This is a genomic window from Arenibacter amylolyticus, from assembly GCF_002150785.1.
Taxonomy (GTDB): domain Bacteria; phylum Bacteroidota; class Bacteroidia; order Flavobacteriales; family Flavobacteriaceae; genus Arenibacter; species Arenibacter amylolyticus.
The window spans coordinates 1-115,343 of sequence record NZ_MTAZ01000008.1 but is presented as its reverse complement, the minus strand read 5'-3'; the positions used below and the strand labels follow the sequence as shown (position 1 = coordinate 115,343).

Annotated in this window: 100 protein-coding genes; 38 read left to right on the top strand and 62 right to left on the bottom strand. The window is 42.5% G+C overall.

Annotated features, from left to right (window positions below; translation table 11 throughout):
- Window positions 1-73 precede the first annotated feature (73 nt).
- The 14 genes from atpA to BV214_RS05320 form a co-directional block, all read right to left on the bottom strand.
- A complete protein-coding gene (gene atpA, locus BV214_RS05385) occupies window positions 74-1,654 on the bottom strand; it encodes a F0F1 ATP synthase subunit alpha (protein WP_086476472.1) in 1,581 nt (526 codons plus the stop codon).
- Window positions 1,655-1,711: 57 nt separating this feature from the next.
- Complete coding sequence (gene atpH, locus BV214_RS05380; RefSeq protein ID WP_086476471.1) at window positions 1,712-2,251, bottom strand: ATP synthase F1 subunit delta; 540 nt, start codon at window positions 2,249-2,251, stop codon at window positions 1,712-1,714.
- Between the two features lie 9 nt (window positions 2,252-2,260).
- On the bottom strand, window positions 2,261-2,761 hold the full coding sequence (locus BV214_RS05375; RefSeq protein WP_086476470.1) for a F0F1 ATP synthase subunit B: 501 nt from the start codon (window positions 2,759-2,761) through the stop codon (window positions 2,261-2,263).
- A gap of 87 nt (window positions 2,762-2,848) precedes the next feature.
- Complete coding sequence (gene atpE, locus BV214_RS05370; protein WP_176328460.1) at window positions 2,849-3,040, bottom strand: ATP synthase F0 subunit C; 192 nt, start codon at window positions 3,038-3,040, stop codon at window positions 2,849-2,851.
- 33 nt (window positions 3,041-3,073) lie between these two features.
- On the bottom strand, window positions 3,074-4,150 hold the full coding sequence (gene atpB / locus BV214_RS05365; protein ID WP_086476468.1) for a F0F1 ATP synthase subunit A: 1,077 nt from the start codon (window positions 4,148-4,150) through the stop codon (window positions 3,074-3,076).
- Between the two features lie 112 nt (window positions 4,151-4,262).
- Window positions 4,263-4,661 (bottom strand): DUF6168 family protein, encoded by a 399-nt coding sequence (locus BV214_RS05360; RefSeq protein WP_086476467.1) that lies wholly within the window; start codon window positions 4,659-4,661, stop codon window positions 4,263-4,265.
- A complete protein-coding gene (locus BV214_RS05355; RefSeq protein WP_086476466.1) occupies window positions 4,661-4,891 on the bottom strand; it encodes an AtpZ/AtpI family protein in 231 nt (76 codons plus the stop codon). The genes BV214_RS05360 and BV214_RS05355 overlap by 1 nt, the downstream gene beginning before the upstream one ends.
- A complete protein-coding gene (locus BV214_RS05350; RefSeq protein ID WP_086476465.1) occupies window positions 4,869-5,297 on the bottom strand; it encodes a bactofilin family protein in 429 nt (142 codons plus the stop codon). The genes BV214_RS05355 and BV214_RS05350 overlap by 23 nt, the downstream gene beginning before the upstream one ends.
- A gap of 4 nt (window positions 5,298-5,301) precedes the next feature.
- On the bottom strand, window positions 5,302-7,860 hold the full coding sequence (gene porW, locus BV214_RS05345; RefSeq protein ID WP_086476464.1) for a type IX secretion system periplasmic lipoprotein PorW/SprE: 2,559 nt from the start codon (window positions 7,858-7,860) through the stop codon (window positions 5,302-5,304).
- 247 nt (window positions 7,861-8,107) lie between these two features.
- Window positions 8,108-8,830 carry an ABC transporter ATP-binding protein gene (locus BV214_RS05340; protein WP_086476463.1) on the bottom strand — a complete coding sequence of 241 codons (723 nt, stop codon included), beginning with the start codon at window positions 8,828-8,830 and terminating at the stop codon, window positions 8,108-8,110.
- 14 nt (window positions 8,831-8,844) lie between these two features.
- Window positions 8,845-10,317 (bottom strand): DUF5687 family protein, encoded by a 1,473-nt coding sequence (locus tag BV214_RS05335; RefSeq protein WP_086476462.1) that lies wholly within the window; start codon window positions 10,315-10,317, stop codon window positions 8,845-8,847.
- A gap of 61 nt (window positions 10,318-10,378) precedes the next feature.
- On the bottom strand, window positions 10,379-11,068 hold the full coding sequence (locus tag BV214_RS05330) for a hypothetical protein (protein ID WP_086476461.1): 690 nt from the start codon (window positions 11,066-11,068) through the stop codon (window positions 10,379-10,381).
- Window position 11,069: 1 nt separating this feature from the next.
- Entirely contained in the window at window positions 11,070-11,708 is a 639-nt protein-coding gene (locus BV214_RS05325) for a hypothetical protein (RefSeq protein ID WP_086476460.1), read from the bottom strand.
- Window positions 11,709-11,754: 46 nt separating this feature from the next.
- Entirely contained in the window at window positions 11,755-12,093 is a 339-nt protein-coding gene (locus BV214_RS05320) for a PadR family transcriptional regulator (RefSeq protein WP_086476459.1), read from the bottom strand.
- 178 nt (window positions 12,094-12,271) lie between these two features.
- Between BV214_RS05320 and BV214_RS05315 the strand changes: the two genes are divergently transcribed.
- The 3 genes from BV214_RS05315 to BV214_RS05305 all read left to right on the top strand — a co-directional run bounded on the left by BV214_RS05315 (window position 12,272) and on the right by BV214_RS05305 (window position 14,917).
- Window positions 12,272-13,321 carry a ferredoxin--NADP reductase gene (locus BV214_RS05315; RefSeq protein ID WP_086476458.1) on the top strand — a complete coding sequence of 350 codons (1,050 nt, stop codon included), beginning with the start codon at window positions 12,272-12,274 and terminating at the stop codon, window positions 13,319-13,321.
- A gap of 88 nt (window positions 13,322-13,409) precedes the next feature.
- Complete coding sequence (locus BV214_RS05310) at window positions 13,410-13,913, top strand: DUF2480 family protein (RefSeq protein WP_086476457.1); 504 nt, start codon at window positions 13,410-13,412, stop codon at window positions 13,911-13,913.
- 71 nt (window positions 13,914-13,984) lie between these two features.
- A complete protein-coding gene (locus tag BV214_RS05305; RefSeq protein WP_086476456.1) occupies window positions 13,985-14,917 on the top strand; it encodes a DUF3078 domain-containing protein in 933 nt (310 codons plus the stop codon).
- A gap of 315 nt (window positions 14,918-15,232) precedes the next feature.
- Here the strand turns inward: BV214_RS05305 and hflX are convergent, their stop codons facing one another.
- Window positions 15,233-16,444: a GTPase HflX gene (gene hflX / locus BV214_RS05300; RefSeq protein WP_086476455.1), complete on the bottom strand. Its 1,212-nt coding sequence runs from the start codon at window positions 16,442-16,444 to the stop codon at window positions 15,233-15,235.
- Between the two features lie 115 nt (window positions 16,445-16,559).
- Here hflX and BV214_RS05295 point away from each other — a divergent pair, with 115 nt between their 5' ends.
- Entirely contained in the window at window positions 16,560-17,495 is a 936-nt protein-coding gene (locus tag BV214_RS05295) for an endonuclease/exonuclease/phosphatase family protein (RefSeq protein ID WP_086476454.1), read from the top strand.
- A 7-nt stretch (window positions 17,496-17,502) separates the two neighbouring features.
- Here the strand turns inward: BV214_RS05295 and BV214_RS05290 are convergent, their stop codons facing one another.
- The 12 genes from BV214_RS05290 to hemA all read right to left on the bottom strand — a co-directional run bounded on the left by BV214_RS05290 (window position 17,503) and on the right by hemA (window position 28,042).
- The gene (locus tag BV214_RS05290) at window positions 17,503-18,216 is read right to left on the bottom strand and encodes a 3'-5' exonuclease (RefSeq protein WP_086476453.1); all 714 of its coding nucleotides are present in this window, start codon (window positions 18,214-18,216) and stop codon (window positions 17,503-17,505) included.
- 421 nt (window positions 18,217-18,637) lie between these two features.
- The gene (locus BV214_RS05285) at window positions 18,638-19,111 is read right to left on the bottom strand and encodes a methylated-DNA--[protein]-cysteine S-methyltransferase (RefSeq protein WP_086476478.1); all 474 of its coding nucleotides are present in this window, start codon (window positions 19,109-19,111) and stop codon (window positions 18,638-18,640) included.
- Window positions 19,111-20,232 carry a CNNM domain-containing protein gene (locus BV214_RS05280; protein WP_086476452.1) on the bottom strand — a complete coding sequence of 374 codons (1,122 nt, stop codon included), beginning with the start codon at window positions 20,230-20,232 and terminating at the stop codon, window positions 19,111-19,113. Before BV214_RS05280 ends, BV214_RS05285 begins: the two co-directional genes overlap by 1 nt.
- Before the next feature lie 219 nt (window positions 20,233-20,451).
- Window positions 20,452-21,426 (bottom strand): porphobilinogen synthase, encoded by a 975-nt coding sequence (gene hemB / locus BV214_RS05270; RefSeq protein WP_086476450.1) that lies wholly within the window; start codon window positions 21,424-21,426, stop codon window positions 20,452-20,454.
- A 67-nt stretch (window positions 21,427-21,493) separates the two neighbouring features.
- Window positions 21,494-21,904, bottom strand: a complete 411-nt coding sequence (locus BV214_RS05265; protein ID WP_317045166.1) for a YchJ family protein — start codon at window positions 21,902-21,904, stop codon at window positions 21,494-21,496.
- A gap of 32 nt (window positions 21,905-21,936) precedes the next feature.
- On the bottom strand, window positions 21,937-22,101 hold the full coding sequence (locus tag BV214_RS16730) for a hypothetical protein (protein ID WP_176328459.1): 165 nt from the start codon (window positions 22,099-22,101) through the stop codon (window positions 21,937-21,939).
- Window positions 22,102-22,117: 16 nt separating this feature from the next.
- Complete coding sequence (gene hemF / locus BV214_RS05260) at window positions 22,118-23,020, bottom strand: oxygen-dependent coproporphyrinogen oxidase (RefSeq protein ID WP_086476449.1); 903 nt, start codon at window positions 23,018-23,020, stop codon at window positions 22,118-22,120.
- A gap of 71 nt (window positions 23,021-23,091) precedes the next feature.
- Window positions 23,092-23,847: an EI24 domain-containing protein gene (locus BV214_RS05255; RefSeq protein WP_086476476.1), complete on the bottom strand. Its 756-nt coding sequence runs from the start codon at window positions 23,845-23,847 to the stop codon at window positions 23,092-23,094.
- Between the two features lie 181 nt (window positions 23,848-24,028).
- A complete protein-coding gene (hemE, locus tag BV214_RS05250; RefSeq protein ID WP_086476448.1) occupies window positions 24,029-25,057 on the bottom strand; it encodes a uroporphyrinogen decarboxylase in 1,029 nt (342 codons plus the stop codon).
- Between the two features lie 95 nt (window positions 25,058-25,152).
- A complete protein-coding gene (locus BV214_RS05245; RefSeq protein WP_086476447.1) occupies window positions 25,153-25,851 on the bottom strand; it encodes a uroporphyrinogen-III synthase in 699 nt (232 codons plus the stop codon).
- Between the two features lie 29 nt (window positions 25,852-25,880).
- Window positions 25,881-26,795: a hydroxymethylbilane synthase gene (gene hemC, locus BV214_RS05240; RefSeq protein ID WP_086476446.1), complete on the bottom strand. Its 915-nt coding sequence runs from the start codon at window positions 26,793-26,795 to the stop codon at window positions 25,881-25,883.
- Window positions 26,786-28,042: a glutamyl-tRNA reductase gene (hemA, locus tag BV214_RS05235; RefSeq protein ID WP_086476445.1), complete on the bottom strand. Its 1,257-nt coding sequence runs from the start codon at window positions 28,040-28,042 to the stop codon at window positions 26,786-26,788. Before hemA ends, hemC begins: the two co-directional genes overlap by 10 nt.
- 202 nt (window positions 28,043-28,244) lie before the next feature.
- Between hemA and BV214_RS05230 the strand changes: the two genes are divergently transcribed.
- The 5 genes from BV214_RS05230 (at window position 28,245) to BV214_RS05210 (ending at window position 33,247) form a co-directional block, all read left to right on the top strand.
- Window positions 28,245-29,135: an AraC family transcriptional regulator gene (locus tag BV214_RS05230; RefSeq protein WP_086476444.1), complete on the top strand. Its 891-nt coding sequence runs from the start codon at window positions 28,245-28,247 to the stop codon at window positions 29,133-29,135.
- A 169-nt stretch (window positions 29,136-29,304) separates the two neighbouring features.
- Window positions 29,305-30,117 carry a ThuA domain-containing protein gene (locus BV214_RS05225; protein ID WP_086476443.1) on the top strand — a complete coding sequence of 271 codons (813 nt, stop codon included), beginning with the start codon at window positions 29,305-29,307 and terminating at the stop codon, window positions 30,115-30,117.
- A gap of 281 nt (window positions 30,118-30,398) precedes the next feature.
- Window positions 30,399-30,827, top strand: coding sequence for a GNAT family N-acetyltransferase (locus BV214_RS05220; RefSeq protein ID WP_086476442.1), 429 nt, complete (start codon window positions 30,399-30,401; stop codon window positions 30,825-30,827).
- A gap of 355 nt (window positions 30,828-31,182) precedes the next feature.
- Window positions 31,183-32,649: a Gfo/Idh/MocA family protein gene (locus tag BV214_RS05215; protein ID WP_086476441.1), complete on the top strand. Its 1,467-nt coding sequence runs from the start codon at window positions 31,183-31,185 to the stop codon at window positions 32,647-32,649.
- Between the two features lie 148 nt (window positions 32,650-32,797).
- A complete protein-coding gene (locus BV214_RS05210; RefSeq protein WP_086476440.1) occupies window positions 32,798-33,247 on the top strand; it encodes an FKBP-type peptidyl-prolyl cis-trans isomerase in 450 nt (149 codons plus the stop codon).
- Between the two features lie 221 nt (window positions 33,248-33,468).
- Here BV214_RS05210 and BV214_RS05205 read toward each other — a convergent pair whose 3' ends face one another.
- On the bottom strand, window positions 33,469-34,371 hold the full coding sequence (locus BV214_RS05205) for an N-acetylmuramoyl-L-alanine amidase-like domain-containing protein (protein ID WP_086476439.1): 903 nt from the start codon (window positions 34,369-34,371) through the stop codon (window positions 33,469-33,471).
- A gap of 636 nt (window positions 34,372-35,007) precedes the next feature.
- Between BV214_RS05205 and hemH the strand changes: the two genes are divergently transcribed.
- From hemH to BV214_RS05165, 7 genes are all read left to right on the top strand, one after another.
- A complete protein-coding gene (gene hemH / locus BV214_RS05195) occupies window positions 35,008-36,039 on the top strand; it encodes a ferrochelatase (RefSeq protein ID WP_086476437.1) in 1,032 nt (343 codons plus the stop codon).
- A 1-nt stretch (window position 36,040) separates the two neighbouring features.
- A complete protein-coding gene (locus BV214_RS05190; RefSeq protein ID WP_086476436.1) occupies window positions 36,041-37,447 on the top strand; it encodes an MATE family efflux transporter in 1,407 nt (468 codons plus the stop codon).
- Window positions 37,448-37,524: 77 nt separating this feature from the next.
- Window positions 37,525-38,076 (top strand): CopD family protein, encoded by a 552-nt coding sequence (locus tag BV214_RS05185; protein ID WP_086476435.1) that lies wholly within the window; start codon window positions 37,525-37,527, stop codon window positions 38,074-38,076.
- A 114-nt stretch (window positions 38,077-38,190) separates the two neighbouring features.
- Window positions 38,191-39,603 (top strand): sensor histidine kinase, encoded by a 1,413-nt coding sequence (locus BV214_RS05180; RefSeq protein ID WP_086476434.1) that lies wholly within the window; start codon window positions 38,191-38,193, stop codon window positions 39,601-39,603.
- A gap of 111 nt (window positions 39,604-39,714) precedes the next feature.
- On the top strand, window positions 39,715-40,497 hold the full coding sequence (locus BV214_RS05175) for an enoyl-CoA hydratase/isomerase family protein (protein ID WP_086476433.1): 783 nt from the start codon (window positions 39,715-39,717) through the stop codon (window positions 40,495-40,497).
- 18 nt (window positions 40,498-40,515) lie between these two features.
- The gene (locus BV214_RS05170) at window positions 40,516-42,087 is read left to right on the top strand and encodes a hypothetical protein (protein WP_086476432.1); all 1,572 of its coding nucleotides are present in this window, start codon (window positions 40,516-40,518) and stop codon (window positions 42,085-42,087) included.
- Window positions 42,088-42,343: 256 nt separating this feature from the next.
- On the top strand, window positions 42,344-43,417 hold the full coding sequence (locus tag BV214_RS05165; RefSeq protein WP_086476431.1) for a PA0069 family radical SAM protein: 1,074 nt from the start codon (window positions 42,344-42,346) through the stop codon (window positions 43,415-43,417).
- Between the two features lie 258 nt (window positions 43,418-43,675).
- Here the strand turns inward: BV214_RS05165 and BV214_RS05160 are convergent, their stop codons facing one another.
- From BV214_RS05160 to BV214_RS05125, 8 genes are all read right to left on the bottom strand, one after another.
- On the bottom strand, window positions 43,676-46,765 hold the full coding sequence (locus BV214_RS05160) for an efflux RND transporter permease subunit (RefSeq protein ID WP_086476430.1): 3,090 nt from the start codon (window positions 46,763-46,765) through the stop codon (window positions 43,676-43,678).
- Between the two features lie 151 nt (window positions 46,766-46,916).
- Window positions 46,917-48,029 (bottom strand): efflux RND transporter periplasmic adaptor subunit, encoded by a 1,113-nt coding sequence (locus BV214_RS05155; protein ID WP_086476429.1) that lies wholly within the window; start codon window positions 48,027-48,029, stop codon window positions 46,917-46,919.
- A gap of 15 nt (window positions 48,030-48,044) precedes the next feature.
- Entirely contained in the window at window positions 48,045-49,346 is a 1,302-nt protein-coding gene (locus BV214_RS05150) for a TolC family protein (RefSeq protein ID WP_086476428.1), read from the bottom strand.
- Between the two features lie 71 nt (window positions 49,347-49,417).
- Window positions 49,418-50,788, bottom strand: a complete 1,371-nt coding sequence (locus tag BV214_RS05145) for a sensor histidine kinase (RefSeq protein ID WP_086476427.1) — start codon at window positions 50,786-50,788, stop codon at window positions 49,418-49,420.
- Entirely contained in the window at window positions 50,778-51,467 is a 690-nt protein-coding gene (locus tag BV214_RS05140) for a response regulator transcription factor (protein WP_086476426.1), read from the bottom strand. Before BV214_RS05140 ends, BV214_RS05145 begins: the two co-directional genes overlap by 11 nt.
- 196 nt (window positions 51,468-51,663) lie before the next feature.
- The gene (locus tag BV214_RS05135) at window positions 51,664-52,887 is read right to left on the bottom strand and encodes a hypothetical protein (RefSeq protein WP_086476425.1); all 1,224 of its coding nucleotides are present in this window, start codon (window positions 52,885-52,887) and stop codon (window positions 51,664-51,666) included.
- A 94-nt stretch (window positions 52,888-52,981) separates the two neighbouring features.
- The gene (locus tag BV214_RS05130) at window positions 52,982-53,422 is read right to left on the bottom strand and encodes a QcrA and Rieske domain-containing protein (RefSeq protein ID WP_086476424.1); all 441 of its coding nucleotides are present in this window, start codon (window positions 53,420-53,422) and stop codon (window positions 52,982-52,984) included.
- On the bottom strand, window positions 53,419-54,618 hold the full coding sequence (locus BV214_RS05125) for a di-heme oxidoredictase family protein (protein WP_086476423.1): 1,200 nt from the start codon (window positions 54,616-54,618) through the stop codon (window positions 53,419-53,421). The genes BV214_RS05130 and BV214_RS05125 overlap by 4 nt, the downstream gene beginning before the upstream one ends.
- A 97-nt stretch (window positions 54,619-54,715) precedes the next feature.
- Here BV214_RS05125 and BV214_RS05120 point away from each other — a divergent pair, with 97 nt between their 5' ends.
- Both BV214_RS05120 and BV214_RS05115 read left to right on the top strand, forming a co-directional pair.
- Window positions 54,716-55,375 carry a metal-dependent transcriptional regulator gene (locus BV214_RS05120; protein WP_086476422.1) on the top strand — a complete coding sequence of 220 codons (660 nt, stop codon included), beginning with the start codon at window positions 54,716-54,718 and terminating at the stop codon, window positions 55,373-55,375.
- Window positions 55,376-55,543: 168 nt separating this feature from the next.
- Window positions 55,544-56,239 (top strand): DsbA family oxidoreductase, encoded by a 696-nt coding sequence (locus BV214_RS05115; RefSeq protein ID WP_086476421.1) that lies wholly within the window; start codon window positions 55,544-55,546, stop codon window positions 56,237-56,239.
- Here BV214_RS05115 and BV214_RS05110 read toward each other — a convergent pair.
- From BV214_RS05110 to BV214_RS05085, 6 genes are all read right to left on the bottom strand, one after another.
- Entirely contained in the window at window positions 56,236-56,436 is a 201-nt protein-coding gene (locus BV214_RS05110) for a hypothetical protein (RefSeq protein ID WP_086476420.1), read from the bottom strand. The genes BV214_RS05115 and BV214_RS05110 overlap by 4 nt on opposite strands.
- 35 nt (window positions 56,437-56,471) lie before the next feature.
- A complete protein-coding gene (locus tag BV214_RS05105) occupies window positions 56,472-57,743 on the bottom strand; it encodes an MgtC/SapB family protein (RefSeq protein ID WP_086476419.1) in 1,272 nt (423 codons plus the stop codon).
- Between the two features lie 42 nt (window positions 57,744-57,785).
- A complete protein-coding gene (locus BV214_RS05100; RefSeq protein WP_086476418.1) occupies window positions 57,786-59,210 on the bottom strand; it encodes a Gfo/Idh/MocA family protein in 1,425 nt (474 codons plus the stop codon).
- Window positions 59,211-59,300: 90 nt separating this feature from the next.
- On the bottom strand, window positions 59,301-59,957 hold the full coding sequence (locus BV214_RS05095) for an HD domain-containing protein (RefSeq protein WP_086476417.1): 657 nt from the start codon (window positions 59,955-59,957) through the stop codon (window positions 59,301-59,303).
- A 2-nt stretch (window positions 59,958-59,959) separates the two neighbouring features.
- On the bottom strand, window positions 59,960-60,691 hold the full coding sequence (locus tag BV214_RS05090) for a lysophospholipid acyltransferase family protein (protein WP_086476416.1): 732 nt from the start codon (window positions 60,689-60,691) through the stop codon (window positions 59,960-59,962).
- Between the two features lie 81 nt (window positions 60,692-60,772).
- On the bottom strand, window positions 60,773-61,183 hold the full coding sequence (locus BV214_RS05085) for a BrxA/BrxB family bacilliredoxin (RefSeq protein ID WP_086476415.1): 411 nt from the start codon (window positions 61,181-61,183) through the stop codon (window positions 60,773-60,775).
- Window positions 61,184-61,319: 136 nt separating this feature from the next.
- Between BV214_RS05085 and BV214_RS05080 the strand changes: the two genes are divergently transcribed.
- Window positions 61,320-62,057 carry a TerB family tellurite resistance protein gene (locus BV214_RS05080; RefSeq protein WP_086476414.1) on the top strand — a complete coding sequence of 246 codons (738 nt, stop codon included), beginning with the start codon at window positions 61,320-61,322 and terminating at the stop codon, window positions 62,055-62,057.
- 285 nt (window positions 62,058-62,342) lie between these two features.
- Here the strand turns inward: BV214_RS05080 and BV214_RS05075 are convergent, their stop codons facing one another.
- Both BV214_RS05075 and BV214_RS05070 read right to left on the bottom strand, forming a co-directional pair.
- Window positions 62,343-63,482: a PepSY-associated TM helix domain-containing protein gene (locus BV214_RS05075; protein ID WP_086476413.1), complete on the bottom strand. Its 1,140-nt coding sequence runs from the start codon at window positions 63,480-63,482 to the stop codon at window positions 62,343-62,345.
- 77 nt (window positions 63,483-63,559) lie between these two features.
- The gene (locus BV214_RS05070) at window positions 63,560-65,944 is read right to left on the bottom strand and encodes a TonB-dependent receptor (RefSeq protein ID WP_086476412.1); all 2,385 of its coding nucleotides are present in this window, start codon (window positions 65,942-65,944) and stop codon (window positions 63,560-63,562) included.
- 646 nt (window positions 65,945-66,590) lie between these two features.
- Between BV214_RS05070 and BV214_RS05065 the strand changes: the two genes are divergently transcribed.
- Both BV214_RS05065 and BV214_RS05060 read left to right on the top strand, forming a co-directional pair.
- A complete protein-coding gene (locus BV214_RS05065; protein ID WP_086476411.1) occupies window positions 66,591-67,028 on the top strand; it encodes a deoxycytidylate deaminase in 438 nt (145 codons plus the stop codon).
- An 11-nt stretch (window positions 67,029-67,039) separates the two neighbouring features.
- Entirely contained in the window at window positions 67,040-68,677 is a 1,638-nt protein-coding gene (locus BV214_RS05060) for a S41 family peptidase (protein WP_086476410.1), read from the top strand.
- Window positions 68,678-68,768: 91 nt separating this feature from the next.
- Here the strand turns inward: BV214_RS05060 and BV214_RS05055 are convergent, their stop codons facing one another.
- Both BV214_RS05055 and BV214_RS05050 read right to left on the bottom strand, forming a co-directional pair.
- Complete coding sequence (locus BV214_RS05055; RefSeq protein WP_086476409.1) at window positions 68,769-68,969, bottom strand: hypothetical protein; 201 nt, start codon at window positions 68,967-68,969, stop codon at window positions 68,769-68,771.
- A gap of 22 nt (window positions 68,970-68,991) precedes the next feature.
- Complete coding sequence (locus BV214_RS05050; protein ID WP_086476408.1) at window positions 68,992-69,570, bottom strand: MarC family protein; 579 nt, start codon at window positions 69,568-69,570, stop codon at window positions 68,992-68,994.
- A gap of 118 nt (window positions 69,571-69,688) precedes the next feature.
- Between BV214_RS05050 and BV214_RS05045 the strand changes: the two genes are divergently transcribed.
- Window positions 69,689-70,261, top strand: a complete 573-nt coding sequence (locus BV214_RS05045) for a DUF3109 family protein (RefSeq protein ID WP_086476407.1) — start codon at window positions 69,689-69,691, stop codon at window positions 70,259-70,261.
- Here the strand turns inward: BV214_RS05045 and BV214_RS05040 are convergent.
- Together BV214_RS05040 and BV214_RS05035 are read right to left on the bottom strand one after the other, a co-directional pair.
- Entirely contained in the window at window positions 70,251-72,215 is a 1,965-nt protein-coding gene (locus BV214_RS05040) for a tetratricopeptide repeat protein (RefSeq protein ID WP_245806749.1), read from the bottom strand. The two genes, BV214_RS05045 and BV214_RS05040, sit on opposite strands and share 11 nt — an antisense overlap.
- Window positions 72,216-72,238: 23 nt before the next feature.
- On the bottom strand, window positions 72,239-72,973 hold the full coding sequence (locus BV214_RS05035) for a LytR/AlgR family response regulator transcription factor (protein WP_086476406.1): 735 nt from the start codon (window positions 72,971-72,973) through the stop codon (window positions 72,239-72,241).
- A 314-nt stretch (window positions 72,974-73,287) separates the two neighbouring features.
- Here BV214_RS05035 and BV214_RS16725 point away from each other — a divergent pair, with 314 nt between their 5' ends.
- Window positions 73,288-73,458: a hypothetical protein gene (locus tag BV214_RS16725; protein WP_176328458.1), complete on the top strand. Its 171-nt coding sequence runs from the start codon at window positions 73,288-73,290 to the stop codon at window positions 73,456-73,458.
- Window positions 73,459-74,069: 611 nt separating this feature from the next.
- On the opposite strand, the gene BV214_RS05030 is transcribed toward BV214_RS16725, so the two are convergent.
- From BV214_RS05030 to BV214_RS05020, 3 genes are read right to left on the bottom strand one after another with little or no spacing between them, the layout of a single operon-like run.
- The gene (locus BV214_RS05030) at window positions 74,070-74,987 is read right to left on the bottom strand and encodes a hydroxypyruvate isomerase family protein (RefSeq protein WP_086476405.1); all 918 of its coding nucleotides are present in this window, start codon (window positions 74,985-74,987) and stop codon (window positions 74,070-74,072) included.
- A 13-nt stretch (window positions 74,988-75,000) separates the two neighbouring features.
- A complete protein-coding gene (locus BV214_RS05025; protein ID WP_086476404.1) occupies window positions 75,001-75,648 on the bottom strand; it encodes a gluconate 2-dehydrogenase subunit 3 family protein in 648 nt (215 codons plus the stop codon).
- On the bottom strand, window positions 75,648-77,360 hold the full coding sequence (locus BV214_RS05020; RefSeq protein ID WP_086476403.1) for a GMC oxidoreductase: 1,713 nt from the start codon (window positions 77,358-77,360) through the stop codon (window positions 75,648-75,650). Before BV214_RS05020 ends, BV214_RS05025 begins: the two co-directional genes overlap by 1 nt.
- A 135-nt stretch (window positions 77,361-77,495) precedes the next feature.
- Between BV214_RS05020 and BV214_RS05015 the strand changes: the two genes are divergently transcribed.
- From BV214_RS05015 to BV214_RS05005, 3 genes are all read left to right on the top strand, one after another.
- Complete coding sequence (locus tag BV214_RS05015) at window positions 77,496-78,485, top strand: sugar phosphate isomerase/epimerase family protein (RefSeq protein ID WP_086476402.1); 990 nt, start codon at window positions 77,496-77,498, stop codon at window positions 78,483-78,485.
- Between the two features lie 248 nt (window positions 78,486-78,733).
- Window positions 78,734-79,963, top strand: a complete 1,230-nt coding sequence (locus BV214_RS05010; RefSeq protein ID WP_086476401.1) for a nucleoside permease — start codon at window positions 78,734-78,736, stop codon at window positions 79,961-79,963.
- An 18-nt stretch (window positions 79,964-79,981) separates the two neighbouring features.
- On the top strand, window positions 79,982-81,118 hold the full coding sequence (locus BV214_RS05005) for a Gfo/Idh/MocA family protein (protein WP_086476400.1): 1,137 nt from the start codon (window positions 79,982-79,984) through the stop codon (window positions 81,116-81,118).
- 69 nt (window positions 81,119-81,187) lie between these two features.
- Here the strand turns inward: BV214_RS05005 and BV214_RS05000 are convergent, their stop codons facing one another.
- Window positions 81,188-81,655: an ASCH domain-containing protein gene (locus tag BV214_RS05000; RefSeq protein WP_086476399.1), complete on the bottom strand. Its 468-nt coding sequence runs from the start codon at window positions 81,653-81,655 to the stop codon at window positions 81,188-81,190.
- A 468-nt stretch (window positions 81,656-82,123) separates the two neighbouring features.
- Here BV214_RS05000 and BV214_RS04995 point away from each other — a divergent pair, with 468 nt between their 5' ends.
- The 6 genes from BV214_RS04995 (at window position 82,124) to nadD (ending at window position 87,479) form a co-directional block, all read left to right on the top strand.
- Window positions 82,124-83,176, top strand: coding sequence for a sugar phosphate isomerase/epimerase family protein (locus BV214_RS04995; RefSeq protein WP_086476398.1), 1,053 nt, complete (start codon window positions 82,124-82,126; stop codon window positions 83,174-83,176).
- A gap of 100 nt (window positions 83,177-83,276) precedes the next feature.
- Entirely contained in the window at window positions 83,277-84,047 is a 771-nt protein-coding gene (locus BV214_RS04990; protein WP_086476397.1) for a 3-keto-disaccharide hydrolase, read from the top strand.
- A gap of 19 nt (window positions 84,048-84,066) precedes the next feature.
- Complete coding sequence (locus tag BV214_RS04985; protein WP_394334914.1) at window positions 84,067-84,897, top strand: 3-keto-disaccharide hydrolase; 831 nt, start codon at window positions 84,067-84,069, stop codon at window positions 84,895-84,897.
- A gap of 474 nt (window positions 84,898-85,371) precedes the next feature.
- Window positions 85,372-86,229 (top strand): YicC/YloC family endoribonuclease, encoded by an 858-nt coding sequence (locus BV214_RS04980; RefSeq protein ID WP_086476396.1) that lies wholly within the window; start codon window positions 85,372-85,374, stop codon window positions 86,227-86,229.
- Window positions 86,229-86,816: a guanylate kinase gene (gmk, locus tag BV214_RS04975; RefSeq protein ID WP_086476395.1), complete on the top strand. Its 588-nt coding sequence runs from the start codon at window positions 86,229-86,231 to the stop codon at window positions 86,814-86,816. The genes BV214_RS04980 and gmk overlap by 1 nt, the downstream gene beginning before the upstream one ends.
- Window positions 86,817-86,888: 72 nt before the next feature.
- On the top strand, window positions 86,889-87,479 hold the full coding sequence (gene nadD, locus BV214_RS04970) for a nicotinate (nicotinamide) nucleotide adenylyltransferase (protein WP_086476394.1): 591 nt from the start codon (window positions 86,889-86,891) through the stop codon (window positions 87,477-87,479).
- A 112-nt stretch (window positions 87,480-87,591) separates the two neighbouring features.
- Here the strand turns inward: nadD and BV214_RS04965 are convergent, their stop codons facing one another.
- From BV214_RS04965 to BV214_RS04945, 5 genes are all read right to left on the bottom strand, one after another.
- Window positions 87,592-88,989, bottom strand: a complete 1,398-nt coding sequence (locus BV214_RS04965) for a SusD/RagB family nutrient-binding outer membrane lipoprotein (protein WP_086476393.1) — start codon at window positions 88,987-88,989, stop codon at window positions 87,592-87,594.
- 11 nt (window positions 88,990-89,000) lie between these two features.
- Window positions 89,001-92,201, bottom strand: a complete 3,201-nt coding sequence (locus tag BV214_RS04960; protein ID WP_086476392.1) for a SusC/RagA family TonB-linked outer membrane protein — start codon at window positions 92,199-92,201, stop codon at window positions 89,001-89,003.
- Between the two features lie 10 nt (window positions 92,202-92,211).
- Complete coding sequence (locus BV214_RS04955; protein WP_086476391.1) at window positions 92,212-93,459, bottom strand: M14 family metallopeptidase; 1,248 nt, start codon at window positions 93,457-93,459, stop codon at window positions 92,212-92,214.
- Between the two features lie 416 nt (window positions 93,460-93,875).
- Entirely contained in the window at window positions 93,876-96,143 is a 2,268-nt protein-coding gene (locus BV214_RS04950; RefSeq protein ID WP_086476390.1) for an inorganic phosphate transporter, read from the bottom strand.
- Between the two features lie 74 nt (window positions 96,144-96,217).
- The gene (locus BV214_RS04945) at window positions 96,218-97,414 is read right to left on the bottom strand and encodes a porin (protein ID WP_086476389.1); all 1,197 of its coding nucleotides are present in this window, start codon (window positions 97,412-97,414) and stop codon (window positions 96,218-96,220) included.
- A 324-nt stretch (window positions 97,415-97,738) separates the two neighbouring features.
- Here BV214_RS04945 and dgt point away from each other — a divergent pair, with 324 nt between their 5' ends.
- Window positions 97,739-99,082: a dGTP triphosphohydrolase gene (dgt, locus tag BV214_RS04940; RefSeq protein ID WP_086476388.1), complete on the top strand. Its 1,344-nt coding sequence runs from the start codon at window positions 97,739-97,741 to the stop codon at window positions 99,080-99,082.
- Window positions 99,083-99,088: 6 nt separating this feature from the next.
- On the opposite strand, the gene BV214_RS04935 is transcribed toward dgt, so the two are convergent.
- Entirely contained in the window at window positions 99,089-100,231 is a 1,143-nt protein-coding gene (locus BV214_RS04935) for a DUF3078 domain-containing protein (RefSeq protein WP_086476387.1), read from the bottom strand.
- A gap of 1 nt (window position 100,232) precedes the next feature.
- Window positions 100,233-102,011, bottom strand: a complete 1,779-nt coding sequence (locus BV214_RS04930; RefSeq protein WP_086476386.1) for a 1-deoxy-D-xylulose-5-phosphate synthase — start codon at window positions 102,009-102,011, stop codon at window positions 100,233-100,235.
- 294 nt (window positions 102,012-102,305) lie between these two features.
- Between BV214_RS04930 and BV214_RS04925 the strand changes: the two genes are divergently transcribed.
- Window positions 102,306-102,755: a nucleoside deaminase gene (locus tag BV214_RS04925; protein ID WP_086476385.1), complete on the top strand. Its 450-nt coding sequence runs from the start codon at window positions 102,306-102,308 to the stop codon at window positions 102,753-102,755.
- A gap of 82 nt (window positions 102,756-102,837) precedes the next feature.
- Here the strand turns inward: BV214_RS04925 and BV214_RS04920 are convergent, their stop codons facing one another.
- The 3 genes from BV214_RS04920 to aspS all read right to left on the bottom strand — a co-directional run bounded on the left by BV214_RS04920 (window position 102,838) and on the right by aspS (window position 106,831).
- Window positions 102,838-103,089: a hypothetical protein gene (locus tag BV214_RS04920; protein WP_086476384.1), complete on the bottom strand. Its 252-nt coding sequence runs from the start codon at window positions 103,087-103,089 to the stop codon at window positions 102,838-102,840.
- 12 nt (window positions 103,090-103,101) lie between these two features.
- Window positions 103,102-104,910 (bottom strand): chloride channel protein, encoded by a 1,809-nt coding sequence (locus tag BV214_RS04915; RefSeq protein ID WP_086476383.1) that lies wholly within the window; start codon window positions 104,908-104,910, stop codon window positions 103,102-103,104.
- Between the two features lie 166 nt (window positions 104,911-105,076).
- Entirely contained in the window at window positions 105,077-106,831 is a 1,755-nt protein-coding gene (aspS, locus tag BV214_RS04910) for an aspartate--tRNA ligase (protein WP_086476382.1), read from the bottom strand.
- A 386-nt stretch (window positions 106,832-107,217) separates the two neighbouring features.
- On the opposite strand from aspS, the gene BV214_RS04905 reads away from it, so the two are divergent.
- From BV214_RS04905 to BV214_RS04890, 4 genes are all read left to right on the top strand, one after another.
- Window positions 107,218-110,172 carry a SusC/RagA family TonB-linked outer membrane protein gene (locus BV214_RS04905; RefSeq protein ID WP_086476381.1) on the top strand — a complete coding sequence of 985 codons (2,955 nt, stop codon included), beginning with the start codon at window positions 107,218-107,220 and terminating at the stop codon, window positions 110,170-110,172.
- Between the two features lie 12 nt (window positions 110,173-110,184).
- Window positions 110,185-111,516, top strand: a complete 1,332-nt coding sequence (locus BV214_RS04900; protein WP_086476380.1) for a RagB/SusD family nutrient uptake outer membrane protein — start codon at window positions 110,185-110,187, stop codon at window positions 111,514-111,516.
- A 251-nt stretch (window positions 111,517-111,767) separates the two neighbouring features.
- Window positions 111,768-113,645, top strand: coding sequence for a CocE/NonD family hydrolase (locus BV214_RS04895; protein WP_086476379.1), 1,878 nt, complete (start codon window positions 111,768-111,770; stop codon window positions 113,643-113,645).
- Window positions 113,646-113,839: 194 nt separating this feature from the next.
- Window positions 113,840-115,343: sulfatase family protein (locus tag BV214_RS04890; RefSeq protein ID WP_086476378.1), on the top strand; the 1,504-nt coding region annotated here is incomplete at its 3' end.

Genomic DNA, 115,343 nt, shown 5'->3' with positions numbered 1-115,343 from the left:
CCCATGCTGCATCATTAATTGTCATTACACATTATATAAATAGACTTCTTATTGGATAACGAAATCCGCAAAATTAGCCTTTATATTTAGCTGATACTTCTTTGGCAACCTTCGTTAATACATCGATTACCTCATCGGTTAATTTCCCTGCCTTCAACTGATCAAGGATGGGGCGATGTTTAGCGTTCAAGAACTCGATATAATCCTTTTCAAATTCTTTTACCTTGGTTACTGGGACATCTCTTAGCAAGTTTTTAGAACCTGCGTAGATAATTGCAACCTGATCTTCCACTGTAAATGGATCGTTTTGTGCTTGTTTTAGGATTTCAACGTTTCTACGTCCTTTTTCAATCACATTTAAGGTAGCAGCATCTAGATCGGAACCGAACTTGGCAAAAGCTTCCAATTCACGGAACTGTGCTTGGTCTAGTTTCAGCGTACCCGCTACTTTCTTCATCGATTTAATCTGAGCGTTACCTCCAACACGAGATACGGAAATTCCCACATCAATTGCCGGACGCACCCCTTGGTTAAACAAGTCCTGAGTTAAGAATATCTGACCGTCCGTAATAGAAATTACGTTAGTAGGGATATATGCGGAAACGTCACCTGCCTGCGTTTCAATGATAGGTAGGGCTGTTAAAGAACCACCACCTTTTACCATTGGTTTTAATGCTTCTGGTAAATCGTTCATGTCCTTTGCAATGGAATCGTCAGCAATTACCTTAGCAGCACGCTCCAATAATCTGGAGTGAAGGAAGAAAACGTCTCCAGGATACGCTTCACGTCCCGGTGGACGTCTCAATAATAGAGAGATCTCACGGTAAGCAACTGCTTGTTTAGATAAATCATCATAAACAATTAAAGCAGGTCTTCCAGTATCTCTGAAGAACTCACCAATGGCAGCACCTGCGAAAGGAGCGTACACCTGCATGGAAGCAGGGTCAGAGGCATTCGCTGCTACAATAGTAGTATAAGCTAAAGCTCCATGCTCTTCTAAGGTCTTGGCGATTAGTGCAACCGTGGAGGCCTTTTGGCCAATGGCAACATATATACAGTATACAGGCTCCCCTGCATCGTAAAATTCTTTCTGATTTATAATGGTATCTATACAAACCGTGGTCTTACCAGTCTGACGGTCACCAATAACCAATTCACGCTGACCTCTACCTACAGGAATCATCGCATCAATTGCTTTAATTCCAGTTTGTAATGGCTCGGTTACCGGCTCACGGAAAATTACCCCAGGTGCTTTACGCTCCAATGGCAATTCGTACAGGTCGCCCGTAATAGGTCCTTTTCCATCGATAGGATTACCTAGGGTGTCTACCACACGACCTACAATTCCTTCACCTACTTTTATAGAGGCGATGGTCTGGGTGCGTTTTACAACAGAACCTTCTTTAACATCTCTGGAGGGGCTCAACAATACCACACCAACATTATCTTCTTCCAAGTTAAGAACGATACCTTGAAGTCCGCCTTCAAACTCTACAAGTTCCCCGTATTGAACGTTGGATAACCCATAAACTCTGGCAATACCATCACCAACATTTAATACGGTACCTACTTCGTTTAATGAAGCTGATGCTTCAAACTCCGATAATTGCTTTCTTAATATTGCTGATACTTCAGCGGCTTTAACTCCTGCCATTTGTTATAGATATAAGATTAGGACTCATTGTTATGCAACGTCGTCCAACGTAATTATTTATAAACTATTTGTAAACTCTCTTCTTAGGTTCTCTAATTTATGGGCGATACTTGCATCGTACTGCGTATCTCCAACCCTTAAAATAAAGCCTCCAATAATACTTTCGTCCACCTTATTTTCTAAGCTGGACTGGTTTCCGGTAAGTTGAACTACCTTATCCAATATTTGTTTTTCCAATTCCTCAGATAAAGGCACTGCGGTAGTAACTGTAGCTACTTCCTGGCCCTTTCTGGTTTCATTGAGAATTATAAACTTTTCTGCCACTTGCTGTAACATGGAAATCCTTTTGTTCTCAACCAAGATAGTAAACAGCCCTTCCGTAACTGGATTGCTGCCCGTAAAGATGGCGGATAAAGCCTCTTTCTTTGATTCTCTTTTTAGCAGTGGACTTGCCAACATTTCACGGAGCTCTGGGCTTCCAGAAATTGTAGCCATTATATTTCGCATGTCATTTTCCACTGCTTCGGTGGCATTGTTTTCCACTGCCATTCCCAAAACTGCCTTTGCGTAACGTACCGCTGCTCTAGATTCGTTCATTTTTTACCCTTAGTTAAGCTTAATATCCCCTACCATTTCTTCTACCAACTTCAATTGCTTCCCAGAATCGGAAATCTGTCCTTTTATTACCTTCTCGGCAATTTCCAAAGATAGGGTAGCCACTTGATCTTTAATTTCGGCAACGGCAGCTTTCTTTTCACCTTCAATGGCGGTTTTGGCCTGACTAATCATATTTTCTGCCTCTACCTGTGCCAAAGCTTTTGCATCGGCAACAATCTTCTCCTTCATCTCGCGAGCCTCTTTAATCATGCCATCGCGCTCCATGCGAGCTTCCTGTAACAGACGCTCACTATCTGCAGTAACATTTTGCATTTCCTTTTTGGCATTCTCTGCTGCCTCTAATGCATCCTTTATGCCAGATTCCCTCGCTTCAATAGCATTAAGAATAGGTCTCCATGCAACTTTTCTTAAGACAAGCAACAGTATTACAAGCAATAATAATTGCCAAAAAAACAATCCAAATGAAAACTGTTCTATTAATTTTTCCATGTTGTAATATTATGATAGATACGTGTAATAATTAATTTGGTAAAAAGAACAGCTATAACCAACCGTTATAGCTGTTTCTTTGTTTGATTAGGCTGCGAACAACGCTGCAAAACCGATACCTTCAATAAGAGCCGCAGCAATCAACATTGCTGTTTGAATCTTACCAGAAGCCTCAGGCTGACGCGCGATAGCATCCATAGCAGAACTACCAATTTTACCGATACCAAAAGCGGCACCAACAACGATTAATCCAGCTCCTAAAATAGTTGGGATTTCCATAATATATATAATTAATTATTAAACATTCTACTTTTAGTGATCGTCATGCTCCTCTACTGCCATTCCAAAATACAGGGCAGATAGCATGGTGAATATATACGCTTGTAGGGCGGCTACCAATAATTCCAAGAAAGAAAGTGCACTTGCCAAAACAAAGGACATAGAACTTCCTATCCAGGTTTTAAAGATAAACATCATCCCTAGGATACTCATTAAAATTAAATGCCCAGCTGTAATGTTCGCGTATAAACGAATCATGAGGGAGAAGGGCTTAATAAAGGTTCCTAGCAGTTCTATCGGAGCCAATACGATCTTCATGAATACAGGAACGTCTGGCATCCAAAAGATGTGTTTCCAGTAATTCTTGTTGGCTGTAAAAGCAGTGATGAAATAGGTGAACAATGCCAAGCAAAGGGTTACCGCAATGTTGTTGGTAACGTTTACACCTAGAGGCGATAGACCTAAAAGGTTAATAATCCAGATAAAGAAAAACACGGTCAATAAATATCCCATGTATTTTTTATAATGCTTTTCACCGATATTGGGAATAGCAATGTCGTCACGGATGTACAGGATAATTGGCTCCAAACCACGTCCAATCCCCTTAGGCAGCATGCTGCCACTGTAGGATTTGGCCATTTTTCTGAACATAAAGATCATTAGGAGCGAGACCGCAATGATGAATACCACGTTTTTGGTGATGGAAAAATCCAAGGGCTTTGCATTGGTAGCATGTCCTTCCTCATCATAATTGATGGTTCCCTGGGCGTCGGTTTTAACTATTTTCCCGTGGTACAGGGCGTAGTAGTTCCCATCTACCTCGGCCACAGACTGCCCATGGTCAAATTTAGAGGACATAAATACCTTTAAGCCATCGTCCCATATAATTACGGGCAGCGGAAAGCCAAAATGCGTATTCTTCTCTTCATCAATCGTGAAGAGGGTAAAATCGTGCGAATCCAATAAGTGGTGCGCAATGAATTCTTTAATTTCTGCCTTTACACTTCCTTGCTCATTTCCGGACGAAGCGTCCTCATCTTGTGCGAAAGCAGTGAATCCCAGAAGGAAAGTGGCGACTAAAAGAAATCTGACGTAAAAAGGTTTTTGCATATCGCTTAAAAATATCGGTCTCGAAAAATCCGTGCAAATGTACGCTTTTATTTAAAAAAGAAAAAAGCATTGGCCGGTTTATTTTAATGAGGTCCGGAAAACACTTGATGTGTTAAGAATTATTGATGGAGTTCAGGATTTTGGCTGTATAAAGGGTTTCTACTATGAGACCTACGACATAAGGGACAAAGAAGGCCGAAAATTCTATAGTCTCCATTTCACCATCTAGCTTATAATCGGGGTAAAAGACAATAAAAAAGACCACAAACTTTAACATACTTCCCGCCAAGTATAAAAATCCCAATTGGTCCTTAAAGGGTTCCCTAAAGATGTAAAGGATAGAGAAAATGGCAACCGCCATTATGATGTTGACCCCATAGGCTAATAAAATCTTATGATCCGTAAGGGGAAGGCCCAGCGCGTATAATATTAATAAGTGTAGCCCAAATACGAGAAGGTATGATAAGAACAGGGTGAAATAAAAACGGTGAAGGAGATTTTTTTTAAACATTAATTATTGATGCGTTTCAATTGTTGTATAACAAGATAAATGGAAACAACCACCCCTACTAAGGTAAGGATGATAACAAAGGTCTTAGATTCCATTTCAAAATAGTTGTCCAGCCATATTCCGCCCTTGGCCGCCAGGAAAATTATGATTCCCATTTGTATGGCGACCCCGGAGAGGATTGCGGCATTTCTTAGGCCATTGTTCTTTTTAGGAGATTTTTGCGGTTCCATTGGTTGTTACCTTGTTGGTGGAGGGGATGTTTGCTGTTTTGGCTCCTTTTCCCCTCATGGTGCAGGAGGCATTGAAAGTTGCCCCTGGTTCTACAGCCAGTTTTGCAACGCTTACCGTACCCTCTATTACGGCGGAGGCTTTTAGGGATAGGAGTTCGGTGACAATTAGTTCGCCTTCATATTTCCCCTCAATATCGGCCTGTACGCACTCTACTTTTCCTTTTATGATTCCTTCGGCACCAATAACCACCTTTCCAGTGGTTTTTATATTGCCTTCCAATTCGCCGTCTATCCTAAAATCTGCTTCAGATATGATATCTCCCTTTATTTTTGTGCTTCTCCCTATTCTGTTAGGTTGTCCGCCTTGTTCATTAGGTACGCGAGGTTTTTTGTTGTCTGAAAACATGATGTTAAGATTTTGGGGTTTTTATTTTTTTTAAATAGTCATCTAAGTTCTTATGCACTTGGATGATTTTGTAATTGGCCGACAAAATTACGAAATTCTCGTCATCGATTCTATAATCCTTGTTTTTTTGAAGCAATTCTGTATAACCTAGGGCAAAATCCTTGGCTCTAAAACCGTGTACAACTACGAAGAGTTGTTCTAAATTGTAGACATCCAAGGATACCTTGTTCCTATATCTTAATTCCTTAATGGAATTTTCTAATAGCTCCTTTAATCGGAGCGCTTTTTTGGCATCGCTGGTTTTTAGCGGGAAAACTACCTTCCAATTTTCGCTCCCACTACTTCCCGTTTCCATAGAGAAGGTTTTGTTTTCCAATTGGGGCAATTGCTGGGCAACTAGCTGTTGCGCTTTTTTGCCTTCGGGAGCATTGGGATAGTTCAGGGCTACATAGTTGAGGGCTTCCTTAAATTCCTCAAAGCCCTGTAGTCTCCCAATAGAATTTGCCTTTAGTAATTCTAGTTTTGGAACTATGGGGTCTCCAAGGTATTTGTTAATCTGAACCTCTGCACCGGTTATGACCTTTAGGTATTCTTGTCTTTGATATTGTTTGTATAGTTGGCCATACGCAAATTCTGGGCTATTGGTATCCTGGGCCAAAATGGCTTGGGGATTTAGTAGTATTTCTGCATAGCGAGATTCTGGGTGATTTTGTATGATGTTGTACCTCATGTCTTCTGCCAACGCACTCCCTTCTTCCTCGTAGATCTTATATAGATTGTATTTGCTGGGAATAATGAGCCGTTCTTCCGGATCCCTTCTTAAAACATCCTCTAATTTCCCCGCTGCCAAAGCGTTTTCCTTAAACTTTTCCTTGTAGATAAGTCCCAGCTGGTAATTGGCAAAATTGCGTTGGGTCCTTAAGCTGTCTATCAGATTCTCGTCGGTGGGTACTTGCTCCATATAATAGGATACCTGGTACCGTTGGTCTTCCCCCTGTGCGCCCACGGTTGGGGCTGCATCCCTACTGCCTGCTTCAACAATCGTTTCCGTGGCTGCCACCCTGTTTTTATTAGACCAGCGCCAATCGTCTTCCAAGCTGCGGGTTCCCCATTTGGATCTAAAATCGTTTTTGCCGTAGCCAAGGGCAGTGATGTTGTAGAAATAGAACTTGCCCTTGTTTTCCCTGCCTCCCTTGGTTTTTAAAAACGCCTCGAAACCTGCATTGGCCATCTGGGCAGTTTTTTTTCTGTCCTTTTCTGCGGCCGATTTTAGCTTGGCGATGTGTGACTCAAAATAGGCAAGGCGATCTGGGATGGAGAGTTCATATAATCCAATGATGCTGTCTGTGTGCTGCGCTATCTCTTCATATTTAATAACGTCTTCCAGATTGTCTAATATCTTTTTTATCTGTCGGTGTTTCTTGGAGGTTTCAGGGAGGTTTTGCAATACACTGTCATAATAGGCTCCCGAGAGTCGGTAATGGTTTCGGTCAAAATTGTAATTGGCCAGATTTTCATAGTTCAACGCGTTCAGTTGAGGCATATTGGTAGTGGCCCTTAGGGATTTATTATAGTAGACCAATGCCAAGCTATCCGATTTCTCCGCAGCATGAAATGTTGCCAATTCCCTGTAAATCTTATTTAAAAAGGGCCTGTTCTCCCGATTCTCCTCTAAACGGATTAAATGTTGGTATAGGGCGTCCCGGTTATCCGCTGTTAATTCCGTATTCTGTATTTTTTGAATGTGGGCGTTAATCATATAGACTCGGGGCGACTTCCTGTTTAAGGCAATCACCTTATCGAAGGCATAATTGGCACTGTCCTTATACCCTAATTGTTTGTACAGCTGGCCAATGATGTATAAATACCGTCCCTTTTCAGGATTTTTTTTGGTGTATGCGGTGGCAATTTTTAGTTGTTGTATAGCGGTATCCGGTATGTGGAGATTAATATAAGCCTGGGCCATCATGGCATGGGTGTCCGCATATTCTTGGTCCTTTAGACGCTCTTGTCGTAACAGCCGTTTTAGGTTTTTAATGGCCAGCTCTTCGTTTTCCAGGCGGATATGCACTTTTTCGCGCCAAATAGTGGCTTCGTTTAGCTTATCGCTCTGCGGGTATTTGTTTAAAATATAATTAAAGGACTCTAAGGCAGGCATATACCTTTGATCAAAATACCGGGCCTTTCCCAAAAGCAGGAAGGCTTCGTCCGTTTGCGGATTGCGTTCCCGGTTATTAATTTCCATACTGTGTTTCTGTATGGCTTTGGTAGCTTTTTCCTCGGCAATAATAAAGTTGGGGTTGTTGTCTTCGGAATCCAATTTTAAATCTTCCGTAACTTCCAGGCGTTCTACAGGCAGTACCTCCCAGTAGTTGTCTTGGTAGGACTCATAGAGTCCCTCCCGCCCTTCCTCAAAGGCAAGATTGCCATTGTACAAGCTATTGTATTGGGTATTTAGCGCATGCCAGCTTCTATTGAGCAAAGCATCCTTTTTGGTAGAGCAGGCATTAAATGCCAGACTACCAAATACGGCCAGTATTATTAGATTATTGCGAAGCTTCAAAATTAAACGTATTCGTACGTATTCTTAAACTATAAAATAGCGGGAATATTATGTAGTTGGTCGATAAAAGTAGGAATATTTTATGACGAAGGACAGTTCCTGTTGGACTATCCTATCTTGGGGTACTATAAAATTAAAATTAGGGGGATGTTTGCCTATCATAGAGGTGGCTGCCTAGCGTATGCTTTATGTAGGCAATTAGCTAGTGCAGCCTTATATTTAGATGGTTTCCTGATGGAAATATTGCCTAGCCAACGGCCTGTGTAGGCAAGCCATCGCCCCCAAAAAAGGCTTCCAGCTCTTTAAGGGTTTGGGTAGAGGTGTTTAGATCCTTCACCAACTCCCCTTTGTGCAATACCGCAATGCGCTCGCAAACCTCAGTGACGTGAATAAGATCGTGACTAGAGACTAGCACGGTCACCTGTCTGTTAAGGGTGAGTTGCTTTATAATACCTTTCAGTCTAATTTGGGTGGTGGGGTCTAAATTGGCGAAGGGTTCATCCAAAATTATGAGCTCTGGACTGCCAATAAAGGCGGCCACAATGCCCACTTTTTTCTGGTTTCCTTTAGAAAGGTCTCGCAAGTACTTTTTCTGTCCTAGGATTTCCCCGTGGAAAAAATCTTCATAACCTGCCAGGAACTCATCTACCTGTGCCTTGTTCTGCCCCCTTAATTCCCCTATGAAATAAAAATACTCCTCGGGGGTGAGGTAGCCTATTAGAAAAGACTCGTCTATATAAGCAGATGTAAAGGGTTTCCATGCCTCACTCTCGTCTACTACCACCTCCTTATTGGTAATGTGGCCCGTTGTGGGTTGTATCAGGTCTAGCATCAGGCTAAACAGAGTGGTCTTTCCTGCTCCGTTATTGCCTACCAGGCCAAAACTCTGGCCCTTGGGAATTTCTAAATCCGCTATATTCAATACCGTGGCACTAGCATAGGCCTTGGTTAGGTTTTCAATCTTAATCATAAAATATCTTCTTATTAAGCTTTTTGCTTGTAGGCAGCCAGCGTCTTATATTTTTCTTTTTTATAGATGCGTTCTATTCTAAGGAACACCTTGTTTTTAAAGGTGAAACCAAGCACTCCTGCCAGAACCACAAAAATATAGCCGGCGGTAGGACTTATTAGGTAATGTCCCAAGGCGTATACCAATAAGGGAAGGATTAATTTTGGGAGGGTTAGTAAGAGGGTCTTGGAGTTAAACGCCTGCTTGTCTCCAAAGGCTTTTTTATTGGAGCCTAGGTCTATGGGGGTTTTTATATAGGCCCCTCCCCAGAGCACCAAATAGGAATTAACCCCAATATTGTAAATAGCGCCTGCCACAACTGCCAAGTAAGCATCCCATCCAAAATAGAGATAAAAGGAGGCGAGAACCGTACTTAAAATAGTGGCAATGACCATTAAATACCATTTGGAATTTAAGTATTCCCTGTATTTTATATTCTGGCTCATCATTAAGGGGTAGTAGGCACTGTCCCAACTAGGAACAAACTGACCAAAACTAAATAGGAAGCCACCGGAAACAAAAATCCCTGCAAATATTTTCCATTCGGGACTGTCATAGGCTTCAATGCTCCTGGTAAAGAAAAGTAGTCCGTAAAAAATGAAGAGGACGCTCATAATTACGGTAGTCCTGGAGCGTTTGTTTCTTTTAATGAGTTTAATATCGTTCTTTAAAAAAGTACCCAGATTTCCAAAACGGTTCAGCCAGGTGTAATCCTCGGTCTGTGCGACCGATTTTTTGCCAGCTAAGCCGGCATCCAGATACATTCTATTTCTAAAGTAGCTAAAAGCGATAAAGGCAAGGGAGCTTAGTAGGATCCATGGGATGATGGCGGTCCATGGGGTGTGGTACAAGCTGTACAACACTGGTCCTGTATAGTGGGTGATATTGAAAAATCCAAAATACTGACTGGCTCCCAAGAGGGTGGCCACTGCGAGGAGGGCGTAAAAAACTTGATCCTTGTTGTTCATCAGGATATTGATGAAATTATTACACAATATCAAGGCCATAGCACCCAAAAACCATGTGAAAGTCCCTAAGGGCCGATATCCTTCCATTGACAATACCACGGAAAAGGGTAGGAAGAAGAATGCATGGGACCAATTAAAGAAGGAGATGATGGTTTTTCCCATGGCATACCTAACAATCCCACTTTTTTTAATGGGTAGGTATAATAATGGTTTTATGTTGGTGACGGGCATTTTTTGCAGCATAAACCGCAGGTAAAGGTCTACGACTAGGTAATAGACCAGAAATTGATTGGCTACCACCAAGGGATCGCCCCATCCGCTTTTTTTGATTAGGTAGAAAGCACCTACGCCCATGCCTAAAAAGACCAGCATAAAATAGATGGCCCCAAAAAACATCAGGATTTTGATGCCCAAGTTGGTTTTAAAAGAAGCAGCTCTATAAAAAGATTTCCATTCCAGGGAAATAAAGTGTCTTAGCATATAAGTTTTTGGTTATTACTTATCGGTTAGTGTTAAGTGCATAAGATTTGTTACAGCGAATTTATGCAATTCTGTATTCGGGATACGTTTCCTCCAGTAGTTCTTCTGCTTTTTGTGGGATGATGTTGGCAATTATATGGAGGAATAAGCACAGACAGGGGAGTGCAATGGATAGAATGATTAATAACCACTCCGCTTCTAAGTTGGTAGGGTTGAAAGGCCATGAGAATAAATATAGAGGGAGTATACCAATATTGGAATACCCAATTTGGTTAAATATCATGTCTTCTAGCATCCATTTTTTTTCCTTGGCGCCTTGTTGCTTTTTAAATTTAAAAAGCTTGTAGAATATAAATAGTACGGATAGGAGATAAATTCCGTAAACCACCCCAACTCCTATTTCGGCAGGTAATAGTCGTAATAGCGTATAGCAAAGTGCTATTAAGAAAACGGTTAATGCAACTTTAGGAAAGCTAAAATAGTCTTTAAAAAAACGCCAGATAAAGGAAAAATATCTTTTTTCCATAGCTTTGGTGCGTTCTGTAATAAGGTCTTGAAAGCCGAAAACCCCAAATTTTTTAAACTCCCTATTCAAGGCGTCTTTAAAATCAAGGTTCGGATTTTCTTGCCATTGCGTTTCTATTCCATTGCTCAAATGATCTACCAATTCGGTCTGTAGGTCGTAATGCTCCACAAAATGGTCACGGGTAAAGGTGTAAAGCGCTTGTATTTGCGATGGAGTAACTTTCATGTCATGCGATTTGGAAGTGAAGGACATATTCCTTTTTAAAAGTATGGATGATTCTTATAAAAGCCATGCCCGTTACAACGAATAGCGAGATAAGCGTGTAGTAAATTAAGGGTTGCTCTTGAAAAAACACCTTTGAATAAAAGGGGGAAAATAAAAACAGCATCCCTTGCTGAAAAATTAGTAAGGGTGTTCCTATTCGCTCCAATCCTGAAAAACGGTTTTTTCCAAATACAATCCTATAGGTGTAGCAATAAAAACACAGCATCACCAATAATACCCCTAATGGGATATATCTGTAAGTTGTAATTAGATTAAATGATTCCGCTCCCATTTTTAGGAGTAGTATGCAAGCCAAGAAAGCCAGAGCGCTTATGGGGGTGCACAGGTTGGTTTTTAGGGCTTGCAATACCTTAACATCTGTAACCTTCCTGAACTTTTTGTTCCACTTTAAGAGTTCTTTCTTGTTGACTACCATATAGGATTTAAACGCCTCATAAAATGAAGTGTTTTCCCCATTCATTGATTCCAGGACCCCAGTGGCCACATGATCTAGCATTTCCATACGAAGGTCTACATACGCAATCCCTGAATTTTTTAGATAGGTGTCTATAAAACTTAGTTGGTGTTGGTCTAATTTCATTTATTGGGGGATTTAATAATCGGGATGGCAGCCATTTTTGTAAGGTTTATTCTAAACTCCATTTAGGATTTACCAGTTGCTGCATGTTGCGGATAAAGTCTTCCAACGCTAGCAAACGGTTAACGGTCTCTTTTTCGCCCGCTTCTGTTAGTTTATAATATTTTCTAATTCTATTGTCTACTTTGGCAACCTCTACCTCCAAAAACCCTTCGGCTTCCAGCTTGTGAAGGGCAGGGTACAATGCACCTTCCGTAACCCGAAGCTCATCCTTGGTGATCTCTTTTACTTTTTGGGTGATTTCATATCCGTACATTTTCCCTTTTTCTTCCAAGAGTTTTAGGATAATGGTGTTTAAACTTCCTTTATATAATTTAGAATTCCTCATAATTGGTGGAAAAATGCTTTTTTAAGACGGCATCAGTAGTTAAGGTATAGCGGTATTTTTGCTTTTAAGTGTTAAATATAGGGATTTCTAACATACCTAAGATACTTAGGTATATATTATTTTACAATCCCGTTTTAAATCGTCCTTGCTTTGCTTAATTTTGTCACAAAGATTTAATATGGCCCAATTTTATTCACTTACGGTACAAAAAATAAAGCAACTTACACCAAGTTCAGTTGCAGTAACCTTTACTATTCCAAAGGATCTGATTCAGACTTTTGCTTTTACCTCAGGTCAATATATTACTATAAAAAAGGAAATTAAAGGGAAGGAATTGCGGAGATCATACTCCATTAGCTCATCGCCCAAGTCCGATTCTATCACCATTGGGGTGAAGAAGGTAGACAAAGGCGGATTTTCTGACTATGCCAATAGTAAATTACAGGTAGGCGATGTGTTAGAGGTAATGCCGCCAGAAGGTAGGTTTGTCTTTAAGCCTAGCAGTAGTCCTAAGAATATTGCTGCTTTTGCTGCAGGGAGTGGTATTACGCCAATTATGAGTATTGCCAAAACCGTCTTAGACAGTAATCCCAAAAATACGTTTGTGCTGGTCTATGGGAACAAATCGTACAAAGAAACCATGTTCTATACAGACTTGGTGAAATTGCAATTGGATTATCCCAATAGGTTTTTCATATATTTTATACTGAGTCAGACTCAGGAAGACGAATCCTTGTTTGGGCGTATAGATACCTCTACGGTAAACTATGTATTAAAGAACAAGCACAAGGACCTGGCCTTTGATGATTTCTACCTCTGCGGGCCAGAAGCCATGATTCATTTGGTGAAAGATCGTTTAAAAGAAAATGAAATCACTGAAGATAAGGTTCATTTTGAACTGTTTACCGAGACGGAAATCAAGGATGAACTTCCAGTAAACCTGGAGGGGAGCACACAGTTGACCGTATTGGTAGATGATGAGGAGTTCTCACTTAGTATGAGTAAGGAAACTGTGGTGCTCGATGCGGTGCTTAAAGAAAATATTGACGCTCCTTACTCTTGTCAAGGTGGTGTTTGCAGTAGTTGTATCGCAAGGATCAAAGAAGGAAAGGCCGAAATGGTAAAAAATCAAATTTTAACGGACGGCGAAATAGCCGAGGGATTAATACTAACCTGCCAGGCACATCCCACCACGCCTACCTTAACGGTAGATTATGATGATGTATAGGGGAATCCAATAGGCGGGTTTTCATTAAAAGCTTGTTAATAGGAGCTGGGGCCATGTATTTAGGGATATTTTTACTTAAATTTTGATTATGTCAGAGATTGTAAATCGCGTTGCGAATAGTAAATTGATCACCTTTGATCTGGAGGATTATTATCCTGCTGGGGAAAGGGTAGTGTTGGATATAAAGGATTGGCTGTATGAAGGGTTAATTCTGAGAGAGAAGGACTTTAGATCGCAATTGGAAAATCACGATTGGAGTAGGTACCAAGACTGTTATGTGGCGCTAAGCTGTTCTTCCGATGCCATTATCGCTGGATGGGCCTATATGCTCATTGGGACCAAACTTCAGCCTTTCTGTAAAAAAATGGTGATAGGAGACTTGGATACCTTGGAGTCTTCCCTTTACCAGGAAATTATAGAAAACTTGGACGTTTCGGAGTATGAAGGGAAGCCTGTTATTGTAAAAGGTTGCTCTAATAAGCCCGTGCCAGCCAACGCCTACTTATGGGTTACGGCCAAACTCCAGACCGTGGCAAGAAGCGTTATGTATGGGGAAGCTTGTTCTTCCGTACCGCTATATAAGGCAAAATAATTGGCGATAAGGTTCAAATTTTAGTCGGTAACCCCCTAGTTTTGTGTAAAATTGACTAATTACAAACTATTATGAGGAGAGTTGTACTTGCATTAATCGTTTTTATGGGCTTTCAATTGGGGTATTCCCAAACCTTGGAAGAACTTAATGCGGAAAAGAAACTAAAAACCGATTCCATTGCTGCGCTACAGGGACGGGTAGATGCCATTCAGAAAAAGATTAAGGCCCTACCTGGCTGGAAAACAGGAGCATTTGGTACTGTAGGTTTAAGTCTTTCTGGGTTTAACAATTGGTACTCCAAAGGGGCGCCAAACTCCAGTTCGGGTAATATAGGGGTTACGGCCAATGTGTATGCCAATTTGAAACAGGAGAAGTTTTTTTGGAGAAATTCCCTAAACGTTAATCTTGGTTGGGTGAAATTTGATGATAAGGATAATCCTGACGATGATGATAGCTTCCGCTCCGCTACCGATGTGTTTTCCCTAACGTCTCTCTACGGTCGTAACCTAAGTAATAAATTGGCGATTTCTGCCCTAGGGGAATACAGGACTACGATTATTGATAATTTTAACGATCCCGGATATTTAGATTTTGGTGTGGGTGCCACCTGGACTCCGATCACAGATTTAATTGTGGTAATACATCCCTTAAACTACAACTTTGTTTTTAGCAGTGGGGAGTCCGTTTTTGAGTCTTCTATGGGAGCCAAGATTGTGGCCGATTATACTAGACAATTGGGAAAGGTGAACTTTAAAACCAATTTGTCCATGTTCCAAAGTTATAAGTCGTCCGACTTTTCTAACTGGACCTGGACCAACTCCTTTGGGTATACACTGTGGAAAGGTATAGGACTAGGATTTGAATTTGGATTAAGGGATAATAAACAAGAGGCATTAACCTATGCCATCAATAATGTGGATGTAGGCGATCCCACCCCTACTTTTGATAATGTAGATAACGATTTACAAACCTATTGGTTGTTGGGTCTTAACTATTCCTTCTAGAGATACTAAACTATTTACCATAAAAAAAGCCCCTAATCTAGGGGCATTTTTTGTGTTGGTTAAGTCGGAATTTTTTGAAATTGGGTATTTCTAAATTCTTTTGTCAAGTGTCAATTTGGGGAAAAAAGGACATTTGAATATTTATTAAAGCGGCAACACGATTTAGGGGGAATATTACCGCTTAACTACCCTGTAAAACTAGGCAATGCCTATCAACAATCTTAATTTTTGTTGTGAAAGGTCATTAATGTGTGGTGTACCATGGCAAGGGGGTGTTTTATTCTGCCACTAACCTTAAGCAGTACAAAAACTTGGCTAATATTCATCCAAGTTTTCCGGGTATAGAAAATCGTTATAAGGGAATCTGGTGGTATGGATGCTTTTTACTGCGTCGTATACCTTTTTCCTGAAATCTTCTAAATTCTCCTGGTCTGTAGCCGAAATAAATACGGCATTCTCCCCGGACCGTTGCATCCAAGACTTCTTCCACTCTTCCAGGGTAAAGTGTTTACTGGTCTTTTCGGTAATTAGATCGTCTTCCTCTATGGTCTCGTGCTTGTAAAGGTCTATTTTATTGAAGACCATGATTGTTTTTTTATCGGCACATTTAATTTCCGATAGAATATGGTTCACAGATTCTATATGTTCCTCAAAGTTGGGATGTGAAATGTCTACCACGTGTAAAAGTAGGTCGGCCTCCCGTACCTCGTCCAACGTACTTTTAAAACTCTCTACCAATTGTGTGGGAAGCTTACGTATAAATCCGACCGTATCACTCAATAAAAAGGGAAGGTTCCCCAAAACTACCTTTCGTACCGTAGTATCTACTGTTGCAAAAAGCTTGTTCTCTGCAAAGACCTCACTTTTACTTACCACATTCATAATGGTAGATTTACCCACATTGGTGTACCCAACAAGGGCTACCTGTACCAACGATCCGCGATTTCCACGCTGGGTCTCCATTTGCTTATCTACCTTGCTCAGCTTTTTCTTTAACAAGGTAATGCGGTTACGTACAATACGCCTATCCGTTTCAATTTCTCGCTCTCCAGGACCTCTCATTCCAATTCCCCCTCGTTGTTTATCTAAGTGGGTCCAAAGCCCGGTAAGTCTGGGCAATAAGTATTCATATTGGGCCAATTCTACCTGTGTACGAGCATAACTAGTCTGTGCCCTTTGGGCAAAAATGTCCAGGATGAGGCTGGTACGATCCAAAATCTTACACTTCAACTGCCTTTCAATATTTCGCTGTTGCCCAGGGGTAAGTTCGTCATCGAAAATGACAGATCCTATATCGTTGTTTTTTACGTACGCTTCTACTTCTAGCATTTTCCCGCTACCTATATAGGTCTTGGGGTTGGGTACGTCTATCCGTTGTACAAAACGTTCGCAGACTTCCCCACCTGCTGTATAGGTGAGAAATTCCAATTCGTTTAAATACTCAGTTACTTTTTCTTCATTTTGGTCCTTATTCATTACGCCTATAAGGACCACTTTTTCATGATCTATAGTGTTTTTTTCTAGCATATATATGTTTATAATACAAAACTAAACAATAGTTGGCAAGCGTTTTCCTAATTTAGCCATCCATTAGATAATTTTCATAGATTTTTCGATTTTTAAGAGGAATTTAGTACAAAATATGCATACGATTGCCTTTTATAACCTAGAAAATCTATTTGATGCCCTATTAACGGAATCTACGCGAGACTTGGATTTCACTCCCGAAGGGTCTAGGAAATGGACTCCTAGGCGTTACCAACGAAAATTGGAGCGATTGGCAAGCGTCATTGGAACGATTGGTTTGGAAGAATCGGGGAAGCCTCCTGTGCTCCTTGGGGTTGCCGAAGTGGAAAATGGGGCCGTGGTACAGCAATTATTGGATACCCCGCCATTGAATGGATATAACTATGGCTATGTACATTATAATTCACCCGACGATAGGGGAATGGATACCGCACTAATATACAGCCGGGATCATTTTAAGGTACTGAAATCGCAACCCATCCCCTTGTTATTAGAAGCTTCAAATGGGGAGCCGGAAGCCACAAGGGATATCTTATATGTGCAGGGGGAATTAAATGGGCAGGTACTTCATATTTTTGTAAACCATTGGCCCTCCCGAAGAACGGGAAACCTGGAGAGCGATTATAAACGCCTCCTAGCTGCCAAAACCATTATTTCTTTTATGGATGGCATTGAGGCGGAGTTTAAAGAGCCTAGCTATGTGGTTATGGGCGATTTTAACGACGGACCCACCGCAGAGAGTGTACAAGCCCTTATGGATACCGATAAGCTCTATAACCCTATGCAAGACCTATATTCCCGTAGTCGGGGAAGCGTCCGCTATAGGGGGTCTTGGAATCTATTTGATCAAATTATGCTTTCCAAAGGATTTCTTACAGATAGGAAAGGGGGGCATAGGTATATAGGGGCCAATATATTTGACGAGGCCTTTCTTAAGGAAGCTAAGGGGAAATACAAAGGGACGCCATTTAGAACCTACAGAGGGGGTGGGTATAAGGGCGGATACAGTGATCACTTTCCCGTATATGTGCAGCTAATGTTAGATAGCTAAGAGCAGCCTAAATCCGCTTGATTTCCTCTTCCTCTAAGAGGCTGTCTCCACGTAACCTTAAAAACACCTGCGCCGTAGTGATGACATCTAGCTCGCAATAATTTATGATACGCCCCATGTTTTTCTCCTGGTAATAAACCTCTTTTACCATGCTGCCATCCAAATCTTCTTTAGGGGAAGCAATTCCCAGTACATTGGCCAAAAGTTTTAGGGAGGTAAAATGCTTGTAGTCGCCAAACTTCCATAGCTCCATAGTATCCAAATGTGGAATTTCCCATGGTTTCTTCCCAAAAAGATTCAATTTCTCTGGGATGGCTATGCCGTGGATAATCATCCGTCTGGCGATATAGGGAAAATCGAATTCCTTGCCGTTGTGGCCACATAAAAGGTGCTTGGGACTATTAAAGTGGGTGTCTAGAAGGCTTTTAAAATCATTTAAAAGTTTGGATTCCTCGCCATGGAAGGAAGTAACCCTATAGTTTCGTTGATCCCCGCTTATATTAAAATAACCTACCGAAATAGTGATGACCTTTCCAAACTCGGCCCAAATTCCGGCACGTTCATAAAACTCCTCCGCAGTAAATTCGTCTTTGCGCTGGTATTTGGATTTCTGCTCCCAAAGCTCTTTTTTGGTCTCGTCCAATAAATTAAAATGCGCTTGTTCTGGAACGGTTTCTATGTCCAAAAAAAGGATGTCTTCCAAATTAATAGTGTGTAACATAGGGGAGGGATATTTTTATTCCAATATACTTTCTTTAGGGAAGATACAAAAATGGAAATGGGGTTTCTTATCGGAAAGTAGGTATGTTAAATTGGGGGTAATTATGTTTGGATATTGGGTGGGAATTGTAGTATCTTTTCCAAAGCTTTCCAAGTGAAAAGATAGCGTTAGTTGGAATCATAAACAGATTTAGCAGCACCTACTTCAAAGGATATGTTGCTTGATTATACCACAAGTTCTTGCCAAGAGGCTATTCTTAAGAAAAAAGTGGGTAACCGACCCCTAGGTTGGTGAGAGCCTATAATTTTGCTGAGGATTTTCCTGATTTATCTTTTAACGGCAACTATCATCGTCCTAATGCGCTTTTACCGCCCTATAAGCCGGTTATTTTTAAGGGTTCCGACCATGTGGTTTGTAATTTTTAGAAGAGGGAGAGTTGCTTAGCTGGACTTTCGTGCTCCAAAAGCCATTTTTTTCGCTCTAATCCCCCTGCATATCCAGTAAGTGATCCGTCACTTCCAATGACCCTATGGCATGGAATTACAATCCATAGTGGATTTTTACCATTGGCGGATGCAACGGCCCTTATGGCCTTTGGGTCGCCCAAGGATTTGGATAATTCCCCATAAGTGACGGTCTGTCCATAGGGAATTTCCTGTAGCGCTTGCCACACCTTTTGTTGAAACGGCGTTCCTTCTGGATTCAATTGCAAACTGAACTCGGTTCTCTTGCCCGCAAAATATTCGTTTAATTGATAAACGGCATCCTCCAATACCTCGGGAATTACGTCGGTAAGTTTTTGGGATTCATCCAATAAGCTGAGGTAAGACAAGCCTGTTTCATCCCCTATTAATTTGGCAACTCCCAGGGGAGTTCCTACATAGGCCGTCTCCATCATTCCTGCTGCTTTTCTTCCCCGGTTATCCCAAGCTTTTTAGCGCGCTCCCTCCAGTTTTTCCGTGCCAAATGCTGTAAGTCGGCCACACTATCGCTTTCATCCACAATCTCCATACCCAACAAGGTTTCCAAAATATCCTCCATACTTACCACGCCGCTAACGGAGCCGTATTCATCTACCACCAGAGCAATATGCTCCCGTTTGGTAATAAAGGTCTCAAAAAGCTCTGGAATGGGGGTTTTTCGGTTGCTTACTAAAATATCCCGCTTTATTGTGGATAGTGGTGCCTCTCCATTTTCACGGATGATTTCTTCCAATACCTCATCTTTAAGGACAAACCCAGTGATATTGTCCATTTTCTTGTGGTAAACAGGGATCCTAGAAAAGGGCATTTGTGCATTGGCATTATAAAACTCTTTTATACTGGTCTCTTCGGAAGCAATTTTAACGACGGCCCTAGGGGTCATAATATCCTTTACCAGCACCTTGTTAAAGGTTAATAGGTTGCGGATTATGTTGGATTCCGATTCCTGGAACACTCCTTCCTCGTGGGCAATATCGGTCATGGCAGAAAAATCTTCTCTGCTCAATACGCTTCCTTCCATGCCTTTGCTGCTAATAAGTTTGGTAAAGAGTTGTAGCGCCCATAACAAGCCCGTATAGCGTAGTGCCCATACCATAATCTTGAGCGTTTTGGTAGTAAAGTTTACCAGTTGCTTCCAATAGGTGGCACCAATGGTCTTGGGAATGATTTCTGAGGCAATCAGAATAAGAATGGTCATGATGGTAGATACCAAACCTACCATAGCCCCTTCGGTAAAGTTGAGCCCTAAAAAGGTTCTGCTGGTGTCTTCGTAAAGTTCGGAATAGACCACTTTTGCCTGTACCCCAACCAAGATAGCACCCACCGTATGTGCCACGGTATTGAAGGTTAAGATGGCAATAAGGGGTTTGTCTACGTCTTTTTTAAGTACCTCTAATTCGTGCGCATAAGGTTTTCCCTCCTTTTTTTTTAGGTTGATGAAAGTGGGAGGTATACTCAAAAGAACCGCTTCCAGAATGGAACACAGGAATGAAAATAGAATTGATATAAATGCGAAAAAGAAAAGTAGGCCCATATACGTCGGATAGAGTACTAAAATAAGAATAATTTAATAAGGTTGGAGGGCTATGCTGCATTAGCGGCAAAAATATATTGGATTTGGTTCTTGGGTCAGACAATACATTTCTGTTATACTCCTTTGCCGCCTATAGGAGGGAAGAAAAAAAGCCTTGATGCGGATGCTTCAAGGCTTTTTGTAATAGTAGGTTTCGATGGATGGACTCCTAAAATGTGGTTATCCCAATAATTTTACGGCATCCTTGGCAAAATAGCTGGCAATGATATTGGCGCCCGCTCTTTTTATGGCGGTTAGTTGCTCCATCATTACGGCATCGTGATCTAACCAACCCTTTTCAGCAGCTGCCTTTACCATTGCGTATTCGCCCGATACTTGGTAGACTGCTACGGGTACATCTACTAGGTCTCTAACTTCCCTGACGATGTCTAGGTAACAGAGTCCAGGCTTTACCATCACAATGTCTGCACCTTCATCGATATCCATTTCTGTTTCCCTGAGGGCTTCCAGTCTGTTGGCGTAATCCATTTGGTAGGTTTTTTTGTCTCCAAAACCAGGGGCAGAATCTAAGGCATCCCTAAAGGGACCGTAAAAGGCACTTGCGTATTTAGCGCTATAGGCCATGATCCCCGTATTGATATAGCCTTCATCTTCCAAGGCCTCGCGGATACTCAATATCCTTCCGTCCATCATATCGCTGGGGGCCACAAAATCGGCGCCCGCTTCGGCATGGCTCAGACTCATCTCCGTGAGGATCTCTACGCTGTCGTCATTTATAATGATTCCGTCCTCTACAATACCATCGTGTCCGTAAGAGGAGTAAGGGTCAAAGGCCACATCGGTCATTACAAGCATTTCCGGACAGGCATTTTTAATTGTTTTTACGGCACGTTGCATTAGCCCTTTTGGGTTTGTTGCCTCCTTGCCCTTATTGTCCTTCAAATTTTCTGGAACCATGGCAAATATTAAAACGGATTTCAATCCCATGGCCCATAGTTCCTTAACTTCTTTTTCTAGAAGGTCCAAACTTAAACGATAGTAGTTAGGCATGGAGGGAATCTCTTGCTTAACTCCCTTTCCTTCTACTACGAAAAGGGGCACTAAAAAATCGTTTGGTGTTAGAATGGTTTCCCTAACTAGGGAGCGAATGGCTTCATTTGAACGAAGTCTTCTATTTCTTATTAATGGATGCATTGCTACGTTTTTTATTATTAAACAAAGATAAGGGAACTATGCCTAATCCGTATGGCTTGGCATTGGTTTATTGGGAGATGCCCACATACTGCCAAATGCCCTGTTCCTTTCTGAAAAGTGATTTCTCATGGATTACCGCTACCTGTCCATTTTCATAGAAATAGGCGTTAAAAGTAACGGTGCCCTTAGTGTCGTTCTTTTTACCCTTGGTGGTTTCCAAAACTTCTAGGCGGATCCAACTAACGGATTTGGCCCAGGCTACAATGGAGGCTTTTTCCTTAAGCGGCCTAGTACTCTTGTGATGACTCGCCATGAGGTAATCTCCATTGGCCATTACAAAAGCCGTGTATCTGGACCGCATCAACTGCTCTGCGGTGGTTACCATGGAGAGGTTGAGGTGCGCCACCTGGCAGCAATCGGGATAGGGTTTAAGGCTTCCACAAGGGCAGTTCATGGTGTTTTCGTTGGTGGTTTTCACTTACTGATAATGCTATGGGTGTTTTCGGGATCCTACTTGGCCTCTTTTTTCTGCTGATTAGAATGTTGTGCAAGGATTGCTTTTAAGCGCTCTTTCCTTTTTTCCTGGTCTTTTTTAATTTTATTCTTCTTTCTATTTACCAGTTTACTGTGCTTTGCCTTGGCCAGGGTGTTTTTTTCTTTTCCAGACTTTCCCATACGCTTTCCTTTGGGGTTATACCCATTCTTTTGGCTTTGTCAGCACTTTTATTAGTCGCTCTTCCTCACTTCCTTCTTCCGGATGGTGGTCATAACGCCATTGTACCTGTGGGGGCAAACTCATTAAAATACTCTCTATTCTGCCATTGGTCTTTAGTCCAAAGAGGGTGCCTTTATCGTGTACAAGGTTAAATTCTACATACCTGCCACGTCTTATTTCTTGCCAGGTCCGCTGCTCTTCGGTGTAAGGCAGGTCCTTTCTTCTTTCTACAATGGGAATATAGGCTTCTAAAAAGCTGTTGCCCACTTCGGTTTCAAAATTATACCAGTCTTCCATGCTCATCCCGTCGGTCGCTTTGCAATAGTCATAGAAAAGTCCGCCTACGCCCCTGGCCTCGTTCCTATGGGTATTCCAGAAATACTGATCGCACCGTTCCTTGTATTTAGCATAAAAGCTGGGGTGGTGTTTGTCACAGGCATTTTTGCAAACTGTATGGAAGTGTTTGGCGTCCTCATCAAATAGGTAGTAGGGGGTAAGATCTTGTCCGCCTCCAAACCATTGGTCTACGATATTCCCTTCTTGGTCGTACATTTCAAAATAGCGCCAATTGGCATGCACGGTGGGCACCATCGGATTTTTTGGGTGAAGGACTAGGCTTAGTCCGCAGGCGAAAAAATCGGCGTTCTCAACCCCAAAATACTTTTGCATGCTCTCTGGTAGGGCCCCGTGTACGGCGGAGATGTTTACCCCTCCCTTTTCAAAAACGGCCCCGTTTTCTATAACTCTGGTACGACCTCCTCCGCCTTCTGGGCGTTCCCAAAGGTCTTCTTTAAAAACAGCCGTACCATCTACTTCCTCCAATTTGGCGGTGATGGTATCTTGAAGCTGTACGATATAGTTGTAAAATTTATTTTTCATTTTTTCATTTTTTTTGATAGACCTAGGTGCAGGTCGGTCTCAACCTGCAAGGACTTTGAGACCTTGTAGGTTTATTTTCTTGGTAAATCATTCTTCGTATTTAACAGGGCAACCGTCCTAGTGGTAGCCGCTGTTACGGACAAGGGCAATACTAGGATCACCCCAATGACCGGAATAAAGAGAAACAGCATAAACACCAGGCCGTTTCCTATGGCCAATCCTTTGTTTTGTTTTACAAACAGAATACTTTCCCGATAGTTAAAATGCCGCTCTAGGGTATAGTCCATATTCCCAAAACCGGCATAGTAGGCCTGTACCAGCAATAATAAAAAGGCCGATACCACTCCAATTACGGGAATTAGGCCAAATAATAAAATAGGAATTGTCCATAGCAATTCCATCCCCAGGTTCCGCAGGTTAATGCGGAGTCCGCGCCAGAGTTGCTGGAAAAAACTAGTAGCTCTTTTGCTATGGGGTTTGGTTCCCAGGATGTGGGCCTCTATTTTTTCTGATACCGGACTCATAAAGGGTGCGGAAAGCGCCATTACTAAATGTTTGTACAGTATAAAACCTAAGACTAGAATGACTATTCCTCCAAGCACTTCAGTGATCGTTAGGACGGTCTGTTTTCCCCATTCCCATATCCATGCTTGGGAGAGGAAGCCCCCTATATTGTCTGAAAAGCCGTAGGCGGTAGTAATAATAAGAGTTGCCGTAAGAAGGCTAATAAGAATGGGAATCCAAAAGTACTTCCATAGCCCAAGGCGGGAAATGATCTTAAAAGTACCTGAATAGGCTGTAATACCTTTTAGTATATTTTTGATCATGGGCAGTGTTTTGCGTGAGCGATTGACGTGGCATCCTTTTATTTTCTCCACCATTGCTTTGGGGGTGTTCCTTTTGGTGGAAGCTAGGTCGTGATGGGGGATGCTGGTATAAAAATAAAAGATATAACGGAAAGCGCGACCCTTTTTTGCTTTTCTGCAAAAAAGGGACACGCCCCATTAATTAATTTCCGTATTCTTTTACTGCGTCTATAAAGGCTTTGGCATGGTCCAATGGAATGTGTGGGAGTATACCGTGGCCTAAGTTTACCACATATTTGTCCTTTCCAAACTCGTTAATCATTTGGGTGACCATTTTCTTGATTTCTGCCGGGGGCGACAACAATCTGTGCGGATCAAAATTCCCTTGCAGGGTTATATTGCCTCCAGAAAGGTACCTTGCATTCTTTGGGGAGCAGGTCCAGTCTACCCCTAGGGCAGAAGCACCGGATTTTGCCATATCACCCAAGGCAAACCAACATCCTTTTCCAAATACAATAACAGGAGTTTCGTCCTTTAAGGCATCAATTATTTGCTGAATGTACTGGAAGGAGAACTCTTGGTAGTCTACCGGAGAGAGCATGCCTCCCCAAGAATCGAACACCTGAACGGCATTAACGCCGGCCTTTACCTTGGCTTTTAAATAGGCGATGGTGGTGTCTGTAATTTTCTGTAACAATTGATGTGCTGCAACCGGATTGGTAAAGCAGAACTCCTTGGCCTTGTCAAAGGTTTTACTCCCCTGGCCTTGTACTACATAGCACAAAATGGTCCATGGAGAACCTGCGAAACCGATTAGGGGTATCTCGTCGTTCAGTAATTCTTTGGTGGCTTTTATGGCCTGCATTACATAATCTAATTCCACGTTAACATCTGGAATGATTATATTGTCTACGCCTTTTTGATCCCTCACCGGATTGGGCAAATAGGGTCCGAAATTAGGCTTCATTTCCACCTCTATATTCATGGCTTGTGGAATCACCAAAATGTCGCTGAACAAGATAGCGGCATCCATTCCGTACCTGCGGATGGGCTGTACGGTAATTTCACTTGCCAATTCTGGCGTTCTACAGCGGGTGAAGAAATCGTATTTGTCACGGATTGCCATAAACTCTGGCAAATACCTTCCTGCTTGGCGCATCATCCATACGGGTGGTCGCTCTACTGTTTCTCCTTTTAACGCTCTTAGGAATAAATCATTCTTTATGCTCATAGTATAAGGTTTAATTTCCGTCCCGCCATTTTCTATACTCTAGGCGTTTTTCGCTTGCCTTTACGGATTGGATTGCGGAGGGGACGACTATTAATTTATTTTGATTTATAATGTTCAACTACCTTTTCCAAGACGCTTTCTACCGTTGGTTTTTTGGCGACTACGATATTGGAGGTGTATTTTTTTGCTTCTTCTGCCGTGGTGGTCCCAATGCAGAAAGCGATACTGTCCGATAGGGTGTTTTTCATCTGATAGCTTTCTATACCGGTTGGACTAAAAAAGAGGATCCCATCAAAAGCGGTGCTAAAGCCTTTGGGGTTGGGGCTATTTTTATAGACCACCTGTTCCTTAAAATGAATGTTGTTTTCTTTTAGACTGGTCGGGATCTCGAACCTTCTTTTATTGCCACATAGGAACAAGAAGGAATGTTGTGAGTATTCTGAGACTAATATTTTTGCCAAATCTGCTCCGTAATGGGTCACTGCTACCACTTTAATCCCGTTTTCCTCCAATAACGCCTTTGTTTTTTCTCCTACACAATAGGCAGTGATCTGGGAGGAAAGATCTTTGGAATTCTTTATATGGTTGAGGTTGGCCGCTTCCTCTAGATTCTTTAAATAGGACTTTACCGTATTTTGACTGGTGAATATGACGTGCCTGTAGGAGGTGTCTATCTCCTGATAGAGCAGTTCTATTTTTAAAGAATCGTACGCCTCAATGTTAAAAGGTCCCTTTGATAGTAGGGCCGATTGCGAGGGACTGAGAATTTTGGTAGATAGCAGGCGTATGCTCATGGATATATAGTGTTAGGTCCGAGCTTGGATTATGCCAATGCTTCTTTTATGTTTTCCATTATTTCCTTTCCGCCATTCCCTAAGATCTCTAAGGCGCAGGCCTTTCCGAAGTCTGCGTACTCCTTGCTGGGAATAGATTTTTTAATCTCCATTTTCTCCTTGCCATCCAATGAAAGTAGCACGCCCTTAAAATGCAACTGGTCATTTTCTAGGGTGGCCAACGCGCCAATAGGTGCAGAACAACCGCCTTCCAATACCTGAAGGAATTGGCGTTCTACATGGGTGCACATAGCGGTAGGTGTATGGTTAAGTTTGCTGACTGCTTCCGTAGAGAAAGAATCGTTCTCCATGGTAACCACTACCATGGCCCCTTGCGCTGGGGCAGGAATCATCCAGTCCAGATCGATATGGTTTTCTGGTAATACCTCAATTCGCTCTAGGCCTGCCTTGGCAAAAACGGCTGCGTTCCATGGATTGTCTTCCAACTTTTGGAGTCGGGTAATAACGTTCCCACGAATATCACTGACCTTGTGGTTTGGATATTTGTTAAGCCATTGTGCCTGCCTCCTTAAGCTGCCAGTGGCTACGGTGCCTTCCCCATTAAGGAAATCGAGTTCCTTATAGACGAGTATGTCCTGGGAATGAGCTCTTGGTAATACGGCAGATTGTATAATCCCTTTGGGGAGCCGTGTAGGAACGTCCTTCATGGAGTGCACGGCAATATCTACCTGGCCATTGATCATGGCTGCATCCAATGTTTTGGTGAACACCCCAACGATGCCCAGTTCGTACAGGGGTTTGTTAAGTACCAAATCGCCCGTAGATTTTACAGCCACGATTTCGGTTTTATATCCCTGTGCTTCTAATTCTGATTGTACGGTATGGGCTTGCCATAGTGCAAGTTGACTATCGCGTGTGCCAATTCTTATCGTTTTCATTTTGATTCCAATTCTAGTTGAAAAACCCGTTGTATAAGTTCCAAGCTGCTATCGGAATCACTTTCCTTCTCCCGGAGGTGATTGGCAAATTGGGTGGTGATTTTTTGTATGATACGTTCGGTTACAATATCTGCCTGTTCGGAGTTGAAATTGGTGAGCTTTTTGCTCTGGAAATCCAATTCTTCCTCCTTCATGGTGCTCAGCTTTTCTTTTAAAGCCTTAATTACCGGTGCAAATTTTCTGGTTTCTAGCCATTTGAGGAAATCTCCCTTTACCTCCTTAATAATCGCTTCGGCCTGGGGAACATATTTCTTTCTGTTTTCCAGGGTTTCATCCGTCATTTGAGATAAATGATCCAAATGTACCACGGTAACGTTCTCTAAGTCCGTAACATTTTCCGATACGTTCTTTGGAATGGAAAGATCCAAGATCAATAAGGGTTTTTTAGTGTGGATCAGCTCCTTGGAAATGGTGGGCGTATGTGCACCAGTGGCAACAATGAGGACATCCGTGTTGCGAATTTCCGTTTGTAGATCCCCATAATCCTTAACAATCAGGTTAAATTTGCCGGCAATTTTCTCTGCCTTACCCTTGGTGCGGTTTATGAGGGTGATATGTGAGTTTTTTGTGTGCTTAATAAGGTTTTCACAGGTGTTCCTTCCTATTTTTCCAGTTCCAAAAAGTAGAATGTTCTTTTCTGAAATATTCGGTACATTGTTGATGATGTAATGAACCGAGGCAAAAGCTACTGAGGTAGCCCCCGAAGAAATCTCGGTCTCATTCTTAATCCTTCTACTTGCCTGGATTACGGAATTGCACAGGCGCTCCATGAAGGGTTGGGCCATTTTGTGCTTTTTGGACCGATTAAAGCTCTGGCGCAACTGACTGATAATCTCAAAATCGCCCAAAATCTGACTATCCAATCCGGTTCCCATCCTAAACAGATGGTTTATGGCATCGTAGTTTTTATATACATAGGCTACTTCTTGAAACTCCTCCAAGGTGCCTTGGGTATTATCGCATAACAATTTGATTAATTGAAATGGATGTTTGGCGAATCCGTATAACTCGGTACGGTTACACGTGGAGGTGACCAAGAGGTCCTCCAGGTCATTCTTCTTTGCCTGCTCTAGCAATTGGCTTATCGCATCTTCGCTTAAGCTGAATTTACCCCGTATAACAGCGTCAGCCTTTTTGTAATTGAGGCCAATCGCATAAAATGAACTGTGTTTAGAAATATTATAATCTTTCATAAGAACTCTTAAGAGTGCCGCAAAATTAACTGCAACAAAGGTATTAAAATAACGCTAGAAGAACAATTAGTATCGATTGTAGGATTTTAACTAATATTTAGTATTAATAAGGCCTTAATGCGCTAATTTAGCGGGTGTGTAGGCATTTTGCATCTATTTTATTTAGAATGCATCTAAATAGAAACGCCTTAAATTGCAGCTTATGAAAGAGAAAAACATCGCTCAAGGTTCCTTCGAGGAGGTATTTGTGGAAGACGGCTTTTATTTATTGAAGATTCAGAATGATAGTATTGATAGTCAGTCGGTTACCAGGGAGATAGACAGTACGTATATTCAATTTCACTTCTGTTTAAAAGGCGGGGCAACCTTTGTCTTTAACGAAGGGCGTTATTCCTTGGAGGTGTCCGAGGAGAACTCCTTGCTGCTTTATAATACCCAGGTAGATTTACCTCTAAACTTGGTATTGAGTCCTAATTCTTGGATGGTTTCTGTGGTGATGACCATTCGAAAATTCCATTCCCTATTTTCCAAGGAAGCAAATTATATTCCTTTTTTAAGCGCAGAGAATAAAGACAAGAAGTATTATTCCCAGGATCCGGTATCGCCCGCCATTGCGGTAGTGCTTAGCCAGATAATGAATTACAACCTGCATCCGTCCATCAAGGAGCTATATGTTAAGGGAAAGGTTTATGAACTGATCTCTCTCTATTTTAATAAGACTGGGGATACGGATATGGAACAGTGTCCGTTTTTAGTGGATGAGGACAATGTGAGGCGAATTAGAAAAGCCAAGGAAATCATTATTTCCAGAATGGCAGAGCCACCTACCCTGGTAGAGCTGTCCGAGGAGATTGGGTTGAGCCTTAAGAAGTTAAAAGACGGATTTAAACAAATTTACGGGGATACTGTTTTTAGTTTTCTTTTCGATTATAAAATGGAGTATGCTCGCAAAATGCTGGAAACCGGAAGGTTTAATGTAAACGAGGTGGGACTTAAGGTAGGTTATAGTACGGCCAGCCATTTTATTTCTGCCTTTAAGAAAAGATACGGGACTACCCCAAAAAAATATCTTATGTCCATGGCCAACGGATAATTGATGCTTTGGCTGATATAAAAAATGATTACTTGTAAACTACGTATAGGGCGGTAGCTGCCTTGTGATTTAGTTAGGGCTACTTGTCGGGAATTCATGTTGTTCCGTGCCTTAGGTTCCAATTAAAATAGCGATATTTAAGGTCAAGAACCAAAGTTAAAGCACTATAATGAAACAACTTAAAACAGTACTGGCGTTTATCGCCCTAGTGGTGATTGCCGGATGCGGTAGCGCCAAAATTGAGGAAGAGGTTATCCTAAATCCCCATTTGCACACCCATCCAGTAACCGTACCCCAGCGTTTGGTGCCGGCAACTATGAAAAGCAAGGATCAGGTGTTGGTGTTTACAAAGACTAATGGTTTTAGGCATAGCTCCATAGAAAAAGGAGTGACTACCTTGGTTCAGTTGGGAATGACCAATAACTTTGCGGTAACTCAAACCTCAGACTCTTTACAATTTAGTTCAGCTAATCTTAAAAATTACCAACTGGTGGTATTCCTAAATACCACCATGGATGTGTTAGGGGATGCGGAGCAGCGAGCCTTTGAGGAGTATATCCGTGGTGGGGGAAGCTTTATGGGAATACATGCTGCAGCAGATACGGAATATGAGTGGCCCTGGTATGGGAAGTTGGTAGGGGCTTACTTTAAAAGTCACCCCAAACAACAGGAGGCACTTTTGGAAGTGGTAGATCGCGATCACCCTGCAACTGAGCATTTGGAAGATACGTGGACCCATTTTGATGAATGGTATAATTTTAGAAATATCAATCCCGATATCCAGGTAGTGATGCAGCTAGACGAAAGTAGTTACGAGGGAGGCGAGAATGGGGACTATCACCCAATAGCTTGGTATCACGAATTTGATGGGGGGAGGGCTTTTTATACCGGGCTTGGCCATACGGAGGCGGCCTATGACGATCCCCTGTTTAGACAGCATTTGGTAGGGGGTATCGCTTACTGTTTGGGGCGCGATCTATAGATCGCAAACTCCGAAATCTACCTTGCTTTTTTCCAGTTTTATAAAAGGTTTCTCTTGAACCGTGGGCTGACCTATGGTGCTGTTATAGGAGTGTACAGGAACCTTCTATATTTTAATATAATGGCTGATTCTTGGTATAAAGCCCTTTCTCTGGTTGCTAAGGTTATGGATGTTAAAACCTTTCCTATCTTTGGGAATTCATTTTTAACAATTCCTAGCTTCCAAGGAGCATTGGTTTAGGTGAACCTCAGATAAGGAGCTAGCAAATTAAAGGAAATACCATGAAGATTGCCATTTTACAACCATCGGACGTAAACGATGACTTTGCACAACAAGTAAAGGATTTATTTTCCCAGTTGAACGACACCATAGAGCAGGTGAATCTTGACGAAGTTTTTAAGCCAGAAAACGCTATTACCTTCGCCTATTGTATGGACAAGGATAAAATGGTGGGGATTGCCTTAATGTGTACCTATACTGTGATTTCCGGTTATAAGGGCTGGGTAGAGGATGTGGTGGTAGACAAAGCCTATAGAGGACAGGGATTAGGACGTAAGTTGATGGAGAAGCTGGTAGATGAGGGCAAGAAAGATGGCCTTTCCGAAATTTTACTTTTTAGTAATGATAAGCGGAAGGCAGCTATCAGTCTATATAAGAGTCTAGGTTTTAAACAAAAAGATAGTGGCCTTTATGTTTTAAAAACAAACTAGGACCATTTTTCGCATCCATAAAACTATAGATTAAAGCCATCGCAAAGGGTTTCTAAAGGCGATGGCTTTTTTTATGGCCAAGAATTATTGAGGTCGTGGTTTCTTGGGTCTTTTTCTGTCCTCATGACAAATTTTGATCGGAATTCGATAAAATACCGTTGGTTATTCCCTATTATCCTGATTATATTGCTTTTATCTTTTTTATCGCACTGCGTCCTTTAGTAGCTTAGTACGCACTGCTGCCAATGGCTGCTTTCATTTTTTGTAATAGGAGCTGAGGCAGACCAGCCCAATAATGGAATGGACCTCCCATAGGGAGAATGGATTTATATACCGACTTTAAAATTATGTGATTATGGAAAATAAAAAACCGACCAAGGCGGATACTTCCCGTCGTTCCTTTATTAGAAAAGGGGCTATGGCCTCCTCCATTTTTATTGTACCCAGATTTGTGCTGGGCGGGGTAGGTTATACCGCCCCGAGCGACCGATTAAATCTGGCAGCCATTGGTGCTGGGGGTAAGGGAGCCAGTGACATCCGCCATGCTTCAGTAGGGGGCAGGGAAAAAGTAGTTGCCCTGTGCGATGTGGATTTTTCCGGATCGGCCGCTAAATCCCTCGCGCAGTTCCCAAAGGCAAAGGTTTATGCGGATTATAGGGAAATGCTGGATAAAGAAAAGGGGATAGATGCCGTGACCATCTCTACCCCAGATCATGTTCATGCCCCGGCAGCAGCCTACGCAATGGAACGTGGAGTACATGTTTATGTGCAAAAGCCCATGACCCATAATATTAGGGAGGCCAGAAGGCTTACCGAGATGGCAAGGGAAAAGAAAATTGTCACTCAAATGGGAAATCAAGGGGGGTCTAACCCCCTCTTGGGAATGGTGCAAAAGTGGGTAGACTCTGGGCAATTAGGAGCTATCTCCAAGGTGCAGGTGTGGACCAATCGGCCAGTATGGCCACAGGGGGGTGCCATGCCTCAACCAGATCCCGGCTCCAAACCAAAGGACCTTAATTGGGACCTATGGCTAGGACCGGCGCCCTTAAAGCCTTATACACCAAATATGCATCCCTTTGGATGGCGAGGGTGGTGGGATTATGGTACCGGTGCCTTGGGGGATGTGGGCTGTCATTTGATAGACATTCCCTTCCGTACCCTGGGACTTAAATATCCTACAGATGCCGAATGTAGTGTGGGGGCCGTATATACAAAAATGTGGACTCCGGAATACCATCCAGAAGGGTGTCCTGCTTCTTCCTTTATAACCCTGCATTTTGATGCTACCGAGAAAAGTGGCTCCCCTATAGAATTGACATGGAGCGATGGAGGTATTAGACCCTCCCATCCAGAGATTATTCCTGCTGATCATGATATTGGAGGAGATGGAAGTAGGAATGGGGTATTGATTATAGGTGAAAACGGGATTATTTCTACCAATATTAATGATAGCTCTCCCTTGATGCCAAAATTATACCTGAATGATGGGACTACGGAATTTGGTCCCGAGGTAGAAGTAAGTGATGAGCCCGAGTACGGACATCACAGGAAGTGGGTAGATGCCTGTAAAGCTGGTTTTGGCAGTACAGAGCACCTGGGGCTAACATCTTCCTTTGATTATGCGGGACCAATGACAGAAACCGTATTGATGGGGAATCTGGCTATAAGAAGTTATCTGCTGCAAAGGGAAAACGAGGAAGGGAAAATGGACTTCTTTGCCCGTAAAAAGTTATTGTGGGATGGGGAGAATATGCAAATCACCAATTTGGAAGCGGCCAATCAGTTTGTTACTAGGACCTATAGGGATGGGTTTGTGGTGTAATTAGTGAAATTCTATTCAGACAAGAACACCTTTTTCGCTATAAATTGGATAGCGGTACTAGGTGTTTTTTTTTGTGGAACCACCAGTATATTAGGCTGATGGTTAGCGCCATTTTGTATTATATTTGTTCCTGAAAAAAATATAGTTTATGAAAAAATTGCTTTTTGTTTTAACACTTACCCTTGTGGTTTCCTGTGGGAAAAATGGGGAAACCGATTTTAGGGCCAAGAACGACTCTGAAATTGTTGCTTATCTAGAGGCAAATAACCTACAGGCAGAAAAAAGTGCTAGCGGACTTTATTATGTAATTAACGAGGAAGGGGATGGGGTGCAACCTACCGCAACTTCCGAGGTTACGGTGGCCTATAAAGGGTACTTCACCAACGGACAGGTGTTCGATCAGAGTCCGTCGGAAGGAATTTCCTTTCCGCTGCAGCGGGTTATTCGCGGCTGGACAGAGGGTATTCAATATTTTAAGGAAGGCGGTAGCGGGATGTTGTTGGTGCCTTCTCATTTAGGCTATGGCAGTCAGGACTATAGTTCCATCCCTGGGGGGTCCGTACTTATATTTGACGTACATCTTATTTCTGTGGATTAAGGAAAACCAAAATTAGATATAAGGTGTAGGCTCTAAAGTTAAACACTTACCAATTTACAAACATCAGCCCTGAGGTTGGTGCTTGTTTTTTTCTCAAATACCTTTTAATTCTCTAGACTGGAATTCTATTTAGGTACAATCATACATACACAAGGGGCTGCTAGGGAGTTGGTGAAAACAGGAGAGCAGAGTGGTATACTGATAGGTATTTTGCAGGGCTATTAGAATCGGCGGAAGCTTAAAGAGGGGGTAATTACCCTAGCTACCATAATTCCCGTATTATTCTTCACTTCTTTTAAGTAGTCTGCCAAGGGAAGGGTGGTAACTTCTACTTCCATGGAGCCTGTGGAAGCGTGCAATAAATGGATTCTGCCATCTGCTTCTCTGGTCGCTATTCCCGTATGGGTGATGTCTAGTCCTTCTATAGAGGTGGTCATGGCGATAATATCCCCGCTCTGTATCAAATATTCCATCTCGGCAATTTTGTCCTGAGGAAGGATAAAGATGGACTGGTCTTTTAAAAACTGTTCGGATTCTTTGATCTTTTTGTAGTTTTCAACCTCTTTTAAAAATGGGTACAGGTTTCTGTGTGTACTCATAAAATTAATCTCCTTGCTACTTTCCACCCCGCCCATACTGGCAGTTAAATCCTTTATAAGTCCTTTCTTTTCATTGTTGGCAAACCATTCCGAAAAGTAGTGAAGTCTAGAGGGGTAGCCATCTAGGGTACCATCTCTATACCGAATGGTCTCTAAGTGCTCCGTATAGGAATTAAAATCGGACTGATTCATTGCCAGCATGCGGCTAAAAGCCAGTACATTCTCTACAAAAGTGGTGCAATCCAAGCCTTGTAAATTCACCACCAGGGATTCTTTATCTCCAATTTCCAAAGTTTTTGCCACGTAGGGAATGCCTATAAATGTTTTTCCCACAGCTACCATGGTTTCCCCTAGGTTAGTAGAATTTAAATTTGAGATTTCAGTTATTTTAGCTTCAAAAGCTTTTCGATCCTGTAGGGAGCAAATAATGTCCTGGGCATTCCCAACTGAGGTAACCACTGATAGGACTAGCAATGCCAAAATGCGACTCGTGGGGCCAAAAAATTTAAAACCTAATAAGTTCATAGCTTGGTGTAAATATTCTTTTGGATGCTTTGTTTGTTGGTTTTAGGAACAAAACCCGTGCCACTTGTGCTGCCTAAAGCATCCCTTCAAAAATACAAAATGTAATGGCTTCTAGGTGCTTTTTCAAGGGATAAAGATAGGAGCACCCTCCAAACACCAAACTGCCTAAAGCTAAGGTGGCGGGATTTTGATTAAAGTCGTGATTCTCGCTTAAAGGAGCTTGATTGTAAATACTTAACGGTATGTTGTGTGGGTAAGTAGCTTATTGACAGGGTGGTAGGGGTTGTTTTGCTGTTTTTGATTGAAGTTTGGTATAGTCTTTTTACTTTATAACTACACCAATTTGCAGTTGTTTCTACTTATCAATTGAGAAGACTTCTTGTTTTTAGGGAGGGGTGTAGTGAAAGCCGGTTTCTGGGATTTAAAAATTTTATACTGAATGGTTTTGGAATTATAAGGGGCGGGTTGGGTAGCAGTTTGGAGGGGGAGAGGGAGCAAGAATCTTTAGGGGGCGCGCTTACAGGGGGTAGAATCGACTTCCTCTATAGTAGGATCGAGAAGTATTTGGGTGTTTTAAATTTTAGTTCCTTTACAAGTGTTATTTTTGTGCAACATTAAATAATTAGCAGTTTTATAATGAAAGGAGTTTTGTTGGTAAACCTGGGATCTCCCGATAGTCCCACCCCGAAAGATGTAAAGCCATATTTGGACGAGTTTTTAATGGATGAGCGGGTAATTGATGTGCCTTTATGGTGGCGAACGATACTTGTGCGCGGCATCATTTTGAGAACCAGACCTAAGAAGTCGGCCGAAGCCTATCAGAAAATCTGGTGGGAAGAGGGGTCGCCCTTGGTAGTTATTTCGGAAAGGTTTACGGACAAGGTGAAGAAACTCTCTGAAATTCCCGTTGCCTTGGGAATGCGTTACGGGAGTATGAGCATTAAAAATGGACTTCAGGAATTGAAAGAGCAGGGAGTTACAGACGTTTTGTTGGTGCCCTTGTATCCGCATTACGCCATGTCTTCCTATGAAACCGTAGTAGTGAAAGCTATGGAAGAGAAGGAAGCCCATTTTCCGGAAATGAAAATTACCACCTTGCCTGCGTTTTACGGAAATCCGGACTATGTAAAATTGGTGAGTAATAGTATTACCAAAGGCTTAAAAGACTTTGACTTTGATCACCTTTTATTTTCATACCATGGAATCCCAGAACGACAGATTTATAAAAAGGATCCCACTCAATTTCATTGTAAATTGGATGATAAGTGTTGTAGCACCAATTCGGTGGCCCATACTACCTGTTATAGGCATCAATGTTTTGACATGACGGAAAAGATTAAAAAAGAATTGGGCCTTCCCGATGAGAAGGTAACCATCTCCTTTCAATCTAGGTTACTCAATGACCCTTGGTTAAAACCATATACCGATTTCGAATTTGAACGTCTTGGAAAAGAAGGGGTTAAACGTTTGGCCGTTATTACCCCTGCCTTTGTTGCAGATTGCTTGGAAACACTGGAGGAAATTGCCATGGAAGGTGAAGAACAATTTAAGGACGCCGGTGGTGAAGACTATAAGTATATTCCCTGTTTAAATGATGACCAAGAGTGGGTAGAGCTTATGGTTAACTGGATAAGCGACTGGCAGCTTAAAGAAACGCTCCCCGCTTAATATGTCTAGGGCTTCGGCAGATCAGCTTGGGAATCAGCCCATCGGGAAACTCCTGGTAAAACAGGCGGTACCTGCTGCTATCGGGATTTTGGTGATGTCGCTCAATGTGCTGGTCGATTCCATTTTTGTTGGGAATTGGATTGGTTCTATTGCTATAGCCGCCATAAACGTAGTGCTGCCCGTGTCTTTTTTTATAGGGGCCTTGGGAATGGCGATCGGTATTGGGGGCGCTAGTATTATCTCCCGTGCCCTAGGGGCCAACAACCAGGAGAAAGCGTTGAAAACCTTTGGGAACCAGATTGCCCTTACCCTATTGGTAACGGTCGTAATGGTAATCCTAGGCTTGTATTATACCGATAGTCTTATTCCTGCTTTTGGAGGGAAGGGCGACCTATTTGAGACCGCTAAAATCTATTATACCATTGTGCTGTACGGAGTCCCTTTTTTGGCGCTCTGTATGATGGGAAACACCGTAATCCGGGCAGAGGGCAAACCCAAGTTTGCCATGAACGCCATGATTATCCCCTCGGTAGGTAACCTGGTGTTAGACTACATTTTTATCTATGTGTTGGATTGGGGGATGACCGGTGCGGCTTGGGCTACTACCATTGGGTACGTGCTGTGTTTTGCCTATATTCTCTACTTTTTCCTTTCCAAAAACTCCGAACTAAAGATTAATTGGTCCCATTTGGGATTCAGTACGGGGATTCTGAAGGAAATTGGAGCCCTTGGTTTTGTTACCTTATCTAGACAAGCAGTGGTAAGTGTAATTTACCTTTTAATGAACAACATCCTCTTTAATTTGGGAGGGGAGGCCATGGTGGCCGTGTATGCGATTATTGGACGCATGCTTATGTTTGCACTCTTCCCTGTGTTTGGGGTTACACAAGGCTTCTTGCCCATAGCTGGCTTTAATTACGGGGCTAAAAAATACCAAAGGGTACGGGAATCCATCAATACGGCTATTAAGTACGCGGCCATATTAGCTACAGCAGTGTTTATAGGGCTTATGATATTTCCAGCAGAAATTGCCGGACTCTTTTTGAGCTCTAGGCCCGACCTTTCCGCCAAGGAATTAGCGATGAATGCTTTTGTGTTAGAGCATACCCCGGCAGCCATGAGATGGGTGTTTGCCGCCACGCCAATAATTGCACTTCAGCTGATTGGAGCCGCCTATTTTCAGGCAATTGGGAAGGCAGTGCCCGCCCTATTGCTTACCCTATCCAGGCAGGGTTTCTTTTTTATACCGCTCATTTTAATTTTGCCCAATTATCTGGGAGAGTTGGGGGTATGGATTTCCTTCCCTATATCCGATGTGTTGGCAACAGTGGTTACCGGCTACTTTTTGCGAAGGGAAGTAAAGAATAAATTGATTCCTGGAAGTGAAATAGCTGTTAAGGACCCATGATAAATTGACCGCTGGCCTCCAATAACATTAGCATTATAATAAAGGGTCTATTATCTTTACCCTGTAATTGAGAATCTATGTCCGAATATTACAACTATATTAAAGCCTTGCACCTTATTTTTGTGATTACCTGGTTTGCAGGCTTGTTCTATATTCCGCGCCTTTTTATATATCATATAGAGGCGGATGGGAAGTCCTCTCCAGAAAGGGAGATTCTTACTAAACAGTTTAAATTGATGACCAAGCGCTTGTGGTTCATCATTACTTGGCCCTCCGCAATTCTGGCAACTATCTTTGCCCTTTGGTTATTGCTGTTGTTCCCCGCTTGGTTACAACAACCTTGGATGCATGTTAAATTGGGCTTTGTGGTACTGCTGATCGCCTATCATTTAAAAAACCATCAGATGTTTGGTCAGTTGCAACGCGATGAGATAAAATACACCTCCAAATTTATGCGCATCTGGAACGAAGGTGCCACCTTAATCCTCTTTGCCATTGTCTTTTTGGTAATTCTAAAAAATGCCTTCAATTGGATTTTTGGAGTGGTAGGGATCATCGTATTGGGTATCCTCTTGATGCTGGGTATCCGACTTTATAAGCGGATTCGGGATAAAAATCCCGAAGCATAGGTTGCCTTCCAATTTCCCTATTGGGTTTGGTGTGATAATTGCTATATTTAAATACTAAAAAATAGATTTCCCTTGCTCAAAACCATTTCCCTGCGAAGTCGTATTATTATCGCCATGATATTTTTGGTGGTCATCGCCTTTATCCTGATTGCCGTCGTGACCATTTATCAGTATAGCGAGCAAAACAGGGAATACCATGCGGAACGTATGGAACGTAAGGAGGAACAGATTAAACAAAGTATAGACCTTACCCTGCAAAAAACAACCTACCCGGTTACCACGGAAAATCTTCCCTATATATTTAAGGACGAAATCTATGAAATTGCCCTGGTGCAGAACATCAACTTTAACATCTATGATCTGGAAGGTCAGTTGTTAAAAAGCTCCCGACCCAAGTTTGAGGTAGACTCCATCTCTAGGTGTATAGAGGCAGAAATTTTAAACGAGCTGGGCTCCAATCCGTCCAAGCGAATTGTGGAGCAAAAAACAGCGGCAGGTTTTAAATATCAAGCTTCTTATACTTTTATAACCGATAATAAGTTTAAACCTATCGGTATATTAAACCTGCCCTATTTTGAGGACAGCTCTTTTAATGATAGGGAGTTAAAGGAGATCTTAATGCGACTTACTTGGGCTTATATGCTTGTTTTATTGCTGGCAATTGTAATGGCCTATTTTATTTCCCTCTATATAACTAGGCCCTTGCAGACCATATCGTATAGATTAAACCAGACCAATATTGCCAAGCGGAACGAAAAGATCATCATAAAGAATCCTAGTGAGGAAATTGGGAAATTGATTGCCTCTTATAATGCCATGATTGATGAGCTGGAAGTAAGTGCAGCCAAATTGGCCAAAGGGGAAAGAGAACAGGCTTGGCGCGAAATGGCCAAACAGGTGGCCCATGAGATTAAAAATCCATTAACCCCAATGCGGCTTGGGGTGCAGAGCTTTGAAAGAAAATTTGACCCTAAGGATCCGGATATCTCCGAGAAAGTGGCCGAATATTCCAAGACACTTATTCAACAAATAGATACCTTGAGCAATATTGCATCGGCTTTCTCCAACTTTGCCCAAATGCCGGCCCAACAGAATGAAACCCTAAATGTGGTTAAGATCGTTAAGCTGGCGGTAGATATTTTTAACGAGAACTACATTGAATTTTCCTCGGAGGAAGAGGAGATTATTAGCGTACTAGACCGTACCCAGCTAATTAGGGTTGTGACCAATCTAGTTAAAAATGCCATCCAGGCGGTTAGTTTGGAAGAGGAACCACGGGTACTGGTCACCGTGGCTAGAGATAATGGTTGGGTAAGTATCCAGATATCGGATAATGGCATCGGCATCCGACCCGAAGTAAAGGATCGCATCTTTGAACCAAAATTTACCACCAAGAGTAGTGGCATGGGGTTAGGCTTGGGCATGGTAAAGAATATTGTGGAGACCTTTAAGGGAACCATTGACTTTGAGTCTAAACCAGAAAAAGGAACCATTTTTACGGTAAAGTTCCCAATAGAACCCCACTAAAACTATTTTTATAGAAGTGGTTTGTGGTAGATGAGCCATTATATTTTGGCAATTGGTTTATATAATCTATTTTAATTAGCTAGAAATACTTTATTTAAAATAAGTTAGGAAATGAAATACGAGAACATTTTGATAAGTAAGAAGGGTGCCATATCCACGGTAACCCTAAATAGGCCTTCCAAAATGAATGCGTTGAACAAGGCTACTATTGGGGAGCTTCACCATGCCATTAAAGCGCTGGACAAGGATAAAACCATTAGAGTTATTATTTTGACTGGGAGTGGGGAAAAATCCTTTGTGGCAGGAGCCGATATTGCTGAATTTGCCGATTTCTCCACCAAGGAAGGGGGGAAATTGTCAGCTACCGGACATAAGCAGTTATTTTCCTTTATAGAGAATTTGGGAACGCCCGTAATTGCAGCGGTCAATGGATATGCTCTGGGAGGTGGGCTAGAACTAGCCATGGCATGTCACTTTAGGATTGCCAGCCATAATGCGCGTATGGGGCTGCCAGAGGTCTCTCTAGGTGTTATTCCTGGGTATGGGGGTACACAACGCCTACCACAATTAATAGGGAAGGGTCGCGCCATGGAAATGATCCTTGGTGGCGAAATGATCGATGCGGCTAGGGCATTAGAATTTGGTTTGGTAAATCATGTAGTAGAACAAGAACACCTAATGGACCTTACCCTAAAGATAGCCGCCAAAATTTGTAGAAATTCGCCCAATGCCATTAAGAATGCAATAAAAGCCATAAATGCTGGTTTTAATCATAACGCAAACGGGTATGAAATTGAGATTGAGGCTTTTGGAAAATGTTTCGGTACCTCCGATTTTAAAGAGGGAACCACCGCATTCTTGGAAAAGAGAAAACCCGATTTCTCCGATATGTAATAACCAATAAACCACCGCATGGCTCCACTAAAGTATTGCCTCACCCTTTTATTTTGTGTTCTTTTCGCTTTTTCCAAAGCACAGGAAATACCAGTGGAGTACCATTTTGGAGAGCGTTATCACGATCGGTATAAATACTCAAAGCTCTTGGATATTTCCGACGATGGCATGGGGGGCTCCATACTGGTGCGCTCCTATTATACCGGGATTGTCCTTAAACCCAAGGGTTATTATATTGAACACTACAATAAGAACCTAGAGCTGATCGCAGAATATAATTACCGCTTAAAAGGTCGACATTTCATTAACGCCTTTGTAAAAAATGGTCAGTTAAACATGTTGCTTTTAGAATACAATATGCTAAAAGGAACTTATGATTACGTGGTTCATAGGAGTCCCATTAGTACCTACGGTTTTACGGCACACCCCATTTTGTCTGTTCCCTCCCAGGAGGTAAGCAATCCCCTAGCGCACAATTACTACAATAGAAATTTTTCGAGAGGGTTTACTACCACCGCGTTTTTTAATCCGGACGAATCCGCTTTTGTGATAAGTACGCATTTTAAACGGGGGAAAGTAAATACTCATATGTTGTATCTCTTCAATAGCTCCCTGAATAAATTGTTGGAATACGATTTTTCCGGGGACTTGGAAGAGAAAAACTATGCGTTCGAGAATATGGTGACATCCAAGAATTTGGATGCGGTGTATTTAGTGGGGAAAGCCTACTTTAAAAAACGCCGCTTTGCAGCAACAGACCGAAAGTTTCAGTACGAATTATTAAGGATCAGTACGGACGGAGGCACCCTCCAAACCTTTGATGATACCGGTCGGTATTCCGAGTCTTTAAAGCCCATGCTAGTCCAAGATAGGTTGGTTTGTGTGGGATTTTATGCTGATAGAAAAGACAATAGATATAATGGTCTGGCCTATTTTAACCTAGATCCCAAGACCCTAGCCATTCGTGAAAAAAAATACAATCCCTTCTCTCCGCAGTTTATGGCCGATAAGTTTGGGAGGGGGGAAGATAATGTGGTGAAAAATCTGGTCTTTAAAAACCTCTGTCTCACTCCGGAAAATAATATTCTTTTTAATGCCGAGGAGTATTTTGTGACCTCCAGCCTTCAGTCCGATCCTACAGGATCTAGGCTAAAGATTAACCGATACCATTATAACGATATCGTAAGCGCCAAACTGAGTATTGATGGCGATATGCTTTGGGCAAGAAACATAAATAAGGCCGAGGTAACCCAAGGGGACGGAGCTTATACGTCTTATAGTTCCCTCACAAAAGGGGATAATACCTATTACCTGATTAGTACAGGAGCGGAAAATCCGCAACTCCTACCAGGGGAGCGACTTTTTTTTAAGCAGGGATTGGGTAGGAATAAGAACGTGTTTATGATTATGTTGGACAAGGATGGGAAGATTAGCTATGAAAAGGTGATTGATAATCATGAAGCCCGACTCCCCCTAATGGTTTCCAAACCTTTGATAGACGATGTAGATAAAAGTATGCTGTATTACGCCAAAAGGGGGTCTAGAAAACAATTGGTAAAAGTGAAGTTGGGGCCCCAAGCCTTGCCTTAAAAGTGAGAGTTCTTTCCTAAAGATGTATCGCGTGTGATTAGGGTGGTGGCACAATAAGCATCTTTGCCTTTTTCCGATGGTAGCCCCAAGCATCTAAGTCGGGTATTTTCCGCTCTTACCACGAGCCGTCCCTGAAACATTCGCTAGCTTCCCTTGGAGCATTAGTTGGTTTTTCAATAATTAATCAAACATAAATTAACATATTTACTTTTTTGCAATTGGATTTATTCCATAATTTTGGAGTAAATCCATCAGCATGAAAGTGAATCCAGTTATTAAAGGGCGTGGAGCCCAACAAAATTCAAATAATCGTTTTTCCGAGTTCTCCAATGAGATGCGAGACGATTTTCTGGAGTTTTGCCGACTGGAGGGAGAGGAGGTTGCTTCCAATAAAACCCAGTACCTCCCTATTTATCCTAAAACCATCGTAAATAAAGTGAATAGTCCCGATGTAGGGATGGCCTATTCCCTAAATCCCTACCAAGGATGTGAACATGGGTGCATTTACTGTTACGCCCGTAACTCCCATGAGTATTGGGGGTATAGTGCCGGGTTGGATTTTGAAAGAAAAATTCTGATAAAAAAGGATGCCCCAAGCTTGTTAGAAGAAAAGCTGAAAAGCAAGCGTTGGAAGGCAGCCACCATTGTACTTTCGGGCAATACGGACTGTTACCAACCGGCAGAACGTGAATTTGAACTTACAAGGGCCTGCTTGGAAGTATTCCTAAAATATAAGCATCCCGTAGGGATTATTACGAAAAATAGCCTAGTGCTACGGGATTTGGACATCTTAACCCAATTGGCAAAGGACCATCTAATTGGTGTAAATGTGTCCGTAACTTCCCTTTCCGAAGCCACTAGGAGAATCTTGGAGCCTAGAACGGCCTCCATTAAAAAACGGCTAGAGACCATAAGGCAGCTTTCCGAGCATCAGATTCCCGTGAAAGCCATGCTGGCACCCATAATTCCAGGGATAAACAGTCATGAAATTCTTGGGCTGGCCAAAGCAGTGGCAGATAATGGTGCCTTATCCTTTGGCTATACCGTAGTAAGGCTCAACGGAGCCATTGGGGTACTGTTTGAGGATTGGATACGAAAGACCCTGCCCAACAAGGCAGATAAGGTGCTAAACCAGATTAAGGATTGCCATGGGGGCACACTAAACGACAGTAGGTTCGGTGTCCGAAGTCGCGGAGAAGGTAAAATAGCCCAACAGATCCATGAAATGATCCATTTGGCCAGAAGGAAGTATTTTAAGGATGCTCCTGTTCCCCCGCTGAATACTACCCTTCACGAGCAATATAAGGACGGGCAGTTGCGACTTTTCTAGGAAGACGCGTATATGTTTGGATAAACGTAGTCCATGTTTGTCCGGTAGAGCGCCAGGCCGAAAGAAGCGTTCTGGCGGACAGTCTGGACCTTTATTTTTCAATAGCCACGGCGCTTTAGGCCGTAGAAAAATAGGGTAGACTACCGATAATCATAATCTAGCTACGGTTTATCAATGAACCTAATGCAAAAAAAAATTCCCCGTGAATACTCGCGGGGAATTTATAATCATCCTACATTCAGGAAAATAATAGTGGGTTTATTTTCGGTGCGACTTCCTATACGCCCAGTAAAACAGTTGTGGCAGTACGGTTAAAGACAATATCATACAGATTAAGAGTCCCCCTACAATCATAATGGCCAAGGGTTTTTGAATTTCGGAACCCATTCCTGTAGACATGGCAGCAGGAAGCAATCCCATGGAGCCCATTAGGGCGATCATTACAATAGGTCTTATTCTACTGTGAACCCCATTGGAAATAGCTTCATTGAGCCCTTTTTTGCGCATGTTTTCTTTCATCACCGCAATCAAAATAATGGCATTAATAGTATTTACACCAAAGAGAATTATAAATCCGATTCCGGCCGATATTCCAAAAATAGTGTCTGTGACCCACAGCGATATAAATCCGCCTATAAAGGCAAAGGGAATGGTAGCTGCCGCAATCAAAGTATCTTTTATGGTGCCAAAGTTAAAGTATAAAAGAAAGAGAATCAGCAACAAAACAGCAGGAACAATGCGTGCCAATTGCTTACTTGCGCGCTCCTTGCTCTCAAATTCCCCTGCCCATTCCATTTTATTGGCCTTGGGTAAGTGTACGTTCTCTGCTACTTTTTGTTTTGCTTCAGCTATGGTACTCCCCAAATCCCTGCCTTCTACACTAAATCCAACCGCAATATACCTACTACTGCCTTCGCGGTAGATAAAGGAGGGGCCTGTTATATAACTAATGGTGGCTATTTCTCGTAGGGGGATCTTCTTTCCATCCATGGCGGGGATTAGTATTTCCCCAATCTTTTCATCGGTGTCCCTATATTCCTCGGCAAAGCGCACCCGCACGTCAAACATCCGTTCGTTCTCATAAAAGGTGGTGGCCGCCCGGCCCCCGATGGCCATCTCTACCACGGCTTGCGCATCGGCCATATCAACCGCGTAACGGGCCAGCTTGCTATCGTGGATCTGAATACGCAGTTCTGGTAGGCCAATATTGCGGTATACATTTAAATCTTCGATTCCCTCCACATCTCTAATACTATTGGCTACTTGGTCTGCATATTTTTCCAATTCAAAGAGGTCGTCCCCAAAAATTTTTACAACCAAGGAACTTTTTACCCCGGCCACATATTCCTCCACATTGTCTTGGATAGGCTGACTAAATCCGAATACAATGCCGGGGTAATTTTGTAATACCTCTCGCATTTCCTCAACAAGCGCTGGCTTTCCTATCTTTCGTTGCCATTCTTTTTCGGGATGCAATTCTATGTGAAACTCAATATTAAAGAAACCGGTGGGATCCGTTCCGTCATTGGGTCGGCCTACCTGGTTAAGTACAAACTTCACTTCCTCAAACTGTCTAAGTTCTCCTTTTAACTCTTTGGCAAGTCTGTTGGCCTCCCCAATATTTACGCTATTGGGCAAGGTGGCACGCACGTAAAGTGCTCCTTCGTTTAGGCTGGGAATAAACTCGGACCCGTAGAACAGGAAGCTTACCCCACATGTCATTAAAAGCGCGCCAAATCCGTACAAAGTAGCTTTTCTTCTCTTGTTGGTCCATAGGAATAGCTTGAAGAGGTTTTGTTGGAAAAATCTGGAAACCATATTCTCCTTTTCCACTATATTCTTTTTTAAGAGTAGCTTAATCATTGCCGGAACGTAGGTGATACTCAGTATCAAGGATCCGGTTAGTGCGTATCCTAAAGTAAAAGCCAGGGGTTTAAACATTTTTCCTTCCACCTTTTGGAAGGAAAAAATGGGTAATAAGGCCACTATAAGGATAATCTGCGCAAAAACAATGTAGGTAGCTACGCTGCCCGCACTTTTTTTGATCAGGCCCAGCTTACTCATTTTATTGAATTTCTCCATTCCCATTTGGCTCGCTCTCTTGTTCATTGCAACAAAGACGGTTTCCACAATTACTAGGGTCCCTTTTAGCAACAAGCCAAAATCTATGGCTCCCATAGAAATTAAGTTGGCAGGTAATCCCTGGATCCTCAGCATAATGAGTGCAAATAGGAAGGATAAGGGAATAACGGAGGCAACTATTACGGTTGTTCGCCAGTTAAATAGGAATACAAACACAATTATAGAAACCAGGAGAATGCCTTCCACTAGGTTTTTACTAACCGTACTCACCGTAGCATCTACCAAGGTAGTCCTATCTATAATAGGTTCTATTAAAACATCACTAGGGAGGATACGGTCATTGAGTTCAGCAATTTTTTCCTTTACATTGGCAATTACTTCATCCGGATTTTGCCCTCTTAGCATCACTACAATCCCCTGTACCAGGTCTTCCTCATCCTGGAGTCCAACCGATCCCAGTCTTGGCTTGGCCGTAACCTTTACCTCGGCCACATGCTTCACAAGGATAGGGGTGGTACCTTTCACCTCTATCAGAATATTCTCTATATCTGCTACTCCTTCCAACAGACCTATACCACGTACTACATAGGCCTGACTCCCTCTTTCAATAATATCTCCCCCTACATTGATGTTGGTTTTCCTCACCGCCTCGAACACCTCCAGGGGCGATAGGTCGTAATTGGCCAGTTCCGTAGGGTTAATTTTTATCTCATAGATTTTTTCCTCGCCTCCAAAACTCACTACATCGGCTACCCCAGGTACCGATACCAGTTCCCGTTCTATTACCCAATCGTGGATGGCGGTAAGTTCCTTTATGGGAAGGTCGCTTTTTAGAACATACCTAAAAATTTCCCCGGTGGCCCCATAGGGTGGTTCTATCCTAGCATCTGCACCCTCTGGGAGGTCGGCCCCCTGCAAACGATTGGCCGTGTATTGTTGGGCAAAGAAATCGTCTACCTCATCGTCAAAGATGACGGTTACCACGGAAAGCCCAAATAGGGAGATGGACCTCACCTGCGATTTTTTGGGAATGGTATTTACCGCAGTGCTTATAGGTAGGGTAACAAATTTTTCTACTTCCTCCGCACTTCTACCAGGCCATTGGGTAATAATTCTGGCCCTGGTGTTGGTCACATCCGGGAAGGCTTCAATAGGGGTGTTTAAATAACTAACTATGCCTGCAATGAACAGCAAGGCGGTAAGGAAGAATACGATAATAGAATTCCTTAAGGAAAAGCCTACTATTCCTTGGATAAATTTTTTCATATGTAGATATCTATTGTTTTTTAACGGTCATACCAGCCCGACTAGGTCGTTCTGGTGGGTGCGATTTGCAAATCTTGATTCGGTATTTGCCCGCCAGAATGAATCTTTCGGGCTGGCGACCAATTTTCGGTTATGCTCCTTTCAAGGTGAATTAGTTCTGGAAATTTTTGATTTGTTCGTGGATTAGAAGCTGATTCCGGGTTATAATGTTTTCCCCTTCTTCCAGGCCCTTAGCAATAAAGGTGTTTCCATTGCTCCTGGTGAGGATGGATATTTTTCTAATTTCTAGATTGCAATCGTCCTTATAGACAACCACGTAGTTCTGATTGTTGTCAAAGACCATAGTATCGGTAGGGATACTCAGGGCTTCCTTGTTACTTTCTTTAAGGGCGAAAACATCTACCAACATGCCAGGTTTTAACTTTAAATCCGAATTAGGCAGTACCACCCGCGCTTTTAAGACTTTGGCCTCCGCATCCAATACTTGGGAGATGGCAGCAATGCTTCCTTCAAAGGTTTCGTCCGGATAGGAAAGCGATTGAATACTTACCGGCATCCCAGGGGTAATGTCCTGCACATTAGTGGCGTACACGTTAATGGTGACCCATACTTCATTTAGATCGGAGATAGTGAAAAGGGTTCCCCCTCCGGCCGTAATAGGGGTGCCAGTGGCAATTGCCTTGGCCGTGATGATGCCAGAATGCGGTGCTTTTATTTTGAAGACCCCTTTTTCTGGACTGGCACTGTACAATCGTAGATTGGCATTTATTTTTTCTTTCTCGGCTTTTAAAATAGCGAGATCGCTCTGTACCCGTAATAAATTCTTTTGGGAAGAAATTCCGTCGTCATACATGGATTGGGTGGCCTTTAAAGCTTCTTCGGCCACCTGTATCTGTGAGTCAATGGTCTGTGACTGGGCATAGAGTTTGGAAAGATCTACACTTTGCATTTCGGCCAATATCTGGCCTTTCTTCACCTCATCACCCAAAGAAAAATAGGTTTTGGAGATAATACCATCTACCAAGCTCATAAAATGAACCACCTTATCGGGATTGGATTCTACGGCCCCCGTAAGGTGTATGTCTTCCGTAACCATTTTTCTAATAGGGCTCGTAATAGCAATTTTGTTCTTAAAATTATCATCCATGCAGTAGGAAGCATCCTTACTTGGTTTTGGAGGTGGCACCGTTTCTGCACAGCTACCGAGTAGTAGCCCAGCAATTAAACAGATGAAGATGGATGGGAATAATGTGTTATTGTTCATGTGTATTGTTTCAGGTTATTTAATAATGTCTTGTCCAACGGCATAATTCAATTCCTCTTTTCTTAGGAGTAATTCCTTGCCGGCTTCAAGAATGATCTTTTTATTTTCAAGATAGGCATCCAAAAAATCTATATACTCCAAGAGGCCAATATGCTTCGCGGCGAAGTTCTTGTTGTAGTTCTCCAGTAACTGTTCCAAGGTGGTTTCGTACTCCGGATCAATGCCCTGTAGAAAGCTTAGGGCGTCTTCAAGATTTTGATAAGCAAGGGCAATCTCATTTTCCACGGCAAGGGATTTCTGGTCCAACATTATTTGGGATTGCTCCCTTCCCAAAGCGGCGGCTTGTATATTTCCCTTATTCCTATCAAAAATGGGTAAGTCTATTTCTAGACCAAAGCCTATAAAATTGTAAAGGATGCTACCGCCACGGTCATAACCCGCTTTTAAAGTAACATCGGGTACGCGCTTTGCCCGTTCATAAGTATAAAGGCGGTGGTATTCCTCTTGGTTAAGCTGGGCCAGTTTTAGATCTGGACGGGAGCTCGCGGCCAGTTTTAGCAGCTGGGAGAGGGGACTAAGGCCGTTCTGGTGCAAAGGGGGTTTAAATCCTGCCTCGGTTATGGTCAATTGAGTAGTGGCAGGGAGTCTCATAAGTAGCTTTAATTCTTTTTCTACCCCGTGCAGTTCGCGTTTAAGATCATTACTTTCCTTGTTAAACTCCATCTCCAAGGCCTTTAAGCGGATGTATTCCCCTTTTGCAATATGTCCCTGTTTCACTTGATTTTTATACGATTCAACCAAATATTTAAGGGCTTGGAGTTGCTGCTGGTACACCTGCAGATTTAGTTGCAGATATTGCATTTGGGTAAGCTGATGGCGGAATTCAATTTTTAGACTTCGCAATAGATCTTCAAAGTACTGCTGGGCCTTATCTGCTCCTACCTGTTCTAAAGCCAGTAGCTTTTTTCGTTTCCCGGCAGTTAAAATAAGTTGTTCCAATCCCACGCTAAACTGTTGATAGCGACCCTTATTCCCAAACAATGGAGGCAGCTCTTCGCCGTGCGGTTCCCTCTGGCTCTGGGTGGCCCAGAGGTTTACCTCCTCTATGGATAGGGAGGGGTTGGGCCAAACCTTGGCCTGGAGCACCAAGGCTTCCGCTTTGGGAATTTCCAGTTTTTCTGCCATCAGGGACAGGTTTTGTTCCAAAAAAATGGCCTCAGCCTCTTCCCTGTTTAGGGATAGGAGTTCCTGGGCCTCACTTGCATTATAAAAAAGGAAAAGAAGTATACAATAAAATATACGGGTACCAATAGTCATAGGGGCTGCATCTTAAATGAGCAACAAAGCTGGCCAGGACTACCTTAAAAAGACCTTAAAATGGATAAATTTTAGCTTAAGGGGAAGCTTAATTCAAAAATGTTTTTGTTAGGGGAGGGGTTAGAATAGGTGATATCCCCATGGTGTAATTGCACAATTTTATGGGTTAATACCAAGCCAAGACCAAATCCTGTGGGGTCTTGACTATTGGTCCCCTTGAAGAAATGATAGAAGAGGTATTTCTCCTCCTCCTTTTTAATGGGATTGCCACTATTGATAAAGGCTATTTTGAGGTAGAGGGGATCGCTAAAAATAAAACGGATTTTGGCAAGGGGCTCCGAACTATAGGCAATGCAATTATTCATCACATTAAGAAAAGCCTGCTTTAGCAATAATTCGTTGGCCTTAAGCTCTAACTGCGATTCCTTAAATACTTCTGGTTGAAACTCAATTTCGAAGCGAAACTTGGGGTAGAGAATGCCCAATTCCTCAATGGCGGTAAATATTATCTCATCTACGCGCAAGGGCGTAACGGCCAAGGCCCGCCCCGATTCAATTTTGGAAACCTCCAACAATACCGTAATGATATCGGCCAAGGAGTTGGCATTTAAGATCTGACTTTCAATAATCTTGTTTTTTTGGGAAAGATTGTCCTGTGCCTTGGCTCTTTCCAATTCCGATACCAAAATGGCAATGGGGGTTTTAAGCTCGTGGGAAATATGCTGTACAGCGTGTTTTTGAAATGAAAAAACATCCTTGGTTCTATTGACCAGTGCATTAAATTTTCCGGTGAGGTAGTTTATTTCATAGGAATTGGTGGCCACTGAGATCCCCTTAAATTTTTGCTCGTTAAAGTCGATGTCGCTCAGTTTTTCGGCCAAACTGGTAATGGGTTTAGAGATTTTGGCCGATAAGTAATGACTAATGAGTAGTACAATAACGGTAATGGCCAAGGAAATAATGATCAGTATATTTTGCAGGAAATTTAGCTTGGTATAGCCAAAGGCGTCATAGGCCTTGCTGATGGCGTAAAAGGTGGCGTCTTCCCTTTCTACATATATCCCAATCAGGTCATAATCGTCCTCTTTGGTCTCTATCCATTGGTTGGCGGGGGAAAGGGAGTTTAGGATATTTTGGGCATTGTGGATGGGGAGATCATCGATACTTCTAAAAATCAGTTGTTTGTTGCGATCATAGATAAGCATTTTCTCATCAAAGAAATCGTGTATGCTATGCCGGTCCATGATGGTTGCCAAACTTTCACTGAGCTCTTTGTATTCGGCAATGAGCCCTAGGGTATAGTGGATTTTTTCGTTTTGTCGCTGTTGAAATTCCTCTTCTCTATGCTCTGCAAAGAGCACATATATTATAACAGAGAAAAGGACTGTAAGTGTTATTACAGTGGCGGAAATATAGATGTGTATCTGATTCTTAATTTTCATTTACATCCACATAATAGCCATAGCCAATTCTGGTTTTTATAGTGTTTTTCCCAAATGGCTTATCTAGCTTGTTTCTTAAAAAATTCATATATACCTCTATGGTATTGGTGTTAGCCTGAAAGGAGCTTCCCCATATTCTTTCAATGAGGTCCGATTTGGAAACAACCTCCCCTGCATTTTCCATTAAGCGATAGAGAATTTGGTATTCCCTGGGAGTCAGGGAAATTTCCGTCCCTAGCCTAAAGACCTTTTTCTGTGCAGTGTTCAAGGTAATATCGCCTGCAGTTAAGACGGTACTGTGTTGTTGGGCGTCATTATTTCCACTGCGTTTTACTAGGGACTGAATTCTTAGGACTAATTCCCGCATAAAAAAGGGTTTGGTGAGGTAATCATCGGCACCACAATCAAAACCTTGTACCTTATCTTCCAGTTCGCTAAAGGCGGTGAGCATTAGAACCGGGGTTTGGGTATTGTACTTCCGAAACCTACTGCATAGGTCAAAGCCGTTGCGTCCAGGGAGGTTTATATCCATCACCACGCAATCAAAGGATTCCTTCTTAAGCATGCGTTCTGCCAAGAGTCCGTCATAGACCACTTGGACCACCATGGACTCTGCTTTCAGGGCCTCGCCTATATTCTGGCTAAGGGTATGGTCGTCCTCTATAATTAAAATTTTCATGGGCTCCTAATTGGTTTTTTATACCGTAGGGAATATTTCTCAGTTACGGGTAGCTATTCTTCCCTCTGCCCAAAGATAGCCTTAAAAAGGAAGGATGTCTAACCTCTTAATTTGTAGCAGCTAATACCGATTCATTAAAATCATGGAAATTAGGATCCCATGTCCAGGTTTTAAGGACTTTCTTTCTAAGGTCTACCTAGAAATAAGTGGAAAGTCCCAAACTAATTCCTGCTGTTTTTTCTGCAGGATTATTATGTACATCAACTTGCTGCTGTATGCGATAATTAAGGCGGAATACGGTCTGTTGCGAGGGCCTAAAGCTAATGGCGGGCATTACGCTCCACAAGTGGTCCCCAATAGTATAGCCGGTTTCTTGGAAGGTGCCTACATTCCAATCCACATATTCCAATCTACAGGCCAAGTTGAGGGATGCCTTTTCCCACCCCAACATTTTTTTACTGATCAATGGTTGTACTACGTCTACAAACCCTCCCTGCTGTTTGTTCCCGTAGAACTGGGTATAGTTGTTAGGAATATCTACGTTTATCCATGCCCATTCGCCGGTGATAAAAGTGTTCCATTTGGGAAGGGTGTGGTTATAATCTATGGCGAACACCTGAAGTCTTCTCTTTTCGTCTACTGCTGCTCCATCGTCTTCAAAGGTGTTGTAAATACCGCCCATATAGGACAAACCTAGCTCTCCAAAATTATTGTGACGTACTGCCACTTTCCCTGTGGTTAAGGGGGTACCGCTAGCACTTTCTTCAAATCTAGCAAAATTGGCTTTGGAGGCGGGCAAATAGGTCCTGTTTTGGTCGTTGTCTATAATAGTATGGTCAAACCCTCCGCTTAGGTAGGCTTCATAGCCTAACATCCAATCCCCTTTATAGGTTTTACCAAAGAGTCCAAAACCAGCATTGCTCCAGGTAGAAGGAAGCATTTGGGTAGCGGAAATGGGCCTATCGGTAAACTCCCATTTGGGGCCGTCGTGATTTTGGTTAAAAGCCCCAATCGGATTCATAATGATTCCTCCGCGGAGATTGAACAAGGGGTGGAATTCTACATCCAAGGAAGCGAATTCAATCGCAATATGGTTTCCGCCTTCCTCAAATTCGATCTCACTCATAAATTTTAATTTTTTCCCGATGGTAGACGACACAAAGAGGGTCATTCTCCTCATTTGAAATTCGTGTCCTTCCGTAATGCCTTCGGTACCCATATATTGCCAGTTGGCTTCCATATACCCGCCCACGGAGACGGGCAATTTACCTAAGTTTAGAAAAGGCCTATCGTAAACGGCATCCATATTCAATCCCTGTTGGGTGCTGTCCGTTTTATTGATTTGTAAAAGAGTGGTATCTATTTGGGCCTGGGCCATCCCTGCTATTAATAAAAGTAATAGGGTAATTAATTGTTTCATCTGTTGCGATTTATGGTGGTTCCTACTTTAACGAAATCCTTTGAAGAATTCGTGGGACCGGTCAATTTTATGGTATGTTTTATCTCGATCTTGTTTATGCCGCGCTTAAGGATACATGGATATTTTCCTGTAAAACCTTTACAGGAAAGGATCTCAGTGCTTCCGTGGCAGGACCATTGGTCACCTTGCCCTTATTGTCAAATTCACTCCCGTGGGCAGAACAAACCAGTTTGTCTCCATAGGCATTTAACTCATTCCCTTGGTGGGTACATTGGAGGTACAGGGCGGTATAATTCTCCTCTGAGAAGCGAAATAGAGCAATAGGGTATTGTAGTCTGGTATTGCTAACCACTATATAATTGTAATGGCCCTTATTTTTTGCAAAGTCGGCCTTAGAAATCACTAATTGATCTCCATCTATGGGAGCTGTAATGTTTTTGGTAGCCACGCAGCTTTGCAATAACATACCTACAGAAGTAGCCCCTAAGCAAGCTAGTCCGCAGGTTTTTATAAAATCCTTTCTATGCATTGTCATAAGCTTTCCAAAAATTTAATTAGGTCTTCTTTTTCAGATTGGTCCAGGCCAACGTAAAGATTTTTACTGTTCTCAGCCTCTCCCCCATGGAGTAGAATGGCCTCTTCTATACTTCTGGCCCTGCCGTCGTGCATTAAAAAGTAATGTCCCCCTTGAGAATTCTTGGATAGTCCCAACCCCCATAAAGGGGCAGTACGCCATTCTGAGGTAAGTGCACTTCCTTCGGTGTAACCATCGTCCAGTTCTGGTCCCATATCGTGTAGTAATAAATCGGTATAGGGGTGGAAGGTTTTATAGGATAATGCCTCTATGGGGGAGTATCCTGTTTTCATTTCCGGTAAATGGCAAGAGGCACACTGTATTTGTGAGAAAATTGCTTTCCCCTGCTGCACCTGTGGATCATCCTGATCTCTGGGAATGGGTGCTTTTAAGGTCTCTAGGTAAAAAACGACGTCTCTAATGGTTTGTTGGGAAATTTCTGGATCTATGGATAAACCAGAAAAAGTGTCAATGGGGTCAAAGATCGAGTTGATTCCCATGTCTTGGTTGTAGGCGTCAACGGTTTGCTCTAAGAGATCGTATACCGAAGCTTTTTTTCCAAAACGGTGAATATACTTTCCGTCCCTGGTGATGGCATCGGGACGGGGGATGGTAAAATCCCTGATGTAATCCCAATTGGGCACCCCGGAAATACCATCGTCGTCCAGATCATCGGGGTCGGCTAGCGCAAGGATGTCTTCGTCCGTTACATATTGAAGAAATCCAAGTCCGGTAACCGCTGGCGGGGTAAAAACCGAATAGGTAGCTCCCTCCGGAATAGTTTCTGGAGTGTATCCTGGGAGGGCACGGTTTTGTAATTGGGGTCCGCCCAAATGCAAGAACTTATTGCCGGTAGCGTCTATTTGTCCAAAACGAGTTAGGGAGGTAGAAGGTAAGCCCTTCCCATCCCCCGCATGGCAACTAACACAGCTAGTGGCTACGAATAGGGGGCCAAGTCCATTTCCGGAATGGAAAAGCTCGTCGTTAAAAGCAACATCGCCGCGAATAAATTGTGCGCTTTGCGCATGGGTTAATCCTTCCATGGGGCCATCCAACAACTCGGATTCCATGGGTGCTGAGGGAAGAATGTCTTCACATGAAAGCACGATCAATCCTATTAGGATCAGGATTAAGACTTTAAAACTGGATTTTAGCATTGACCTATAATTTAGTTAGACATGCAAATATATAAAGTTAGGAGCACCTAACAAGAATTAATTTTAAATATTTCTATCTTTACGGTAAACTATTGAAATGCCTTCACAAACAACGGAGAATTATTTAAAGGCCCTGTACCACCTACACTTAAAAAATCCTGAGATTTCCTTAACGGAATTGGGGCAGCGCTTGGAGGTTAGTAAGCCTACGGTAAACGAAATGATCAAGAAAATGGAGAAGCAGGGCTGGGTAACCTATGTAAGGTACAAGCCCATAACCCTTACCGAAGATGGGGAGAGGGAGGCTGCCAAGGTTATTAGAAAGCACCGTTTGTCCGAGATGTTCCTTACCGAAATTATGGGGTTTGGTTGGGAAGAAGTACATCAGATAGCCGAACAGATAGAGCATTTAAAGTCGGACGCCTTCTTTGATAGGATGGATGAGTTGTTGGATTTTCCCACCAAGGATCCCCATGGCTCTCCTATTCCGGATAGGGAAGGAAATTTTTTAGATAATAATTATCAAATGCTTTCCCAAATGGAAGAAGGCCAAACGGTGGTCTTGAATGCCTTGCGAAGCAGCGGTAAGGAATTTTTAATGTTTTTAAACAAGAAGGAAATAAGTTTGGGCCTGGAAATTACCATAAATCAAATTGAGGCATTCGATCGAAGTGTCACCGTATCTTATGGCAAGCACAAGAACGTAGTACTCAGTCAGGCTGTTGCGGCAAAACTCCTGGTTTCCCAAACGGAGTAGGGGCTGGGTTGGGATTCATTGGGATTGCCCTTTGCTTGGTCCAAGCGATGTACCACCTTTTCGAGGGAATCTTTGTAAGGTTTTACCGTTTAAACGAACCTATTGTTTGGTACATAGGTGTTAGTGCCAAAAATACCAATTGGTTTATAAATTTAATAAAGTAAGCATATGGAAATAAGTATTTGGTCGGACATACGGTGTCCCTTTTGTTATATTGGAAAAAGGAATTTTGAATCGGCGCTGGATAAATTTAAGTATAAGGATAAAGTGAAGCTAGAGTGGAAGAGTTTTGAATTGGATCCCACTATGCAGACCCGTACAGATATTAGTGCCATTGATCATTTCTGTGAATCCAAGGGTGTAGAGCGAGAGCAGGCAATGCAAATGTTTAACGGGGCAGTACAAATGGCTAAAGCGGTAGGTATTAACTTTGATCTTGCCCAATCCGTACCTGCAAATTCCTTAAAAGCGCACCGACTCTTGCATTTTGCCAAGGGAAAAATTGAGGTAGATAATTTAAAGGAGGCCCTTTTGGAGGCACATTTGGTAAAAGGTGAAAACATAGACGATATAGGTTTTTTGGTAAACCTTGCCGAATCCAAGGGATTGGATGGAGCGGAAGTACGTGCCATGTTAGAATCGGATGATTTTACTTATGAGGTAAGGCAAGACCAAATGGAGGCCCGCAACTTGGGAATTGGCGGCGTCCCTTATTTTGTGGTAAACAATAAGTTTGGTATTTCTGGAGCACAACCTTCCGAAGTATTTTTGGAAGCCTTGGAGAAGTCATATGAAAATCAGCAAGAGGAGGCCTTGGAGGTAAAATCCGATGGTAGCTGTAGTGTAGACGGAGAGTGTAATTAATTATAATTCCTGTTACTCTTCAAATAAGTGGGAATTAAGGCTTGCACGCTTACCTGCCCGTTGAGGTGGGTGTAGAAATGCAAACGGGCAGTTTCCACATCTGCTGGGTCATGAACTTGCCCTGCGGTACGTAACATATCCATCTCCTTTCCATGATCATGGGAAGGAGATTTTTTTATGGAAAATTTTAATTCCATGGCCCGTTGTAATTAGGGGTGTAGATGGCAATCTATTACCCTAGAAGTGCTATATAAAGGGTACCCACCAAGATAACGGCACCAAAAATATACCCCACCCACTTTCCTGTGGCCCTAGATCCCCTAGAATAGGCAATCCCTAGTTTTACCAAGGTGTTACTAAGGGTAGCGGCAATAATAACGAGGGAGGATAGTTTAAGGTAAGCAGCCTCCAAGCCAAAGTTGGCCATGCTAATAGTGATGGCGGTGGTATCTGCCAAACCTGCGATAAGGGCAGAATAATACAATCCGCTTTCACCAAAGTAAGCATTCCCAAAGTGTACGGCATAAAGGATTATCACATACATCACCGCAAATCCAAGTGCATTCACAATATTGAGGGGGTTGCCCAAATCTATTTCGGTAGCGGCCTTGCCCGAACCTTTTTTTATCAACAGTACGCTGGGAATAAGACAGATTAAGGTTAATAGGGTAAGGGGGATTGCCAAATAGTGTAACATATCCGAATTAAAGATGGTTGCTAGCAGGGCCAAACGTGGAAACATAATAGCCGATGCAATGATGATGCCCGCACTGTATTCCCTGGATAATTCTGGGTTAGACTTACTCTTGGCAGCATAATTCCATGTCACTGCCGTACTGGAAATGAGTCCGCCTAAAATAGCGGTCAATAAAATCCCTTTCCTAGATCCCACAAATTTTACCAGAAAGTAGCCTATAAAATTTAGGAAGGATACAATTACTACAATGGACCCGATTTCGAACGGATTCAACAAATTATTGGCTCCATAATCCCTGTTGGGTAAGAAGGGCAATATCAAAAGAGCCAGAATAACAAACTTTATAAAAGCAAAAAGCTCCTGATGCGTAATGTTTTTAATAATGGATCTAAAAGTGGTCTTTAGGGAGAGCAGGGTTACCAAAATAACAGCTGTAGCCACGGAGTCTCTATACCATTCCTCAGAAACCATTAAGCCCAATACAAAGGCAGCGATCAAAGCAAGGTTGGTAGTGACCCCCAAGCTAATTTCCATCCTAGATTTTATGATTTGGCCAATACCTAGAAATAGAATCAATGTGCCAAATCCTACAATGGGCAGCCAATGGGAAAAGGAATCCGTTAAATTTCCCAAGGTAAATCCCAGAATGGTAACAAGGGGAAAGGTCCTAATACCGGCAAAGCCTGTAACGCCCTTCAGTTTGTCGTACTCCCTCTCTAACCCTAGGATTAGTCCAATCGCCAAACTCACAAGGACTCCAAGCATATAGGGCCCTATCAGATTGCTTAAATACGCTTCTGGCTGCATATTGTTGTGGATGCTTAATTAGGAGTACGAAAATAGGCTATTTTATGTCAGCTCCCAACCCTCCCGGTAACTGCCCTGTACCCAATCATTGGCTTTTTCGAAGTTGGTTACCCGCATATTTTCTCCGTCCCAATGTATTTTTCTTCGGCCGGGATAGTCAAACGGATCCCAATCGCCCGCTTTTTTACCAGGTTTATAGTTTTTGTATTGAAAGGCCCTAATGGCCAGGTTGCCCATAAGGACAGCCTCGGTAAGTGGGCCGGCACGATTAAAATCGGAAGAGGTTGGGGTGCCGTTCAGACAGGCCTCCACAAAATTGCGCTGGTGTCCGTTTATACCGTTCGTTATTCTGTTTAAATAGGGTTTTGGCGGTTGAAATATCTTCATTGTGCTAGAGGGGAGTATTCGGGCATTTCTAGAATAGGTGTCGCATATTAAAATGCCACGGGTTCCATAAAAAATGGAGCCACCTCCGGCATCGCCAATGGGTTCCCCGTCTTTTAAGCTGTCGGGCAGGTCGGGCAAGAGTCCGCCATCATACCAGTTTAACCTAAGCTCCCCATGCTTTTGGGTGTTAAATTTGAGTCGCACTATGGAAGATGAGGGGCAGGAAGCGCTATAATCGGCCTCCACAAAATCGTCCACCCAATTGGTGGTACAACTGGCTTCGGCCTCTGTAGGGTAGCCCAGCTCCAACACACTAAAGGGAGTTTCCATAATGTGGCATCCCATATCCCCTAGGGCTCCTGTACCAAAATCCCACCAACCGCGCCATTTAAAAGGTAAATAGGCATGATTATAGGGACGCATGGCGGCCACCCCTAGCCAAAGATCCCAATCCACTCCTTTTGGAATTTTATGCTTTTCCGTGGGTGCGGGGATTCCCTGGGGCCATACAGGGCGGTTGGTCCAACAGTCTACCTGGGTTACCTTCCCTATAACCCCGGCATCTACCCATTCCCTGGCTTCCCTGCTTCCATCGCTGGAGGCACCTTGATTTCCCATTTGGGTCACCAGGGAATTCTCTTTAGCCACCCGTGTTAAGAGTCGTGCTTCCTTTATATTATGGGTAAGTGGCTTTTCTATATAGGCATGCTTTTTAGCCTTCATAAAAGGCAAGGCAATGCGGGCGTGCATATGGTCTGGCGTAGCCACCATAATGGCATCTACTTGACTGAGCTGCGTGTCGTAAACCTTTCTAAAATCCTTAAATCGTTTCGCCTTGGGGTATTTTTTATAGGAATCAGCAGCCAATCTATCATCTACATCACAGAGGGCAACAAACTTTACTTTATTGGTGTTATGGAGTCCCTTTAGTACTTCTACTCCCCTACCGCCTACCCCAAAAGCGGCCATGTAAAGGGTATCGCTAGGGGGAATGTGTTGTTTCCCCAAAACAAAACTGGGGACAATGGTAAATGCGGCTGAGGTGGCCGCTACGTTTTTCATAAACTTTCTTCGTTGCATCTCATGTCCGTTTTAGGGTAAATACAGTATAAGATACAAAAAAAATAGCCTAGAAACTCTAATAAATAGGAAGTAAGGTGGTTGATTGGCTTATGCCTTGCCGTTCCATTCCTTATAAAACTGCTCCAAATATTGAAGCATAAACTGATGTCGCTCTTCAGCCAATCGTTTTCCGGTGTCCGTATTCATCTTTTCCTTTAAGAGCAGTAATTTTTCGTAAAAATGATTGATGGTCGGGGCGTTGGATTTTTTATATTCCGCCTTGGTCATTTTTAGGTTGGGGGCAATTTCAGGATTATACATTTCCCTGTTTTTAAATCCGCCATAATTAAATGCACGGGCAATGCCAATGGCGCCAATGGCATCTAAACGGTCTGCATCCTGTACCACCTCCAATTCCTTGGAGGTAAACACCTGGTTGGGATTTAGGCTAGCGGAAAAGGAAGCGTTTTCTACAATTTTTATAACATGCTCAATGGTCGCTTCCTTTAGGGGTAAGGTTTGTAGAAATGCCTTCGCCATCTTGGGACCAATGGATTCGTCCCCCTCATGGAATTTTGAATCGGCAATATCGTGCAACAAAGCCGCCAGACTCACGACCAAAACATCCACTTTCTCATCCTTGGCGATTAGGAGGGAATTTTTAAAAACACGCTGAATATGAAACCAGTCGTGTCCGCCTTCGGCTCCCTGCATCGCTTCCTTAACAAAGTTGATGGTTTCCTCAACAATTTCTGTACGGGTCATTATTAGTTTTTTATATGTTGGGTAATGGTCTGCTCTACTTCCGCGAGAAGTTCGTCTATATTATCCGTAATTTCCATGGGTGGGTGTACCTCAAAGCGCAGGTGGTTCCCAAGACCGTAGGGGAATTTGCCGTATTTCAACATCTTCCAGGAGTTGTTAATACTAATGGGTACTATTAAGGCAGAGGGTGCTTTTTTGATAAGCACTTTTAGACCGGTGGTATGAAATTTCTTAGGTTCGCCAGTTTTACTTCGGGTACCCTCGGGGAATATGACGGCAGCCCGCTTGTGCTTTTCTATGTATTTGCCCAGTTTGGCAATTTGGGCAAGGGATTGCCTGCTATCTTTTCTATTGATTAGTACAGAACCTCCATGTCTTAAGTTATAGGATACACTGGGAATGCCTTTTCCCAGTTCTATCTTACTGACAAATTTGGGATGATGCTTTCTCATAAACCAAACAATGGGGGATATGTCGTGCATACTCTGGTGATTTAAAACCAAAATAGTGGGTCTATCCGTGGGGATGGTTTGGGGATTGTTAAAGGAGTAGGTGGTGCCCAGCACATGGGTGCAACGTATTAGGCAAAGGTTTAGAAGGGCCACACTTTTTCGATGGGCCTCATAGCCAAACCAATTAAAACAGATCCATTGTATAGGGTGAAACAGGAGCAGGGTTGCTCCAAATAGGATCAGGTATAGTAGGGATAGGGGGTATGCGATTATTTTTTGCATCTTACAAAAATAAAAAACCGCCCTATTACAAAGCGGTTTTTGAATTAAATTTTTCTGAGTGCTTATTTTAGAGCCATGGGGTTAGCAAAATTCATTGTAAGCCTCCATTAGGTTCTCTGCGATAACTTCTGCAGGTCTACCTTCAATATGATGGCGCTCTATCATATGGACTAACTCTCCATCTTTAAACAAAGCCATACTTGGAGAAGATGGGGGGAAGGGAACCATTAGATTCCTAGCAGCATCTACTGCTTCCTTGTCTACTCCAGCAAATACCGTAGCCAATTGGGTAGGTTTTTTTGCATTTTGAAGGCTCATTTTTGCGGCCGGTCTGGCATTAGCTGCGGCACAACCACATACGGAGTTCACCACTACTAAAATGGTTCCCTCTTTATTGATGGCCTTTTCCACTGCCTCCGCGGTATATAGTTCTTCAAACCCAGCTGATGCTAAGTCTTCTCTCATCGGTTTTACTAATTCTGCAGGATACATATATGTTATTTTTGTATGATTATTAATAAGTGCCTCAAAGATAACCATTTTCGTGCACTCCATTAGAATACCTTAACTTTTCATTAAACCTTCCGTTCTATGGTAAAATTATATCTTTGCCCAAATTTACGTGAAGATGATAAAATGGATTGCCGCCATATTGGGGTTTTATTTGTTTAGGTTTCCCGGAGCCATATTAGGATATTTTATTGGTAGTTTTATAGACGGCGTTAATAATAAGGGCAGTTCGGGGGGCCGATCCGTATTTCAAGACTTCACTAGGCAATCTGTAAGTCCGGAAGATTTTGAGCTTCACCTATTGTCGCTCTGCTCTATAGTGATTAAAGCAGACGGAGTGGTGAGTCAGCGCGAAATGGATTATGTGCGTCAGTACTTTGTTGGTGCCTATGGAAAAGACAAGGCCAATGCCATTTTTAGGACCTTTAACGAGGTGGTTAAGAAGAGGGAGGTTTCGGCAGAAAAAATCTGTACGTTTTTAAATCAGCGTACCCGGTATGAGGTGCGATTGCAATTATTGCATTTCCTTTTTGGAATTGCCCAAGCAGATGGAACGGTTCGGCAGGCCGAAATTGATAAAATCAGGGAAATTGCCGGGTATTTTAGAGTGAGTATGGGCGATTTTGAAAGTATTAAGGCCATGTTTATAAAATCGGCCGATACCGCCTATAAAATTCTAGAGATAAATAAATCGGCCACGGACGAGGAGGTTAAAAAAGCGTATAGAGCCATGGCTAAAAAATACCACCCAGATAGGGTAAATACCCAAAACGAAGCCATTAAAAAAGGAGCCGAAGAGAAGTTTAAGGAAGTTCAGAAGGCTTACGAGACCATTCAGCAGGAAAGAGGCTTGTAGTAGGTACCTGCCCCTTAAATCCCTTATGGTTTGGGATTGCATAAGGGGTGTAGGTAGAAGCGTTCCTGGTTGAATATGAGGTGCAATTATTTGGTAGGCTAGGCTTGCAGTTGAAGTAGCTTATACATTTAAGGGGGCTTAAATCAATACCATTTTTTTTTGAATCTCCTGTCCAACTAAGTTGGGTAGCAATTCATAGTAGTATCCGGTAAATCCTCGCTATTGCCTTTTGTTTTTACCATTACAATGGCGTTTTAGTACAATTCTTAATTTCTGATTTAGGGTCTAGCACCTTTTTGAACCCTTTTTCTTTTTTAACTTATTAAACCAAATGAGTGTCCCTGTAATGGGCAGGCTGGTACCGATAAGACAAGCCAAAAAGTAGATGAACTTGGAGAAGCCTCCAAAGATCTCTCCCGTATGCAAGGGTTTAATCAGGCTGGCAAGCTTAACATTAAACGGTTTGTTGCTGAAAAGATCTTCCTGAAGGGTGTTCCCATAGCGATCTATCAGATAGGTATCTGAGGCGGAGGGCATCCAGCTAGTTTCATCGTATTTGCTAAGGGTGTAATAGGGGGTTTTTTCGGTTGGAAAATACATAGTGACTTTTCCGTTGTAGGGCAGTTTCTCATTTAGCAGGATGAGGGCGTCTTCATAATTGATGGCAGGGGCTTCTTTCTTAGGGGGATGGTGCTGTAACTTACTATTGTTCCTCCCAAAAATGGGGGTGCCAAGCAGCTTGCCCAAGCCTTCGCGGTAACCTTCAAAAGACCAGCATAGGCCGGTAATGCCCATGATCAATAAAAAAGCACAGGCGTAAAATCCTAGGGTATTGTGAAGATCGTGGTTAATGCGTTTCCAATTGGCGGAGGTTTTTATTTTGAACCCCGTTTTTAAATTTTTCCACCTTAGTCTTTTAGGAAACCATAGTATTAGACCGCTAATGCTTAGGATAATAAAAATGATGGTAGCAATTCCAACGATAGGTCTTCCATAGGGAATATCCAAAAGCAGCCAACGGTGCATTTTAAATATGGTCAGCATAAAGCCATCTGCCGGATTTTGTTTGTTATGTAAAATTTCTCCGGTATAGGGATCCATAAAATAGGTGCTTCCCCTTTTTTCCTTAGGATCTTTTTTTACAACAAATGCATAGGGGGCCTCTGGGTGTTCCTCAATACTAACCCTGCTGACCAGCCCCTTGGTGTGGGCCTTTAAAATCACCACCAACTCATCCAAGGAATGTTTTTTGCCAATGGCCGTCACTTGGGGGTCTTGTGCAAAAAGGGCTTTAATTTCCTTTTCATAGGTAAGGATGGTTCCTGTAGCGCAAATAATAAATAGAATAATCCCGCTGAAAAGGCCTAACCACAAATGAATGTCGTTGATAAACTTTCTTAGGTTGGCCGATTTCTTTTTTACCATTGAAACACCATTTTAGGGAAAAAGTTGCGGGGTAACACCCCGCAACTCTAATAGATTATAAACAATTGGTTGATCGCTTAGAAGGAATACGTAATTACCCCTGCAAAATTTCTAGGATCGGTTTGGTTTATGTACCTGGTGCGGTAGGCATTGTACCCAATTTCATCCAATACATTGTTCACTAGGAACCTAAAGTTCCAATGTTGGTCCAATTGATACGATACCTGGGCATTCACCATAGTATAGGCCGCTACATCAAAAGGTTTTTGGTTAGGAACTATCCCTTCATGGGTGATGGCTCCCGAGCTCCAATCGTTAATAGGTCTTTCCCCGGTATAGTAGGCTCCCGCACCTAGAAATAGGCCGTTTAACCTTCCTTTAAAACCATAATTGGCATAAGCGTTAAAGGTGTGTTTAGGAGTGTTTAGCGGAGAAGAACCAAAAACATAGGCATTGTGTTCTTTGTACTGTGCATCGATATACGAGTAGCCTGTAATAACCTCTAGCCTATCTAGGATCCTTCCGGTAAGTTCTACTTCTATCCCTTTTCGCTCGTCGTTCCCGCCTTTTTCATAGAAACCTGTGGCAACCCAGTTTTCATCGTAAACGGCAAGATTTATATTCTTATTGTTAATTTTAAAGAAGGTGAAATTGAATCTTAGTCTGTTATCCAACCAATTCGTTTTTATACCCGCTTCCAATTGGTCAAAACGCTCATTTCCTAATTCCTTTCCTTCCACGTCTAAACGGGTTGCGGTTCTTGGGTAGGAGCTATTGGTATAGGAGGCAAAAACATTCAGGTTATTTACGGGTTGTAAAACAAGTCCAAAAAGCGGATTAAAGGCATTGCTATTGGTAGTTTCAGTTGCAGTACTGCTTTGTGTGGTACTATAGCGTACCCCTAAAAATGTTTTTAACCAGGAGTTTAAGGTGATAACATCCTGGGCAACAAATCCAATAGATCTAGAGGAAGACCCAGCTTCATTGGCGGCTCCGAAAGCCAACGCCCCTGGCAAAGTATTGCTTATCCCTGTAAATACATTGATGGTATCTACGGTTGCAACGCTTTGGTTAAACGTATTAAAGGAAGTGGTCCTGTAATCAAATCCGACCTGAAAAGTGTGGCTAATGCCTCCAGTCTTTAATTTGTTTCCCACCAGATCAAATTGTAAAACGCTGTTGTTGTCTTTTCTGGTTGAAACGGAATATCCCCTTTTTCGCAATTCGTATTGGGGGGTTCCGTTGTCATCGGCTACCACATTGCCCAAACTTGCTCCCTTATCATCCAGATCCAAACTGGATTTGTAATAGGCGGCCTGTAGGCTTAGTTTTTCGCTGAGGTTGCGCTTAAATCTAAGGGCGTAGGTAGAGTTTTGAGTGATGGATTTGTCGTTCTTATACCCCAGAAACCGGTGGTATGGCATATTGTAAATGGCATTGATATCATTTTCATTTAAGTTTACCGTACCTACATCCGGGGTTCTGCTATCATCCATATAATCCATTTCCATGCTAAGGGTGGTGTTGTCGTCTATACGCCATTCTAGGGATGGGTTGATGTAGAATCTTTCCGAGCCCACACCTTTTCTAAAGCTATCGGAGCGCTCAAGGGCCCCGTTTATTCTAAAGGCTAGATCCTTCTTCTCGTTTAAGGGGCCGTAAACATCAAAGGTGGTTCTTGCTTGTCCAAAGCTGCCTAAGCGTAAGGAAATATTACCTCCAAACTGATATATAGGGGTTTTGGTTACGATGTTGATAACCCCTCCAGGGCTTCCCAAATCGGTGGCAACACCCTGGGTGATGGCAGTAGCGCCTTTTAGCACCTGAATATTGTCTACACCTTGCATATCGGTTAAAATCCCTACCCCTCTAAAATCGGAATGTACCCGAACCCCATTTTTAAGTATGGGGATCCCTCTAAAACCTCTAGAGGACATGCTTTCCCTTTTGTTGCCGTAGGTTGCAAAGGTATATACCCCTGGAACGTTTTTGGTAGCATCGGAGATGGTGAGATTCCCTTGTTGTTCTATCAGTTTTTGGGAGATTATAGAGATACTTTGTATTTGTTCGTATGGGGCTAGGGGTAGTCTGGTAAGGGCCTCTATTTTGTCTGGATGCTCATAGCGGTTCCCAAATACTTCTACCTGGTCTAATTCCATGCCGTCCCTGAGACTAACTACTAGTTCCACGGTTTCGTTTTCTCCAAGGGTTATTGTTTTTAATAGAGGTTGATAGCCAACAGAGCTTATTTTAAGGGTGTGCTGCCCTGGATTTAGATGGTTTATGGAAAAATTCCCGTTTTCATCTGCTGCCGTTCCAATGGAAGCCGGCTCCAATATTACCGAGGCATAGGAAATAGCATCCTGGTCCGAGTTTAATACTTTTCCGCTTATTTTTCCTTCTTGCGCAAATCCCCATTGAAGGCAAAATGCGGCGAGTAGGAGCAATGATTTATTATACATCTTATTTAGACTTAATTTAAATTAGGTGGCAAATATAAAGCGGCTGTTTTTTATTTTAAAATTATTTAGAATAATTATAAATAATAAATTTAGAGGGGCTGGTTATGAATAAATTACCCAATTGGGGATCCCCGAAGTGGTGCCTATAAAAAGGTGAAAACGCGATTTTCAGTCAATAAAAGGATGGTGTTTTAAGCCCTGATTTGATTTTTTGGAGCGAAGGAGGATGCGTAGTTTCCCCAGTTTGGATTAGATCCTTTATAGGGTTTGGGAGCACTTAGGTATTTCCAGTTTTCCCGGCCTGAACGTGGCATTTTTAGCGAAGAATTACCTTTTGTTGTTAGTAGAAGTGTTTCAGAAAACAATAAAGTTTAAACAGGTTCTTTTTAATCAAATATTCTTCAGTATGGAGGTAATTGATCCAGTGTCTATGGATGCTACTATTTTCGGTTGACAGGAATTTTATAAACCTTAACGGTAATTAAAACCATTAATTCATAAAATGCATTAATTTTGAGTGTGGGAAGGATTTTCCACCCAGTAAATCAACTTTTCCTTTATGGGTTCATGGCAACTGCAAAATAAATTGAAGTAGTCTGCAGGAGTCTTAGTTGTAAGGAAGATAATTTAAGTGGATATAATTACAATGAAGGAACGCAAGCAAGAAAAATACGATAGAGCGTATTTGCGTATGGCGAGCGAGTGGGGGAAACTCTCCTATTGCGAGCGAAAACAGGTGGGGGCAATAATTGTAAAGGATAGGATGATCATCTCGGATGGTTATAACGGCACCCCTACCGGATTTGAGAATATTTGTGAGGACGAAGAAGGATATACCAAATGGTATGTATTGCACGCCGAGGCAAATGCTATTTCTAAAGTAGCCGCCTCTACGCAATCTTGCGAAGGGGCCACCCTGTATATTACCCTCTCGCCCTGTAAGGAATGCAGTAAATTAATTCACCAATCTGGCATAAAACGTGTAGTATATCAAAAGGCGTACAAAGATGATGCTGGTATACAGTTTTTGAAAAAGGCGGGGGTAGAGCTTATTCAGATGCCAGAAATCGTAAATACCCTATAAGAATTTAAGAAATGAAGCGCAGAAATACCTTTATATGGCCCACCATCATTGCCTTGGCATTGGCCATTGGTATTTTTATTGGTGGAAAACTGCACTTTAATGATTCTTCCAAAAAGCTTTTTACCAAAAACTCCAATAAAGACAAGCTCAATAGGCTGATAGACTTTATAGATTATGAGTATGTAGACGAGGTAAATACCGATAGTATTGTAGATGTAACCGTCAATAATATCCTTGAAAAATTGGATCCGCATTCCGTTTATATTCCCAAAAGGGATATGACGAAGGTTTCCGAGAATATGAAGGGCGATTTTGTGGGGATCGGGGTAAATTTTTATATGTACAAAGATACTATTTCGGTAATCCGACCGGTAGAGGATGGTCCTAGTTATCTAAAAGGTATTCAGCAGGGAGACCGCATCCTTATGGCCGATGGGGATACCTTGTTTGGTTTGGGAGTCCCTAATGACGAGGTGGTAAAAAAATTGAAAGGGAAAAAGGGGAGTCCGGTAGAATTACAAGTGTATAGAAAAAAAGAGGATAAACTCTTTAAGGTAGTTGTAGAGCGAGACGTGGTACCCATTAAAAGCGTTGAGTCTTATTTTATGCTTACTCCAGATATGGGGTATTTAAAAGTAAATAGATTTGCAGAGTCTACCTATAGAGAGTTTAAGAAAGCCCTGCGCCAACTGGAGGCCATGGGAGCTAAAAAACTAACCCTAGACCTCAGGGATAATCCGGGTGGTTATTTAGGGATTGCCGAGAAAATGGCTGATGAATTTTTGTCCGAAGGCAAGCTGATTTTATTTACCAAGAACAAAAGGGGGAAAATAGACAGTGTATTTGCTACTGGTAAGGGACATTTTAAGAATAAACCGGTCTATGTGCTGATTAATGAGAAGTCTGCATCGGCGAGTGAAATTATTGCAGGTTCCCTACAGGATAATGATATTGGGACCATAGTAGGTCGCCGGTCGTTTGGCAAAGGACTGGTACAGCGCGAAATGGATCTGGGTGATGGGTCGGTCGTACGATTAACAGTATCCAGATACTACACCCCTACTGGGCGTTCTATACAGAAATCCTACGAAAATGGAAATCGGGATTACTACCAAAAATTTATGGACCGCTACCATAACGGTGAGTTGCTTTCCGTAGATAGTATTAAGGTGGCCGATTCCCTAAAGTTTAAAACCCCAAAGGGGAAAGTGGTTTATGGTGGCGGGGGAATAATTCCAGATGTTTTTGTGCCCATTGGCTCCAATGAGTCGGAGGCGATTGCCAGTATGAATTTCCAGTTTATCCCGTTTTTCGTATTTACCTATCTCGATGAACACCGGGAATATTTTGATCGCTTCAATAAAGAATCCTTTATAGAAGAGTATGTGGTAGACGATATCTTCTTTGAAAATTTTGTCACCTATTTTTCCAAAAGCATCAATATAGACTTTTACGCCCACGAGGAAAGTATTAAAACATACTTAAAGGCGGCCTTGGCAGCCCAGCTTTTCGATGCGAATGCCCATGCCAAAATACTCAGCGGTACCGATGATATGGTGCTTAAGGTGCTGGAGCTGGATGGGGCAAACAGCGATGGGAGCGGCCAAAACACCACGGTTCTTACGGATAAAAACCTAGAGGTAGAATAAATAATAAATTGGTTCCTATGGTATAAAAAAAAGCCTCAGTAGTAGTGCTTACCGGCAGGGTTGCCACGGACTCTAAAAGGGAAGGAGTGTGTTACTCCTTCATTTTCTTTTCAATCTTTTTGGAGATCGAATAAATAACCAATAATGCGATGGCGCATAACGATGCCACAATTCCGATCAAGGCAATTATGCTGTCACCTTCCAAAGGTGCGTCAAAATCTACCATGGTTATATTAAAGATAATAAGGGCCAAGCCCAATACGATAAGTACTCCTAATAATATTTTGTTCATCAGATCAATTTTCTAACGCTCCCTAAAATAACTGGTTAATGTTTGCTGTAAAGAGCTTTACGGCGATGGCCAATAAAATCACACCAAATATTTTACGGATAACATTAAGTCCATTTTTACCTAATATCCTCTCTATTCTTTGAGAGGATCTTAATACAATGTAAACAAAAATAACATTTATTATAATGGCTACAATGATATTCTCTACATAGTATTCCGCCCGCAGCGATAGTAAGGTGGTAACCGTTCCAGCCCCAGCGATTAAGGGGAAGGCAATGGGGACAATGGAGGCGCTTTCTGGGTGATCGTCTCTATAGAGGGTGATGCCCAAAACCATCTCCAGGGCCAAAAAGAAAATTACAAAGGAACCTGCTACGGCAAAGGAATTGATGTCAATGCCAATTAATTTCAAAATTTCTTCACCCACAAATAAAAAGGCAATCATAATCAGGGCAGAGACCAAACTGGCTTTTCCAGATTGTATATGACCTACCTTATTTCGTAAGTTGATAATAATAGGTATGCTTCCTACGATATCTATAACCGCAAAAAGGACCATACTGGCTGTAAGGATTTCCCTAAAATTAAAATGTAAGCTCATTTAAAACAGCATGCTAATTGTTGTACAAAACCCTTTTTGGTTTGCAGCTGCAAATCTACGTTTAATTCAAACGAAATTATCCATGTAAAGGGGTATATTTGTGGTTTAATTTTGAGGTATGTTCCAACTGGGGAAAACAATAGTATCGGAAGAGATCATAGAGAATGATTTTGTGTGCAATCTTGCAGCTTGCAAGGGAGCCTGCTGTGTTGATGGAGAAGCGGGGGCGCCCTTGGAGGAGGGGGAGACCGAAGTGCTGGTAGATATCTATCAGGATATTAAACCATTTCTAAGACCCGAAGGGATCGCCGAAATTGAAAAGCAAGGTGCCTTTATTAAGGGAGAGGATGGGGGCTGGGAGACTCCGTTGGTAAATGGAAGTGAGTGTGCCTATGCTATATTTACGGAAAACGGTACTGCAAAATGTGGTATTGAAAAGGCGTATGAAGAAGGTGCAACGAAGTTTAAAAAGCCGGTTTCTTGCCATTTATACCCCATACGGGTAATGGAATATTCCGAAATTACGGCCATAAACTACCACAGATGGGAAATTTGTGATGCGGCCTGTTCATTGGGAAGCGAATTGCAAGTGCCCATTTACAAGTTTGTAAAGGACGGACTAATCAGGAAATTTGGCGAAAAATGGTATGCAGAATTGGAGGAAGTAGCCAAGGAGCATACTAAGTCGTAGGGATGTGGAGTACTACTCGCGTGCCCAAGGCTTGCTTATTGTCATCATATAGATCTATAATTTCTACCTGAAAATTGTGTTCAAAATCTTTGGAAAAGTTTGCCAAGCGCTCTTTGGTAATGTCTATTCCCACGGATTTTCCTTTCAGAACCTTATTTTTCTTTAGTCTTTCGGAAGCTTTACGACCTACGCCGTTATCTGTAATGGTTATTTGTATGTAGTGGTTGTCTTCCCTACTTACTCTTAGATCTATGTTTTTTTCGCCTTCTTTGGTAGAGAGCCCGTGCCATATCGCATTTTCCAGAAAGGGTTGCAATATTAAAGATGGAATTTTCACGGTATGCGGGTCGATGGGGTCTTCTATGGTGATGGAGAAATTTATTTCATTGGAAAAACGGATGTTTTCAATGTTCATATAGAGCTCTATGGTCTCTAGCTCATCAAAAAGTGAGATTTCCTTTACCGAAGAGGCTTCTAGGATTTTACGCACCAATTTGGAAAACTTATTTAGGTAGTGAACGGCATTTTTCTTCTCGTTGTTAATAATATATAACTTGATGGAGTTTAGGGAGTTGAACAAAAAGTGAGGATTCATCTGGCTGCGTAGCATGCTTTGCTCCAGGGTAAGGATCTTTTTTTCACTTTTCAGTTCCTTCTGGCGGTAAAGGATGTATAAAAGAAAGGTGAATAGGGCCATTCCCAAGGAACCTATGAGGAGCATGTTTTTGTTTCTCCTTAGTCGGTGGTTTATTTCGAGATTTTCGCTCGCTAAATTCAATATTTCATTATTCTTTTTCTCCGTTTCATACTTTATGATGAGATCGTAAATATATTTACGGTTCACCTCACTATTGATGGCAACATTTAGGCTTTCTGCCTTTTGATAATATACCAGGGCATCTTTATAATTTGCTTTATGGGTGGCTAATTCCGATAATAGGGTAAAAGCCTTGGAGATAAAGCTGGGTAGGTGATGGGTTTGGGCCATTTCCAGACCTTTGTTAAGGTATTCCTGGGCTTTTGCGTACTGCTTAAGTTTTAAAAGTGCCCATCCTATATTAAGGTTGATGGAGGTGGCAATAAACCTATTTCCAATTTCCTCCGCTGCCAATAGATTGGGCTCTAGAATGGAAAGGGCGTCCTCGGGTTTGTTTTGTTTTATATATACTTGGGCGATGCTGTTTTTGCAAATAATTAATCCCTTATCATTGTTAATTTCGTTATTGTATTCCAAGGAGGTTCTATAGTGGTGAAGGGCGTCTGCTAGTTGCCCTTGTTCTTCTAGGCAATCCCCAATGTTTTGATAGTTTATAGCCAAGCCCAACTTATTGTTTAGCTCCCTTTCTAGGGCCATGGATTTTTTGTACTGCGCGATGGCTATATCGTACTGTCTTAAGGTTTGGTAAAGATTGCCAATGCTGTTTAAGGAAACATTGATGCTTCTTTTAATGCCCATGGAGGGATTTTGAGCAGTGTATGCTAGGTCCAAGGCCTCTTGGTGGTAATCTAGGGCAATTTTTATGGCATCGCTTTTCCGGTAAATTACCCCCAGCATGTTTAGGCTGTAGACCCTAAACTCCAAGTTATCTGCCTTTACTGCCGCCTGCAGGGCTTGTGTGTGGAGGGCAATGGCCTTGGGGAAAAGGGCAATTTCCCTGTATTTTCGTCCCAATTGATTAAGGGCGTAGGCTTCACCATCATAATATTGCTTATGGGCAGCGGCCTTACTGAAATAGCGCATGTAAATGGTGTCGGTCCTATAGGGTCTCAGTACCTTATCTAACTGTTGGTAGGTGGTTGGTGCTGCTTGGATTAGGCTATCGCTACGTTTTTTAAAGGATTCTGGCACCTCTTGGGAGAAGGATGTAAGAGGAGTTAAACACACAAGCAGTGCCCAAAATAAGCGTGACTTAATAGTTAACGGTGCGTATTTATGGGAAATGGCCAACTTCAAAAAATTGGATTTTTGTGGTTAAACTAAATTAAATCCAGAAAATCCGACTTTTTTTGTCTTGATACTGGAATTTTGTGATTGGATTGAAGAATAACATAGCCGTCGGTTTTTATGAATTCTTTTATCTTGTGCATATTGATGATGAACGAATTGTGAATCCTAAAAAAAGTATCCTTCGGCAAAAGTTCATTTACCTCTTTCAGTTTTTTTGTCAACAGAATTTTCTGGCCGTCACTTAAAAATAGGGTGCTGTAATTCCCATCTGATTCTGCGTAGAGAATTTCATCGCTTTCTAAAAATAATAATTTCCCATCTGTGTTGATGGTTATTTTCCTGTGCTGCGAATCTGAATTAAATTTCAACAATACTTTTTCCAATTTGGAATAGGTATCATTTTTGTCGTTAAACTTTCTGATCTTGGCTATGGTCAAGTTTAAATCGTCCGTATCAATAGGCTTTAGTAAGTAGTCTATTGCCTCGTGTTTAAGGGCCTTAATGGCGTATTGGTTGTAGGCGGTGGTAATGACCACAGGGAAATCCCTGTTTTGAAGTTTTTGGATAAATTGAAATCCGTCCATAGTGGGCATCTCAATATCCAAAAACAAGCAGTCTGGAGTATAATGCTGTAAATACTCCAGTGCCTCAAAAGGATCTGTAAAGGAGGCTATCACCTTAATATCATTGCTGAAATTGGTGAGCTCCCAAGAAAGACTTTGGAGTGCTTTAATTTCGTCGTCTACTAATACCGCTTCTAACATAACCAAGGTAAGATAGTTAAATTATAATCCATTGTCTACTTGATAAGCAAGTTTTGTATCAATGGATTTGTTTCGAGTGTAAATGGCAAGAAAAGGGGTAAGATTGGGAAGGATTCTAATACATTGCCGATCTCTATTAGTATAGCCATCATAGGCATTTCGGGAGTTTTTTAAACGCTCTTACCATTCATACAGGATACTATACCAACTATACAATATGTTAGATTTTAACTGGATGTTTCCTATAAATTTGATGTTCCCCAATCCCCTTTAAATCTTTAATGTGTAACCTAGGTATTTAAAATTTTAGGGTGATGAGAAAATGTGTGTTTTTTTTTATTGGATTGCTGTTAGCACTATTTATTGCCGTTGCAGCGGACGAGGAAACTATGAGTTCGGAGGAACAGATTGCCACACATAGCGAAATGGAGAGTCCGGCGGATTTGGCTGAACTTAGAACGAATGAGGAGGACTGGAAAAGATAAGGGTGGTTTCTGGGGCATTCAGCTATAGAAAAACGTAAATAAGCTACGGAATTTAACTATTTAAATAAGACTTAATACAGCCAAATAAAGTGCGATCCAATTCGGGGTCTGTTCATTGAATTTTGAACAGGTTGTAGTTTCTACACTACCGCCAATGTTTAGTAGGATTGATAATCACGACTAACCCGTCGGTATTGGAATTTTTCTTGTGAATGGGTTTCGGGGGAACTACCTAACGCAAGGAAAAACCATGCTGGTAATTCATAACTACTTTGCATTAATTGGGTCGTACGTTTTGGCGTATTATTAAAATAGGGACTTAACTTTTTAGGGCTCCTAAAGTCAATTACCTCAGGGCAAGCCCGCCTATTCAGTTCGGGCAAGCCCGCCTAGACAAGTTCGGGCAAGCTCACCTGAACGGTATGGACAGTCCCTCCTAGGAGCATTTAAAAACAATCTCATATAGTGTGATAACAAAGGACATGGAATACAATTGCTGTATTCCATGTCCTTTGTTTTCTTCGTCGCTTCATGTGGCACAGCTGCTAGCATATTATCGCCATTCAGGGAGTCCTTTCTAAAAAACCTTAGTTAACAGTATGGTTGCAGGTTTATAAGAAGTTGTCTACCTCTTTATACGCATTGATTACGGCTAGGTCCCCTTCCTTGTTGGGTCTGGAGTTGCCGTGTTCCATACCAACCACTCCTTTAAATCCTTTATCATATAAGTATTTAAAGACATTTTTATAATTGATTTCCCCAGTGGTAGGCTCTTTTCGGCCAGGATTATCGCCTACCTGAATATAGGCAATTTCATCCCAGGTAAGATTCATATTGTGGATGAGGTGGCCTTCATTCTTCTGCATATGATATATGTCGTACAGAATTTTACAGGAGGGACTGTTTACTCCTTTACAGATTAAATAGGTTTGTTCTGAAGTCTGTAAGTGAAGGTCCGGAGAATCTGAAAGAGGTTCCAATACCATCACCAAACCATGGGGCTCCAGTATTTCGGCGCCTTTTCTTAGGGCTTCAATTACATTGGCATTCTGTATTCCTATGGGAAGGCTTCGGTCATAGGCGCCAGGAACTACGGTCATCCATTTGGCATTAACGCGTTTGGCAACCTCTACCGCCCTTCTACAGCCATCCAGAAAAATATCTACATTTTCCTTTTTGCCGGCCGCCAAAGTATTGGCCATGTTGCCTCCTTTGTCTATTACAAAAACTCCCATGGTCATATTAAGCTTTGCCAGGGTATCCCCAATCTTGGTTTGTAGGGCCACATCCCTACCCATCATTCCATTGTCTTCCAGCGCGGTAAAACCCTGCTCGGCCATGAAATGCAATTGGTCAATGGGATCGTTGCCAGCAACGTTCCTGAACATGCCAAAGTGTGGGGCGTATTTAAGGTTAAACGTATGTTTATTTTGTCCTTGGCCAAACGGGGAACCGTAAGCTAAGGATCCCCCTAAGGTAACCGCCCCACTGCTGAGGGCGGTTTTTTGTATAAAATCTCTTCTTCTCAATTTGCAATATATTTTAGAGCGACCATGCTTTGCCACCGGTTAATTCCTCTAAGTCTCCGCAAGCGATATACTCACCTGGAACAGGCATATATGCCAGCACGTTTTCCCCTACATATTCGGAGGTCTTATACCCCCAAATGGTTAACCCTCGTAAATTGTTGGCAAAGGCAAACCTGGATACTTCGTCGTCTAAGGAAGCGGTTTTTTGTTCCCGAACGGCCTCGGTATAGGCAGAGATCAATTCAAAATATTTAGCCTGCTCTTCTTTGGAAGTGCTGAGTGCAGCAGCCAATACCGGTTCTAAATCTTCGGCGGTAAGGTTGTCCTTACTGGTTTTTCCAGAATCCGCTAGGGCTTTGTCTATAAACTTGCCCATGCTCATTTTAAGGAGTTCCTTTTGTTCGGGCTCCATAATTTCGTTTGCAAAGCGATCAATAAAAAGATGCACCTGCACTTCGGAGGCCGAAGGCGTGTCCGTTTTTGGAAGAATGATGTCTACCAAAGTGGTGAGTACCGTCCCCTCTTCCTTACTTAGGAAGTCTGGGGTCCATACCAAGGCGGTATCTTGTTTACAGCTTTGTACTAGGGTCAATAATGTGGGGGTGGCCACTACGTATCCTAGTGACAGCCCCATGTTCCGTAATGCTTTTCTTCTATCCATTATAGATTTCCTTTTTTAAGTTCTTGGGCGGCGTGGTTAGCAGCCCTGGCCGTAAAGGCCATATAGGTTAAAGAGGGGTTTACACAACTTGCAGAAGTCATAAAAGACCCGTCCGTTACGTATACATTGGGAACGGCATGTATTTGGTTGTGGCCGTTTAACACCGATGTTTTTGGGTCCCTGCCCATCCTGGCGGTTCCCATTTCATGGATGCCCAGCCCTAGCGCTCCCGGGTTGTCGTACGATTGTACATCCCGCAGCCCCGCTTTGGTTAGCATTTCTACGGCCTGCTCCTTCATTTCCTTACGCATATTCCACTCGTTCTCCTTAAACTCCGCGTCAAAAGTAACGGTGGGTAGGCCCCATCCATCCAGCTTATCGTAATCTAAGGTCATACGGTTGTCCTCGTAGGGAAGTACTTCTCCAAAGCCCATCATTCCAAAGGTCCAGCCCCCTGGCTTCAAAATGGCTTCCTTTAAATCTTTACCGTGGGAAACCTCGGCGATGGTTTCTTCCCAGTTCCCCCTGCTGGCACCTCCTTGGTAACCAAAACCACGGATATAATCCTTGGCATTGGATTTTCCCCCTAGATTCTTGAATCTTGGAATATAAATGCCGTTTGGTTTTCTACCCTTATAGTATTTATCGTCAAATCCATCAAATTTACCGCTTGCTCCAACACCTAAATGGTGGTCCATAATGTTTCTTCCCAATTGGTCCGAATCGTTCCCCAGTCCATTGGGGAAGCGGTCCGATTTGGATTGCATTAATATGGCGGTAGAGGCTATGGCCGAAGCACAAAGGAAGATCACCTTGGCTTTAAACTCATAGGTCTCCTTGGTCACTCTATCAATAACCTTTACCCCACTGGCCTTCTTGGTATTGGGATCGTAGATTACCTCGGTAACGATGGAATCTGGTCTTAAGGTTAGATTTCCGGTGCGTTCGGCTGCCGGAAGCGTAGAGGAATTACTACTGAAATAGGCGCCAAAAGGACAACCTCGTATACATCTGTTTCTAAACTGACATTTAGTACGGCCTTCAAACTCTTTGTCGCCCGTAATATGCGCCACCCTACCTGCAGTGACCACTCTGCCGTCAAAATTTTCGGCAACTTTTTCCCTAAAGTGTTGTTCTACACAGTTTAAATCCATCATGGGCAAAAACTGGCCATCCGGAAGTTGCGGCAAGCCCAGGTTTTCACCACAGACGCCTATATAAGATTCCACCTTGTCGTACCAAGGGGCAATATCCTTGTATCTAACGGGCCAATCCACGGCAATGCCATCCTTCTTATTGGCTTCAAAATCGATGTCCGACCAGCGGTAACTATGTCTTCCCCAGGTGAGGGAACGCCCCCCAACATGGTAGCCCCGCATCCAGTCGAATCGCTTGGTTTCATTGTAAGGGTGTTCCAAATCATTGACAAACCAATGGTTGTGTGGTTTCTTTACCGTATAACCGGTACGGGCTTGTTTAAGTTGCTTGGCCTTTTCCTCGGGGGTCAGTTCCCCATTGTTTGGAAAATCCCAAGTGTCCATATTTGCCGTGGTGTAATCCTCAATGTGATTGACCATTCTCCCTCTTTCCAACACCAGTGTTTTAAGTCCGTTCTCGCACAGCTCCTTAGCAGCCCAACCTCCGCTAATCCCCGTACCTACGACGATAGCGTCGTAAGACTCTTGCTCTTCGTTATAATAAAATTTGCTCATCTGGAAAATTGTTTGTTTAATATAGTTGTTAAATATAGAATTAATTTTCTACATTTAAACCTTGTATTTGTTAATAGATCGGTACTACAACGTTGTAGTTATCGATGAATCTTAAATTTAATATAATAAAAGAAAATGAAAGGTAAAAACTTGAAGCTCAATGGGTTTAAATTAGTGATGGCATTATTGTTCGTAGGGATGCTATCTTGTAAAGATGCTCCAAAAGAACAGGCAAAGGATACGGAGAGCGTAGCGGCGACCGCTAGCTCCGAAGAGCCATTCTTTAAACTTTCCTTAGCACAATGGTCAATGCACAGAATGATCAGAAACGAAGGAGTAGATCCTTACTCTTTTGCCGAAAAAGCGAAGGAATGGGGGTTTTCTGGTTTGGAGTATGTAAGCGGATTGTATTATGATGAATTGAAAAAATCCAATTTCTCCCAAGAGGCGATGGATGCCTTTGTTGCAAAAAATAATGAGCTAAGTGAAAAGTACGGTTTAAAGAACCTGCTGATTATGATAGATGGTCAAGGTAATTTGGCTACACCGGATGCGGCAGAGAGAAAAGCGGCAGTAGAAAATCATTACAAGTGGGTAGATGCTGCTGCAGCCATGGGTTGCCATGCTATTAGGGTAAATCTTGCTGGAAGCAACGATCCCGAAGAGTGGGTAGCTAGTTCTGTAGACGGACTTACCCAATTGGCTACTTATGCTAAAGATAAGAACATCAACGTGCTGGTAGAGAACCATGGCGGACTTTCTTCCAATGGGGCTTTATTGGCCGAGGTAATGACCAAAGTTGGTATGGAAAACTGTGGAACACTTCCAGATTTTGGAAATTTCTGTATCGAAAGAACTGCTTCTGGATGTGCCGACATGTACGATCCTTACAAGGGAATGAAAGAACTAATGCCACATGCCCTAGCGGTAAGTGCCAAGTCCAACGTTTTTGACGAGGAGGGGAACGAGAGAAATCTTGACTATCGCAGAATTTTGAAGATAGTGAAGGATGCTGGCTATACCGGGTATATTGGTGTAGAGTACGAAGGTGGTGAATTAAGTGAAGAAGAAGGTATATTGGCCACTAGGGATCTGCTTATAAAAGCAGGGAGTGAGCTTAATTAAGCACTCCTAGTAGGTATGTAGACTCCGTTAAGGGGTTTGTTCGCAACCAAAATAAAATTTAAGGAGTGCAATGACCTGAATTATAGTTCGTAAACGGTCATTGCGCTCTTTGGTTTTAAAGAGGTGGCTTCCATAGGGAGGGGAGCGTGCATGCCTGGACCATAATTAACCAGCCATAGCCCGGTTTAACCTATGCAGTTAGACGCGGGCAAATTAAGACCGTCATTTAAATTAATAAATATTAACGTATGAATTTAAGAATTAAGTCACAGCTCTCTTTTATGATGTTCCTGGAGTTTTTTATCTGGGGAGGCTGGTTTGTTACCTTGGGCACCTTTTTGGGCAATAATCTCAACGCCACTGGTGCCGAAACGGCCATGGCATTTTCCACACAGAGCTGGGGGGCCATAATTGCGCCGTTTATTATCGGTCTAATTGCAGATAGGTATTTTAATGCGGAACGTATCCTGGGGATTCTGCATTTGTTGGGGGCGGTATTGATGTATCAAATGTATACGTCGGTAGACTTTGCTTCTTTTTATCCCTATGTGCTGGGGTATATGATCGTCTATATGCCTACCTTGGCGTTGGTGAACTCCATTTCCTTTAACCAAATGAAAAATCCGGCCAAGGAATTCTCCTTTGTTCGTGTTTTTGGTACCATAGGGTGGATTGTTGCAGGTTTGGTTATTAGTTATGTGTTTGTGTGGGATTCCGAAGCCGCTAGGGAAGCGGGGATGTTAAGGAATACCTTCCTAATGGTAGCTATTGCTTCGGCCGTGTTGGGGCTTTTCAGTTTTACCTTACCAAAAACGCCCCCAAAAGTTAATAAGAACGAAAAGCCTTCCCTATCCGAAATTTTGGGGTTGGATGCCTTAAAACTATTAAAGGATAGAAACTTTTTAATTTTCTTCGTCTCTTCTATTTTAATATGTATTCCGCTTGCGTTTTACTATCAAAATGCCAACCCTTTCTTATCCGAAATTGGGATGGAAAACCCTACTGGGAAAATGACCATCGGACAGGCGTCGGAAGTATTGTTTATGTTATTACTTCCTTACTTTTTTAAGAGGTTTGGAATTAAGAAGACGCTTATTGCCGGAATGTTGGCATGGACCGTTCGGTATTTGTTATTTGCCTTTGGGGATGCGGGAGACCAAGCGTATATGTTGCTTATAGGAATTGCGTTACACGGAATTTGTTATGATTTCTTCTTTGTTTCCGGGCAGATCTATACGGATTCCAAGGCAGGAGAAAGATATAAAAGTGCCGCACAAGGCCTAATTACCTTGGCTACCTACGGAGTGGGTATGTTGATAGGGTTCTGGGTTGCAGGAGAAATTACCGATAGTTATATTATAGAAGAAGGAGTGCATAGCTGGGTTGATATTTGGACCTTTCCTGCTATTTTTGCATTTGGGGTGATGATCTTGTTCACCATATTTTTTAAGAACGAAGAAGTTGAGTATAAAGAATAAATCAGTAAAAATAATCATATGGCTAAAAAAATAAGATTAGGTATTTTAGGAGGAGGGGGCGATTCCCTTATCGGAATATTGCACCGGGTAGCTTCTCAAATGTATGATAATTATGAAATTGTGGGAGCGGTTTTTAACCCCAACCACGAAGAGAGTCTTGCCTTTGCCAGGGAGATAGATATTCCTACCAATAGGATTTATAAGGATTTTGACACCTTGGTGGAGGAAGAATTAAAATTGCCCAAGGAAGAGCGTATCCAGGTATGTTCTATTCTTACACCAAATTTCCTGCATTTTCCAATGGCCAAAAAATTATTGGAGAACGGTTTTCATGTAATTTGTGAAAAGCCTTTTACCACCACCTATGAGGAGGCGCTAGTTTTACAGGAGGCCCAGGCAAAAACCAACGCTATATTGGCTATTACCCACACCTATACGGGGTATCCTATGGTGCGTCAGATGCGAGAAATGATTAAGGCAGGAGCCATTGGAAAAGTCCATAAGGTAGATGTGCGTTATTATCAGGGATGGATAAATTCTATTATCCACGATAAGGAAAAGCGATCCACTGTTTGGCGCTTAGATCCTAAAAAAGCAGGTATCAGTTCCTGTATTGCAGATATTGGGGTGCATGCCTTTAATATGGTGGAGTATACCACCGGATTGAGAATAAAGTCTATTTTGGCCGACTTTAATTATCTGTACGATGATAATCAAATGGATGTAGATGGTACTATTTTAGTGCGTATGGACAAGCATGTAAAGGGAATTGTACGTGCTAGTCAGGTTGCCACCGGAGAAGAGAATGGTCTTGCCATTGCCATCTACGGGGACAAAGGCGGATTAAGATGGGAGCAGGAGAATCCAAATTACCTGAAGGTACAGAGCGATACGGAGCCCTTGCAGATTTTTAAACCAGGACACGCCTATAACTCTGAACTGTCCTTAGACGGTACTAAGTTACCTCCAGGGCATCCAGAAGGAATATTCGATGCTATGGGTAATATCTATAAAGGGGTAGCTAGGGCTATCCGCGGAGAAGAATACAATGATGGAGAGTTCCCTCCAATGTTGGATGCGGTCCGTGGAATGGATTTTATAGAAAGTACCGTGGAATCTAATAAAAAAGGAAATGTTTGGGTAGATCTTAAATAAGGATTACCACTCAAAAACCAAAAAAGGCTGCCAAACTAGGCAGCCTTTTTTTTGTGCAAACTTGTGCGCTTACCCATATATTTTTTCGAAATTTACACAGACTATAATCATGCTTTCCTGTGGGGAGCGGCCATGGTGCGCTAGTTCTTCGGAAAAATAATCCCAATAGGTCTTTTTCCATTCCTCAAGGGAGCTAAATCCTTCGCGCCTGCTATGGTCCGCTGTAATACTGTACCACGGTTTTAGCGTGAAGCCCGTAATTTGCACTACACATTGGGCGCTGCCCCGGCCATCGACTACAATTAAAAACGATCCGGTTTTTGGCAATGACTCCTGCCTACATTGTAGTCCCACTAAGGAGTACGAAGTAGCTGTTTTGCCGTGATTGAGTACTAAAGAGGCGTGCCTGTCGGCGTCCTGTTCGTTTTCAAAAAATTGAAGGGTGCCCTCTGCTTCCAAACCGGCAAATTCTGGATGGGCTTCCACAAAGGTTTCCCATAAATTTCTAGCTGATCTATTTTCCATCGTTGTATGCATCACTTCTTTTTATTTCACCGATAAATTGCGCTTACTCCCTAGGTAGTTAAAGTCTTGTTGTTCAGTTTAATGGGGGAGGTTGTTGTTGTGAAGACCCTGTTGGTTTCCATGGTGGGTGTTAAGCCGACTTTTATCGTTGGTTGATTCCATGCTTTATTATTCTGATTATTCTTGGGGTTTCCTTATATTTATGACTTCGCTTTGGCGAAACAATTGTTTATTGTTCTTTAAATATAGGGTTAAAATATTAAATATATTAACCTAAAAAGGCAATTTAATAGTTGATAAGAACAATAAAGAGGGAAGAGAAAATAGGCGGAAGGAAATGTTGGCAAACTCATTATTGGATCGTGGAGATGTGCGTTAAGAAGTAAATTAGGGAGCTTATTGGGTTGCATCCTTATTATTCACTTAAGGGACATATTCGCTTCAATGCTTTTGGAAACAATTAATTATAGATAAATATACATGAAAACAATTAAGGGGCCAGCCGTATTTTTGGCACAATTTATAGATGAAAAAGCGCCGTTCAATTCTTTGGATGGTATATGTAAATGGGCATCCGATCTGGGGTATAAGGGAATACAGATACCTACCTGGGTAGATTTTCTGATAGACCTAGATAAGGCAGCAGAGAGTCAGACTTATTGTGACGAGCTTAAAGGAAAGATCAACTCCTATGGGTTGGAAATTACCGAATTGTCTACGCATTTGCAGGGGCAATTGGTAGCAGTACATCCTGCCTATGACACGATGTTCGATAGTTTTGCGCCAGAGAACATGAGGAATAACCCCAAAGCTCGTACAGAATGGGCAATAGATAGAGTGAAAAAGGCGGCAACCGCCAGCCGTAGGTTGGGATTAAAAGCGCATGCTACTTTTTCCGGATCCCTATTATGGCATACCATGCACCCTTGGCCACAGCGCCCTGCCGGTTTGGTGGAAATGGGCTTTGAGGAATTGGCCAATAGATGGCTTCCCATTCTTAACCACTTTGATAAGGAGGGGGTAGACGTCTGTTATGAGATCCATCCAGGGGAAGACCTTCACGATGGGGATACCTTTGAGCGCTTTTTGGCAGCTACCGGAAACCATAAAAGGGTAAATATACTTTACGATCCAAGTCATTTTGTGCTTCAGCAACTAGACTATATCGCGTATATAGACCACTACCACGAGTTTATAAAATCGTTCCACGTGAAGGATTCCGAATTTAACCCTACAGGAAAGAAAGGTATGTTCGGGGGCTATAACGATTGGGGAAATCGAGCTGGGAGATACCGTTCCTTGGGGGATGGACAGATAGATTTTAAAACCATTTTTTCCAAACTTACCCAGTACGGATGTGATGTGTGGGCAGTAATGGAGTGGGAATGCTGTATAAAAAGTCCAGAGCAAGGAGCAAGGGAAGGTGCTAAATTCATCCAAGACCATATTATTGAGGCCACCGAAAAAACATTTGATGATTTTGCAGGAGCCAAAACAGACAAAGAAATGCTTAAACAAATATTGGGACTATAATCGTATCGGAATATATTCGGGATGCGAATAAAGCTATGTGAACTTCATTGCCGCTAGGCGAGTTTACATAGGGTCATTAAAAACTTATAAAAATCTACCTATGAAAAACTTATTATATACTGCCTTAATTGCTGTTTTGGTGATGGGCTGCAAGGAAAAAAAGGAAAAAGACGGGGCGTTGCCAGATTCGGACGTCACTACAAATACGGAAACAGCTGCCAGTGCATCCGAAAACTCGGGAGAATGGCAGGTGCTTTTTGACGGGACCAATTTTGATTCTTGGAAGCGATATTTAGAAGAAGGCGTTGGTGAGGCTTGGAAAATAGAGGATAACGCAATGGTGTTCTATCCGCCTAAAGAGCGTAAAAAAGGGGAGAAGTATAACCTAGTGACCAAGGAGAGCTTTACCAATTTTGTTCTTTCCCTAGAGTGGAGAATCTCTGAAGGGGGAAATAGCGGAATCTTTTGGGGAGTGAAAGAAATAGAGAGCTTGAACGAGGCCTACCTTTCTGGACCAGAGATTCAAGTCTTGGACAATAAAAAACACCCCGATGCCAAAAACGGACCTATCCGTCAGGCAGGCGCTTTGTACGATATGGTTGGGCCTAGTGAAGATGTTACCAAGCCGGCTGGGGAATGGAATACCTGCGTGCTTACAGTAAACCACAAAACCAATGAAGGCAGTGTGGTCCTCAATGGCAAGGAGATTATTAACTTCCCGGTAAATGGGGAAGGATGGGAAGCCTTAGTGGATAAATCCAAATTTAAGGGCTCCGATCATTTTGGGAAATATCCAACCGGAAAAATTGGTCTGCAAGACCATGGAGATATCGTTGCCTATAGAAATATAAAGATCAAATCTTTGGACTAAGTCAAATAACCATACTTTTATGAAACTTACTTTTACGTATATCCCACTTTTTTTATTGCTTTCCGTCGCCTGCAAGGAAAAGGTAACGGTAGATGCCATGGAACCCATTGCATCTAATATGCAATCCAATGAGCGAGTGGTTCATGAGGAATATAAGGGTGCCGAGCCTACCACACCCGAAGAAACGGAAGTGTACAAGCCTATACCCCCTGTGGTAAAGTCTACCCCTGCTTTTCTAGAGCCCCCAAGTGATGCCATTGTGCTTTTTGATGGCGATAACTTAGATAATTGGGTGAGTACCAAGGATGGCTCCAAAGCCAAATGGCACGTGAATTCGGATGGGAGCATGACGGTTGCCGATAAAACTGGGGACATTCAGACCGTTCAGGATTTTGGAAGCATTCAATTGCACCTAGAGTGGAAATCTCCCAAGGATATCCAGGGTGAAAAACAGAGTAGGGGCAATAGTGGGGTGTTTTTACAAGGCTTGTATGAGGTTCAAATATTGGATAATAACGATAATGACACCTATGTAAACGGGCAAGTAGGCTCCATTTATAAACAACATACGCCCCTAGCCATGGCATCGGTACCTAGTGGGGAGTGGAATAGTTATGATATCATCTACCATGCTCCGGAATTTAATGAGCAGGGCGATAAAACAAAATCTGGCACTATTACCGTTATCCACAACGGGGTGGTGATACAAGACCATGTAGAGATAAAGGGAACTACTCCTTATGTGGGATGGCCTAAAAATCCACCACATGGAAAAGGCCCCCTAAGACTACAAGACCATGGGGATAACAGTAGGGTAAGTTTTAGAAATATTTGGGTTAGGGAATTGTAATTCAATTATAAGGGAGCTTTTTATAGCAACAACTAGGCTTTTTTGATAGCCGACAAGTGTAAATAAAGTTATGCTGTAAAAAGCTCCTTCCCAAATAATGGTCAAAATACTACAAGTCGCTAGCCTCCTAACGACTTGTATAAGTATAGAATTTAAGTGGTTATAGGTGAAGTGGGTGCTTCAGGTTGTTCATGCCTAGGTACCTACTTTGCTTTAGTATGTGTTATTACTTCTAATAGTCTTATGCCCTGTACCTACCATTGCTTCTGTGGGGCAAATTTGGAGGGTAGCGTCTAACGGCATTTGTGAAGGTCCCCCCAGGTATCCCTGTAAATCTGCTAAAAGCATAATCTATAGGGCTGTTAGCGTTCCATGTGATAGACGTATCACAAGTAGCACAATCCTTGATTATACCCTGGAATGGAGGGTGAAAAATCTAATTTGATTACATTTGTCAAAATTTAAATTTATTTTATGATTCAATCCATGACGGGTTTTGGGAAGCATGTGATACAACTTCCATCCAAAAAGATCACCATAGAGATCAAATCCCTTAACAGCAAAAGTCTAGATTTAAACACCAGGATTCCTTCGGCTTACCGGGAAAAGGAATTAGAGCTGCGTAAAACCATCGCTAGTTCACTAGTGAGAGGGAAGGTAGACTTTGGTCTATATGTTGAAAACACGGGTGTAGAGACTTCTTCGGTGGTTAATGAGGCCGTAGTGAAGCAGTATATGCAGCAGTTAGGTGGAATTGTACCTGGAAATGATATGGCATTGTTGGAAATCGCAATGCGTATGCCCGATACCATGAAAACGGAAAGGGAAGATATAGATGAAGAAGAGTTTAAGGTTATAAAAGAGGGATTGGTCTTGGCCTTAAAGGAAATTAATGCCTTTAGAACGGAGGAAGGAAGGGTCTTGGAAAACGATTTTGAAGCCCGTATCACCAATTTAAAGGAGTTGCTTTCCCAGGTCACGGAAATGGATAAGGATAGATTGCAAACCGTTAGGGAGCGATTGGAGAAGGCGATTGCAGATATAAAGGAAAATGTAGATGCCAATCGCTTTGAGCAGGAGTTGATCTATTATTTGGAGAAATATGATATTACCGAAGAAAAGGTAAGATTGCAAAACCACTTGGATTATTTTACTACTACCCTTAATTCTGTGGATTCTAACGGTAAAAAATTAGCCTTTATTGGACAAGAAATCGGTAGGGAAATAAACACCATTGGGTCCAAGGCTAACTTTGCGCCCATGCAACAGTTGGTGGTGCAGATGAAAGACGAATTGGAAAAAATTAAGGAACAAATGCTCAACGTATTATAATGAAAGGAGGAAAGTTAATTATATTTTCAGCACCATCCGGGAGTGGTAAGACTACTATAGTAAAACATCTTTTAAAGCAACCAGAACTTAATTTGGCTTTTTCCATATCTGCCACCTCCAGACCAAGGCGAGGTGAGGAGAAACACGGGGAGCATTATTATTTTATGGACTTGTCCGAGTTTAAGCAACATATAAAGGAGGACAATTTTTTGGAATGGGAAGAGGTATACCGAGATAACTTTTACGGTACCCTAAAGAGTGAGGTAGAGCGTCTCTGGGCCGAAGGAAAGAATGTAATCTTTGATATTGATGTGGTAGGGGGCTTACGGATTAAAAAGAAGTTCCCGGAACAGACCCTTGCCGTTTTTGTGAAGCCCCCTAGCGTGGATGAACTAAAAATAAGGTTAAAGAAACGAAGTACGGAATCCGAGGACAAAATTAATATGCGAGTTGCCAAGGCTTCTGTAGAACTGGCAACGGCACCACAATTTGACCGTATTATAAAGAATTACGACCTAGAGGTAGCGTTGGAGGAAGCACATCAGTTGGTGGCCGATTTTGTAGGGGTAACCCCAAAAGCTACATAGATTACTCAGTACTGTTAGTACTGGAGAGGGTATAAACGGTTATTTTAAAATGATAAAGGACTTATAGCACACATGAAACAGAAACGGGTGGGTTTGTTTTTTGGGACGTTCAACCCCATACATATAGGCCATATGGTAATTGCGAACCATATGGCAGAATTTTCGGATTTGGATGAGGTGTGGTTTGTAATTACCCCCCAAAGTCCATTTAAAACCAAAAAGACCTTATTGGAGAACCACCATCGGTACCAATTGATCTATGAGGCAGTTACCGATTATCCCAAATTGCGGCCCAGCGATATCGAGTTTAATCTACCGCAGCCTAATTATACCGTGCATACCCTGGCTCATATATCCGAAAAGTACGGGGATAAATATCACTTTTCCCTTATTATGGGCGAGGATAACCTAAAAGGGTTCCATAAATGGAAAAACTATGAGGTTATTCTGGAGAATCACGACATCTATGTTTATCCAAGAGTTTCTGAAGGGAAAACGGATACTCAATTTCAGGGACATCCCAAGATACATCATATTGCAGCTCCCATTATGGAGATATCCTCTACCTTTATTCGTAAACAAATAAAAGAGGGTAAAAATATACGGCCTATGCTAACTGAAGCTGTTTGGAAATATATCGATCATATGAATTTTTATCGCTAGGCGTAGCAGCGAGCTAAACAACCTCCGGAAAAGGTATTCTATTCCTATCAACCATAATAAAAAGGCTCCCAAAACCTAGGTTTTGGGAGCCTTTTAGGTTCTACTTTTTTGGTTACTGATTTAGCGAAGTTTTTTGGAAAAGGTCTGGTATGGGGCTTGGGGCATTGGGATTCCCATCGATCTCGTCCTGTGCAATTAAAAACCTTTCTGGATAAGCATTGCCTGCATTTATAGGAAGCGGCATGGCGATATCCGGATCGGTAGTCCGTATGCGTCTAAAATCATCAAAAGGAGTTAAGGTGCCAAAGCCCGTTACGTATTTTTCCTCCATAATTTCGCGTAAAAGGGCCTTTCCTGCCTCTATATTGTCTGAGTTCATCATGCCACCGGCATCAAAATCGGCCGCAACATAGGCATCGTATTGAAAGGTTAGGCCGGGATCTCCTTTAAAGGCATTGCCGGTATTTAAATACTGTCTTAAGGTGTTTAAATGGCCTAGAGCCTCCTCAAAACTCACCGTTCTATAAGCGGTTTCCGCTAGGATCATTAAATTTTCCTCATAGGTCACCAAGGGCATGGTGGCATGTGCGGCGCTTAGTCTGTTGTCATTAATTGCGGCATTATCCAGAATAAGATAATCGCGCCTTCTACTTTCATCAGTCTTGGGATTGTTCCGGGAATTGGGGTTGTCTTTATCCAGCAAGTCCTGTAGAAATGAACCATTGGATGTAAGGTCGCCCGCCCTACTTCCTCTCAAAATTAGGTTGTAGAGGCTACTATTCTCATCCGTGGAACCGTAATCACTGTACGCTGCGGCATACCGTAGGGAGTTTTCCGCAGATTGCACGCCTAACAGCGCACTTTGATAGGCCTGGTCGTATTGTCTTGTCATTAAAAAATAACGCGCCTTTAAGCTGTGGGCTACTTGTATCCATGCCTTTGGATTTCCTCCCAAAAAGATGTCATCCTGAAATCTTCTGGACTCTGGTACCATGTTTAATTGGGAAATAGCAGTGTTTAAGACGGATTGTGCCGCCTGCAGCACTGCTTGCTGTCCGTCAAAAATTGGATTTTCTGCTACGCCTACTTCGCTATAGGGAACATCTCCAAACATGGAGGTAAAACTACCTATGGCATGTGCCTCCAGAATATTGGAAATTCCTTTTAAAAGGTTGTCATTGGAGGTTTCCTGAATGATGTCGTTTTGGGTCATCACTCCGTGGTACATAAAAGCCCATATGCCGTTAGAATCTTCGGGAGAGATAATATAATCGTTGATTCTACCATAGAGGTTGTCCACACCCCTCATCTGGCCCGTCCAAAATTGGGAAATTCTCATGAGGTGTCCGGATTGGATCTGTACATTGGCCAGCTCCATACCCTTTAGGAGTAGTTCTGGCGGGACATCGGTGGCTACATTGGGATCCTCGTTTACATCCAAATAACTTTCGCAGCCTACAAGGGATAGAAGCAATGTTATGCTCACTAGCTGTTTTATATATTTTTTCATCGCTAATATTTTTAATAATTAATATTAATTCCAATAACCACAGATTTAGAGCTAGGGTTGGTAAAGTAATCCAGGCCTTTTCCCACGCCTGCACCAAACTGATTTACATCTGGGTCTATCCCCTTAACCTTGGTCCACAAGGCAATGTTCCTTCCCGTGAGGGAGAACTGTACGGATTCCAGTCCTATCCGCTTCATTAAGTCGCCCTCCAGGCTATAGGCTAGGCTTAGTTCCCTTAATCTGGTCCAGCTGGCATCGCCTATGGCAAACTCGTTAATTACAGACCCTCCAAAGCCTCCTCCCAGGGAGGTATACCAGCTTTGGTCCAATAGTACCGGCCCGCCGCCAAAGTCCATTACATTGCCCCGTACCGTGCTTCCGGCCGTTATAAGGTCCCCGTCCGCATTCAGTAGGTTTTGGGAAAGGGTAACGTCGTTGCCAACATCTGCATGGGTACCAAAACCGTATAGAACATACTTTGTCCTTTCCCCTATATCATTACCCTGACTGGTTTCGAACAATACATTAAGGGATAGGCCTTTCCAATTTGCACGTAGCCCTGCAGCGCCACGCCAATCCGGGTTGGGGTCGCCCAGCACCTTATCCCCAGAGGTATCTAACTGCGGAAAACCGTTTTCATCCAGGTTTAGACTACCATCCGGATTTTTTAGGGCCGCACTTCCCAAGAGAACGCCCAAGGGCTCTCCCAATACGGCGCTGGATTTAATGGAAGATCCTGGGGTGAGGTCTACGGAAGCAACTCCTCCCAGGTCTGTTACTTCATTTTTATTGCCAAAGACGTTCCCGTAGATACTGAGGGAAAGGTGCTCTTTTTTCAGGAAATTATAGTCAAATTCCACTTCATACCCCCTATTCTCCAAGGAAGCTACGTTCCCGGAGAAGGTGTCAAAGCCAGAGGAGGGGTTAAGGTCTAGGTTCAAGATCATGTCATTGGTCTCATTGTAATAATAGGTTCCGGATAGGCGTATGCGATTTCTAAAGAAACGAAGATCCATTCCCAATTCGTACTCCTTCTTTCTTTCAAATTTCAGCAGTGGATTTCCCTGGTCGTCATTCAATCTAAAGCCCCCACCAAAGGCAGTAAGGGAAATACCATCGGAATAGGAAGAGTAGGTGGCGGTCTCGTACCCAGTTTCCCAACCATGGGCATCGGGTGCCAATCCTACCTCTCCATAGGCCAATCTAAGCTTGGCAAAAGAAAGGGCGCTACTAGGTTCTAGGTTAAGTAAGTTACTCCATTTAAAGCCCAATTCTGCACTGGGGTAAACCAATGCTTCGGAACTGGAAGAAGCGTCCTCATGGGTAAGTCCCAAATTTAGGTTTAACAGATCGTCATAGTCAAAACTGGTCTGCCCATAAAAGCGTACGTTTCTTATTTTGGTTTTCCTTTCTATAACATCCTTGTTGGCGGCTATGGACGGATTTTGTAGTCGGCTGTTGTAGAGGAAATCGATTGCCTCTACATACAACTGCTTTCTGTCCCTATCGTTTATGGCAGCGCCAAAGGTGGTTTTATTCGTTATTTTATCCCCTAGGGAAAAATTTAGCATGGAGATAAGATCGGCGGATATCTCCGTATTGTTGAAAATTTCGTTTTGGTACCTCCCGTTATTGGCTCCATCTGCCGAAAACATAGGGAAGAAATATACCCGATCATCATTGTAGGTGTCCAGGCCGCCCCGTAGAATAAAGGCTAACCAAGGAGTGGCCTTGATATTAAAATCAACGGAACCAAAGACGCGGTCTACTGCGGTTTCACTAGTTACTTCGTTCACCGTCCATAAGGGGTTGTTGTACGTGGGATTTTGGGTATTTCCTAAATATCTTCTATAGGATCGGTGGCGAAGCGGTACCGGATTCCCGTTGCTGTCATAATAAGTGCCTATGTAGTCCGAAATATCAAAATCTGGTGGGGTGCGTAACAATCCCAAGTAGATACCAGCTGTGTTGGAGCCTTGTTGTATTCTGTTGGATTTGCTGTTGGTATAGGAAACCTTGGCCGAGGAGCTTAGCCAATCATTAAACTTATACGTATTTCCAATGGTAAAAGTATTCTTGTAATAATCCGAGGCTTTTATGATTCCCTCCTGGTTTAAATGGGAAACGCTAAAGTAAAAGGTGGCGCGTTCACTACCACCGGAAACATTGAGCTTAATGTCCTGGGCGATTCCATCATTGAATACCCTGTCAAAATTCCTATCGGAATAGATGGCGTTGCTATTCTTTTGGGTGATGGGGTAATATAAGGTGCCGTCCTGTGCCTCAAAATATTGACCGCTAGTGTCCAATACATCGGCTGCTCCAGACCGGTCCGAGATACGATCGCCCCAAGAGTTGGCACTGGTTGGGCTATAGTTGCCATTGGATCCTTGTCCAAAACTTTTCTGTAAGGGGTGCCTTCTATTTATTTTATCAATAGAGACCGAAGAGCTCAAAGAAACCGCCATCTTTCCTTCTTTTCCCCTTTTGGTGGTGATCACTATCACTCCACCTAGCGCCCTAGAGCCGTAAATGGCACCTGCGGAGGCCCCTTTAAAGACTTGGATAGATTCTATGTCGTCTGGGTTAATGTCGTTTAAACGCGATTGCTGGGATACTCCACCGTCCGAATCACTCCCCAAGCCTTCCAAATTGCTATTGTTAATGGGAATACCGTCTACTACAATAAGCGGCGCACTCCCATTAATGGAACTCACCCCTCGGATCTGTATGGTAGATCCTGCACCAGGATCGGCACTGGTGCCTGTTATGCTTAAACCTGCAGCCTTCCCGGCCAAACTGTTTACCAAGGTGGGTTCCTTAGAGCGCAGGGCGCTTTCTGCTCCAATAACCGAATAGGTAGAGGCCACATTGTCCCGTTTTTCCTTAAATCCCAGTACGGATACCACTACCTCGTCCAAGGCTTGTGCATCTTCCTGTAATACCACATTGATAGTGGTGTTGGTTCCAACGGCAATTTCCTGGGATTTGTAACCCACATAGGAGAAGAGCAGGATATCCCCTGTTGCTGCATCAATGGAATAATTTCCATCAAAGTCACTGGTGGTCCCTTGGTCGGTGCCTTTAATAATGATGGATGCCCCAGGTAGGGGGCCTGCTCCATCACCTACATTTCCTGTTACGGTCACTTGGGCCTGGCCCAGTCCTACAAGGAATAGTGTAGCGATTAGAAAAATTAATTGTTTTTTCATTGAAATGGTTTTAGTTATTCATGTTTACTAGTATTCTCATCATTTCCTGGGCAGATACCCTACCCTTTAAGGCGATAAAGTCCCGTGGGGTATCATCCCCAATTTCATAAGTGATTCCTATAGCCTTAAATCTGTTTAAAAACCAGCCCTTGGATACTGGCTTGGTGCTGGTGCTACTTTTTTCATTTACCGTATAATTGGGAATGTTATTTTCCAAACCAGCAAACCACTGTGGTAGAAAATTGGGAATGGTAGTGCCTTCCCGCTGGTCATTGGTATAAAATACATCATACCAGGTGGAGTGGAAATCGAGACCCAGAAGTACCTTTCCTTGGTCTTTTTTTAGGACTTCCTCAATGGTAGAGACTACCTGTCTTATCTCTGGTTGTCGGTATTTGGACCAGTCCCTATTTAAATCTACCCCGCCGGCATTATGTCTCCAGTGGCCTAGGTCTACCCCATCGGGATTCATAATGGGAAAGGCCATGACCCGATACTTGTTTAGGAAGGACTTGGAAAGGGCAGAATGGTCTAAAATGGTTTCCAAAAAACTTTGAAAGGCCATAAACCCGGTGACCTCTGGTGGGTGCTGCCGTGTTATAAGTATTACAACGTCTTTTCCCTTAGCACTGCCTTGGTAGAGATCTAGATAGGGGATGTCTCTATTTCCTGGGGTGCTTCCTGCACTTTTTAAACGTACCGCGGTGGGGTTTGTATTTGCCAGCCCCGTATACCAGTCCTTGGTAAGCTTACTGTTATAGATTTCTTGTGCGGCGATAAGTGTGGTGTCTGGGGATACCTTCACTTTAAGGGTGAAAATAGAATCCCTAAAGGAGTACTGGGACGAATCTACTATGGTCCATGGTGCTCCGTTTTGTTTAAGTTTTGGGATGTACCGATGTTTATATCCCTTTGGGTAATGAAAGGTAAAGTAGACCGGTTTTTGATGGTCTGCCCATGTTTTAAATGCATAATAGGGACTATTGTTTATAGGTTGGTTTTCTGGTTGAATATATAGGGTGATGGTAGAATCATTGGTTTTTTGAAATCCATTGAGTCTTGCCCCAGCAAAAGTGTTGTCCAAATACAGCCCCAGCTCAGGTATTGCTAACAACTGCTTTTTTTGATAGGTAATTGGCCTGGTTTCAGTATCTACCGGCTCTGGGAATTTTATTCGTTTGGGGCCCGAGCAGTTGGTAAGGGTCGCCAATGCAATAATTGCTACAACTACTTTGTTAAAAGCTGGTCTTGAGTACATTGGGTGTGGTTGGTTTTAGTTTTTAACAAATAATTAAGACTAAGTGAAGTTAGAAAAAGATTTAATACGGCAATATTATTTTTTCACTTTTTTGTATTTTTTTGACTCCAATAATGAGAATGTTGCGGATAGATAATAGGATTATTGCTGTAATCGGAGGTATTGTTTAAAAATACTGAGGGAATGTTAAGGAGGGACTTGTGGTTGGTAATCGGAGTTAGGATATAGGGAAAAGTGGCGGGTGGTTTAGGAGAAACCTGCCATTATACTCAAAAGGATTTTATATAAGGTATAGACTGGTTGGAGTTTTCTAGAAACAAAGAAAGAAAAAAGGGGGACTGTAGAGAAGTTGATAAAAAAAAGGCAACCCATGCTAAGCTTGCACAGGTTGCCTTTTTGATTTAAAATTGGGAAGCCTACACTTCTACTTTGGCGGGCTTCACCGTACTGTCATGTTCTTGGTAGTATAATTCCAATAAATTCATAGTGGCGTTTATAAAATCCTTTGTTTCCAAGAGAATGGTAAAGTAAAGGGTAGTGTTCTTGGGGCTCGATTCTTCTGTACGAGTCCTTGCGATCTGTTTTTCAATCTTCTGGGAGACCATATCTAACAGCGTCTGCTTACTACCTAATATAGATCCTATCTGGGTGAAATTACGGGTTTCAAAAGCTTCCTTGGTCTCGCTAAGCAATAAGTCTAACTTCTGATCTATTTCCTTAATTTCCTTTATCTGGTTGTACTTCAACTTCTTGTGGTTGTTGTTGATGTGCTTGTGGCTAATCTTGGACAGGTACTCCAGGGATTGGGTCATATCCTGTAAATAACCTAAAATATTAATGTAGAAGTTACTTGCACCAACACTTGCCTCATCTAGGTTTTTAATGAAGAAGAAGATGTGGTCTCTTAATTCATCTACCTCGTTGGATAGTTTTACCACCTGCTTCTTGTTTTTCTTAAGCAAGTCTAAATCTTGCTTTGCTAAACCGTTGATGGTATTGGTGTATATCTTATTACCTCTTTTGGCAACATTAGATATATTATTGGCACTTTCTTCAATAACTCCTTGTATAGAGCTGCTTTCCGCTTTTCTCAAGCTATCCTCAGCACTAATTTCCTTGGATTTTTTGTTGTGGGAAATATAGTTGCGAACCAATAAAAGTACCGCAATCAACAATAGGATGGCCAGCATAGAAGGGACGTGAATATTGATTAGGTAAGCGATGACCGCCGCTGAGACGAATGCCATCAATGCAGTAAAAAACCAACCGCCAATTACATTTAGTACTCCGGCAACCCGGTAAACAGCACTTTCTGCACCCCACGCCCTATCGGCCAAGGAAGTACCCATGGCCACCATAAAGGTTACGTAAGTAGTAGATAACGGTAATTTGTAAGAGGTTGCAATGGAGATTAATACCCCGGCTACCATAAGGTTTACCGCTGCCCTAATAATATCGAAAGCGGGCATCTCAAAGGTCTTATCCTTAGAAAGGGCTATGACTGGCTTCTCAAAATTGGCATCAATTTTTTTCTTTAAGGAAGCAGGTGTAATAGCATCTGCACCGGCAGATATTAGCATGGCTCCCCTTACAATACTTCTTGACAAAAAGTTGGGTTGAAAACGCTCTTTGGATTCCCCTTCACGGGATAGGTTAATTTCTGTTTGGGTAACATAGCGCGCCTTTTTAGAAAACCAAAGGGTAAGCACCATTGTTATTCCTGCCCCGAACAAGAGGTAGGTAGGGGTAGCAACCTTGTTGGCAAGAATACCCATATTAAATTGATCGGCCGCTATTCCAGATGCCTGCCAAGCCTCAAAAGATTGCCAAGCGGCTATTGGTACCCCAATAAAGTTCACCAAGTCGTTCCCCGCAAAGGCAAGCGCTAGGGCAAAGGTACCTGCAATAATAATAAGTTTGTAACTGTCGTATTTAAAGAAGGCAGTTAATAGGTAAGAAATTAGGGACCATAACGCAAGGCTCCCAATTATAATGCCTGCAGTGTGGTTTTGGGTAAATTCTAATACACTGTCGCTTACAAAGGAAGCACCCTTTAATCCTTTGATCAATATAAAGTAGGTAATGGCCGTTAGTGCTGTTCCGGCAAATAAGGCGCCTATCCATTTTGCCTTTCTCCTAAAATTAAAGGAGAGCAATAAGCGGGAAATATACTGTACAAAGGCACCCACCGAGAATGCGATGACCACCGAGAGCAGAATTCCCAGGATAATTTCTGTGGCTTTGGAGGTATTAATGTAGTTGAATACTTCCACATAGCTTCCAGAAGCGGCCCCTATTTTTATAAGCGCCATGGCTACCGAGGCCCCCAATAGTTCAAATACGATAGAAACCGTAGTGGAAGTGGGCATCCCTATGGTATTAAAGAAGTCTAACAGTAGGATGTCTGTAATCATGACCGCCATAAAAATGATCATAATCTCGTTAAACATAAACTCGCTGGGATTAAAGATCCCCTTTCGGGCTACCTCCATCATTCCTGAGGAGAAAATGGCCCCTACGGCAATTCCAATGCTCGCTACCACCATAATAGTCCTAAAAGAAATCGCTTTAGAACCAATGGCAGAGTTTAAAAAGTTCACTGCATCATTGCTCACCCCTACTATCAAATCGGCAATTGCCAAAAAGACAAGGGCTATTATCATCAAAAAGTAAATATCATCCATAGTTGTTAAGATAAATGTTTGCAAATATCCAAAGTGAATTGGTCACTAATGTTATGAAAAGGTTATGTTATTGGTTAAAAATGTATATCGAACTGTAATCTATACATTAATTCATCGGTTCCTCCATTTACCGACATATAGCTTAGATCTGTCTGAACTTTTAATTTATGGCCCACTATGTACTTGGAAAGGCCTAAGGTATATTGATTTTCTTTAGGATTGCCTGTTATAAGCTTGTCTAAGGCGATATGGGTATACCTACCGGAAACCTCCCAGTTATTGTTAAAAAGGTAGCCCGACTGTAGGTTGAGGCCATCGCCCACTTGTACAATATCTCCTGTTAGACTGCCATCAGAATTTTTTGCGATGGGATCTTTGGCAGTTCTATGGGCGTATTCCCCCATAAAGGAGAAGCCCTGGTATTTGAACATGGCATCCACAAAAACGGTATTTATATCCGTATGATGGAATCCAATATCATTGGTCATATAACTCCCCTGATTGCTTCTAGTCTTAACCGCATTTTTGTTATGGTCATAGGTAGCTGCAAGCATAAGCTTTGGACTTTCTTCACGGGCCATATCGGCTCCGGAATATTCCCCTCCTTTGGTAAACTCACCAAAAGGGAGTAGTTCTAAACGACTGGTAAATTGGGCGCCTCCTATATTGCCATTGGTGACATTTCTGCCTTCCCCTTGGGATAGTGCAAACCTTTCGCGAATCAAGAAATTGTTGAAGAGGTAGAATTGGTGCCTAAGCTGTATTCCTGTTTCCCTATCTAAAGTGAACCTACTGTTTAAGCGCGATCGGTCTACCTGTTGTAGGTTCCCGGAAGATATTACCCGTTCCATATTGCCGGGTAACTTGGTCTGCCCAATCCACAATTCAAAGTTTTCATAGAAATTCCACATAACAAAGGCATCTAGAATAAATCTAGGGGCATTGCTCGTGTAAATGGAGGCTCCGGACATATCTCGGTTAGATAGTCCTAGTTCTACCTTGTACTTTAGTTTTGGGGAATAGGCATATCCCTTAAATTTTAATCGTGCCCTGCGGACCAAGGCCGTGGTATGGGGATCTGCCCATTTGTCATCGGCGTTTTGATCCCAAGTAGTGGTGGTCAAAAACTGAAATCGGGTGGCAAGGTTCATCGTCCAACTGCTATCCTTCCCCACCAGATTTAATAATCCCTTACCAAACTCCGGGGCTTCGGTTTGGGAATATACGGGTGCCAATAATAGAATAAATAGCAAACATGCTAATTGTTTCATAAGTGTAATCATTAGTTTTTGTCGACTGCAAATTACAGGATTGTACGTTAATTTAACGTTAACTGAAGAACAATTTTAGTTTAAATAGAAAAGCTACCTTGGCCAAAGGTAGCTGAGTTTCAAGATTATAGTCGACAAAAACTAACAAAATAATGAAACAAGGTTGTTTATAAACAACTGCTAAATTAGGAAATCCTTTTGTGACGAATGTAAAGTTGGGATTAAGGAATGGTTAAGCAAAATAGGGGGCTAAGAGAATTTGGGGGAGGTTTGGTGGGAAGGCCATTCCTGAAAAATGTATCTTGCGGGTTTTAATTATGTACTATGAAATGGGAACAATTACTCTCTCTGAGACGATTTGGGGATACCAGTAAAAGATTGCGAAAAGAACAGGATGAAACCCGTTTGGGGTTCGAAGTAGATTATGATCGGGTTATTTTTTCTGCGGCTTTTAGGAGCCTGCAGGACAAGACCCAGGTAATCCCCTTGTCCAAGACAGATTTTGTGCACACCCGCCTAACCCACAGCTTGGAGGTTTCCGTGGTGGGCAGAAGCTTGGGGCGAATTGCTGGGAAAAAAGTATTGGAGAAACACCCTTATTTAAGTGAGATTCATGGGTATAGGTTTAACGACTTTGGAGCTATTGTAGCAGCGGCAGCCTTGGCCCACGACATAGGGAATCCTCCCTTTGGGCATAGTGGCGAAAAGGCCATTGGGGAGTATTTTAAGAATGGGAACGGTCATCGTTTTAAGGAGCAACTTAGCGATAAGGAGTATCAGGATATCTTGGAGTTTGAAGGGAATGCTAATGGATATAAATTGTTAACCGAATCTAGAAAAGGTGTAGAAGGCGGTTTGCGACTTAGTTATGCTACCCTGGGCGCCTTTATGAAATATCCCAAGGAATCACTGCCCAAAAAGCCCACCAAGCATATAGCGGATAAAAAATTTGGGGTTTTTCAGACAGATGTGGATTCCTTTAAACAAGTAGCCGCAGAATTGGGGTTGCTTTCAACTTCCCAAAGTGGTGATATTGGCTATTGTAGGCATCCCTTAACTTATTTGGTGGAGGCTGCAGATGATATTTGCTATACCATTATAGACTTCGAAGATGGGATTAACCTAGGGTTAATTCCAGAGGATTTTGCCTTGGAATATCTGATTAAATTGGTAAAAGACAGCATCAACGTCAAGAAATATAACGAGTTGGTCTATATGGAAGATCGTATGAGTTATTTGCGGGCATTGGCCATAAACACCTTAATTTCTGATGCCATAGCTACTTTTATTGCCAACGAAGACGCTATTTTAAAAGGGGAGTTTAGCGTTTCCTTATTGGAGAAAAGTAAGTTTAAAGCGCAAATTCAAGATATTTTATCCATAAGTAAAGACAAGGTATATCAGTCACAGGAAGTTATAGAAAAGGAAATTGCTGGGTACAAGATTATCTCGGACATTTTGGAAGTTTATACCACCGCTTTAATGAGGCAGAAAGAAAATAAAAGGTCCAATTACGACGCCTTGATACTTTCTACCCTGCCAGAGTTGTACCGAGATACCGAGGGATCTATTTATAATATATTATTGAATGCCTGCTGCTATGTGGCCAGTCTTTCGGACAGTGCCGCCGTACACATCCACAACAAGATTATGGGGAAGCAGCTGTAGCCCTGTTTAAAAATTATAATTGATGCCCACCCCAAAGAGCTGTTTAAACTGAATTTTTGGGGTGCCATCACTTATAATGGTCCCATCATCCGCTTTTATAGGGTCAAATTTAATATCGTCGTCATAAATTATATGGGTCCCCAAATTGGTTGTTATATTTTTATTGACCTTTAGGGAGATATTGAGTTCCGAGTCAATATCCACATTTCCAAAGCTGTTGAGGTAGTCCGTATATAGGCTTAAACGATGTTTTAATAATACGTTTTCAAAAATTTCGGTCTCCCAGTTATTCGTCACTAGAATACCAAATTCCATGATGACGTTTTCTCCATCTTTTATTTTATTTCCTTCCGCATCGTATTGCGCCCGTTCTACTCCAAAAGATCCCCTATCTGCCAATTCCTGATCCAATACAAAAGTTGCCTTTTGCGTAAAGGGGGAGAGGTAGAGGTCAAATTTCTTTCCTTCGGGGATGTATGAGGTTCCCGCACCAATAAATCCGTAGCCCGGGGCCATAAACCTCGAGATGGGATTGTCCCTGTTGGGGTATTTGTAACCGTTAGAGAATTGAGTTCTAAAGTTTGCCCTTATAGAGTAGTACCAGTTGCTTATGGTATCCCGTCTATAGGCAAAGTTGGTGCTGATGCGGATCGCATCGTCCGTTTTTCTCAATTTTTGCTTCTCCTGTGAGTTTAAACCGTAACGGAGTTCCAATAAGTTGTCCCATTTTACGTACCTGAATTTATAGTTACGTAGAAACTTTATGTTTGCTAGGGCCGATACGGAATTGTTTCCCCCGGCATTCCAATTGATAAAAGCTACCTCGTTAAAATTTACGCTCAGCTTGTTTTCCTTATCCCAAAAAGAGGGAATCCTAAAGGGGCGGTACTCCTCGTCTAAGGCCTTTGTTTTATTAAAGGTAATGACCGGTCCGCTTAAATTAGCCCCGCGTGCAACGTTTTTAATTTTTTGGTGCAGTGTTCTTATCACTATGGTGTCTACGCGCATAGTGTCTATCCTCATGGTATCTACCGGGATAGGCGATACCCTAAGCGTGTCCGATGCTGTTTTTTGGGTAGGTGCTACTTGTGCGTTTAGAGGAATGATACATAGAAACAAAAGGATAATGAAGCTAAATTTACTGCGCATGTTAAACGATGTTCAATAGATTATTAATTTGTTTTCTTAGGGCTTGTTTATCTATTTGGGCAATATGATGTAGTTCTTCCACGGTTCCATGTTCTAGAAACTTATCGGGGACCCCCATTACGCGAATAGGGATCCCACAATTTACTTCGTTGGCATATTCCACAATGGCACTGCCGAAACCTCCGGCACTACACCCGTCCTCTATCGTAATGATATGGGTGTAGTCCTGGAATATGGTCTGTAACATATCTTGGTCCAATGGTTTTACAAATCGCATATTGTAATGGCCAATTTCATTTTTATTTTTTAAGGTTGGCAATAGGTCGGCCACCATATTTCCGATATGGCCGATTGACAATACAGCAATTTTCGTGCCCTTTTGCAGTTCTTCTGCCTTTCCTATAGGGATTTTAGAAAATTTGCGTTTCCAATCCAATACCACTCCTCTGCCCCTGGGGTATCTGATGGCAATGGGATGTGGTAGCCCCAATTGGGCAGTGTACATAATATCCCTTAGCTCCAACTCGTTCATCGGTGCAAAAACAATTAGGTTTGGGATGGTTCTTAGTTGGGCCATATCGAACAGCCCGTGATGAGTGGCACCATCCTGACCCACTATTCCGGCCCTGTCCAGACAGAAGATGACGGGGAGATTTTGTAGGGCCACATCGTGTATTACCTGATCATAGGCCCGTTGTAAAAAGGTAGCGTATATATTGCAAAAGGGAACCATTCCTTCTGCGGCCATACCCGCAGCCATGGTTACAGCGTGTTGTTCGGCAATACCCACATCAAAGGCCCTCTCCGGCAACCGGTCCATCATATACTTTAAAGAGCTACCCGTAGGCATTGCAGGGGTAATCCCTACAATCCTGGGGTTTTTTTTGGCCAGTTCAACTAGGGTATATCCAAATACATCCTGATACTTTGGCGGTTCCATTTTATTGGCCTTGGGTAAAAGGTCGCCGGTGATACTATCAAATTTTCCCGGGGCATGGTATACCACTTGGTTTTCTTCCGCCTTTTTTAGTCCCTTGCCTTTAGTGGTTATCAAGTGTAATAATTTAGGACCTGGCACAGATTTAAGTCGCTCCAATTCTTTAATCAAAAGCGGGAGGTTATGGCCGTCTATAGGTCCGGTATAGTTAAAGTTTAAACACTCAAAAAGATTCTCATCCTTGGCTGTGCCCTTCTTTACATTGGTTAGGTATTTTTTTAGGGCCCCAACGCTGGGATCTATGCCAATGGCATTGTCATTTAATACGATAAGAATATTAGGATTGGTATCCCCTGCGTGATTTAGTCCTTCAAAAGCCATTCCGCTGGCAATGGAGGCATCCCCAATCACAGCAATATGCTGCTTGTCTTTTTCCCCTTTTAAATGGGAGGCCATGGCCATACCCAAGATGGCCGAGATAGAGGTGGAGCTATGCCCGGTGCCAAATGCATCATATTCACTTTCTTCCCGATGAGGGAATCCACTAATACCTCCTAGTTGTCTGTTGGTGTGAAAAACATCCCTTCGGCCAGTAAGTATCTTGTGTCCGTAGGCTTGATGGCCAACATCCCATATAAGTTTGTCATAGGGGGTGTTAAATACATAATGTAGGGCAATAGTAAGCTCTACAACGCCTAAGCTGGCCCCAAGATGCCCTTCTTTGGTGGCTACAATGTCTATTATGAAACTTCGCAATTCCTTGGCCAATTGGGGCAATTCTTCCAAGCTTCTTTGCCGAAGGTCGTGCGGATCGTTGATATGTGGTAATATAGCTTTCGACATGTAATAAAGATAAAGTACAAAACTAAGGTTTTTAGGTATCCCTTGTTGCATTAGAGCGCTACGAATGGTGCATTATGGGATTATTGACCTAGGGAAGGGTAAAATCATTTTAGAGGAATGCAGGGCAAGGGGATGGCAAGGTACATCGCCGTTTTATCTTTTTGTAGTAGCATTGGTTTTTTCTTCTTGAAGTGTAGAAATGCGGTTTTGAAGGAATTGAGTTAAGGGATAAATTGGGTTTTACTTTACATTGAATTTAATTATTGATTACTATTGTAGTCTAAAAACCGGACTATGATAACGCCCTTTGACGATACTTACTTTATGAAGAAAGCCTTACAGGAGGCGGAGATGGCTTTTGAAAAAGGGGAGATTCCTGTAGGTGCGGTTGTGGTAGTTAATAATAGGATCATTGCCCGCGGACACAATTTAACCGAGCAGTTGGTAGATGTTACTGCCCATGCCGAGATGCAGGCCATTACGGCCGCTTCCAATTTCTTGGGAGGGAAATACCTGCAGGATTGTACCTTGTATGTAACCTTAGAGCCCTGCCAAATGTGTGCGGGGGCCCTATACTGGAGTCAGATTTCCAAGATTGTATATGGGGCTAGGGATATGGACAGGGGATTTAAGACCATGAATACGAAACTACACCCTAAAACAACCGTGGTAGGTGGTGTTATGGAAGAAGAGGCTTCGGAAATCTTAAAGCGCTTCTTTATTCAGAGAAGAAACCTTAATTAGTGTAGGACCACGACTGGACTAAAGGCCGTACTCGCTACTTATAGTTTTTTGAAAATGCAATAAAATGGGGGCTGCCGGTAGCTTATTCCTTTTTCTCTTGTTTTTTATCCTTTCCCTGCATTTTTCGTATGTTCTCCTCGTTCAGCATATAATCCTTCATGTTTTTGCCTTTGCTAACTTTTATAAGAAATAGGGGCATGGCAATTAAAAAAATGCCTACTGTGCCAAAACCAATGCATTTATTGGCAAAAATTACATCGGTTTCCTGAATGGTGAAGCCGTAAATAATTGAGGCTAGGGATGCAAGCAGCACTAGGACGATAAGGTATTTCATGATATGGGGTAATTATCTTGTAAAATTAATCAATTTTCTGCGGTAGGCCGTTAATAGTTTAGACTTGGAAACAAAGCCCAGGTACTTTCCGTCCTTTATGACGGGGAGGTTCCAAGCTTCCGAATGTTGAAACTTTTTCATGACCGTCTTCATATTATCTTTTTCAAAAATAATATGTTCAGGCGGATTGTGCATAAAATCTTCCACCTTCATGCTGTCGTACAAAGAGGCGTCGAACATAAATTTTCGAATGTCGTCCAAGAGTACAATGCCCACCAGAATTTGGTTATCGTCTATCACCGGGTAAAGGTTTCGGGTAGATTTGGTAACGCAATTGTGCAGCATTTCTCCCAAGGTCATTTCTGGGTGTACCGGTATAAAGTTTTTTTCTATCACCCTTTCCAATTTCATAAGGGTAAGCACATTTTGATCCTGATCATGGGTTAGCAGATCGCCCCGCTCTGCTAATTCCTTGGTGTAAATGGTGTGTTCCATAACCTGTTTGGTAATAAAATAGGAAATGGCAACGGTGATCATAAGGGGAATAAAAAGATCATAACCCCCAGTAATTTCCGCGATAAGGAAGATGGCTGTTAAAGGCGCGTGGATTACCCCTGCTATTAGTCCGGCCATGCCCACCAAGGTAAAATTGGCTTCGGATACCGTTATTCCCAGCCCTAAATTATTGAGGATTTTGGCGACTACATTACCTAGGGCGCTTCCCATCACCATAGTAGGAATAATGACCCCGCCTACTCCTCCCGCGGCAAAGGTAATGGTCATGGCAAAGGCTTTAAAAATGGTAAAGCCCACCAAAAGGGCAATGACTACCCAGATATTATCAATAACATCGTCAAAAGGGGTGGTTCCCAAGGCATGCAAATGGTTTCCATCGAACAAATCCTTGGTAAAACTCAGTCCCTCCCCGTATAAGGGGGGGATAAAATACAACATCACCCCAATAATAAGTCCGCCAACAAGGACTTTTAGGAAGGGGGTTTTAAATTGATCGAAAAAGGCATAGACGGCAAAGTAAATCTTGGTAAAATAAATAGAGCCAATTCCAGTTCCCACGCCTAAGAGGATATAGGGCGCAGCATCGTTGATGACAAATTTGTCTACGATATTGAAGCTAAAGATAGTTTCATCGCCTAGAAAAAAATAGGACGTTAGCACCGAGGAAATGGACGCCATTAACAGGGGTAAGAGGGAGGCAAAAGTGAGGTCTAGACTAAAGAGTTCTATGGCCAGTACCAAGGCGGCAATAGGAGTTTTAAACATTGAGGCCACGGCCCCGGAGGTGGCACAGGCGATAAGCAGCGTCCGTGTTTTACTATCTACGTGCAACAAACGGCCCAGATTAGAGCTTATGGCCGATCCCGATGTAATGGCCGGCCCCAGCAATCCCACAGATCCCCCAAACCCTACGGTAAGTGGCGCCATAATTATAGGGTGGTAGATTAGTTTATAAGAAAGCATTCCGTTCTGTCTTAGCAGCGCGTATAATAAAGTGGGGATGGCTCTTTTTAGAAAGGACGGTATTGGGGGGCGAAATCCATTGCGAAAAAGTAGCTTCTTTACCAAAAAAACCAAGAGGAGGCCAATAAAGGGCAGAATGAAATACAGTTGGTTTTGGGAGAAAACGATCCCTTGCTCAAACAAGGATGCTACGCTAAAGGTGAGGTTTTTAATGGTAACGGAAGCCAAACCAGCCAGTAAACCGACAATTACCCCCAAGATGATAATAAAATTCTTTTCGGAAATATTTCGATATCTCCATCTTAGGAATTTTCTAAAGAAAGTGTTTTTATGGGACACCATATTGTCAACTATGCTTATTATAACCCTTGCTAAAGAACTTTAATGGCTTTATAATATCTTAACGGTTAAGATAGTAAAAAGGTTGGAGGCGCCATAGGCACTACCAACCTTTTTAAATGAATCTATGCTGAAGAGTGGAGCTGTTTTCCCATTGCTCTCTCCGGTACTATGCTTTTAAATCCAATTTTAGGGACAATTCGTTTAATTGCTCCTGATCTATAGCGGCCGGGGCATCTATCATTACGTCCCTACCACTATTGTTTTTTGGGAAGGCGATAAAATCACGGATGGTCTCTTGCCCTCCTAATATGGCCACCAGTCTATCCAATCCAAATGCCAAGCCACCGTGAGGGGGAGCTCCGTACTGAAAGGCGTCCATTAAAAAGCCAAACTGAGCCTTGGCCTCCTCGGGGGTAAACCCAAGGTGTTTAAACATGGTAGACTGTATTTGCTTATCGTGGATACGGATAGATCCTCCACCAATTTCGTTTCCGTTCAATACCAGGTCGTAGGCATTGGCCTTAACCGCACCGGGGTCTGTATCCAAAAGTTCCATTTGTCCTGGCTTAGGAGAGGTAAAAGGGTGGTGCATGGCATGGTAACGCCCCGTTTCCTCATCCAATTCCAACAATGGGAAGTCTACCACCCAAAGCGGGGCAAACTCTTCTTTGTTTCGAAGTTTTAGGCGTTCTGCCATTTCCATTCGCAGGGCACTCAATTGTGCTCTGGTTTTGTTGGCATCACCAGAAAGGACACAGATAAGGTCGCCCGGTTTTGCGCCAGTAGCTTCAGCCCACTTGGCCAGGTCTTCCTGGTCAAAGAACTTGTCTACGGTAGATTTAAAGGATCCGTCCTCGTTGTACTTTACATAAACCATGCCTTTGGCACCTACTTGGGGTCGGCGCACCCAATCTACTAGAGCATCTAACTGCTTCCTAGTATAGGAGGCTATACCAGGAACCGCAATTCCCACCACTAATTCGGCCTCGTTAAATATTCCGAAATCCTTGTGCTGGGCCACGGCGTTTAATTCGCCAAATTCCATTCCAAATCGGATATCGGGCTTGTCGTTACCATATTTTCTCATGGCCTCCTCGTAGGTTAACCTTGGAAATTTGTCTACGGTAATCCCTTTTATTTCCTGTAATAGGTGTTTAGTAAGACCCTCAAAGACATTTAGGATGTCTTCTTGCTCTACAAAGGCCATTTCACAATCTATCTGGGTAAATTCTGGTTGTCTGTCTGCCCTAAGGTCCTCGTCCCTAAAACATTTTACAATTTGGAAGTACTTGTCCATGCCGCCAACCATCAATAATTGCTTAAAGGTCTGGGGCGACTGGGGAAGGGCGTAGAATTGACCTTGGTTCATGCGGCTTGGAACCACAAAATCCCTAGCTCCCTCGGGAGTGGATTTAATTAAATAGGGGGTTTCTACCTCTATAAAGTCCTGATCGGAAAGGTATTTCCTTACTTCCATGGCTACCTTATGCCTAAAAATGAGATTGTTTTTTACCGGGTTTCTTCTAATATCTAGATAGCGGTATTTCATTCTTAGATCCTCCCCACCATCGGTTTGGTCCTCAATGGTAAAAGGAGGGGTGATGGATTTATTTAGGATTTTTATTTCCGAGACCAAGACCTCCACATTACCTGTTGGGATATTAGGATTTTTGGAACTTCGCTCTAAGACGGTACCCTTTACCTGAACCACAAATTCGCGCCCCAAGGACTTGGCCGTATCCATGATCTCTTTGGAAGAGCGCTCCTCATCAAAGATAAGTTGTGTAATTCCGTACCGATCCCTTAGGTCGGCCCAAATTACAAATCCTTTGTCTCTTACCGTTTGTACCCAACCTGATAGGGTAACCTCTGTATTCTGATGGGCTTCCCTTAATTCCCCGCAATTATGACTTCTATACATGTTATACTTGATCTATGAAAACGCAAATGTAAGAAGTAATGGGGTTATCGACTAAAATTTCTGCGGGTGAATTTTTATCTAAGCCTTAACTTGTATAGAGTTTAGATAACATTCTTGGATGATAACTAGATTATTTAAATCCTCCTTGGCATGCCTGCTTTTTATAATTGTACGTATAAATATTCAATTAGCCTCCTATTTCGATGTTGGTATAACTATAGTTGGTTGAGATTTGTGTAATTTATGGATAGTTAAATTATTAAAGTGGGTATTAAGTACCTATATAATTAGGAATGTGTTAATTTTTTATAAGTAAAAAGAGAAAAAAAGTTTTTAAAATTTAAAATCTTCATTACCTTGACCTTCAAATAACTAACTCAAACCTTATGAAACTAAAATTGACTTTTTGGAAAAGTGCGTTTTTTTTTGTGCTTTTTGCCGTCCCCATCACCATGGCCGCACAAGGAACCATAACGGGAAACGTAACTGAAGCAACGCAGGGATTGCCCCTGCCAGGCGTAAACGTAGTTGTAAAAGGAACAACGACAGGGACAACTACGGATTTTGATGGAAACTTTGAAATAGGGGTTAGTTCCTTTCCTGCAACATTAGTCTTTTCTTCTCTTGGATATGCCAATACAGAAGTAAGGGTGACAGGCGAAACTAGCCTTAATGTTACCCTGGAGGAGTCAGCAACCGGACTGGAAGAGGTGGTCGTCACTGGATTGGCCAGTTCCGTAAAACGAGAAAACCTGGCTAATGCGGTTGCTACGGTTTCTTCCGAGGAATTAGTAGGAACTACCAGTCAGTCTACGGTAGATGGCGCTCTCTACGGAAAAATACCAGGTGTAAATATAACCTCTACTTCAGGGGCACCAGGGGGTGGTTTTGCATTAAGATTGCGTGGTATATCATCGATTAACGGCAACAACCAGCCCTTAATTATTGTGGATGGTGTTTATTATAATAACGTAGAAATCCCTACCGGGCTTCGGTTTGCTTCTGGTGCTAACCGTGGGAATGAGGAGAATTCTGGAAACCGTTTGGCAGATTTAGACCCCAACGACATTCAAAACATAGAAGTGCTGAAGGGTTCTTCAGCAGCTGCAATATATGGACAGCGTGGAAATGCGGGGGTAGTTTTGATAACCACAAAACGTGGAAAGACAGGAAAAACAAAAATTAGTTTCAGCCAAGACATAGGCATAAACACCATTTCAAATCGTTTGGGAATGCGACCTTGGACGGCAGATACCGTAGAAAGCGTATTCAATGCGGCCGAAAGGGCAAAGTATGAGGCAACCATAGCAGAACGTGGGAAACTTTACGATTTTGAAGATATTATTTACGGGGAAACTGGTTTTATAACCGAAACCCGATTAAGTGCTACCGGTGGTAGTGATAAAACCAAGTTTTATTTGGGTGGCTCTTTTAGGGACGAAAGCGGTATTATAAAGAATACTGGTTTCGATCGCCTCTCCTTGAGGACCAATATTGACCATCAAATTTCGGATGTTTTTGATTTTACCTCAACCACAAGTTATAGTAGAAGTAATGCGAGCAGAAGTTTTACTGGTAACGAAAACGACGGAGGTTTAAGTTACGGATACACCTTGGCTTTCACTAGGCCTTGGGTAAATCTATTCCCTGATGCCAATGGTAATTATCCGGTGAACCCAAATTATTCTGGGAACCCGATTTTCGTGAGAGACAAAGCTTTGAACGATGATTCTAATGACCGTTTGGTACAGGGGATTACGTTGAATACACATATTTTACGTGCAGACAGGGATAGGGTAAAATTGGTAACAAGTGGTGGACTAGATTATTTAGCGAATCAAACCAATGTATATGTACCCGAAACGCATCAGTCGCAAGTGCCGCCTGGACCTGGTGGTTTTATAGCGGTAGGCAAAAACAATTTCACCCAATTCAATGCGCAAGCTATTGGGGTGTGGAACCGTAATGCTATGGAAGGCGATCTAGATCTTACTACCCAATTGGGTGTAGCGTACCTATATCAAGAATCTAACCTTGTAAATAGCCGAGGCTCCTTATTAGCAGCGGGTCAGACCAGTGTTGATCAATCCGTTAACCAGGTCATCGATCAATTTCGTTCGGAGGAAAAAGATTTTGGATATTTTGGTCAGATAGAGGGGAATTATCAAGATCAAATAATTGCTACTGTTGGCTACAGACTTGACAAATCTACCCGAAATGGGGATCCTAATAAGTTCTATGGATTTCCAAAGGCTTCCTTAGCGCTTAATATGACAAATTTTGATTTTTGGACTATGGAGTCTGTTACCCAGCTGAAATTAAGGGCCGCATATGGGGAAACTGGAAGTCCGGCGAATTATGGTTCTACCTTTACTAGTTTGGGTGCTAGCAATATAGGGGGGAACATTGGGCAATCTGTATTGGGAATTAAGGGAGATGCCCTGGTTAAACCTGAAACGGCGAGCGAATTGGAATTTGGTTTTGACCTTGGATTCTTCAATAATAGACTTTCATTAGAAGCTACCTATTATGATAAAAAGGTAAAGGACTTAATCTTGACGAGGGCACTACCCGCTTCCTCTGGATTTACTCAGGAAACCACCAACTTAGGAGATTTAAAAAATAGTGGGATAGAATTAGCCTTGAAAGCTTTTGTGTTCGACAATGAAAATTTTAGCTGGAATTCAGCGGTTCAATGGTATAGGAACCGCTCTGAGATTACACGTTTGGAAGTACCTGCATTTCCACAGCCTGGCGCCGGTTTTGGTTTAGGACTTGGAACATTCTTTATTCAGGAAGGCAAGTCGGCTACCCAGTTGGTGGGTAACCTAAACTTAGATGGTACTGGTACAAAGCCAACGAAGGTTGGGGATGTGGAACCCGACTTTCAAATGGCATGGAGTAATAATTTTACAATATATAAGCAGTTAGACGTGTCTTTCCTATTTCAATGGAAAAATGGCGGGGAGAACCTAAATCTATCTACTTTTCTTACCGACTTAGGACAGGTTTCTCCTGATTTAGGTACCCCAAGGGGTCAGGAACGATTGGAGATGCCTGCTAATGCTATCCGTTTTGTGGAACCTGCCGGGTACCTAAGATTGCGTGAGGCTGCAATTCATTATTCTCTCTCAAAGAATACGGTAGAGAATGTATTCGGAAGTACGGTAGAGGGTGTTAAATTCGGAATATCGGGAAAAAACCTTTTCACTATTACCGATTATAGTAGCTACGATCCCGAGGTTTCCGTAAATGGGGGCTCTGGACTTTCTACGGGTATAGAAGTAGCTCCATTCCCTAGTTCACGGCAATTTTTCTTTAGCCTAAACGTTAATTTCTAAAAAAAATAAAAAATGAAAAATAATATAAAATATTTAGCGATCAGGGTTCTCATGATTCCAATAGTCTCGCTTATGGTTTCTTGTACTTTCGAGGAAGTAATAGATCCTAACGGGCCTAGTGTCGATGGAGTTCTAAAGGGAGCTTCTAAGGGACAGTTGAACGAATTAGTAGTTGCCATAGAATCTACTTCCCGTAATGGAATGGGAACAGAAGTTACTGCTAATGGATCTATGGCAAGGGAGTTGTATCTATTTAATGCCGATCCCCGAAATACAGGTGATGTATTGGGAAAAGACGGTATTCCCCTAGATAATAACTCCTTCTATAGCGTAGGTTCATGGAACGGAAATTACAGGTGTATAAAAAATATAAACTTATTGTTGGAGGCGGCCGAAAATACAGATGCAGTTACTGAGGCTGAGCGGAATGGCTATCAGGGTTTTGCTAAGACCATGATGGCTGAGGAGTTGATACAGATTCTAAAGTCGTACGGAAAGGCCCGGTTAGACGTAGCCAATTCGGACGAATTGGGGCCAATTGTAGAGTTCGACGAAGGCTTGGCCAGGGTCCGTTCCCTATTGGAGGAAGGCCAACAACATCTCTCCAATGCAGGAAGCGACTTTGACTTTGAACTAAGTACTGGTTTTACCGGGTTTGACACCCCAGCTACCTTTGCTAAATTCAATAGGGCCCTAGCTGGGTTGGCAGCAGTGTACGCCAAAGATGGGAATGCCGCATTAACGGCCTTATCAAGCTCCTATTTAGATCTTGATGGCGACTTGGAAGTGGGACCAAAACACATATTTGGCTTAGGAGGTGGTGACCAGAGTAACCCGGTGTTTAGAGTTCCTTCTACGGATGATAAGCCCAACAATGGAGATCAGATAATAGTCCATAATAGCTGGATTACAGAGGCAGAGGCTGGAGACGCAAGAGTTGCGGCAAAGGCAGCATTAAGGCCAGATCCAACCTCTCAAGATGAACTTAACGGTACCCATGAATCCCGATTGTATGAATCTAATACAAGTCCTATAGATTTTCTTCGCAATGAGGAATTAATATTGGTTTATGCAGAAGCAAGTATATTGGCGAATAATTTACAGGATGCCGAAGATGCCCTTAATGTAATACGTAATTCGGCCAGCCTACCAGATTATTCAGGTGCACAGACCGTAGAGGCGCTAACTGCAGAATTGCTTAAACAACGTAGGTATTCGCTATGGTCGGAGAATCATAGGATGTTCGACTTAAGGCGTTATGGACTATCTAATACGTTGCCTATCGATAGAGTCGGAGATCAGGTGTTTAATGTAATGCCAATACCATTGCCCGAGAACAATTAACACATCTTTCAATTTTAATAGTACAGGGATAAAATAGCCCCTAATTAAAGCCCGATGAATTGTTGTCGGGCTTTTTTATGGAGTTTCAGGAGTATATGTGTTTAGGAAATTTAATTTCTTTAAATTAGTCTATTCATGTAATGAGGAAATTTACTTTTACAGCCATAATGTTTTAACGCAATATATCAATTAAAAACACCCAATTCCGTTGGAAGTGAAGACGGGTAAAACCACCAGCAAAACTTTAGCCTATGAAGCTTTATCGAATTCCTTACGTATTTTTCCTTTTATTTTCTTTTCAAATCTTTTTTGGACAAGAGGCGTCCGACATTTTTTCAAAACTGGATGAAATCGCTATTGTAGATCAAAAGGTAATGATGCCCATGCGGGATGGTGTACGTCTTGCCACCGATATTTATAGGCCGAAGACGAAGGAAAAAGTGCCCATTATTTTTTCACGTACCCCGTATAATTTTAATACATGGGTAGATGGCGAACGCCGGACCCGAACAGCCGAACAAGCTTATGAAGCGGTTAAACGTGGATATGCCTATGTGGTACAAAATGAGCGTGGAAGGTTTTTCTCCGAAGGAGAATGGGATATTTTGGGACTTCCGCTCACCGATGGATATGACGCTTTTTCATGGATGGCCAATCAATCTTGGTCTAATGGAAAAATAGGCACTTATGGCTGTTCTTCAACAGCCGAGTGGCAAATGGCGGTGTCCGCTCTTGATCATCCTTCCCATGCGGCCATGGTACCACAGGGATTTGGGGCAGGTATTGGCACGGTTGGTAGTATCCAGGAACAGGGAAACTGGTATCGTGGGGGGGTAGAACAGCTTTTGTTTTTCTCATGGCTATATGGTGTAGAACATGATAAGTTTAAACCTCGGATCCCCGAAGGGGCTACGCAAGAGGATTTAATCAGAATTTCTAGATTTTATGACCTCGCTCCTAAAAATCCACCCATAGATATGGCTGAAGCCCTAAAGCATTTACCGCTAAAGGATATTGTAAAGAATATCAAAGGGAAGCGAGAAATATTCGATAAAATGGTAGTTCGAAAACCGAACGATCCGGCATGGTATGAAGGGGGCCTTTATCATGATACCATGGAAATTAGTGCACCTAGTTTTTGGTTTGCTTCTTGGTACGATGTTTCAATCACTCCTAATTTGGCTTTGTTTAATCATGTACGTAATAATTCCAAGGACGCCCAAATCCGGGAAAATCAATATTTGGTTATTGCACCTACCTTACATTGTGCATTTACACGTGCTACGGAAAACACGGTAGTTGGTCAACGTAGCGTTGGCGATGCCCGTTTAAATTACGCGGAGCAGATCTTTGGTTGGTGGGATCTGTGGCTAAAAGGAGAAAGTAACGACTTTAAGGAAAATACCCCTAGGGTACAATACTATACAATGGGTAGCAATCAATGGCAGTCTGCCGAGGAGTGGCCGCCAGCAGATACGAACATGGTAACTTATTATTTAGACAGTGATGGCAATGCAAATACCCTTAATGGCAGTGGGACATTAACAAAAAAGAGACCATCTAGAGACAACCCAGATTCCTTTGTTTATGATCCAATGAATCCTGTAAGTTCTTTGGGCGGAAATGTATGCTGCACTGGGAATGCCGTGGAAGGAGGTGCATTTGATCAGCGGAAGATGGAAGAACGCCCCGATATTCTTGTTTATACTTCGGACGTTCTTAAAGAAGGAACAGAAGTGACCGGGTTTATTGAGTCTACCCTTTTCGTTTCTTCGGATGCTAAGGATACGGATTTTACCATTAAACTAATTGATGTGCATCCAGATGGTACTGCCTATAACTTGGACGAAACCATACAACGAGTGCGTTATAGGGAAGGATACGATAAAGAGGTGTTTATGGAAGAGGGGAAGGTGTACAAAGTGGATCTAACACCAATGGCAACCAGTAATTATTTTAAAAAGGGCCATCGCATCAGAATAGAAGTTTCAAGTAGTAATTTTCCACGATTTGCTCGTAATTTGAATACCGGTGGAAATAATTTTGACGAAACAGAAGGAGTGGTAGCCAGGAACAAAGTGCATCACTCAAAACGATATCCTTCGCAAATACGGTTACCTATAAGATAAGCTAACAGGTTAAAAAATCCATATAATTTAAATACTCCCGATGAACTAGTATCGGGAGTGTTTATTCAGGGTGTCCGCTGTGAACTAACTTTGAACCCCACCAGGTTTTTAAACTGGATTTATTTTAATTCCTTAGATTAGTCTGCTTATTTTGAACTAAACCAAACAAATTTTAACCAATTAGAATACGATCTATGAGAGTGATTAGTTTATGGTCCCTGGTGTTACTGCTGTTAGTTGTTGGCTGCAAACCAGGGAAAAAGGAAGAAGGAGCGGTCTCCAGTAAAGCGGCAACCCCCAATATAGTAATCATCTATGCAGATGATTTAGGGTTTGGGGACCTTAGTAGTTACGGGGCTACAGAACTCTTAACGCCCAATATGGATAGGATTGCCAATGAAGGTATTAAATTCACCAATGGCTATGCCACTTCCCCCACCTGTACCCCTAGTAGGTACTCCTTACTTGCGGGAACCTATCCCTTTCGCCATACCAAAGCACAAATTTTACCGGGCAATGCCCCCTTGTTGTTCGATCTTGGGAAGCAAACCCTTCCCTCCATGTTGCAAGGGGCCGGCTATACCACTGGGGTAGTAGGTAAATGGCATTTGGGCCTTGGCGGTGAAGAGTTGGATTGGAATGGAGAAATTAAACCAGGCCCCTTGGAAGTTGGTTTTGACCATGCTTTTATCATGGCCTCTACCAATGATAGGGTGCCCTCCGTATATGTAGAGAACCACCGGGTGGTAGGGCTATCGCCCGATGATCCCTTGGAGGTGAGCTATACCGAGAATTTTGAAGGGGAGCCCACGGGTAAAGAAAACCCAGAACTCTTAAAAATGCATCCCAGCCATGGCCATGATATGAGTGTCCACAATGGAATTTCCAGGATTGGCTATATGAAAGGGGGAAAATCGGCCCTGTTTATAGATGAGGATATGAACGACGATTTCCTTAGGGAGTCCATAAAGTTTGTGACCGAAAACAAGGACAGGCCCTTTTTCTTATTCTATAGCCTACATCAGCCCCATGTTCCCAGGGTACCGCATCCCCGTTTTGTAGGGGCCTCTGGTTTGGGTCCGCGTGGCGATGTTATTGTAGAGGCAGATTGGTCCGTAGGTCAGTTCCTAGACACCTTGGACGAGCTTGGGTTGGCAGAAAATACGATTGTTGTCTTTACCAGTGATAACGGACCGGTGTTGGATGATGGGTATCACGATGATGCGGTAACCAAAAACGGGAACCACACCCCAGCGGGTCCGCTTAGGGGAGGCAAGTATAGCCTGTTTGATGCAGGGACCCATGTGCCTTTTATGCTGCGTTGGAAAGGAACTATTGAGCCTGGCGTTTCCGATGCCTTGGTATCGCAAATGGATTTTACCGCTTCTTTTGCTGCACTTACCGGACAAGAGAACGCTACGCCAGACAGTAAGAATATCTTGGATGCCTTTTTAGGAAAATCGGAGCAGGGTAGGGAGCAGCTTATTTTGGGGCAGCGGAATATTTTTGCCTTCCGTCAAGGAGACTGGGTGCTTATTCCACCACATAATGGTACCCAGCTAATGCGATTGGTAAACATAGAGACGGGAAGGGATACAGAATACCAACTTTACAATCTAAAGGACGATCCCGGACAAAAAAACAATTTGGCAAAAAGCCATCCCGAGAAACTAGAGGCTATGAAGGCCGATTTTGAGA

What these genes read in the sequence shown, in the direction of transcription:
- BV214_RS05025 (WP_086476404.1), bottom strand. Translation starts at nt 75,648, where the DNA reads ATGGATAGAAGAAAAGCATTACGGAACATGGGGCTGTCACTAGGATAC.
- BV214_RS04955 (WP_086476391.1), bottom strand. Translation starts at nt 93,459, where the DNA reads ATGTACTCAAGACCAGCTTTTAACAAAGTAGTTGTAGCAATTATTGCA.
- BV214_RS04950 (WP_086476390.1), bottom strand. Translation starts at nt 96,143, where the DNA reads ATGGATGATATTTACTTTTTGATGATAATAGCCCTTGTCTTTTTGGCA.
- BV214_RS05335 (WP_086476462.1), bottom strand. Translation starts at nt 10,317, where the DNA reads ATGCTAAGACACTTTATTTCCCTGGAATGGAAATCTTTTTATAGAGCT.
- BV214_RS05205 (WP_086476439.1), bottom strand. Translation starts at nt 34,371, where the DNA reads ATGAACTTATTAGGTTTTAAATTTTTTGGCCCCACGAGTCGCATTTTG.
- BV214_RS05075 (WP_086476413.1), bottom strand. Translation starts at nt 63,482, where the DNA reads ATGGTAAAAAAGAAATCGGCCAACCTAAGAAAGTTTATCAACGACATT.
- BV214_RS05005 (WP_086476400.1), top strand. Translation starts at nt 79,982, where the DNA reads ATGGCTAAAAAAATAAGATTAGGTATTTTAGGAGGAGGGGGCGATTCC.
- BV214_RS05350 (WP_086476465.1), bottom strand. Translation starts at nt 5,297, where the DNA reads ATGTTTTCAGACAACAAAAAACCTCGCGTACCTAATGAACAAGGCGGA.
- hemA (WP_086476445.1), bottom strand. Translation starts at nt 28,042, where the DNA reads ATGAAAGATTATAATATTTCTAAACACAGTTCATTTTATGCGATTGGC.
- BV214_RS04920 (WP_086476384.1), bottom strand. Translation starts at nt 103,089, where the DNA reads ATGAAATACCTTATCGTCCTAGTGCTGCTTGCATCCCTAGCCTCAATT.
- BV214_RS05010 (WP_086476401.1), top strand. Translation starts at nt 78,734, where the DNA reads ATGAATTTAAGAATTAAGTCACAGCTCTCTTTTATGATGTTCCTGGAG.
- BV214_RS05255 (WP_086476476.1), bottom strand. Translation starts at nt 23,847, where the DNA reads ATGATCAAAAATATACTAAAAGGTATTACAGCCTATTCAGGTACTTTT.
- BV214_RS05100 (WP_086476418.1), bottom strand. Translation starts at nt 59,210, where the DNA reads ATGCAACGAAGAAAGTTTATGAAAAACGTAGCGGCCACCTCAGCCGCA.
- BV214_RS05110 (WP_086476420.1), bottom strand. Translation starts at nt 56,436, where the DNA reads ATGGAATTAAAATTTTCCATAAAAAAATCTCCTTCCCATGATCATGGA.
- BV214_RS05000 (WP_086476399.1), bottom strand. Translation starts at nt 81,655, where the DNA reads ATGCATACAACGATGGAAAATAGATCAGCTAGAAATTTATGGGAAACC.
- BV214_RS05325 (WP_086476460.1), bottom strand. Translation starts at nt 11,708, where the DNA reads ATGAAATTAGACCAACACCAACTAAGTTTTATAGACACCTATCTAAAA.
- BV214_RS05145 (WP_086476427.1), bottom strand. Translation starts at nt 50,788, where the DNA reads ATGAAAATTAAGAATCAGATACACATCTATATTTCCGCCACTGTAATA.
- BV214_RS04935 (WP_086476387.1), bottom strand. Translation starts at nt 100,231, where the DNA reads ATGCGCAGTAAATTTAGCTTCATTATCCTTTTGTTTCTATGTATCATT.
- BV214_RS05020 (WP_086476403.1), bottom strand. Translation starts at nt 77,360, where the DNA reads ATGAGCAAATTTTATTATAACGAAGAGCAAGAGTCTTACGACGCTATC.
- BV214_RS05295 (WP_086476454.1), top strand. Translation starts at nt 16,560, where the DNA reads ATGCATACGATTGCCTTTTATAACCTAGAAAATCTATTTGATGCCCTA.
- hflX (WP_086476455.1), bottom strand. Translation starts at nt 16,444, where the DNA reads ATGCTAGAAAAAAACACTATAGATCATGAAAAAGTGGTCCTTATAGGC.
- BV214_RS05355 (WP_086476466.1), bottom strand. Translation starts at nt 4,891, where the DNA reads ATGGAACCGCAAAAATCTCCTAAAAAGAACAATGGCCTAAGAAATGCC.
- BV214_RS05115 (WP_086476421.1), top strand. Translation starts at nt 55,544, where the DNA reads ATGGAAATAAGTATTTGGTCGGACATACGGTGTCCCTTTTGTTATATT.
- BV214_RS05330 (WP_086476461.1), bottom strand. Translation starts at nt 11,068, where the DNA reads ATGAAAGTTACTCCATCGCAAATACAAGCGCTTTACACCTTTACCCGT.
- BV214_RS05290 (WP_086476453.1), bottom strand. Translation starts at nt 18,216, where the DNA reads ATGTTACACACTATTAATTTGGAAGACATCCTTTTTTTGGACATAGAA.
- BV214_RS05230 (WP_086476444.1), top strand. Translation starts at nt 28,245, where the DNA reads ATGAAAGAGAAAAACATCGCTCAAGGTTCCTTCGAGGAGGTATTTGTG.
- BV214_RS04995 (WP_086476398.1), top strand. Translation starts at nt 82,124, where the DNA reads ATGAAAACAATTAAGGGGCCAGCCGTATTTTTGGCACAATTTATAGAT.
- BV214_RS05215 (WP_086476441.1), top strand. Translation starts at nt 31,183, where the DNA reads ATGGAAAATAAAAAACCGACCAAGGCGGATACTTCCCGTCGTTCCTTT.
- BV214_RS05185 (WP_086476435.1), top strand. Translation starts at nt 37,525, where the DNA reads ATGTCCGAATATTACAACTATATTAAAGCCTTGCACCTTATTTTTGTG.
- BV214_RS05015 (WP_086476402.1), top strand. Translation starts at nt 77,496, where the DNA reads ATGAAAGGTAAAAACTTGAAGCTCAATGGGTTTAAATTAGTGATGGCA.
- BV214_RS04925 (WP_086476385.1), top strand. Translation starts at nt 102,306, where the DNA reads ATGATAACGCCCTTTGACGATACTTACTTTATGAAGAAAGCCTTACAG.
- atpA (WP_086476472.1), bottom strand. Translation starts at nt 1,654, where the DNA reads ATGGCAGGAGTTAAAGCCGCTGAAGTATCAGCAATATTAAGAAAGCAA.
- BV214_RS05080 (WP_086476414.1), top strand. Translation starts at nt 61,320, where the DNA reads ATGATAAAATGGATTGCCGCCATATTGGGGTTTTATTTGTTTAGGTTT.
- BV214_RS05180 (WP_086476434.1), top strand. Translation starts at nt 38,191, where the DNA reads ATGATATTTTTGGTGGTCATCGCCTTTATCCTGATTGCCGTCGTGACC.
- atpE (WP_176328460.1), bottom strand. Translation starts at nt 3,040, where the DNA reads ATGGAAATCCCAACTATTTTAGGAGCTGGATTAATCGTTGTTGGTGCC.
- BV214_RS05175 (WP_086476433.1), top strand. Translation starts at nt 39,715, where the DNA reads ATGAAATACGAGAACATTTTGATAAGTAAGAAGGGTGCCATATCCACG.
- BV214_RS05150 (WP_086476428.1), bottom strand. Translation starts at nt 49,346, where the DNA reads ATGACTATTGGTACCCGTATATTTTATTGTATACTTCTTTTCCTTTTT.
- BV214_RS05160 (WP_086476430.1), bottom strand. Translation starts at nt 46,765, where the DNA reads ATGAAAAAATTTATCCAAGGAATAGTAGGCTTTTCCTTAAGGAATTCT.
- gmk (WP_086476395.1), top strand. Translation starts at nt 86,229, where the DNA reads ATGAAAGGAGGAAAGTTAATTATATTTTCAGCACCATCCGGGAGTGGT.
- atpH (WP_086476471.1), bottom strand. Translation starts at nt 2,251, where the DNA reads ATGAACGAATCTAGAGCAGCGGTACGTTACGCAAAGGCAGTTTTGGGA.
- BV214_RS05090 (WP_086476416.1), bottom strand. Translation starts at nt 60,691, where the DNA reads ATGCAAAAAATAATCGCATACCCCCTATCCCTACTATACCTGATCCTA.
- BV214_RS04930 (WP_086476386.1), bottom strand. Translation starts at nt 102,011, where the DNA reads ATGTCGAAAGCTATATTACCACATATCAACGATCCGCACGACCTTCGG.
- hemF (WP_086476449.1), bottom strand. Translation starts at nt 23,020, where the DNA reads ATGAAAAATAAATTTTACAACTATATCGTACAGCTTCAAGATACCATC.
- BV214_RS05035 (WP_086476406.1), bottom strand. Translation starts at nt 72,973, where the DNA reads ATGTTAGAAGCGGTATTAGTAGACGACGAAATTAAAGCACTCCAAAGT.
- BV214_RS05320 (WP_086476459.1), bottom strand. Translation starts at nt 12,093, where the DNA reads ATGAGGAATTCTAAATTATATAAAGGAAGTTTAAACACCATTATCCTA.
- BV214_RS05310 (WP_086476457.1), top strand. Translation starts at nt 13,410, where the DNA reads ATGTCAGAGATTGTAAATCGCGTTGCGAATAGTAAATTGATCACCTTT.
- BV214_RS05060 (WP_086476410.1), top strand. Translation starts at nt 67,040, where the DNA reads ATGAAGCGCAGAAATACCTTTATATGGCCCACCATCATTGCCTTGGCA.
- aspS (WP_086476382.1), bottom strand. Translation starts at nt 106,831, where the DNA reads ATGTATAGAAGTCATAATTGCGGGGAATTAAGGGAAGCCCATCAGAAT.
- nadD (WP_086476394.1), top strand. Translation starts at nt 86,889, where the DNA reads ATGAAACAGAAACGGGTGGGTTTGTTTTTTGGGACGTTCAACCCCATA.
- BV214_RS05285 (WP_086476478.1), bottom strand. Translation starts at nt 19,111, where the DNA reads ATGGAGACGGCCTATGTAGGAACTCCCCTGGGAGTTGCCAAATTAATA.
- BV214_RS05055 (WP_086476409.1), bottom strand. Translation starts at nt 68,969, where the DNA reads ATGAACAAAATATTATTAGGAGTACTTATCGTATTGGGCTTGGCCCTT.
- BV214_RS05155 (WP_086476429.1), bottom strand. Translation starts at nt 48,029, where the DNA reads ATGAACAATAACACATTATTCCCATCCATCTTCATCTGTTTAATTGCT.
- BV214_RS05220 (WP_086476442.1), top strand. Translation starts at nt 30,399, where the DNA reads ATGAAGATTGCCATTTTACAACCATCGGACGTAAACGATGACTTTGCA.
- BV214_RS05170 (WP_086476432.1), top strand. Translation starts at nt 40,516, where the DNA reads ATGGCTCCACTAAAGTATTGCCTCACCCTTTTATTTTGTGTTCTTTTC.
- BV214_RS05225 (WP_086476443.1), top strand. Translation starts at nt 29,305, where the DNA reads ATGAAACAACTTAAAACAGTACTGGCGTTTATCGCCCTAGTGGTGATT.
- BV214_RS05280 (WP_086476452.1), bottom strand. Translation starts at nt 20,232, where the DNA reads ATGGGCCTACTTTTCTTTTTCGCATTTATATCAATTCTATTTTCATTC.
- BV214_RS05105 (WP_086476419.1), bottom strand. Translation starts at nt 57,743, where the DNA reads ATGCAGCCAGAAGCGTATTTAAGCAATCTGATAGGGCCCTATATGCTT.
- BV214_RS05305 (WP_086476456.1), top strand. Translation starts at nt 13,985, where the DNA reads ATGAGGAGAGTTGTACTTGCATTAATCGTTTTTATGGGCTTTCAATTG.
- BV214_RS04965 (WP_086476393.1), bottom strand. Translation starts at nt 88,989, where the DNA reads ATGAAAAAATATATAAAACAGCTAGTGAGCATAACATTGCTTCTATCC.
- BV214_RS04985 (WP_394334914.1), top strand. Translation starts at nt 84,067, where the DNA reads ATGAAACTTACTTTTACGTATATCCCACTTTTTTTATTGCTTTCCGTC.
- BV214_RS05095 (WP_086476417.1), bottom strand. Translation starts at nt 59,957, where the DNA reads ATGACCCGTACAGAAATTGTTGAGGAAACCATCAACTTTGTTAAGGAA.
- BV214_RS05130 (WP_086476424.1), bottom strand. Translation starts at nt 53,422, where the DNA reads ATGACAATGCATAGAAAGGATTTTATAAAAACCTGCGGACTAGCTTGC.
- BV214_RS05190 (WP_086476436.1), top strand. Translation starts at nt 36,041, where the DNA reads ATGTCTAGGGCTTCGGCAGATCAGCTTGGGAATCAGCCCATCGGGAAA.
- BV214_RS04980 (WP_086476396.1), top strand. Translation starts at nt 85,372, where the DNA reads ATGATTCAATCCATGACGGGTTTTGGGAAGCATGTGATACAACTTCCA.
- BV214_RS05245 (WP_086476447.1), bottom strand. Translation starts at nt 25,851, where the DNA reads ATGAGCATACGCCTGCTATCTACCAAAATTCTCAGTCCCTCGCAATCG.
- BV214_RS16725 (WP_176328458.1), top strand. Translation starts at nt 73,288, where the DNA reads ATGAGAAAATGTGTGTTTTTTTTTATTGGATTGCTGTTAGCACTATTT.
- BV214_RS04915 (WP_086476383.1), bottom strand. Translation starts at nt 104,910, where the DNA reads ATGGTGTCCCATAAAAACACTTTCTTTAGAAAATTCCTAAGATGGAGA.
- BV214_RS05065 (WP_086476411.1), top strand. Translation starts at nt 66,591, where the DNA reads ATGAAGGAACGCAAGCAAGAAAAATACGATAGAGCGTATTTGCGTATG.
- BV214_RS04960 (WP_086476392.1), bottom strand. Translation starts at nt 92,201, where the DNA reads ATGAAAAAACAATTAATTTTTCTAATCGCTACACTATTCCTTGTAGGA.
- atpB (WP_086476468.1), bottom strand. Translation starts at nt 4,150, where the DNA reads ATGCAAAAACCTTTTTACGTCAGATTTCTTTTAGTCGCCACTTTCCTT.
- BV214_RS05360 (WP_086476467.1), bottom strand. Translation starts at nt 4,661, where the DNA reads ATGTTTAAAAAAAATCTCCTTCACCGTTTTTATTTCACCCTGTTCTTA.
- hemB (WP_086476450.1), bottom strand. Translation starts at nt 21,426, where the DNA reads ATGCATCCATTAATAAGAAATAGAAGACTTCGTTCAAATGAAGCCATT.
- BV214_RS05085 (WP_086476415.1), bottom strand. Translation starts at nt 61,183, where the DNA reads ATGTATCCTGCAGAATTAGTAAAACCGATGAGAGAAGACTTAGCATCA.
- BV214_RS04905 (WP_086476381.1), top strand. Translation starts at nt 107,218, where the DNA reads ATGAAACTAAAATTGACTTTTTGGAAAAGTGCGTTTTTTTTTGTGCTT.
- BV214_RS04945 (WP_086476389.1), bottom strand. Translation starts at nt 97,414, where the DNA reads ATGAAACAATTAGCATGTTTGCTATTTATTCTATTATTGGCACCCGTA.
- BV214_RS05135 (WP_086476425.1), bottom strand. Translation starts at nt 52,887, where the DNA reads ATGAAACAATTAATTACCCTATTACTTTTATTAATAGCAGGGATGGCC.
- BV214_RS05120 (WP_086476422.1), top strand. Translation starts at nt 54,716, where the DNA reads ATGCCTTCACAAACAACGGAGAATTATTTAAAGGCCCTGTACCACCTA.
- BV214_RS05125 (WP_086476423.1), bottom strand. Translation starts at nt 54,618, where the DNA reads ATGCTAAAATCCAGTTTTAAAGTCTTAATCCTGATCCTAATAGGATTG.
- BV214_RS05340 (WP_086476463.1), bottom strand. Translation starts at nt 8,830, where the DNA reads ATGATTAAGATTGAAAACCTAACCAAGGCCTATGCTAGTGCCACGGTA.
- BV214_RS05375 (WP_086476470.1), bottom strand. Translation starts at nt 2,761, where the DNA reads ATGGAAAAATTAATAGAACAGTTTTCATTTGGATTGTTTTTTTGGCAA.
- BV214_RS04990 (WP_086476397.1), top strand. Translation starts at nt 83,277, where the DNA reads ATGAAAAACTTATTATATACTGCCTTAATTGCTGTTTTGGTGATGGGC.
- BV214_RS16730 (WP_176328459.1), bottom strand. Translation starts at nt 22,101, where the DNA reads ATGGGAAAGTCTGGAAAAGAAAAAAACACCCTGGCCAAGGCAAAGCAC.
- hemE (WP_086476448.1), bottom strand. Translation starts at nt 25,057, where the DNA reads ATGAGCATAAAGAATGATTTATTCCTAAGAGCGTTAAAAGGAGAAACA.
- BV214_RS05045 (WP_086476407.1), top strand. Translation starts at nt 69,689, where the DNA reads ATGTTCCAACTGGGGAAAACAATAGTATCGGAAGAGATCATAGAGAAT.
- BV214_RS04895 (WP_086476379.1), top strand. Translation starts at nt 111,768, where the DNA reads ATGAAGCTTTATCGAATTCCTTACGTATTTTTCCTTTTATTTTCTTTT.
- BV214_RS05210 (WP_086476440.1), top strand. Translation starts at nt 32,798, where the DNA reads ATGAAAAAATTGCTTTTTGTTTTAACACTTACCCTTGTGGTTTCCTGT.
- BV214_RS05070 (WP_086476412.1), bottom strand. Translation starts at nt 65,944, where the DNA reads ATGTATAATAAATCATTGCTCCTACTCGCCGCATTTTGCCTTCAATGG.
- BV214_RS05140 (WP_086476426.1), bottom strand. Translation starts at nt 51,467, where the DNA reads ATGAAAATTTTAATTATAGAGGACGACCATACCCTTAGCCAGAATATA.
- BV214_RS05050 (WP_086476408.1), bottom strand. Translation starts at nt 69,570, where the DNA reads ATGAGCTTACATTTTAATTTTAGGGAAATCCTTACAGCCAGTATGGTC.
- BV214_RS04900 (WP_086476380.1), top strand. Translation starts at nt 110,185, where the DNA reads ATGAAAAATAATATAAAATATTTAGCGATCAGGGTTCTCATGATTCCA.
- BV214_RS05165 (WP_086476431.1), top strand. Translation starts at nt 42,344, where the DNA reads ATGAAAGTGAATCCAGTTATTAAAGGGCGTGGAGCCCAACAAAATTCA.
- BV214_RS05315 (WP_086476458.1), top strand. Translation starts at nt 12,272, where the DNA reads ATGGCCCAATTTTATTCACTTACGGTACAAAAAATAAAGCAACTTACA.
- dgt (WP_086476388.1), top strand. Translation starts at nt 97,739, where the DNA reads ATGAAATGGGAACAATTACTCTCTCTGAGACGATTTGGGGATACCAGT.
- hemH (WP_086476437.1), top strand. Translation starts at nt 35,008, where the DNA reads ATGAAAGGAGTTTTGTTGGTAAACCTGGGATCTCCCGATAGTCCCACC.